The organism is Rhizobium terricola (assembly GCF_012927355.1).
Classification (GTDB): Bacteria; Pseudomonadota; Alphaproteobacteria; order Rhizobiales; family Rhizobiaceae; genus Allorhizobium; species Allorhizobium terricola.
Genome location: NZ_JABBGK010000001.1, coordinates 283,503 through 397,284, shown reverse-complemented (window position 1 = coordinate 397,284; position 113,782 = coordinate 283,503). Strand labels below are relative to the sequence as shown.

The 113,782-nt window shown below is 63.0% G+C and carries 105 protein-coding genes and 1 tRNA gene (2 of these 106 only partly in view); 51 read left to right on the top strand and 55 right to left on the bottom strand.

All coding sequences use genetic code 11. The annotated features are described in order from the left end of the window. Positions 1 to 1,075: the 3' portion of a trimethylamine methyltransferase family protein gene (locus HHL25_RS01800; RefSeq protein WP_169586682.1), read on the top strand. 512 nt of this gene lie to the left of the window's left edge; 1,075 of the gene's 1,587 nt are visible here — the last part of the coding sequence; the start codon falls outside the window, past its left edge; its stop codon occupies positions 1,073 to 1,075. Positions 1,076 to 1,079: 4 nt separating this feature from the next. Here the strand turns inward: HHL25_RS01800 and HHL25_RS01795 are convergent, their stop codons facing one another. Beyond that, on the bottom strand, positions 1,080 to 1,760 hold the full coding sequence (locus HHL25_RS01795) for a helix-turn-helix transcriptional regulator (protein ID WP_169586680.1): 681 nt from the start codon (positions 1,758 to 1,760) through the stop codon (positions 1,080 to 1,082). An 87-nt stretch (positions 1,761 to 1,847) separates the two neighbouring features. Here HHL25_RS01795 and HHL25_RS01790 point away from each other — a divergent pair, with 87 nt between their 5' ends. From HHL25_RS01790 to HHL25_RS01780, 3 genes are read left to right on the top strand one after another with little or no spacing between them, the layout of a single operon-like run. After that, positions 1,848 to 2,147 (top strand): hypothetical protein, encoded by a 300-nt coding sequence (locus tag HHL25_RS01790; protein WP_169586678.1) that lies wholly within the window; start codon positions 1,848 to 1,850, stop codon positions 2,145 to 2,147. Positions 2,148 to 2,154: 7 nt separating this feature from the next. After that, a complete protein-coding gene (locus tag HHL25_RS01785; RefSeq protein WP_169586676.1) occupies positions 2,155 to 3,273 on the top strand; it encodes a DNA alkylation repair protein in 1,119 nt (372 codons plus the stop codon). 7 nt (positions 3,274 to 3,280) lie between these two features. Beyond that, a complete protein-coding gene (locus HHL25_RS01780; RefSeq protein ID WP_169586674.1) occupies positions 3,281 to 3,592 on the top strand; it encodes a DUF1905 domain-containing protein in 312 nt (103 codons plus the stop codon). A gap of 90 nt (positions 3,593 to 3,682) precedes the next feature. Here HHL25_RS01780 and HHL25_RS01775 read toward each other — a convergent pair whose 3' ends face one another. Then, on the bottom strand, positions 3,683 to 4,255 hold the full coding sequence (locus HHL25_RS01775) for a cytochrome b/b6 domain-containing protein (RefSeq protein WP_169586672.1): 573 nt from the start codon (positions 4,253 to 4,255) through the stop codon (positions 3,683 to 3,685). Beyond that, a complete protein-coding gene (locus tag HHL25_RS01770; RefSeq protein WP_169586671.1) occupies positions 4,255 to 4,530 on the bottom strand; it encodes a PepSY domain-containing protein in 276 nt (91 codons plus the stop codon). Before HHL25_RS01770 ends, HHL25_RS01775 begins: the two co-directional genes overlap by 1 nt. A 172-nt stretch (positions 4,531 to 4,702) precedes the next feature. Here HHL25_RS01770 and HHL25_RS01765 point away from each other — a divergent pair, with 172 nt between their 5' ends. The 6 genes from HHL25_RS01765 (at position 4,703) to HHL25_RS01740 (ending at position 10,325) form a co-directional block, all read left to right on the top strand. Continuing rightward, entirely contained in the window at positions 4,703 to 5,014 is a 312-nt protein-coding gene (locus HHL25_RS01765) for a PepSY domain-containing protein (protein ID WP_169586669.1), read from the top strand. Next, a complete protein-coding gene (locus tag HHL25_RS01760; protein WP_169586667.1) occupies positions 5,014 to 5,679 on the top strand; it encodes a response regulator transcription factor in 666 nt (221 codons plus the stop codon). Before HHL25_RS01765 ends, HHL25_RS01760 begins: the two co-directional genes overlap by 1 nt. Beyond that, the gene (locus HHL25_RS01755; protein WP_169586665.1) at positions 5,676 to 7,022 is read left to right on the top strand and encodes a sensor histidine kinase; all 1,347 of its coding nucleotides are present in this window, start codon (positions 5,676 to 5,678) and stop codon (positions 7,020 to 7,022) included. The genes HHL25_RS01760 and HHL25_RS01755 overlap by 4 nt, the downstream gene beginning before the upstream one ends. 67 nt (positions 7,023 to 7,089) lie before the next feature. Further along, entirely contained in the window at positions 7,090 to 7,998 is a 909-nt protein-coding gene (locus tag HHL25_RS01750; RefSeq protein ID WP_169586663.1) for a purple acid phosphatase family protein, read from the top strand. Between the two features lie 328 nt (positions 7,999 to 8,326). Continuing rightward, the gene (locus HHL25_RS01745; RefSeq protein WP_169586661.1) at positions 8,327 to 9,733 is read left to right on the top strand and encodes a DEAD/DEAH box helicase; all 1,407 of its coding nucleotides are present in this window, start codon (positions 8,327 to 8,329) and stop codon (positions 9,731 to 9,733) included. Between the two features lie 400 nt (positions 9,734 to 10,133). Then, positions 10,134 to 10,325, top strand: a complete 192-nt coding sequence (locus HHL25_RS01740) for a hypothetical protein (protein WP_169586659.1) — start codon at positions 10,134 to 10,136, stop codon at positions 10,323 to 10,325. A gap of 68 nt (positions 10,326 to 10,393) precedes the next feature. On the opposite strand, the gene HHL25_RS01735 is transcribed toward HHL25_RS01740, so the two are convergent. Further along, positions 10,394 to 11,275, bottom strand: a complete 882-nt coding sequence (locus HHL25_RS01735) for a DMT family transporter (RefSeq protein ID WP_205927760.1) — start codon at positions 11,273 to 11,275, stop codon at positions 10,394 to 10,396. 401 nt (positions 11,276 to 11,676) lie between these two features. Here HHL25_RS01735 and HHL25_RS01730 point away from each other — a divergent pair, with 401 nt between their 5' ends. From HHL25_RS01730 to HHL25_RS01715, 4 genes are all read left to right on the top strand, one after another. Then, positions 11,677 to 13,086: a circularly permuted type 2 ATP-grasp protein gene (locus HHL25_RS01730; protein ID WP_169586655.1), complete on the top strand. Its 1,410-nt coding sequence runs from the start codon at positions 11,677 to 11,679 to the stop codon at positions 13,084 to 13,086. A gap of 9 nt (positions 13,087 to 13,095) precedes the next feature. Continuing rightward, entirely contained in the window at positions 13,096 to 14,037 is a 942-nt protein-coding gene (locus HHL25_RS01725) for an alpha-E domain-containing protein (protein ID WP_169586653.1), read from the top strand. 25 nt (positions 14,038 to 14,062) lie between these two features. Then, positions 14,063 to 14,887, top strand: coding sequence for a transglutaminase family protein (locus tag HHL25_RS01720; protein WP_169586651.1), 825 nt, complete (start codon positions 14,063 to 14,065; stop codon positions 14,885 to 14,887). 123 nt (positions 14,888 to 15,010) lie between these two features. Continuing rightward, a complete protein-coding gene (locus HHL25_RS01715; protein WP_169586649.1) occupies positions 15,011 to 15,448 on the top strand; it encodes a hypothetical protein in 438 nt (145 codons plus the stop codon). Between the two features lie 6 nt (positions 15,449 to 15,454). Here HHL25_RS01715 and HHL25_RS01710 read toward each other — a convergent pair whose 3' ends face one another. Next, a complete protein-coding gene (locus HHL25_RS01710; RefSeq protein ID WP_169586647.1) occupies positions 15,455 to 15,937 on the bottom strand; it encodes a MarR family winged helix-turn-helix transcriptional regulator in 483 nt (160 codons plus the stop codon). Between the two features lie 357 nt (positions 15,938 to 16,294). On the opposite strand from HHL25_RS01710, the gene HHL25_RS01705 reads away from it, so the two are divergent. From HHL25_RS01705 to HHL25_RS01695, 3 genes are all read left to right on the top strand, one after another. Further along, positions 16,295 to 16,371, top strand: a tRNA-Arg gene (locus tag HHL25_RS01705). A 188-nt stretch (positions 16,372 to 16,559) separates the two neighbouring features. Further along, complete coding sequence (locus HHL25_RS01700; protein WP_169586645.1) at positions 16,560 to 17,399, top strand: hypothetical protein; 840 nt, start codon at positions 16,560 to 16,562, stop codon at positions 17,397 to 17,399. Positions 17,400 to 17,906: 507 nt separating this feature from the next. Then, positions 17,907 to 18,881 carry an NAD-dependent epimerase/dehydratase family protein gene (locus HHL25_RS01695; RefSeq protein ID WP_169586644.1) on the top strand — a complete coding sequence of 325 codons (975 nt, stop codon included), beginning with the start codon at positions 17,907 to 17,909 and terminating at the stop codon, positions 18,879 to 18,881. Between the two features lie 22 nt (positions 18,882 to 18,903). Here the strand turns inward: HHL25_RS01695 and HHL25_RS01690 are convergent, their stop codons facing one another. Next, positions 18,904 to 19,821 (bottom strand): AraC family transcriptional regulator, encoded by a 918-nt coding sequence (locus HHL25_RS01690; RefSeq protein WP_169586642.1) that lies wholly within the window; start codon positions 19,819 to 19,821, stop codon positions 18,904 to 18,906. A 100-nt stretch (positions 19,822 to 19,921) separates the two neighbouring features. Here HHL25_RS01690 and HHL25_RS01685 point away from each other — a divergent pair, with 100 nt between their 5' ends. Both HHL25_RS01685 and HHL25_RS01680 read left to right on the top strand, forming a co-directional pair. Further along, positions 19,922 to 20,665, top strand: a complete 744-nt coding sequence (locus tag HHL25_RS01685; RefSeq protein WP_169586640.1) for an SDR family oxidoreductase — start codon at positions 19,922 to 19,924, stop codon at positions 20,663 to 20,665. Between the two features lie 189 nt (positions 20,666 to 20,854). Next, positions 20,855 to 21,151 (top strand): antibiotic biosynthesis monooxygenase, encoded by a 297-nt coding sequence (locus tag HHL25_RS01680; RefSeq protein WP_169586638.1) that lies wholly within the window; start codon positions 20,855 to 20,857, stop codon positions 21,149 to 21,151. A 242-nt stretch (positions 21,152 to 21,393) separates the two neighbouring features. On the opposite strand, the gene HHL25_RS01675 is transcribed toward HHL25_RS01680, so the two are convergent. Continuing rightward, the gene (locus HHL25_RS01675) at positions 21,394 to 25,713 is read right to left on the bottom strand and encodes a beta strand repeat-containing protein (RefSeq protein ID WP_169586636.1); all 4,320 of its coding nucleotides are present in this window, start codon (positions 25,711 to 25,713) and stop codon (positions 21,394 to 21,396) included. A gap of 802 nt (positions 25,714 to 26,515) precedes the next feature. Between HHL25_RS01675 and HHL25_RS01670 the strand changes: the two genes are divergently transcribed. The 3 genes from HHL25_RS01670 (at position 26,516) to galE (ending at position 30,885) form a co-directional block, all read left to right on the top strand. Further along, the gene (locus tag HHL25_RS01670) at positions 26,516 to 28,555 is read left to right on the top strand and encodes an O-linked N-acetylglucosamine transferase, SPINDLY family protein (RefSeq protein WP_246701671.1); all 2,040 of its coding nucleotides are present in this window, start codon (positions 26,516 to 26,518) and stop codon (positions 28,553 to 28,555) included. Between the two features lie 90 nt (positions 28,556 to 28,645). After that, positions 28,646 to 29,803, top strand: a complete 1,158-nt coding sequence (glf, locus tag HHL25_RS01665) for a UDP-galactopyranose mutase (RefSeq protein ID WP_169586632.1) — start codon at positions 28,646 to 28,648, stop codon at positions 29,801 to 29,803. Between the two features lie 95 nt (positions 29,804 to 29,898). Further along, positions 29,899 to 30,885 (top strand): UDP-glucose 4-epimerase GalE, encoded by a 987-nt coding sequence (gene galE, locus HHL25_RS01660; RefSeq protein WP_169586630.1) that lies wholly within the window; start codon positions 29,899 to 29,901, stop codon positions 30,883 to 30,885. 73 nt (positions 30,886 to 30,958) lie between these two features. Here galE and HHL25_RS23670 read toward each other — a convergent pair whose 3' ends face one another. From HHL25_RS23670 to HHL25_RS01640, 4 genes are all read right to left on the bottom strand, one after another. Next, positions 30,959 to 32,494, bottom strand: coding sequence for a GumC family protein (locus HHL25_RS23670; RefSeq protein WP_169586628.1), 1,536 nt, complete (start codon positions 32,492 to 32,494; stop codon positions 30,959 to 30,961). Positions 32,495 to 32,657: 163 nt separating this feature from the next. Beyond that, positions 32,658 to 33,734 carry a glycoside hydrolase family 5 protein gene (locus tag HHL25_RS01650; protein ID WP_169586626.1) on the bottom strand — a complete coding sequence of 359 codons (1,077 nt, stop codon included), beginning with the start codon at positions 33,732 to 33,734 and terminating at the stop codon, positions 32,658 to 32,660. 13 nt (positions 33,735 to 33,747) lie between these two features. Continuing rightward, a complete protein-coding gene (locus HHL25_RS01645) occupies positions 33,748 to 34,803 on the bottom strand; it encodes an acyltransferase family protein (protein ID WP_169586625.1) in 1,056 nt (351 codons plus the stop codon). Between the two features lie 76 nt (positions 34,804 to 34,879). Then, complete coding sequence (locus HHL25_RS01640; protein WP_246701670.1) at positions 34,880 to 36,133, bottom strand: hypothetical protein; 1,254 nt, start codon at positions 36,131 to 36,133, stop codon at positions 34,880 to 34,882. 260 nt (positions 36,134 to 36,393) lie between these two features. Here HHL25_RS01640 and HHL25_RS01635 point away from each other — a divergent pair, with 260 nt between their 5' ends. From HHL25_RS01635 to HHL25_RS01625, 3 genes are all read left to right on the top strand, one after another. Beyond that, the gene (locus tag HHL25_RS01635; protein WP_169586623.1) at positions 36,394 to 38,022 is read left to right on the top strand and encodes a TadE/TadG family type IV pilus assembly protein; all 1,629 of its coding nucleotides are present in this window, start codon (positions 36,394 to 36,396) and stop codon (positions 38,020 to 38,022) included. Between the two features lie 139 nt (positions 38,023 to 38,161). Continuing rightward, positions 38,162 to 38,551, top strand: a complete 390-nt coding sequence (locus HHL25_RS01630; RefSeq protein WP_169586621.1) for a group II truncated hemoglobin — start codon at positions 38,162 to 38,164, stop codon at positions 38,549 to 38,551. Positions 38,552 to 38,556: 5 nt separating this feature from the next. Beyond that, entirely contained in the window at positions 38,557 to 38,925 is a 369-nt protein-coding gene (locus HHL25_RS01625) for a DUF423 domain-containing protein (RefSeq protein ID WP_169586619.1), read from the top strand. Between the two features lie 18 nt (positions 38,926 to 38,943). Here the strand turns inward: HHL25_RS01625 and HHL25_RS01620 are convergent, their stop codons facing one another. The 3 genes from HHL25_RS01620 to HHL25_RS01610 are packed head-to-tail and all read right to left on the bottom strand — an operon-like array spanning position 38,944 to position 40,031. Next, on the bottom strand, positions 38,944 to 39,324 hold the full coding sequence (locus HHL25_RS01620; RefSeq protein ID WP_169586617.1) for a VOC family protein: 381 nt from the start codon (positions 39,322 to 39,324) through the stop codon (positions 38,944 to 38,946). A 48-nt stretch (positions 39,325 to 39,372) separates the two neighbouring features. Then, the gene (locus HHL25_RS01615; protein WP_169586615.1) at positions 39,373 to 39,639 is read right to left on the bottom strand and encodes a hypothetical protein; all 267 of its coding nucleotides are present in this window, start codon (positions 39,637 to 39,639) and stop codon (positions 39,373 to 39,375) included. Then, complete coding sequence (locus tag HHL25_RS01610) at positions 39,636 to 40,031, bottom strand: DUF2325 domain-containing protein (RefSeq protein ID WP_169586613.1); 396 nt, start codon at positions 40,029 to 40,031, stop codon at positions 39,636 to 39,638. The genes HHL25_RS01615 and HHL25_RS01610 overlap by 4 nt, the downstream gene beginning before the upstream one ends. Before the next feature lie 295 nt (positions 40,032 to 40,326). On the opposite strand from HHL25_RS01610, the gene HHL25_RS01605 reads away from it, so the two are divergent. The 4 genes from HHL25_RS01605 (at position 40,327) to HHL25_RS01590 (ending at position 46,955) form a co-directional block, all read left to right on the top strand. Then, a complete protein-coding gene (locus HHL25_RS01605; protein ID WP_169586611.1) occupies positions 40,327 to 41,688 on the top strand; it encodes an NAD(P)-dependent oxidoreductase in 1,362 nt (453 codons plus the stop codon). A gap of 27 nt (positions 41,689 to 41,715) precedes the next feature. Next, the gene (preA, locus tag HHL25_RS01600; RefSeq protein WP_169586609.1) at positions 41,716 to 43,029 is read left to right on the top strand and encodes an NAD-dependent dihydropyrimidine dehydrogenase subunit PreA; all 1,314 of its coding nucleotides are present in this window, start codon (positions 41,716 to 41,718) and stop codon (positions 43,027 to 43,029) included. Between the two features lie 212 nt (positions 43,030 to 43,241). Continuing rightward, on the top strand, positions 43,242 to 45,926 hold the full coding sequence (locus tag HHL25_RS01595) for a bifunctional diguanylate cyclase/phosphodiesterase (RefSeq protein WP_169586607.1): 2,685 nt from the start codon (positions 43,242 to 43,244) through the stop codon (positions 45,924 to 45,926). A 102-nt stretch (positions 45,927 to 46,028) separates the two neighbouring features. Continuing rightward, a complete protein-coding gene (locus tag HHL25_RS01590; RefSeq protein ID WP_315853006.1) occupies positions 46,029 to 46,955 on the top strand; it encodes a DMT family transporter in 927 nt (308 codons plus the stop codon). Here the strand turns inward: HHL25_RS01590 and HHL25_RS01585 are convergent, their stop codons facing one another. Beyond that, positions 46,956 to 47,606 carry a TetR family transcriptional regulator C-terminal domain-containing protein gene (locus tag HHL25_RS01585; RefSeq protein ID WP_169586604.1) on the bottom strand — a complete coding sequence of 217 codons (651 nt, stop codon included), beginning with the start codon at positions 47,604 to 47,606 and terminating at the stop codon, positions 46,956 to 46,958. Positions 47,607 to 47,909: 303 nt separating this feature from the next. Between HHL25_RS01585 and HHL25_RS01580 the strand changes: the two genes are divergently transcribed. The 3 genes from HHL25_RS01580 to HHL25_RS01570 all read left to right on the top strand — a co-directional run bounded on the left by HHL25_RS01580 (position 47,910) and on the right by HHL25_RS01570 (position 51,094). Beyond that, on the top strand, positions 47,910 to 49,163 hold the full coding sequence (locus HHL25_RS01580; RefSeq protein WP_169586602.1) for a Zn-dependent hydrolase: 1,254 nt from the start codon (positions 47,910 to 47,912) through the stop codon (positions 49,161 to 49,163). A 91-nt stretch (positions 49,164 to 49,254) separates the two neighbouring features. Then, entirely contained in the window at positions 49,255 to 50,712 is a 1,458-nt protein-coding gene (gene hydA / locus HHL25_RS01575) for a dihydropyrimidinase (RefSeq protein ID WP_169586600.1), read from the top strand. A 1-nt stretch (position 50,713) separates the two neighbouring features. Further along, a complete protein-coding gene (locus HHL25_RS01570; protein ID WP_169586598.1) occupies positions 50,714 to 51,094 on the top strand; it encodes a hypothetical protein in 381 nt (126 codons plus the stop codon). A 2-nt stretch (positions 51,095 to 51,096) separates the two neighbouring features. On the opposite strand, the gene HHL25_RS01565 is transcribed toward HHL25_RS01570, so the two are convergent. Continuing rightward, entirely contained in the window at positions 51,097 to 51,510 is a 414-nt protein-coding gene (locus HHL25_RS01565; RefSeq protein WP_169586596.1) for a cupin domain-containing protein, read from the bottom strand. A gap of 124 nt (positions 51,511 to 51,634) precedes the next feature. On the opposite strand from HHL25_RS01565, the gene HHL25_RS01560 reads away from it, so the two are divergent. The 7 genes from HHL25_RS01560 (at position 51,635) to HHL25_RS01530 (ending at position 61,504) form a co-directional block, all read left to right on the top strand. Further along, on the top strand, positions 51,635 to 52,423 hold the full coding sequence (locus tag HHL25_RS01560) for an ABC transporter ATP-binding protein (RefSeq protein WP_169586594.1): 789 nt from the start codon (positions 51,635 to 51,637) through the stop codon (positions 52,421 to 52,423). Positions 52,424 to 52,813: 390 nt separating this feature from the next. Next, positions 52,814 to 53,698, top strand: coding sequence for an ABC transporter permease (locus HHL25_RS01555; protein WP_169586592.1), 885 nt, complete (start codon positions 52,814 to 52,816; stop codon positions 53,696 to 53,698). Further along, positions 53,695 to 54,561, top strand: coding sequence for an ABC transporter permease (locus HHL25_RS01550; protein WP_169586590.1), 867 nt, complete (start codon positions 53,695 to 53,697; stop codon positions 54,559 to 54,561). The genes HHL25_RS01555 and HHL25_RS01550 overlap by 4 nt, the downstream gene beginning before the upstream one ends. A gap of 19 nt (positions 54,562 to 54,580) precedes the next feature. Continuing rightward, the gene (locus HHL25_RS01545) at positions 54,581 to 55,573 is read left to right on the top strand and encodes an ABC transporter substrate-binding protein (RefSeq protein ID WP_169586588.1); all 993 of its coding nucleotides are present in this window, start codon (positions 54,581 to 54,583) and stop codon (positions 55,571 to 55,573) included. A gap of 326 nt (positions 55,574 to 55,899) precedes the next feature. Next, positions 55,900 to 57,087, top strand: coding sequence for an efflux RND transporter periplasmic adaptor subunit (locus HHL25_RS01540; RefSeq protein WP_169586586.1), 1,188 nt, complete (start codon positions 55,900 to 55,902; stop codon positions 57,085 to 57,087). 13 nt (positions 57,088 to 57,100) lie between these two features. Continuing rightward, a complete protein-coding gene (locus HHL25_RS01535) occupies positions 57,101 to 60,427 on the top strand; it encodes an efflux RND transporter permease subunit (RefSeq protein WP_169586584.1) in 3,327 nt (1,108 codons plus the stop codon). A 453-nt stretch (positions 60,428 to 60,880) separates the two neighbouring features. Beyond that, positions 60,881 to 61,504: a Crp/Fnr family transcriptional regulator gene (locus HHL25_RS01530; RefSeq protein ID WP_169589516.1), complete on the top strand. Its 624-nt coding sequence runs from the start codon at positions 60,881 to 60,883 to the stop codon at positions 61,502 to 61,504. A gap of 39 nt (positions 61,505 to 61,543) precedes the next feature. Here HHL25_RS01530 and ureG read toward each other — a convergent pair whose 3' ends face one another. From ureG to HHL25_RS01430, 20 genes are all read right to left on the bottom strand, one after another. After that, positions 61,544 to 62,155, bottom strand: coding sequence for an urease accessory protein UreG (gene ureG, locus HHL25_RS01525; RefSeq protein WP_169586582.1), 612 nt, complete (start codon positions 62,153 to 62,155; stop codon positions 61,544 to 61,546). A 42-nt stretch (positions 62,156 to 62,197) separates the two neighbouring features. Next, the gene (locus HHL25_RS01520) at positions 62,198 to 62,890 is read right to left on the bottom strand and encodes an urease accessory protein UreF (RefSeq protein ID WP_246701730.1); all 693 of its coding nucleotides are present in this window, start codon (positions 62,888 to 62,890) and stop codon (positions 62,198 to 62,200) included. Then, on the bottom strand, positions 62,874 to 63,359 hold the full coding sequence (ureE, locus tag HHL25_RS01515) for an urease accessory protein UreE (RefSeq protein WP_169586580.1): 486 nt from the start codon (positions 63,357 to 63,359) through the stop codon (positions 62,874 to 62,876). The genes HHL25_RS01520 and ureE overlap by 17 nt, the downstream gene beginning before the upstream one ends. A 65-nt stretch (positions 63,360 to 63,424) precedes the next feature. Next, positions 63,425 to 64,291, bottom strand: a complete 867-nt coding sequence (locus HHL25_RS01510) for a GGDEF domain-containing protein (RefSeq protein ID WP_169586578.1) — start codon at positions 64,289 to 64,291, stop codon at positions 63,425 to 63,427. 412 nt (positions 64,292 to 64,703) lie between these two features. After that, positions 64,704 to 65,240, bottom strand: coding sequence for a peroxiredoxin (locus tag HHL25_RS01505; RefSeq protein WP_169589512.1), 537 nt, complete (start codon positions 65,238 to 65,240; stop codon positions 64,704 to 64,706). Positions 65,241 to 65,410: 170 nt separating this feature from the next. Continuing rightward, entirely contained in the window at positions 65,411 to 67,123 is a 1,713-nt protein-coding gene (gene ureC / locus HHL25_RS01500; RefSeq protein ID WP_169586576.1) for an urease subunit alpha, read from the bottom strand. Between the two features lie 4 nt (positions 67,124 to 67,127). Next, the gene (locus HHL25_RS01495) at positions 67,128 to 67,757 is read right to left on the bottom strand and encodes a Urease operon accessory protein (RefSeq protein ID WP_169586574.1); all 630 of its coding nucleotides are present in this window, start codon (positions 67,755 to 67,757) and stop codon (positions 67,128 to 67,130) included. 32 nt (positions 67,758 to 67,789) lie between these two features. Beyond that, positions 67,790 to 68,215, bottom strand: a complete 426-nt coding sequence (locus tag HHL25_RS01490) for a lysozyme inhibitor LprI family protein (RefSeq protein WP_169586572.1) — start codon at positions 68,213 to 68,215, stop codon at positions 67,790 to 67,792. 26 nt (positions 68,216 to 68,241) lie between these two features. Continuing rightward, positions 68,242 to 68,598, bottom strand: a complete 357-nt coding sequence (locus HHL25_RS01485) for a GFA family protein (RefSeq protein ID WP_169586570.1) — start codon at positions 68,596 to 68,598, stop codon at positions 68,242 to 68,244. Then, a complete protein-coding gene (locus HHL25_RS01480) occupies positions 68,598 to 68,903 on the bottom strand; it encodes an urease subunit beta (protein WP_169586568.1) in 306 nt (101 codons plus the stop codon). The genes HHL25_RS01485 and HHL25_RS01480 overlap by 1 nt, the downstream gene beginning before the upstream one ends. Before the next feature lie 20 nt (positions 68,904 to 68,923). Continuing rightward, the gene (locus HHL25_RS01475) at positions 68,924 to 69,181 is read right to left on the bottom strand and encodes a DUF1272 domain-containing protein (protein ID WP_169586566.1); all 258 of its coding nucleotides are present in this window, start codon (positions 69,179 to 69,181) and stop codon (positions 68,924 to 68,926) included. A 10-nt stretch (positions 69,182 to 69,191) separates the two neighbouring features. Beyond that, entirely contained in the window at positions 69,192 to 69,494 is a 303-nt protein-coding gene (locus HHL25_RS01470) for an urease subunit gamma (RefSeq protein ID WP_169586564.1), read from the bottom strand. Positions 69,495 to 69,519: 25 nt separating this feature from the next. Next, positions 69,520 to 70,335: an urease accessory protein UreD gene (locus HHL25_RS01465; protein ID WP_169586562.1), complete on the bottom strand. Its 816-nt coding sequence runs from the start codon at positions 70,333 to 70,335 to the stop codon at positions 69,520 to 69,522. Beyond that, complete coding sequence (locus HHL25_RS01460; RefSeq protein WP_169586560.1) at positions 70,278 to 71,432, bottom strand: alpha/beta hydrolase family esterase; 1,155 nt, start codon at positions 71,430 to 71,432, stop codon at positions 70,278 to 70,280. The genes HHL25_RS01465 and HHL25_RS01460 overlap by 58 nt, the downstream gene beginning before the upstream one ends. Positions 71,433 to 71,528: 96 nt before the next feature. Beyond that, a complete protein-coding gene (gene urtE / locus HHL25_RS01455) occupies positions 71,529 to 72,224 on the bottom strand; it encodes an urea ABC transporter ATP-binding subunit UrtE (RefSeq protein ID WP_169586558.1) in 696 nt (231 codons plus the stop codon). A gap of 261 nt (positions 72,225 to 72,485) precedes the next feature. Next, positions 72,486 to 73,238: an urea ABC transporter ATP-binding protein UrtD gene (gene urtD / locus HHL25_RS01450; RefSeq protein WP_169586556.1), complete on the bottom strand. Its 753-nt coding sequence runs from the start codon at positions 73,236 to 73,238 to the stop codon at positions 72,486 to 72,488. Positions 73,239 to 73,243: 5 nt separating this feature from the next. After that, positions 73,244 to 74,416 (bottom strand): urea ABC transporter permease subunit UrtC, encoded by a 1,173-nt coding sequence (gene urtC / locus HHL25_RS01445; protein ID WP_169586554.1) that lies wholly within the window; start codon positions 74,414 to 74,416, stop codon positions 73,244 to 73,246. After that, positions 74,413 to 75,999 carry an urea ABC transporter permease subunit UrtB gene (gene urtB, locus HHL25_RS01440; RefSeq protein ID WP_169586552.1) on the bottom strand — a complete coding sequence of 529 codons (1,587 nt, stop codon included), beginning with the start codon at positions 75,997 to 75,999 and terminating at the stop codon, positions 74,413 to 74,415. Before urtB ends, urtC begins: the two co-directional genes overlap by 4 nt. 296 nt (positions 76,000 to 76,295) lie before the next feature. Continuing rightward, a complete protein-coding gene (urtA, locus tag HHL25_RS01435) occupies positions 76,296 to 77,585 on the bottom strand; it encodes an urea ABC transporter substrate-binding protein (RefSeq protein ID WP_169586550.1) in 1,290 nt (429 codons plus the stop codon). Between the two features lie 264 nt (positions 77,586 to 77,849). After that, the gene (locus HHL25_RS01430; RefSeq protein WP_169589510.1) at positions 77,850 to 78,482 is read right to left on the bottom strand and encodes a TerC family protein; all 633 of its coding nucleotides are present in this window, start codon (positions 78,480 to 78,482) and stop codon (positions 77,850 to 77,852) included. Positions 78,483 to 78,756: 274 nt separating this feature from the next. Between HHL25_RS01430 and HHL25_RS01425 the strand changes: the two genes are divergently transcribed. Both HHL25_RS01425 and HHL25_RS01420 read left to right on the top strand, forming a co-directional pair. Further along, positions 78,757 to 82,146, top strand: a complete 3,390-nt coding sequence (locus tag HHL25_RS01425; protein WP_169586548.1) for a hybrid sensor histidine kinase/response regulator — start codon at positions 78,757 to 78,759, stop codon at positions 82,144 to 82,146. Then, positions 82,139 to 83,062: a response regulator transcription factor gene (locus HHL25_RS01420; RefSeq protein ID WP_169586546.1), complete on the top strand. Its 924-nt coding sequence runs from the start codon at positions 82,139 to 82,141 to the stop codon at positions 83,060 to 83,062. The genes HHL25_RS01425 and HHL25_RS01420 overlap by 8 nt, the downstream gene beginning before the upstream one ends. Before the next feature lie 175 nt (positions 83,063 to 83,237). Here the strand turns inward: HHL25_RS01420 and HHL25_RS01415 are convergent, their stop codons facing one another. From HHL25_RS01415 to HHL25_RS01380, 8 genes are all read right to left on the bottom strand, one after another. Further along, complete coding sequence (locus HHL25_RS01415; RefSeq protein ID WP_169586544.1) at positions 83,238 to 84,884, bottom strand: acyl-CoA synthetase; 1,647 nt, start codon at positions 84,882 to 84,884, stop codon at positions 83,238 to 83,240. 192 nt (positions 84,885 to 85,076) lie between these two features. Then, positions 85,077 to 86,195, bottom strand: a complete 1,119-nt coding sequence (locus tag HHL25_RS01410; RefSeq protein WP_169586542.1) for a branched-chain amino acid ABC transporter substrate-binding protein — start codon at positions 86,193 to 86,195, stop codon at positions 85,077 to 85,079. A 140-nt stretch (positions 86,196 to 86,335) separates the two neighbouring features. Next, positions 86,336 to 86,689: a DUF6867 family protein gene (locus tag HHL25_RS01405; protein WP_169586540.1), complete on the bottom strand. Its 354-nt coding sequence runs from the start codon at positions 86,687 to 86,689 to the stop codon at positions 86,336 to 86,338. 21 nt (positions 86,690 to 86,710) lie between these two features. Continuing rightward, positions 86,711 to 87,439, bottom strand: coding sequence for an ABC transporter ATP-binding protein (locus tag HHL25_RS01400; RefSeq protein WP_169586538.1), 729 nt, complete (start codon positions 87,437 to 87,439; stop codon positions 86,711 to 86,713). Then, entirely contained in the window at positions 87,439 to 88,311 is an 873-nt protein-coding gene (locus tag HHL25_RS01395) for an ABC transporter ATP-binding protein (protein ID WP_169586536.1), read from the bottom strand. The genes HHL25_RS01400 and HHL25_RS01395 overlap by 1 nt, the downstream gene beginning before the upstream one ends. Then, positions 88,311 to 89,702, bottom strand: a complete 1,392-nt coding sequence (gene livM, locus HHL25_RS01390) for a high-affinity branched-chain amino acid ABC transporter permease LivM (protein ID WP_169586534.1) — start codon at positions 89,700 to 89,702, stop codon at positions 88,311 to 88,313. The genes HHL25_RS01395 and livM overlap by 1 nt, the downstream gene beginning before the upstream one ends. A gap of 4 nt (positions 89,703 to 89,706) precedes the next feature. Next, entirely contained in the window at positions 89,707 to 90,609 is a 903-nt protein-coding gene (locus HHL25_RS01385; protein ID WP_169586532.1) for a branched-chain amino acid ABC transporter permease, read from the bottom strand. A gap of 279 nt (positions 90,610 to 90,888) precedes the next feature. Beyond that, a complete protein-coding gene (locus tag HHL25_RS01380) occupies positions 90,889 to 93,315 on the bottom strand; it encodes a GcvT family protein (RefSeq protein ID WP_169586530.1) in 2,427 nt (808 codons plus the stop codon). 788 nt (positions 93,316 to 94,103) lie between these two features. Here HHL25_RS01380 and HHL25_RS01375 point away from each other — a divergent pair. Further along, entirely contained in the window at positions 94,104 to 95,432 is a 1,329-nt protein-coding gene (locus HHL25_RS01375; protein WP_169586528.1) for a reverse transcriptase domain-containing protein, read from the top strand. A gap of 227 nt (positions 95,433 to 95,659) precedes the next feature. On the opposite strand, the gene HHL25_RS01370 is transcribed toward HHL25_RS01375, so the two are convergent. Further along, complete coding sequence (locus tag HHL25_RS01370; protein WP_169586526.1) at positions 95,660 to 96,313, bottom strand: TetR/AcrR family transcriptional regulator; 654 nt, start codon at positions 96,311 to 96,313, stop codon at positions 95,660 to 95,662. Positions 96,314 to 96,440: 127 nt separating this feature from the next. Between HHL25_RS01370 and HHL25_RS01365 the strand changes: the two genes are divergently transcribed. Further along, on the top strand, positions 96,441 to 97,655 hold the full coding sequence (locus tag HHL25_RS01365) for a multidrug effflux MFS transporter (protein ID WP_169586524.1): 1,215 nt from the start codon (positions 96,441 to 96,443) through the stop codon (positions 97,653 to 97,655). A gap of 2 nt (positions 97,656 to 97,657) precedes the next feature. Here the strand turns inward: HHL25_RS01365 and HHL25_RS01360 are convergent, their stop codons facing one another. Genes HHL25_RS01360 through HHL25_RS01345 form a run of 4 tightly spaced genes read right to left on the bottom strand, consistent with a single transcriptional unit; the run spans position 97,658 to position 102,727 of the window. Further along, complete coding sequence (locus HHL25_RS01360; protein WP_169586522.1) at positions 97,658 to 98,215, bottom strand: sarcosine oxidase subunit gamma; 558 nt, start codon at positions 98,213 to 98,215, stop codon at positions 97,658 to 97,660. 13 nt (positions 98,216 to 98,228) lie between these two features. Beyond that, the gene (locus HHL25_RS01355; RefSeq protein ID WP_169586520.1) at positions 98,229 to 101,186 is read right to left on the bottom strand and encodes a sarcosine oxidase subunit alpha family protein; all 2,958 of its coding nucleotides are present in this window, start codon (positions 101,184 to 101,186) and stop codon (positions 98,229 to 98,231) included. Beyond that, positions 101,183 to 101,464: a sarcosine oxidase subunit delta gene (locus HHL25_RS01350; RefSeq protein WP_169586518.1), complete on the bottom strand. Its 282-nt coding sequence runs from the start codon at positions 101,462 to 101,464 to the stop codon at positions 101,183 to 101,185. The genes HHL25_RS01355 and HHL25_RS01350 overlap by 4 nt, the downstream gene beginning before the upstream one ends. Before the next feature lie 9 nt (positions 101,465 to 101,473). Continuing rightward, positions 101,474 to 102,727, bottom strand: a complete 1,254-nt coding sequence (locus HHL25_RS01345; RefSeq protein ID WP_169586516.1) for a sarcosine oxidase subunit beta family protein — start codon at positions 102,725 to 102,727, stop codon at positions 101,474 to 101,476. Positions 102,728 to 102,969: 242 nt separating this feature from the next. Here HHL25_RS01345 and cysQ point away from each other — a divergent pair, with 242 nt between their 5' ends. From cysQ to HHL25_RS01330, 3 genes are all read left to right on the top strand, one after another. Then, complete coding sequence (cysQ, locus tag HHL25_RS01340) at positions 102,970 to 103,752, top strand: 3'(2'),5'-bisphosphate nucleotidase CysQ (protein WP_169586514.1); 783 nt, start codon at positions 102,970 to 102,972, stop codon at positions 103,750 to 103,752. A gap of 121 nt (positions 103,753 to 103,873) precedes the next feature. Next, positions 103,874 to 104,899, top strand: coding sequence for a DUF2793 domain-containing protein (locus HHL25_RS01335; protein WP_169586512.1), 1,026 nt, complete (start codon positions 103,874 to 103,876; stop codon positions 104,897 to 104,899). Between the two features lie 270 nt (positions 104,900 to 105,169). Beyond that, entirely contained in the window at positions 105,170 to 105,799 is a 630-nt protein-coding gene (locus HHL25_RS01330; RefSeq protein ID WP_246701728.1) for a sugar transferase, read from the top strand. 25 nt (positions 105,800 to 105,824) lie between these two features. Here the strand turns inward: HHL25_RS01330 and HHL25_RS01325 are convergent, their stop codons facing one another. Beyond that, the gene (locus HHL25_RS01325; RefSeq protein WP_169586511.1) at positions 105,825 to 106,571 is read right to left on the bottom strand and encodes a helix-turn-helix transcriptional regulator; all 747 of its coding nucleotides are present in this window, start codon (positions 106,569 to 106,571) and stop codon (positions 105,825 to 105,827) included. Positions 106,572 to 106,978: 407 nt separating this feature from the next. Between HHL25_RS01325 and sciP the strand changes: the two genes are divergently transcribed. Continuing rightward, positions 106,979 to 107,254, top strand: coding sequence for a CtrA inhibitor SciP (gene sciP / locus HHL25_RS01320; protein WP_006725852.1), 276 nt, complete (start codon positions 106,979 to 106,981; stop codon positions 107,252 to 107,254). A gap of 81 nt (positions 107,255 to 107,335) precedes the next feature. On the opposite strand, the gene HHL25_RS01315 is transcribed toward sciP, so the two are convergent. Next, entirely contained in the window at positions 107,336 to 107,791 is a 456-nt protein-coding gene (locus HHL25_RS01315; protein WP_169586509.1) for a paraquat-inducible protein A, read from the bottom strand. A gap of 116 nt (positions 107,792 to 107,907) precedes the next feature. Between HHL25_RS01315 and HHL25_RS01310 the strand changes: the two genes are divergently transcribed. Next, complete coding sequence (locus HHL25_RS01310; protein WP_169586507.1) at positions 107,908 to 108,192, top strand: GNAT family N-acetyltransferase; 285 nt, start codon at positions 107,908 to 107,910, stop codon at positions 108,190 to 108,192. A 117-nt stretch (positions 108,193 to 108,309) separates the two neighbouring features. Here HHL25_RS01310 and HHL25_RS01305 read toward each other — a convergent pair whose 3' ends face one another. Further along, a complete protein-coding gene (locus tag HHL25_RS01305; protein WP_169586505.1) occupies positions 108,310 to 108,660 on the bottom strand; it encodes a flagellar export protein FliJ in 351 nt (116 codons plus the stop codon). A 444-nt stretch (positions 108,661 to 109,104) separates the two neighbouring features. Here HHL25_RS01305 and ctrA point away from each other — a divergent pair, with 444 nt between their 5' ends. Beyond that, the gene (ctrA, locus tag HHL25_RS01300; RefSeq protein WP_054148338.1) at positions 109,105 to 109,806 is read left to right on the top strand and encodes a response regulator transcription factor CtrA; all 702 of its coding nucleotides are present in this window, start codon (positions 109,105 to 109,107) and stop codon (positions 109,804 to 109,806) included. 176 nt (positions 109,807 to 109,982) lie between these two features. Here ctrA and HHL25_RS01295 read toward each other — a convergent pair whose 3' ends face one another. Both HHL25_RS01295 and chpT read right to left on the bottom strand, forming a co-directional pair. Continuing rightward, on the bottom strand, positions 109,983 to 110,345 hold the full coding sequence (locus HHL25_RS01295) for a response regulator (RefSeq protein ID WP_169586503.1): 363 nt from the start codon (positions 110,343 to 110,345) through the stop codon (positions 109,983 to 109,985). A gap of 172 nt (positions 110,346 to 110,517) precedes the next feature. Next, a complete protein-coding gene (chpT, locus tag HHL25_RS01290; RefSeq protein ID WP_169586501.1) occupies positions 110,518 to 111,165 on the bottom strand; it encodes a histidine phosphotransferase ChpT in 648 nt (215 codons plus the stop codon). Positions 111,166 to 111,352: 187 nt separating this feature from the next. Here chpT and HHL25_RS01285 point away from each other — a divergent pair, with 187 nt between their 5' ends. Together HHL25_RS01285 and HHL25_RS01280 are read left to right on the top strand one after the other, a co-directional pair. Beyond that, entirely contained in the window at positions 111,353 to 111,943 is a 591-nt protein-coding gene (locus tag HHL25_RS01285; RefSeq protein WP_169586499.1) for a DUF1134 domain-containing protein, read from the top strand. Between the two features lie 152 nt (positions 111,944 to 112,095). Next, the gene (locus HHL25_RS01280; protein ID WP_169586497.1) at positions 112,096 to 113,292 is read left to right on the top strand and encodes a hypothetical protein; all 1,197 of its coding nucleotides are present in this window, start codon (positions 112,096 to 112,098) and stop codon (positions 113,290 to 113,292) included. A gap of 53 nt (positions 113,293 to 113,345) precedes the next feature. Here HHL25_RS01280 and HHL25_RS01275 read toward each other — a convergent pair whose 3' ends face one another. Further along, a protein-coding gene (locus HHL25_RS01275) for a TrmH family RNA methyltransferase (RefSeq protein WP_169586495.1) crosses the window boundary here: on the bottom strand, positions 113,346 to 113,782 show its 3' portion. 412 nt of this gene lie beyond the right edge of the window; only the last 437 of its 849 coding nucleotides appear in the window; its start codon lies beyond the right edge, outside the window; the stop codon is at positions 113,346 to 113,348.

Here is a 113,782-nt window from a genome sequence, read left to right as displayed (position 1 = left end):
CTACGACGTCATTCATCTCACCGGCGGCTATCCGGTCGAGCCGATCGACATCCATGCCTCGGTTCGCCACCTCGACTGCCTCTCCGACATGGTCAAGCTGACCGACAAGGTCTTCCATTGCTATTCGCTCGGCCGCCAGCGCAATCTCGACGCGCTCGAGATCGCTCGCATCGGCCGCGGCATCTCGCATGACCAGCTGGACGCCGAGCCGTCGCTGTTCACCGTCATCAATTCCTCTTCGCCGCTCCGGCTCGACGGACCGATGCTGCAGGGGATCATCGAGATGTCGTCGCGCAACCAGGTCGTGGTGATGACACCCTTCACCCTGGCCGGTGCCATGGCGCCGGTGACCATTGCCGGCGCTCTCGTCCAGCAGAATGCCGAGGCGCTGTGCGGCATCGCCTTCACCCAGATGGTGCGCAAGGGCGCGCCGGTGATGTATGGCGGCTTCACCTCCAACGTCGACATGAAGACCGGTGCGCCCGCCTTCGGGACGCCGGAATACATGAAGGCGGTGATCGCCGGCGGCCAGCTCGCCCGCCGCTACGGCATCCCCTACCGCACCTCGAACACCAACGCCTCCAACACGATCGACGCACAGGCGGCCTATGAATCCGCCATGTCGCTCTGGGCGCTGACGCAAGGCGGCGGCAATTTCATCATGCACGCCGCCGGCTGGAGCGAGGGCGGCCTCACCGCCTCCTTCGAAAAGTTCATCCTCGACGTCGACATGCTGCAGATGGTCGCCGAGTTCCTGAAGCCGCTCGACGTCAGCCCCGATGCGCTGGCGCTCGACGCCGTGCGCGACGTCGGCCCGGGCGGTCACTATTTCGGCACGGCCCACACGCTCGCCCGCTACGAAAACGCCTTCTACAACCCGATCCTGTCGGACTGGCGCAACTTCGAGACCTGGACCGAGGCCGGTCGCCCGACCACCTACGACCACGCCAACCGCATCTTCAAGGAAACGCTGGCGCGCTACGAGCGCCCGGCGATCGATCCCGCGGTCGAAGAAGAGCTCGACGCCTTCGTCGCCCGGCGCAAGGCGGAAGGCGGCGTAGCGACGGATTTCTGATCCGTCAGCTTCGAAGGCCGGCGATATAAGCCTGATAGGTCTGCTGCTCGTCCGGCTCGAACCGGTCGGCGAGCACCTTCCAGTCCTCGACCCGGTCGAGGCGGAAGTCGCGAAAGCCGTCGCGCATTTCGCACCAGGCCGTCATCACCCAGAGCGCCCCGAAGGCACTGAGGCCAAGCGGCCAGACGACGCGGCGGCTGCGTTCGTCCTTGAGGGAATGATAGGCGATCCAAACCTTTCGCCGTGCCGACAGCGCGGTACGGATGTCGCCGAGGCACTCCGGCGGCACCGGTTGTGCTGCAGAGCGGAAGGCGTGGATCGGTGCGTCGACGAGCCGGCGGCCATGGCCGGGCGGCAGGATGGCAAGCATCTTGTCGCGCGCTTCGCGTGCCGCCTGGCCGAGCGTCGGATCCCCCAGCATCTCGACGGCCCTGAGCCCGAAGGCGAGCGCCTCCAGCTGCTCGAAGGTGAACGTCAGCGGCGGCGCGTCCAAGGCCTCGCGCAGCATGTAGCCGACGCCGCGTTCGCCCTCGATCGGCGCCCCGGACGCGATCAGATGCTCCATGTCGCGGTAGATCGTGCGCGGCGCGACCTCCATCAGCGCCGCAATCTCGGCCGCAGTCATCGCCCGCCCCGTGGCGCGCATCACCTGGATGATCCTGAACAGACGGTCGGCCGGCCGCATGGCATGCTCCCGAGATTTATAGTGGCCACAAGGCTGTCAGTAGCCCTGTGATAGGTCAAGCCCGTTCATCAGACAGGAGACCATCCCATGACCCCTTCCACCATTCTCGAAGTCGTCATCTGCACGGTAAAGGACGATCCCGCCGCCGAAGCCGCGCGAACCGCGGCGATGCAGGCCGTGCGCCGCTATCCGGGCTTCATCTCCTGGCAGGCGCTCACCGCCCTCGACCTGCCGGGCACCATTGCCGACATCGTCGAGTGGCAGACCCACCAGGCCGCCATGGCGGCCGCAGAGAAAGTCCGCACCGATCCGGCCTTTGCCCCTTACATGCAGCAGATTGCCTCGGTATCGGTAGTGGGACATTTCGAGACGACGAAAGCGATCTGAAACGACGATGGCCGAACAGCTCAAGCATCTGATCAATGAGGCGACCGCCCGCGACACGGCGGAGGCCATGGCGCGGGCCTGGCCGGCCTTTTCGGCCACGGCCTTTCTCGATCACGTCCTGCCCCGCATCGACGCGCTCGAACTCATGCAGCGCGGGCAGCTGATTGCCGACGGGCTTCGCCTCCACCTGCCGGAAGACTTCTCGCAGGCGCAGCCGATCCTCGCCGCCTGCCTGCCGGACGGAACCGGCAACGGTCTGCGCGGCTGGGCCTTGCTGTCGTTCAACCAGTACATCGCGGCAAACGGCCTCGGCCACCTCGACCTGGCGCTCGACCTCCTGAAGCGGCTGACGCCGCATTTCACCGCCGAATTCGGCATTCGGCCCTTCATCCATGGCGAACAGGCACGCGCGCTCGCCGTGATCTCCGGCTGGACGAAAAGCCCCGATCCGCATGTCCGTCGCCTCGCCAGCGAAGGCACCCGCCCACGCCTGCCCTGGGCGATGCGGCTTCCGTCGCTCGTCCGCGATCCCGCGCCGATCCTGCCGATCATCGAGGCCCTGATCGACGACGGCGAGGACTATGTCCGTCGCTCGGTCGCCAACAGCCTGAACGACATCGCCAAGGATCACCCCGATCTCGTCGCCGATTTCGTCGAACGCCACATCGGCGATGCTTCGGCGAACCGGCGATGGCTGCTGAAGCATGCCTCGCGCACGCTGATCAAGAAGGGCCATCCGAAGGCGCTTGCCAATTTCGGCTTCGCGCGGCTCGAAACCGTTACGGCGATCCTGGCAATCACGCAAACGACCATCCCCTTCCCCGGCACGCTGGAATTCGAGGTCGCGCTTGAAAACAAGGGCACGGCGCGTGAAACGGTGATGCTCGACTATGCCATTCATCACCGCCGCAAGGACGGCACCCTGTCGCCAAAGGTGTTCAAGGGGACCAGCCTGGCGCTCGAGGCCGGCGAACGAAAGGTCTTCGGCAAGCGCCATGCTCTGCGCCCGATCACGACGCGAACCTATTACCCCGGCGAACATCGACTGGAAATCGCCATCAACGGTGCGGTCCTCGCCGGCGGCGCCTTCGTCCTGGCCTGTGGGGCGCAACGGGGAGAGGCGTGAGAGACCGATGTCGGATCATAAGATTCAGTTGACCGCCGAGATCGTCCGGTTCGACGGACCGGGCGGCTGGCACGCGATCTTTCTGCCGTCCGACGCAGCTGCCGAGATCCGCTTCTTCTGGGCAGACCGGGCCAATGCACTCGGTGCCATCACCGTATGGGCACGGCTCGGCGGAACCGAATGGAAGACATCGCTCTTCTCCGACAGCGGGCGGGCGACCTACATGCTCCCGCTCAAGTCGGCGGTCAGGCTGAGGGAGGGCGTGAAGGAGGGCGACCGGGTCGCGCTGAACCTGACGACGGGCCTGCGCCACGCCTGACGCGAAAAGCCCCGGTCGGGGGTGCCGACCAGGGCCCTTTTCTCGGCCGTGTTCACACGGAAGCTACTCTCCCCGGCCGAAAACCAGCGCTCACTGGCTGCGCTTGCGGCCGGTCACCATGGCACGCACGAGGTTCTCGCCGTGCTCGACGCTGGCCAGCACTACGCCCGCGACATGCAGGGCGATCAGGCCCAGCGCCACATTCACCAGGATCTTGTGGGTGTCCTCGACCCATTCGATGCCCCAATAGGCATCGGTCGTCATCATGTAGCCGGTCGTGGCAATGCCGCCGACGGTCAGGAGAAGGGCGATCACCATCGCTCCGCCGGCCGGATTATGGCCGATATAGCGCTTGGCACGCATCCGCGCGGTGTCTGCCAGGAACGACAGGACGGTTGCCGGACGATAGATGAAGTTGACGAAACGGGCGTGCTCGGAGCCGAAAAGCCCCCACAGCACCCGCATGGCGATCAGGCCGCCGATCAGATAGCCCGAGACGACATGCGCCGACTTCCACTCGTCACCGGTGGCATAGGAAAAGGCAAAGAGCCCCACCAGCGACCAGTGAAACAGCCTGACGAACGGATCCCAGACCCTGATCCATTCCGCCCGCGCAACGCGGGCGGAATGGGCGCCTTGCAGTTCCTGCGAGGCATCAGCCATCATTCGTCCCCTTCGGCGCCGACCTGCTCACCGGTTTCCGGATTGAAGATGGCTTCGACCTTCTTGCCGTCCTTGATACCGTAGACTTCGTAGCAGCCGCCCTCGACCTTCACCTGGCGGACGTCGAAACCCATGCCGGCGGCCTTGGCCTTCATGGCCTCTTCGGTCATCCACTTGTCCTTCGGCACGTCACCGCAGGACTGTTCGCTCTCTGCGCGTGCTGCCGCGCCGAATGCGACGGTTGCCAGGAGGGAGGCGAGAATGAGCTTCTTCATGAGACGTTTCCTTCGTCGTTGCGGTCGCAGCAGGATTGCCGTCGACTGTTGACGCAGAAGCTAGCCGCCCCGGGCTGAGAGATAACTGACGAGGAATGTCAGCGAAATTTCAGCTTCGCCATGCTAATGAACGTGGATGACTTTCGGGGCGGCAAAGGGGTATCGACGGATCATGCAGGCAAGCATCTTGCCGGCAATTCTCGCCCTGTCGCTCGCCCAGCCCGCAGCGGCACGCGCCGACGACAACGACGAAGACACCCACGAGGCCATACGGGCGGCCGTCGACCGGGGCGAGGCGAAACCACTCGCGGAGTTGCGGCGCATCGTCCTCAAGCGCTTCACCGGAGAAATCGTGTCCGTGAAGCTGGACCGCGAGAAGAAGCAGCTGATCTACGAATTCCGCGTCTTGCGCGGCGACGGCCACGTGCTTGAGGTGGAGGTCCAGGCTGCCACCGGCGAAATCCTGGAGATCGAGAACGAATAATGCGGCTGCTGCTGATCGAGGACGACCCGCTGATCGCGCGTGACGTGACCCTGCACCTCGAACGTGCCGGCTTTGTCGTCGTGCACGAGAGCGACGGCGAAGCAGGTTGGTTTACCGGAGACGAAGAGGATTTTGCCGCGGTCGTGCTCGACCTCGGCCTGCCCGGCATGGACGGCCTGACGGTCCTGAAACGCTGGCGTGCCGCCGGCCGCCAGATGCCGGTCCTGATCCTCACCGCCCGCGGCAACTGGCAGGAACGGGTCGAGGGCATCGACGCCGGCGCCGACGACTACCTGACGAAACCCTTCCAGATGGCCGAACTTCTCGCCCGCCTCAGGGCCATCATCCGCCGCAGCGTCGGCCAGGCCAGTCCCGTCCTGGAGCTAGGTGAGATCAGCATCGACACGCGCAACCGCACAGTCAGCCGTGCCGGCCGTCCGGTCGACCTCACCCCGCTCGAATACCGCTGCCTCGCCCACCTCGCCCACAACCGCGACCGCAACGTCTCGCAGATGGAACTGACCGAACAGCTCTACGCCCAGGACTTCGAGCGCGACAGCAATTCGGTCGAGGTCCTGATCGGACGCCTGCGCAAGAAGCTCGGCAAGGACACGATCTCGACCCGCCGCGGCTATGGCTACCGGATCGGCGGAGACGAGGCTTGAGACACTCGATCCGCGACCGCTTCCTGATCGTTTCCGCTGCAAGCGTGTTGCTCGCGATGACGCTCGCCGCCTTCGTCTTCGTCTCGCTGTTCACCCGCAGCCTCGAACGCCGCATCGACGAGGAACTGGCCGCCCACATCAACCTCTTCGCCGGCACCCTGCAGTTTGCGGCGGATGGTACGCTGGAAAAGCCTGCCGGCCCCACGGACCGGCGCTTCGAGCAGCCTTATGGCGGCCTCTACTGGCAGGTTGAGGACGACGTTAAGCGTCGGCAGCTACGCTCGCCCTCGCTCTGGGATTATGTTCTTCCCCTGCCCGACGATGCGCAGGAACAGGGCATAGTCCACCGGTACCGCCTGCCCGGCCCGGAAGGCGCACCACTGATCGTCCAGGAGCGCAAGTTCATCTTCGCGTCTCCTGGAGGCGCGCGCCCGGTCAGGGTTGCCGTCGCGATCGACGAAAGCGTCGTGACCGAGGCCCAGCGCGCCTTCACCCTCGACGTCATTCCCTACATGGCCGCGCTCGCGGTGTTCCTGATTGCCGCCTCGCTCGCCCAGCTGACCTTCGGGCTGAAGCCAATCTCCTCGCTCAGCGAAGGCCTGAACCGTATCCGCGAGCGCAAGGCCGAGCGCATGACCGGCCGTTATCCGCGGGAGATGCAGGGCGTGGTCGACGCGGTGAACAAGCTGCTCGACGCCCAGTCCGAGATCATCGCCAAGGCGCGCGCCCGCTCCGCCGACCTCGCCCACGGCCTGAAGACGCCCCTGACCGTGGTGGCAAACGACGCGGAGACCCTGCGCGAGCGCGGCCAGACCGACATTGCCGACGAACTCACCCACCTTGCTTCCGTCATGCAGGCTCATGTCGAGCGAGAACTGACCCGCAGCCGGATCGCCGCAACAGCGGAACTGCGCGGCTCCGATGCAGACGTCGCGACGGCGGTCGACCGGATCGTGCGGACGCTGAAGCGGACCCCGCGCGGCGAGGAGCTCGCCTGGACGGTGGAGGTGCCGCCGGGCGTTATCGTCGGCGTCGATCCCAACGACCTCGAGGAACTGCTCGGAAACGTCATCGACAATGCCGTAAAGTGGAGCCATTCGGCGATCGGCATCGTGCTTCGCCGTCACGGCGAACGGCCCGTGCTGGTCATCGAGGACGATGGCCCGGGCGCCGATCCGGACGGCATCGAACAGATCATGGAGCGCGGCATCCGCCTCGACAGCCAGAAGCCCGGCACCGGGCTCGGCCTGTCGATCGTCAGGGACATCGCCTCCGTCTACGACCTTCGGGTGGCCATCGAGAATCGCGATGGCGACGGTTTGAGGTTTACAGTTACATTTTAGCCCGGCCCATGCCGGAACGAAGGACAGGATGCGGAAAGGACCGCGCATCCGGGAAGGACGACAGATCATGCATCACACCCGCCGCGATTTCCTGGAGGGCATCCTGGCTTCACTGGCACTCGGCGTGGCGGCCCCGGCGAGTGCCGCTGGGTCGGCACCGCTTTCCTTTCTCGTCATCGGCGACTGGGGGGATGCCGGATCCCGTGAGACCGCTTCGGATGTCGCCACCGCCATGGGAAAGATCGGCGAGAAGCATGCCGTCTCCTTCGTTGTCTCGACCGGAGACAACTTCTACGAAAGGGGCGTATCGAGTGTGACGGATCCTCTCTGGCAAAAGGCCTTCGAGGACATCTACACCGCCCCCGCCCTGCAGGTTCCGTGGTATGTGGTGCTCGGCAATCACGACTACAGCGGCAATACCGACGCCCAGCTCGCCTATACCCGCAAGAACAAGCGTTGGACCATGCCGGCGCGCTACTACAAGATCAGCAAGGCGCTGCCCGGCTCTGCGGCAGACTTCTTCTTCCTCGACACGCAGCACCTGAAGCGGGACGATTGGTTCGGACGTCTCTTCTCGGAAAAGCCCGACGAACAGCTGACGTGGCTGGAAGCCGAGCTTGCGGCGAGCACCGCCCGGTGGAAGATCGTCGTCGGTCACCACCCGGTCTTTTCCGGCGGAGAGCACGGCGACAACGACGAGATGATCCGCAAGCTGAAACCGCTTCTCGACCGCTACGGCGTCGCCATGTATCTCTGCGGTCACGATCACGACCTCGAGGCACTCCAGTCGGAAATGGTCGCCTATTTCGTCTCGGGCAGTGGCAGCCGTACACGTCCGATGCGCTGGCACGAAAAGAGCCTGTTCGCCTCCCCCGGACCGGGCTTTCTTCTTGTCGAGCTCAAGGCGAAGGACGGCACCGCATCATTTTTCGACGACAAGGCGGCCCTTCTCTACAGCCGCGACCTCGGCATCTGAGCCGTCCTGAACGGAAGGCGAATGCGGCGCCCGACACCGTCAATTGCCGCAACGCAAAAACATTTCCTTGACTTTCCAGCGCGAAAGGCCCATCTGCAGGTCAGCTTTCACCTTCCGGACGCCGCGTGAGCGTGCCCGCGATCGAACATGACGCGAAGAAGGATACAAAGCGCACGAAGAAATGGCTGTTATCACAGCCGACGCGCTGGAAAGCTTTTTCCAACTTACAAGTTCCCAATTCACGCGGGGTTCTTGACGCTACGAGGCAGGCAGATCGCAGGACGCGATTTGGCCCAATGCCGCGTGGCGCCCCGAAAAGGTATTAGAATTGACCAACTTTCATGAGCTTGGCCTGTCCAAGAACATTGTCGCCACCGTTGCAGCCATCGGTTACGAAACCCCGACCCCGATCCAGGTGAAGGGTATCCCGGTTGTGCTGTCCGGCCGCGACCTGATCGGTCTTGCCCAGACCGGCACCGGCAAGACGGCAGCCTTCGGCCTGCCGCTGATCGAGATGCTGCTCGCCAACCCGACGCGTCCCGACAACCGCACCACCCGCACCCTGATCCTCGCCCCGACCCGCGAACTGGTGAACCAGATCGGCGACAACCTGCGCGCCTTCATCAAGAAGACCCCGCTCCGGGTCAACCAGGTCGTCGGCGGCGCCTCGATCGGCAAGCAGCAGCTGCAGCTCGAAAAGGGCACCGACATCCTCGTCGCCACCCCGGGCCGCCTGCTCGACCTGATCGCCCGTAACGCGATTTCGCTGCGCGCCGTCACCTATCTGGTGCTCGACGAAGCCGACCAGATGCTCGATCTCGGCTTCATCCACGACCTGCGCAAGATCTCGAAGATGGTTCCGGCCAAGCGCCAGACCCTGCTGTTCTCGGCCACCATGCCGAAGGCGATCGCCGATCTCGCTGCAAGCTTCCTGACCGATCCGGTCAAGGTGGAAGTCTCGCCTCCGGGCAAGGCCGCCGACAAGGTCGAGCAGTATGTGCACTTCGTCGCCGGCCAGAACGCCAAGACGGAAATGCTGAAGAAGATCCTCACCGACAATCCGGACGGCCGCTCGATCGTCTTCCTGCGCACCAAGCACGGCGCCGAGAAGCTGATGAAGCATCTCGACATCACCGGCTTCTCCGTCGCCTCCATTCACGGCAACAAGAGCCAGGGCCAGCGCGAGCGCGCGCTCAAGGGCTTCCGTGACGGCGAGATCCGTACGCTGATCGCCACCGACGTCGCCGCCCGCGGCATCGACATCCCGGCCGTCAGCCACGTCTTCAACTACGACCTCCCGGAAGTGCCGGACGCCTATGTCCACCGCATCGGTCGTACCGCCCGCGCCGGCCGCGACGGCATCGCGATCGCGTTCTGCGGTCCCGACGAAGGCCGCCTCCTGCGCGACGTCGAACGCCTGATGGGCATCGACATCCCGGTCGCCTCCGGCGAGGCCCCGTCCAATCTCGCACGCCCGGCCCGCCCGCAGCGTCGTGGCGGCGGTGGCGGTGGCGGCAACAACCGCAACCATCAGGGCCAGGCCCAGGGCCGTCCCGACGGCCGCAAGAAGCATGACGGCGAAGGCCGCCCGGCCGGTGAAGGTCGTCCCGCAGGCAAGCCCGGCCACCGCAAGGGTGGCAACGGCGGCGCAGGCCGTCCGGCCAACGCCCACGGCAAGCCTTCGGGTCGCCCCGGCGGCAACCAGCAGCGCAGCAACCGTCGCCGCGAAGCCTGAGCCTTCAGGCCCGCGCACAGTCCAGTTCGATGCAAGAAGGCGCGGCCCCGGCCGCGCCTTCTTCTTTTTCTGCGGATGGAGGTCGGGACGGGCTTCAAGTGACTCGCCCCTGCGATCGGGTTAGTGTTAGCCACTGAAACGCATCCTATGGGTGCAGACACCGATTCATCCGCGAAAGAGGTCAGCGATGAGAAGCTTGCCATTGCCCGTCGTTGTCCTGGTGGTTCTCGGACTGATATCGCCGGCGGCCGCAGAATCGAAGATCGACATCCTTGAGATCTTCGACCAGTTCATGATCTCGAACGCCGTCGCATCAAGATGCGAGAAACCGGATGAGCAAAAGGCAGCAAAGTTTCTTGCCAACATGAATACCGTGCGAATTTTCGCCACGAAAAAACTGATGCAAATGTCCAAGGACGCGACCGAGAAGACGATCGACAAGGCCGCCGTCGAACGCTACCGGAGGATCGACAAGGCGATTTCGGACGTCATTGCCAAGGAAGGCTGCGATGCCCCCCAGATCAAAGAAGCGCGAAAGCGCTTCGACGTCCAGGCCGAAATGAACCTCTTCGCCAATTCGAAGAGCAACTAGTTCTGGCTGGCCGGTCTGCGTGGCGGTCGGCGGAGAAAGACAGGATCATGCCTTCGCTCGGACACCCCTTACCGTGATGTTCGGTCAGCCTTCCGGTTCGTCAGATAGACACCAACCACAACCACGGCAGTTCCGAGGATCATCGACAGCGTCAGCTTTTCGCCGAAGAATAGCGCCGCCTCGAGGGCTGCGAGAGGCGGGACGAGATAGATCAGCGACGCCGCTTTCGACACGTCGCCACGCCGGATCAGGTAGAGCAGCAGGGCGATCGCCCCCATCGAGATACCGAGCACGGACCACGCAAGCGCGGCGAACAGGCCGAAGACCCATTCCACATGCAGGTTCTCGAACGCCACGGCCGCCGGCACGGTGACGATCAGCGCGCCGACATATTGCAGCGTCGCGACAGCCCGCAGGTCCCCCTCCTTGAGGAAACGCTTCTGGTAGATCGTCCCGATGGTGACGCAGGCCATGGCGAGCACATTGATCGCCACCGCGTAGAGCGGGATCGCGCCGGCGTCGAGGGCAAGCACGTTCGGCAACACGGCAATGGCGATGCCGGCAAAGCCGAGCACCAAGCCGAACCGCTGCGTGCCCGACAGGGCCTCGCCGATCAGGAAGGCCGCGGCGATGCCGGTCATCAGCGGCTGCAGGCCGGCGATGATGCCCGAGAGCGCGGCGGGAACGCCCTGCCCGATCGCCCACCACACCATGCCGAGGTAAAGGCCGTGCAGGAACATCCCGGACACCACCGCATGGATGACAGCCTCGCGGCTTCTCGGCCAGCTGACCCCGCTGAAACGACAGACCAGGTAGAAGAGCACGACCGCGACGCTGTAGCGGAGCACCAGGAAGGTCAGCGGATCGGCGAAGAGGTCGGCATACTTGGCGACCACCCAGCCCGTTGACCACAGGACGACGAAAAGCGCGGGCGCAAGGCGATTGAGCAGCATGACGGTTTTCCCAATAAGCAAGGCTGTCGGAACACCTGCCGTCCGCCCGGTGCCTCTCGTTAGTCGCGACAAAAGCGCGCGTCAAAGGACTTTTCCTGCAACCGAGGATCAATTCCGCTGAGCCGTGGCGCGAGAAGATTTTTTTCATCGCAGTGAAAGTCTAAATTTTAGGCATCCTGAATGAACCCGATGCCATCAGCGAGGAAACATTCGTCAAGACCTGCCGCGCCGAACCAGCGGCTGACGGCCTCGCCCCAAGAAGACATGCCGTATTTCTGAGCTATTGCCGCTTTTTCGCGCTGTATCGATGGGTCGAAAATCTGCACACGGCGGCGTGCACGCTTCTTGCATTGGTAAATGCATTGTATTCAAATGGCAAAAAACAGGGGATGGCGCCGTTGGCATTTGATGAAATGATGAACGCGGACAGCAGTCCGCGCGTGCCCTACCAGAACTACCACGACTGGTACTCCCATCAGGATCCGGCCCGACTGATTGCAAAGTCCAGAGACGCGGAAAACATCTTCAGAAAGACCGGCATCACCTTCGCGGTCTATGGCCACGAGGACTCCTCCGAAAAGCTCATTCCCTTCGACATCATTCCGAGAATCATCTCCGGCCGGGAGTGGCGCCGCCTCGCCCAGGGGATCGAACAGCGCGTTCTCGCGCTCAACGCCTTCCTCGATGACATCTACCACAAGCAGGAGATCATCAAGGCCGGCCGCATTCCGCGCGAACTGATCGAGAAGAACGTCGCCTTCCTGCCGGAAATGATCGGTTTTCGCCCACCGGGCGGCGTCTATACCCACATCGTCGGCACCGACATCGTGCGCACCGGCGAAGACCAGTTCTACGTGCTGGAAGACAATGCCCGCACGCCCTCCGGCGTCAGCTACATGCTGGAAAACCGGGAAACCATGATGCAGATGTTCCCGGAGCTGTTCCAGCTCAACAAGGTGCAGCGCGTCGAGGACTACCCCTATCTGCTGCGCCAGTCGCTCGCCTCGCTCGCCCCTCCCGGCTGCAAGGGCAAGCCGCGCGTCGCGGTCCTGACCCCCGGCATCTACAACTCCGCCTATTACGAACACTCCTTCCTCGCCGACATGATGGGCGTGGAACTGGTCGAGGGTTCGGACCTCCGCGTCATCGACGGCAAGGTCAAGATGCGCACCACCCGCGGCTACGAGGCGATCGACGTGCTGTATCGCCGCGTCGACGACGACTTCCTCGACCCGCTGACCTTCCGCCCCGACAGCTGCCTCGGCGTGCCCGGCATCATGGACGTCTATCGCGCCGGCAACATCACCATCGCCAATGCCCCCGGCACCGGCATTTCCGACGACAAGGCGATCTATTCCTACATGCCAGAGATCGTCGAATTCTACACCGGCCGCAAGGCGCTTCTCGAAAACGTGCCGACCTGGCGCTGTTCCGAGGCCGACAGCCTGAAATACGTGCTGGAGCATCTGGAAGAACTGGTGGTCAAGGAAGTCCACGGTTCCGGCGGCTACGGCATGCTGGTCGGCCCGACCGCCTCGAAGAAGGAGCGCGCCACCTTCGCCGAAAAGCTGAAAGCCCGGCCGAACAACTACATCGCCCAGCCGACGCTCTCGCTCTCGACCGTGCCGATCCTGGTCAACAAGGGCATCGCGCCGCGCCACGTCGACCTTCGCCCTTACGTCCTCGTCTCCGACAAGGTGCAGATCATCCCCGGCGGGCTGACCCGCGTCGCCCTGAAACAGGGCTCGCTTGTGGTCAATTCCAGCCAGGGTGGCGGCACCAAGGACACATGGGTACTGGAGGACTGACGGATGGTCATGCTCGGAAGAACTGCCAACGGCCTCTACTGGATGTTCCGCTACATCGAGCGGGCCGAAAACATTGCCCGCCTCGTCGATGCGGGACTGCGCATGCAGCTGACCCGCAGCGCCGCCAATGACGACGACTGGGGCGCCGTGCTGATGAGCGCCGACGTGCGCGAGCCGTTTCTCGCAACCCATTCCAAGGTGACCGCCTCGGACGCCATCGACTTCCTGCTGCGCGACCTCGCCAATCCGTCGAGTGTGATGTCCTGCATCGAATCGGCGCGCAACAATGCCCGCATGGTGAGGACCGCTCTCACCCGGGAAACCTGGGAAGCCACCAACGAATGCTGGATCGAGCTCAAGCAGATGCTCGCCCGCAAGCTGAAATCGGCCGACCTGCCGGAGGTGATCGAGACGGTCAAGCGCCGCGCCGCCCTGATCCGCGGCGCCTTCCACGGCTCGATGCTCCGCAACGAGATCTACAACTTCGCCCGCATCGGCACCTTCATCGAGCGCGCCGACAACACCAGTCGCATCCTCGACGTGAAATACTATGTGCTGCTGCCGGCGATCACCCATGTCGGCTCCTCGCTCGACAACATGCAGTGGGAATCGATCCTGCGCTCGGTCTCCGCGCACCGCTCCTACCGCTGGATGTATGACGGCGAATACCGCGCCGCCAACATCGCCGACTTCCTGATCCTCAACGGCCAGATGCCGCGCTCGCTCGCCTATTCCTACGAGAAGATCGTCAGCAATCTCGGCTACATCGCCAAGGACTATGGCGAACGGCTGGCGGCCCACGACACGGCGGAAGCCGTGCAGAAGTCGCTGCATTCGACCACGGTCGGCCAGATCATGGACCAGGGACTGCACGAATTCCTCGACACCTTCATCGCCCGCAACAACAAGCTGGGCCAGGAAATCACCGAGGGCTATCGCTTCTACAGCTGAGGCGGGCGAGCACGGACAGAAGATCATGCGGCTGAAGATCACCCATACCACCCACTATCGCTACGAGGCGCCGGTCCTCTATTCGCTGCAGCGGCTGAGGCTGACGCCGCGAAGCGGCCCCGGCCAGCACGTGGTCAGCTGGAACATCACGGTCGACGGGGCAACCGTCGAGGCCGGCTTCAACGACCATTTCGGCAATCACATACACCTCGTCTCGACCGAAGGCGAAAGCCACGAGGTCTGCATCCAGGCCTGCGGCGAGGTCGTGACCGAGGATCTCGCCGGCGTCTACGGTCCGCATGTCGGCTTCACGCCGCTCTGGCTCTTCCTGCGCGACACGCCGCGGACCCGCGCGGGCAAGCTCGTCCGAGACGTCGTGAAAGACCTTTCCGGCGAGGACCCGCTGTCGCGCATGCACGACCTGATGGAGACGCTCCACAAGGCGATCGCCTATCGCCCGGGCAAGACCGACAGCGAGACCACCGCCGAACAGGCGCTGGAAGCCGGCCACGGCGTCTGCCAGGACCATGCCCATGCGATGATCGCGGCCGCCCGGACCATGGCGATCCCGGCCCGCTACGTCTCCGGCTATCTCAAGATGGACGACGCGGTCGAGCAGTCGGCAAGCCATGCCTGGGCCGAAGTCCACCTGCCCGGCCTCGGCTGGGTCGGCTTCGACGCGGCCAACAACCACTGCCCCGACGCGCGCTACGTGCGGATTGCGACCGGCCTCTGCTATGCTGACGCAGCCCCCGTTTCCGGCATGCGGATCGGCGCCGCCGGTGAGGACCTCCGGGTCAGCGTGGTGGTCGAATCCCGCAGCCAGAGCCAGTCGCAGAGCCAGAGTTGACCACGTCGGCCCCGGCCGGTACCCCTTGCTGCCTGCTACCCTCTCCGACCGGACGAATAGGGCCCCGCAAGCCCGGCACCACGTTGCCGTGCTCTTGTCGCCCCTCGATGCACGGAGCGGCGGATGCTTTTCGGGAAATCAATCTTTCAGTCGGTCGTCGAGCGTCTTGCCGAAGAGGCCGAGGATGAAGTGGAGGAGCCCGGACCGCCGGTCTATCGGGTCTCCGGCCTCTCCGCCGGCTTCGTCGCGGAGAGCATCGACCAAGCACCGGTCTCCGCCACTCTCATGGACGCCTATCTCGCCCTGATGCCGGACGAGCGCGCCGCGGTGAACGAACCGCCGGTGATCCCCACCCATCTGCTGCGCCTGACGATCGAGGAAATCGCTGAAGACCTCGGCATCACCGAAAGCGACGACCGGCAGAGCCTTGCCGAAAGGCGCCGCGCCTTTGCCCGCGACAATCACCCGGACCGTCATCCTGCGGATTTCCGCGACAAGGCGACCGCGCGCATGAAAATCGCCAACCTGCTGATCGACGAAGCCCTCAAGCGGCTCGGATAGCCGCGCTCAGTCGTAGAGACGGTCGAGCAGCGTAATCAGCTGGTCGCGAGCCTGACGGCCGCCAAGGCGGGCAAGAAGCCGCTCCTCGTGTTCCTGCCAGATCGGCATCAGTTCGTTGAGATAGGTCAGTCCGGCATCGGTGATGTGGAGCGACTGGACGCGACGGTCGAGTTCGGACTTTCGCCGCTCGACGAAGCCCTTGGCCTCCAGGCCGTCGACGATGGCGACGAAGTTGGCGCGCTGGATGCCGAGCGCCTCGGCCACTTCGCTCTGCTTGGCGCCCTGGTTGCGGGTGAGCAGCAGCAGCACGGCAAAGTCGGTCGGCCTGAGCCCCTTGGAGGAAAAGGCCTCGTTGAACGCCTGGAACACCGAAAGCTGCGCCCGCCGCAGACGATAGCCGACCGCATCCTCGATCATCGAATGATCGAGGCCGTCCGATGCCTCCGCCGGCTCCGCGATGCTGTCCGTCGGCATGTTATGGCTGTTCATGTTTCCGTTTCCCCCGAATCGGCGCGCCGCCTCTAGTTTTGCAGTGCGAAATCACCGAATTTCGCGCATCCTATTATACCATTGCCCCTGCCATACAAGGGATCCGGGCACCAACAACGACGAAAGTCGACCATTTCGACGCTCGTCGCCCACGGAAAACTCCAACCTTGCCTTCGCAGGTGCACAAGAGACATCGCCGAGCCTGTCCGCACAGATCGTTGATGCGCGGACGGACAGACAAAAGCAGCCCGCAAGCCTAGTCTCGCCGATTGCACATTTTCCGCATTGATGCGGATCAAAGTCTGCGCTATGACCGCCGAACAGCTCGCAGGCGAGTCACAGAACGCGCCGCCGGATGCACCCGTAGCTCAGCTGGATAGAGTGTTGGATTCCGATTCCAAAGGTCACAGGTTCGAATCCTGTCGGGTGCGCCAAGCTTTCATTTTTGCGTTCAAGATCAAAGAAAAGCTCTAGGGTTCGAAGACCTTAGCGGTATCCGTTTGCTACACATGTGTTCCGCACGAAGGTGTCACACTGATGGGGCGATTGAGCTTCATGCAGAGACGACGCTCTTTCTTGGTATGATTTTATTCTAGGAGACGATTTGAACGGAAAATGAACGATGAAATTACTTCTAGAGCACAAAAACAAAATTTATCGCTTTTTAGATATCCAGCAAGAATATGACGGATCTGTTTATGTCTCCGTCGACAGGAGCCCTCCGGAACAAGTCACTAAACTAACTCGAAGATCCGGCGAAACCTCATATTCGCCAATAGTGCAGCCAAAGGCACCTAGAAAGCTTTCGTACCACACCACCGGTAGAGTTAACTACCATGGGCTAATCTCAGTTCCCCCAAGCTTCTTTGAGCCTCTTGTGGACATTACGGCGCCGAATAGCGTGTTAGTCGTTTCAGTTCCATCCTGCTCTCTGTTGGACACGTTTGAGCAAACAATTGATCCTGCTGTCGATTGCCTTGTCCCAGTAGAGGGTTCAGACCGTTTCGAAGTAGGCGTAACGTTCACGCCCAATAACTTCGATGCCGCAGAAGGGGTTCGCTACGACTTCTCCGGTTTCGCGCTGTTCATCCACCCGGTGACACTTAATGTGCCAGCCCCCTCACCAGATCATTTTGTATATGCTGCTCCGCCCTCGCTCTTTCCACGACAGCGGATCGGCAAACACGAAGCAGAGCTGGCATATGTACAAGGAGATGGCGGCAATCAGATCGTGGTCGTCGGCCCAAATAGACTTGGTGTGTACACAATGTACTTCGCAGCGGTTATGAGGGCTGCGCCCCGTGTCAATGTAACCTTGACGAATGAACGCCTTCGATTCGAACTCATCGACAACCAGCGGCCACACAAGCTGACGTTTCGAATTCACGGGAAAGGCAACTTAATTCGAGCTACGGACCTCCGCCCATACATTAGATCGATCGAACTTGATGCAGAGCTATAGGCATCGACTAACCGTGCTGCGTGAAGACTCCATCGTGATAAGGTTTGATTAGGTCCACATTTGGGCCGCTTGGAGTCCACATCGCCAAACGCATGGACGGACGGAGGCTAGATTAAATTATTGAAATTGATATTTTTAGACTTATTCTTGGGATGGAATTGCGCCTATCACGCATGCCCGGTGCGCCATTTTCCATATGTCGAGGAAACATTTGCGAGCGTTGGTGCGGCGCGAAGGTAGCCTCGGCGCTGCTCGCCTGTGGTGCGTCTTCAAACCAACCTGACCGCCCGGAAGATCCACCGGGATCTTTTGTCGATGTGTGAACTTCGACGTGAAGCGCACCCGGCTGGGAGCGAAACCACAGTTCCCGTCTCGCTGGTAACCGGGAGCGGCCTGCAAGCCTTCCAGCTTCCTTCCACGCCGAGGCCAGCCGAAGACAATCAGAAATAGCACGGGAACCAACCGTGCCCGCCTGCGTTTTCCAGCATCTGGAAATGGAGGCTCTCTATGCGCGTTCTCGTCACTGGCGGCTCAGGATTCCTGGGGTCTGCTCTGATCCGCAGACTGCAAGAAAAAGGTCATGTCGCAATCGGCTTCAGCCGCAGACGGACGTCGAACGGAATCGTCGGCGACATCACCAACCCCGCCAGCATCTCGCAAGCAATCGAGGAATTCCAACCCGAGCTTGTCTACAATCTTGCGTCACAGACCGATCTTGCCGCCTTCGCCCCAGGCGCGACCTACGACGCGAACACCGTCGGGGTCTCGAACCTGGTACACGCCGTGGCGCAGAGCGGTAGCGTCAGGCGGGTCGTCTGGCTGTCATCGCAACTCGTCAACCGTCCGGGTTACATCCCCACCAGCGATGACGACTACGACCCGGTCGGCGAATACGGAATGAGCAAGATGGAAGGTGAGAACATCGTCCGCGCCAATGACGGAGGCGGGAAAGAGTGGGTTGTCATCCGCCCCACCACGGTCTGGGGACCCGGCATGAGCCCCCACTATCTCAGGCTGCTGTCGATGATCCAGAGAGGTCTCTATTTTCACGTCGGGCGCAATCCTGTCTACAAGTCGTATTCGTATATCGACAACCTGACCCACCAATTGGAGGGCCTGGGCACGGCAGACCCGGCACTTTTGCACCGAAGAACCCTCTATGCCGCCGACAGCCAGCCCATAGAACTGAGGGAATGGTGCGACGGTTTCGCACAACGGCTCGGCGCATCGATACCCACGTTGCCCAGGGCGATCGCAGTTTCCCTTGCCAAGGTCGGCGACATCGCGGCGTTCCTCGGGATGAGGAAGATGCCCCTCAACAGCACTCGCCTCGACAACATGCTGACGGAATACGTCTTCGATACCACGCCGATCGAGAAGATTTGCGGACCGAGCCGCATATCGAACCAGGAAGGCGTCAGACGTACTGCCGACTGGTGGCTGGCCCAGCGTCATCAGAACCCGGCCTCTAGGTCTGCCTGATGACGCCGATGGAGGCACGAAGTCAGCCGGCCGCCGAAGCCTCCCCCGTCCCGCGAACGTAGCGGCCGGGCGGTTGGCCGACATGGCGGCTGAAGGCGGTGCTGAAGGTGCTGGCCGATCCGTATCCGACCCTTTCTGCCACTTCCGCGATGTCGACATTCTCCCGGCGCAGCAGGTCCTTTGCCAGCGCCATGCGCCATGCCAGCAGATACTCCATCGGCGGCATGCCGACATGGCGGGTGAAGCGTTCGAAGAAGGTCGATCGCGAGAGAGCCGCCTCCTTGGCGAGCTCGGCCATCGTCCAGGCGCGAGCGGGGTCGGCATGCATCTGCCGGATCGCTTCCGCAAGCCGATGATCCGCCAGTCCACGCAGCAATCCCGCCGAAGCATGCGGCGTCTGGTTGAGCCTGAGCGCCTCGACGAGCAGGATCTCGACGAGGCGCGACAACACGAGGTCACGTCCCGGACGCTCGAGTGCCGCCTCCTCTATCAGGAACGCGACGAACGTCGACAGGCGCGAGACACCACGCACATGAACCTGTTCCGGCAGCAGTGACACCAGGAGATCGGCGTCCTCGCTGCCGAACACGAAGTAGCCGCCGAGCAACCGGACGCTCGGCGGCCCGTCCTGCCGGCCGTGGCGTACCTCACCCGTGGCGCGTGCGGCGACATGCGGATCGATGAAGTCCGGGACCACCTTCTCGAAGCCGGACATCGTGAACCCGGGCGTTTTCGGCAGAAGCACGAAGTCCCCCGCCTCAAGGGTCAGTTCCGCCTGACCGTCGACCGCCAGACGACAGCCCCCCTCGATCACCACGGCAAAGCTCGGATGGCCGAACTCACCATAGCGCACGCCCCAGCGCCCCGCCCCGCTGATGCCCTTGGTAAACACGGTCTGCGGGCGCAGGAGACCGATAACATCCGAAAGAGGATCAATCATGTTCGGACGATAACAAATCAATTGCGGACGTTCAATCGTAGAACGTCCGACAGTCAACCGTTAGTTTCGGCCCATAGACACACGTCAAAGGAGACGAACCATGAAGACCATCTTGATTACCGGCACCTCGTCGGGCTACGGCCTGGAAACCGCACGCCACTTCCTCGCCCGCCAGTGGAATGTCATTGCGACCATGCGGAACCCGAGGGAAGGCCTTCTGCCGGCCGCGCCGAACCTGCGCCTGCTTGCGCTCGACGTCACGGACGAAGACAGCATCGCCGCCGCCGTCGAGGCAGCGGGTCCGATCGACGTGCTGGTCAACAATGCCGGCATCGGCGTCGTCGGCGCTTTCGAAGCAACGCCGATGGCCCATGTACGGAAGATCTTTGAAACCAATACCTTCGGCACCATGGCCATGGCACAGGCCGTGATCCCCGGCATGCGCGAGCGTCGCTCGGGCGTGATTCTCAACGTCACGTCAAGCGTTACGCTGGCCCCCATGCCGCTCGCTGCCGCCTACACCGCGAGCAAGCAGGCGATCGAAGGCTTCACGGGCTCCCTCTCCCACGAACTCGCCCACTTCAACATCGGTGTGAAGCTGGTAGAGCCCGGATACGCTCCAACGACCCGGTTTGCCCAAAACACCTCGGTGCGCGTCGAAGATCTCATCCCCGAAGCATACGCCGACTTTGCTGCTCCCATCTTCACGGCGTTCGCGGAACCGGCGCTGACCACCCGCGAGACCGACGTCGCGGAGGCGGTCTGGGCCGCGGCGAACGACCTGACAGGAAAGCTCCATTTCCCGGCTGGCGCCGATGCCGTCGCGCTGGCCAGGGCGGCGTAGAATCCGACCCCGTCCTAGCATCCCGACGCGGCCGCCCGCTTTGCAGACTTCACTTCTGCTGAATTCTGCATTGTGCTAAATTAGCACAATGCAGAGCCCTTAAGCAGCCATACTCATGGTTCACTGCCCGACTCTTGGGGCTGCCGATCGTATGAATTCAAGTCACCACCCCACGGGCCGGAGGCAATAATGACCGCGTTCAACATCGTCCGCTTCAAGATCAAGCCGGGCATGGAGGAAACCTTTCTCGCCGCCCACAAAAACATCGCCGGCGATTGGGCCGGCCTGCGCCATGCCAACATCATCAGGACCGGCGAAGGCCGATACTGCATCGTCGCGGAATGGGACGACATGGACGTGCTCGCCGCCGCACGCCCCCTGATGATCGCCACGCTCGACACTTTTCGGGATGCGCTGATGGATCTCGGCGACGGGCTCGGCGTCACCGACGCCGTTTCGGGACCGGTCGTATTGGCGGCCAAGTAGCTTCACGCGCAGCGCCACCGCCAAGCCGGATTGGTCCATGGCCATGGCGCACGACGCAGATGGCCCTTCACGCGACCAAAGCCTCCCCCGCCGAGGTGGTTTCCCAGCCGGGAGATCGCATCCGTTCCCTTGGCCGCGATGAGGAGGCTTGCCCATATGAAAACGGCGCCCCTCGAAAGGGGCGCCGCGATTTCTGGTGTCGACGTCAGGTGACGCGGCGGCGGGTTACCCCGCCACCGGCATCAGATCGCCGAGTAGCGGGCGATGATGGCGGCGGTCTGCTCGTCGTTCATCGCCTGGACCTGCGAGGTCGTGAAAGCCTGGATCTGCGCGGTCGTCAGAGCCGCGATGTCACCGCTAGCCAGACCACCGATCGCCTTCGAGCTGATCGCCGCGATGTCGGCCGTCGAGAACAGTACCAGATCCGTCGTTGCCAGTGCGGCGATCGCATCCGAGTTGAGAGCCGCGACCTGCAGCGAGGTCAGAGCCTCGACCTGACCGGTGCTCATCGCATCGATCTGGGCCGTGGTCATCGCACCGACCGCCTTGACGGAGAGCGAAGCAACCTGGGCGGTGGTCAGGACCGCGACGTTTGCGGTGCTCAGCGATGCGACCTGGGTCGAGGTCAGCGCGGCAGCCTGGGCCGTGCTGAGGCCTGCGACCAGCGTGGTCGTCAGTGCGCCGACCTGGGTCGAGCTCAGCAGGGCAACCTGAGCGGAACTCAGACCTGCCAGCTGTGCCGTCGTCAGGGCTGCGACGTTCGCGGTCGACAGACCGGCGATGGCCTTTGTGCTGATCGCCGCGATATCCGTCGAGGCGAAGGTTGCCAGGTCATCCGTGCCGAGGGCGGCGATTGCCGCCGAACCCATGGCGCCGATCTGAGCCGTCGTGAGCGCACCAACCTGGGTGGTCGTCAGAGCGCCGACCTGGGCCGAGTTGAGGACGCCAACCTGAGCGGAGGTGAGACCCGCCATCTGCGCAGTGGTGAGCGCTGCGACATTCGCGGTGCTGAGAGCAGCAACCTGGCTCGTCGTCAGGAGACCGATCTGGGTCGAGGTCAGTGCGCCGAACTGGGTCGTCGTCAGGGCACCGATCTGGGTCGAGGTCAGAGCACCGATCTGCGTCGAGGTCAGGCCGCCGATCTGCGCCGTCGTCAGGGCAGCGACGTTCGTGGTCGACAGGGCAGCAAGTGCCTTGGCGCTGATCGCGGCGATATCCGTCGAGCTGAAGGTTGCCAGATCATCGGTGCCGAGCTGCGAGATCGCTGCCGAACCGAGGGCCGCAATCTGGGTCGTGCTCATCGCGTCGATCTGAGCCGTGCCGAGGGCAGCGAACTGGGTCGAGGACAGACCGGCGACCTGTGCGGTCGTCAGGGCCGCGACCTGTGCGGTGCTCAGAGCTGCGACGGCAGTGGTCGAAAGACCGGCGATCGCCTTGGCATTGATCGCAGCGATGTCCGCGGTCGAGAACAGGGCCAGATCGTCCGTGCCGAGCGCGGCCAGGTCTTCGGAACCGAGCGCGGCAACCTGTGCCGGGGTCAGCGCCTGGGCCTGAGCCGTGGTCAGAGCCGTGAACTGCGCGGTGGTCAGGGCGCCGACAGCCTTGGAGCTGAGAGCAGCAACCTGTGCAGTCGTCAGGACGGCGACATTGGCGGTGCTCAGAGCGGCAATCTGGGTCGAGCTGAGGGCTGCGACCTGCGTCGTGCTGAGGGCCGCGGCCAGCGTGGTCGTGAGTGCGCCGATCTGGGTCGAGCTCAGAGCTGCGACCTGTGCCGAGGTCAGGCCACCAAGCTGGGCAGTGGTGAGCGCTGCAACAGCGGCGGTCGAAAGACCGGCAAGAGCTTTGGAGTTGATCGCGGCGATATCGGCCGAGTCGAAGGTCGCGATGTCATCCGTGCCGAGAGCGGCGAGCGAGGTCGAGCTCAGGGTTGCAAGCTGACCGGTGGTCAATGCGGCAACCTGGGTCGTCGAAAGCGCACCGACCTGTGCAGAAGTCATGGCGCCCAAGGCCTTGGAGCTCAGTGCTGCGACCTGACCGGTGGTCAGAGCCGCAACTGCAGCAGTGCTGAATGCGGCAACCTGGGTCGAGGTCAGGGCAGCGACCTGCGTCGTGGTGAACGCGGCGACCTGGGTCGTCGTGAGAGCGGCAACCTGGGTCGATGTCAGGGCAGCAACCTGTGCCGAAGTCAGGGCCGCAACCTGGGTCGCATCGAAGGAACCGATGGCTGCGGTGGTGAGGCCAGCAATCGCCTTGGCGTTGAGGGCGGCGATATCGGTCGACGAGAACGTGTCGATATCGTCAGCCATCAGGGCGCCGAGCTGAACGGAGGTCAGTGCGGCGAGCTGCGTGGTGCCGAAACCATTGATCTGTCCGGTATTGAAGGTATCGATCTGGGTCGAGGTGAAACCGGAGATCGCCTTGGCGGTCAGGCTTCCGAGCTGCGTCGTCGTCATGTTCTGGAGCTGCGTGGTCGTGAGCGCAGCAGCCTGGGTCGAGGTCAGGGCCGCGACCTGCGTGGTCGTCAGAGCAGCCACCGCAGTGGTGGTGAGTGCCTGGATCTGGCCGGAGGTCAAAGCGGCAACCTGCGCGGAGCCAAGGCCCGCGAGCTGGGTGGACGTCAGCGTTGCCACGTTGGCGGTCGAGAGACCGACGATTGCCTTGGCGCTGATCGCGGCGAGATCTGTCGACGACAACGTAGCGACGTCGTCCGTGCCGAGGCTTGCGATTGCCGCAGAGCTCAGCGCACCGATCTGTGTGGAGCTGAAGGCCGCGAACTGCGTGGAGGTCAGGGCTCCGAACTGGGCCGACGTCAGGGCGGAGACCTGGCTGGTGGTCAGGACGGCAACCTGCGCGGTGGTTAGAGCTGCCACGGCTGCGGTCGAGAGACCGGCAACCGCCTTGGAATTGATCGCGGCGATATCGTCCGTCGAGAAGAGGGCGATGTCGTCCGTGCCGAGAGCGGCAAGGTCTTCGGAACCGAGTGCTGCGACTTGGGCCGGGCTCAGAGCCTGGGCCTGGGCCGTTGTCAGGGCACCGAACTGCGCGGTGGTCAGGGCGCCGACAGCCTTGGAGCTGAGAGCGGCAACCTGGGCAGTCGTCAGGACTGCGACGTTGGCCGTGCTGATGGCAGCGACCTGGGTGGAGCTGAGCGCGGCGACCTGGGTGGTGCTAAGTGCAGCAGCCTGCGTGGTCGTCAGCGCACCGATCTGCGCAGAGCTGAGAGCCGCGACCTGTGCCGAGCTCAGGCCACCGAGCTGAGCGGTGGAGAGGGCGGCAACGGCAGTGGTCGTGAGACCGGCAAGCGACTTGGCATTGATCGCCGCGATATCGGCCGAATCGAAGGTGGCGATATCGTCCGTGCCGAGAGCAGCGAGCGAAGTCGAGCTGAGGGTTGCGAGCTGACCGGTGGTCAGGGCTGCAACCTGGGTCGTCGACAGTGCGCCGACCTGGGCGGAGGTCAGTGCTGCGACTGCCTTGGAGCTCAGTGCACCAACCTGACCGGTGGTGAGAGCGGCGACGGCAGCGGTGCTGAGGCCGGCAACCTGGGTGGAGCTGAGAGCAGCGACCTGGGTCGTGCTGAGAGCCGCGACCTGCGTCGTGGTCATGGCGCCGAGCTGCGTCGAGGTCAGGGCACCGAGCTGCGCGGAGGTCAGACCGCCGACCTGGGCCGTGCTGAGTGCTGCAACAGTGGCGGTTGCGAGACCAGCAACAGCCTTCGCGCCGATGGCAGCAATCTCGGTTGCATCGAAGGTGGCGATGTCGTCCGTGCCGAGGGCACCGATAGCGGCAGAGCCGAGCGTGCCGATCTGGGCCGTCGTGAACCCGGCAACCTGCGTCGTCGACAGGGCGCCGATCTGGGCGGTCGTCAGAGCAGCGACTGCCTTGGAGCTGAGAGCGCCGATCTGGGCCGTCGTCAGGACGGCGACATTGGCGGTGGAGAGACCAGCAACCTGGGCCGAGCTGAGCGCTGCGACCTGGGCGGTCGAAAGGGCGGCGACCTGGGTGGTCGTCATGGCGCCAAGCTGGGTCGAGGTGAGGCCGGCGACCTGCGTCGAGGTCAGGCCGGCGAGCTGAGCGGTGGTCAGAGCCGCGACGTTCGCGGTCGAAAGGCCGGAAAGGGCCTTCGAGCTGATCGCTGCAAGGTCCGTCGACGAGAAGGTCGCGATATCATCGGTGCCGAGGGCCGAGAGGGCCGAGGAGCCGAGAGCGGCGAGCTGGGTCGTGGTGAGGGCTGCAATCTGCGTGGTCGTCAGGGTGCCGATCTGGGTAGACGAGAGGGCTGCGACCTGCGAGGTGCCCATTGCGCCAATCTTGGTGGCGTCGAGGACAGCGAGCTGGGTTGCGCTCAGACCGACAACCGCGCTTGCGGAGACGGCGCTGAACTGGGTGGAGCTGAGCGCAGCGAGATCGACCGTCTCAAGAGCGGCGACCTGCGTGGAGGAGAGCACCTTGATCTGGTCGGACGAAAGCGCCGCCATGTCTTCGGTGTCGAGAGCAACGATGGATGCCGTGGAAAGAGCTTTGACCTGGTTGGCGGTCAGTGAAGAAATGATCGAGACCATAAACGCGCGCCTTTAACGTTTGCGAATTGCAGATGTCATTCCCCTGCCGGCGCGAAACGAAAGGCTCCAGGGCCTTCCCCCGCGACCTCAGGTGCATCCTGCACCTGCTGGCGGTATTTACCCGTCGGACATGCCATCATTGGCTTCGACCATTCGGGCGTCCTGGCGGACACAAATAACATGAGGTGGAACATGGCTCGCGAGAGCCGAACGCGGGAAGGCATCATGCATTCAGAGCGCGAACAGGCTCTGATTCCTACGCTTGCGGCGATGAATATCCTGCCACAGCAAGACGTGATCACCAATATCTGCCCCGACACATTCAGATGTCGCAACTTCGGCAGATGACTTGCGCTGATGTTTGTCTGGAAGGTTCTAATTTTTGGTTAACGGCGGGTCCCGAGAGTTGTAAATTGAGATGTGCAATCGCAAGAATTATGCGTCGAGGACAAGACCGGTGCACAGTCAATCTGTCCCGGCAAAGTAAAGGCATTGCAAGGCCAAGCAGAAACCCCACAATTTCTGGGGAGGCAGCCAAACCGCATTAACCGCAGGTTAAGGTTTGCGACGTTTTGCGTCTTCATCCGACGCCAGCAGCCCCGCCCCTCCCAGGGAATGGACGGCACCGACCACGCCCTCCCGCTCCATGGCCGGTGGGCAGCGGCGGGCTTCGCGACCAACAGCCCGATGCGCGCAATGAGGCAAGCCCAAAGCAAGCTAGCACCTTTAGGGAGTGCGATAGCGTAGTTGCGTTCGTTTCAACTCGAGCCGTCAGGCCCCAAGTCGTGGAATGTCCTTGGTCATGAATAATATGTTCGCCTCAGACAGCATTGCGCTGTTCGCCTCCCTGCTGGAAAGGGCGCGAAACCAGCAATTGCCCCTCACCGAGCTGTTTCAGGTTGCCGAGACGCTAAGCGCCTCAGGCCAGAAGGCGCTTGCGGCCGAGCTCTACAAGGTCTGGATCGCCTTCAACGAGGCGAGCCCCTTCCTGCACATCGTCTACTTCAACTATTCGGTGACGCTCCGGCAGATGGACGACATCCCCGGATCGATCCACGCGCTGCGCGCCTGCCTGAAGCTCAATCCCGATTTTGCCCAGGCGCACATCAATCTCGGCCGCGCCTACGAGGATTGCGGCCTCAATCTCCAGGCGATCCAGCAGTGGCGCACCTATGTGGATGCAACCGGCGACATCACCCCGGATCGGACCAGCCACCGTCTGATGACCCTCCAGCATATCGGCCGCGTCATGGAAGGCGCAGGCCTGCTCGAAGAAGCCGAGACCGCTCTCTGGCAGGCGATCGAGTTGCGTCCCGACAAGCCCGAATCCGGCCAGCATTGGCTGTCGCTTCGCCAGCACCAGTGCAAGTGGCCGATCATCGTCACTTCGGAACACGTAACCGGCCGGCAACTGGTGGACGCCATGTCTCCGCTGCCCCTCGGCTGCTACTCGGACGACCCGCTCTTCCAGCTGGCCAAGGCGAGCCGCTACATCAAGACCCTGGTCGGCCGGCCCGACCTCAGCGAATTCCCCCGCAAGGCCCCGCGCCAGAAGACCGGCACCGGCGAGCGGCTGCGCATCGGCTATGTCTCGTCCGACCTGCGCGACCATGCCGTCGGCTTTGCCCTCCGCGAGGTGCTCGAGCTTCATGACAAGGAAAGCGTCGAGATCTACGCCTATTATTGCGGCGAACCGCGCGTGAACGATGCCACGCAGGAACGTATCAAGCAGGCCGTGGATTGCTGGCGCGACATCGCGACGATCGACGACGTTGCCGCAGCCCGACAGATCGCCGCCGACGAGATCGATATCCTGGTCGACGTCAACGGCTTCACCAAGCACGCCCGCACCAAGATCTTCGCCTACCGGCCGGCGCCGGTGAATGTCAGCTTCTGCGGTTATCCGGGCTCCATGGGCAGCCCCTTCCACCAGTACCTGATCGCCGACGAACAGATCGTCCCGCCGGAGACCGAGCTCTACTATTCGGAACGCGTCCTGCGCATCCCCTGCAACCAGCCGATCGACCGCAAGCGCGTCATCGCCGCCCCGCCGTCCCGGACGGAAGCCGGCCTGCCGGAGAATGCCTTCGTCTTCGCCTGCTTCAACGGCATGCAGAAGACGACCGCCGCCAGCTTCGCCCGCTGGATGGAAATCCTCGCCGCAACGCCGGGCAGCGTGCTGTGGCTGCTCGCCGGCGCCGATGCCGTCAACCAGCGCCTGCGCGACACGGCCGCTCGCTACGGCGTCGAGCCCGAGCGCCTGATCTTCGCGCCCAAGGCCGCAAACGCCCATCACCTCGCACGGATAGGCCTCGCCGACCTCTTCCTCGACACCTTCCCCTACGGCGCGCACTCGACCGCCGCGGACGCGATCACCATGGGACTGCCGGTCCTGACCGTGCCGGGCAAGACCTTCGCCTCGCGCTTCTGCAGCAGCATCGTGGCCGCAGCCGGAATCCCCGAGCTGATCTGCGAAACGCCGGAAGAATACCGGGAGAAGGCGATCGCCTTCGCCAAGGATCGCCCGAGCCTCGCAGCCGTCCGCGCCAGCCTCCAGAGCCAGCGCGAGACCAGCGTTCTGCGTGACATCCCTGCGCTGGTCCGGCGCCTTGAGGAGGTGTTCTGGCAGATCCAGGGCGAATGCGAGCGCGGCGAGATGCCGGTCCCGGATCTCACCAACCTCGACGTCTATTACGAGATCGGCGCCGAACTGATGCTGGAGAATCAGGAGTTCGAGGACGACGCCACCTATCGCCGTCGCTATCGCGAAAAGCTTGCCCGGTGGAACGACCATTCGCCCCTCCCCTTCGACAAGCGCCTCTGGACCAAGGAAGGCGCCTGAGACCGGACGACGGGAGCCGAAAGGCCGGCATGCGCCGCAGGCCGGTCTTTCGGGAAATGACGACGTAACGACGGACAGGATAAATCTGGAATGCACGCCAAGGGAACGATTGCAGTGGTGGGGGCCGGCCTTTCGGGGGCGGTGATCGGGCGCGAGCTTGCGGAAGACGGCTACCGTATCGAGGTTTTCGACACGAGAAGCCACATAGCCGGCAACTGCCACACCGAACGGGACACGGAAACGGGCGTGATGGTCCATGTCTATGGACCGCACATCTTCCACACGGACGACGCGGAAGTCTGGGACTACGTCAACCGCTTCGAGACCTTCCTACCCTACAAGAACCGGGTGAAGACGACGAGCAAGGGTCAGGTCTTCTCGCTGCCGGTCAATCTCCACACCATCAACCAGTTCTTCGGCAAGACATTTCGGCCGGACGAGGCGAAGGCTTTTATCGAGGAGCAGTCCGACAAGACGATCGCCGATCCCCAGACCTTCGAGGAGCAGGCACTGCGTTTCGTCGGCAAGGATCTCTACGAGGCCTTCTTCAAGGGCTATACGCAGAAGCAGTGGGGTTGCTCGCCGACCGATCTGCCGGCCTCGATCCTCAAGCGCCTTCCCGTCCGCTTCAACTACGACGACAACTATTTCTTCCACAAGTTCCAGGGCATGCCGGAAAACGGCTACACCGACATGATCGGCCGTATCCTCGATCATCCCTCGATCAAGGTTCATCTCGAGACCCGCTTTAACCGCGACCGGAACGGGGAATTCGACCACGTATTCTATTCCGGACCGCTGGACGGCTATTTCGACTATGAGAGCGGCCAGCTCGGCTATCGCACGCTCGACTTCGAACGCTTCACCTATGAGGGCGACTACCAGGGTTGCGCGGTGATGAATTACGGCGACGTTTCCGTCCCCTATACCCGCATCACCGAGCACAAGCATTTCTCCCCCTGGGAGGAGCATAAGGGCTCGGTCTGCTACCGCGAATTCTCGCGCGAATGCGGGCGCGAAGACATTCCCTATTACCCGATCCGTCTGGTGAAGGAGAAGGAACAGCTCGCCGAATACGTCGCCCGCGCCGAGAAGGAGGACGCGATCACCTTTGTCGGCCGCCTCGGCACTTACCGCTACCTCGACATGGACGTGACGATCCGCGAAGCGATCGACACGGCACGGCTCTATCTGGCGAAAGCCGCCGAAGGCGCCACCATGCCGACATTCTTGCATGCACCTGTGTAAGGCAACCATGGCCGCCCGGACGGACGATTCGACCCTTGAGGCTCGTCTTCCGCCGGTGCCGGCCCTGCCCGACCAACGCTCGCCCAAGGTGACCCATGAGCAATGAGACCATCCTTGTCGTCGGCGGTGCCGGCTATATCGGCTCCCACACCTGCCTCGCGCTCGCCGATAAAGGCTATCAGCCGCTCGTCTACGACAACTTCTCCAGCGGCCACCGCGAATTCGTCAAATGGGGGCCGTCCGAGGACGGCGACATCCGCGACCGCGAACGGCTGCGCGAGGTACTGGCGAAGCACAAGCCGGTTGCCGCCCTGCATTTCGCCGGCCTGATCGAGGTCGGCCAGTCTTTCAAGGAGCCGGAAGCCTTCTACGACGCCAATGTCGGCGGCTCGCTGACCCTTCTGCAGGCCCTGATGGAAGCCGACATCCGGTCCTTCGTCTTCTCCTCGACCTGCGCCACCTACGGCAAGCCCGAATACCTGCCGCTCGACGAGCGCCACCCGCAGAGCCCGATCAATCCCTACGGACGCACCAAGCACATCGTCGAGCAGGCCCTCCACGATTTCGACCTCTGCGGCCGGATGCGCTCCGTCATGCTGCGCTACTTCAACGCCGCCGGGGCCGATTTCGAAGGGCGGATCGGTGAATGGCACACGCCCGAGACGCACGCGATCCCGCTGGCCATCGACGCGGCACTCGGCCGCCGCGCGGTCTTCTCGGTGTTCGGCGAGGACTACGACACCCGTGACGGTACCTGCATCCGCGACTACATTCACGTCAACGATCTCGCCGACGCCCATGTCCGCGCTCTCGAATACCTGATGGATGGCGGCGAGACCGTCGCGATCAATCTCGGCACAGGGACAGGCACCAGCGTCAACGAGCTGATCGGGGCGATTGAAAACGTCTCCGGCCGCCCGCTACCAGTCGCGCGGACAGAACGTCGCCCGGGCGATCCGCCGATGCTGGTCGCCAACAACGAGAAGGCGCGCAGCGTTCTGGGCTGGGAGCCGAAACACGGCATCGACGACATCATCCGTTCTGCCTGGAACTGGCATTCACGTTTCAACGGACACGCGTGACGACCGTCGCGATAAGCACGGTCCCAGACAAGACCCGGATCGTGCGATCTTCCGCGCCGTCAGGCGGAAACCATCACCGCGTCCGCAGATAGAGTGCCCGTCCGACCGCAGCGAGCACCGCAAGGCCGAAGCCGAACACGGCACCGCCGAAGACGCCGGCCAGGAACAGGATCTTGCGGCTCGGACCGTCCGGCGCCTGGGCGGGGACTGCCTGCGAGACGATCCGGACGTTGCTCTCGTAAAGGTTCTTCTGCGCCGCTGTCTCTTCCGTCCGCTTCAGCACGGCCTCGTAAATATCGCGCGCCGCCTTGGCCTTGCGTTCCAGTTCGCTGAGCTCGATCAGGCTGCTCGAACTCGTCGCCTGGCTCGCCTTCTGGATATTGATCTGCTTCAGGAGGTCCGCCTCTTCCCTCTGCGCCGCCTGATAGGCGCTGCGGGAGGCGGCCACCATGCGGCCGAGCTCCCCACTGATCTGGTTCTTGATGTCGCCGAGCGAGGCCTGGGCGGCCTGGAGCTGCGGATGACGCGATCCGAGACGCTGGGTGAGGCTGCTCACATTGGCAGACTGGGTGGCATACTGGTTCCTGAGATCGGCCAGTGTGCGCGAGGCATTGACGTTGCTCGGATCGGCGACCAGCACGTTACCGATGTCGAGCTTGGATACGGTGTCGAGCTGGGCCTTGGCCGCAATCGTCTTGTGTTGCGCCGCGACGAGCAACTCGTCGAGCGACTGGAGGCGCGTGTCGGCGATCATGTCGCCGCCCACCGAATAGAGATCGTTCTTGGCGCGATAGTCGCGGGCAGCGGCTTCCGCATCGATGACCGCCTGCCGAAGCGCGCCGAGCCGCTGCGTCAGCCCTTCATTGGCCGTCTCGTAGCTGCTTTCGGCGTTGAAGCGGGCGTCCTTGAGATAGGCCGCCACCAGCGCATTGGCGATATCGGCCGCCTTGTGCGGCTCGCCGGCCTTCACCTTGATCTGGAAGATGAAGGTGCCGTCCTGACGGCTCACCTCGATACGCTTCACCAGCGTTGCGAGCACCGTGTTGAAGTCGACGGCCGGATCTCCGGAGAGCTTTCCGAGGAATTCCGGATCGGTCCCGAGCTTCAGGTTCTTGGCAACGTCCTCCAGCACCGAATAGGAGGTGATGATGCGTGTCTGGCTGTCGATGGTCGCATTGAACACCTCCGACGAGATCACCTTCTCCTCGCTGACGACGTCGACCGCGAACTTCTGCGGATCGAAGTAGAGCGTCGCGGCGGCACTGTAGACCTTGGGCAGCAGCGAGTTCAGCGCGCCGCCGACCAGCGCGAAGACCACCGCACCGGCAAGAACGGGCGTCCGGTAGCGCCAGGCGGACGAAAGCACGAAGGCGAGGTCGAAGACGAAAGGTTCTTCACGGCGGATGGTATTGGCGGCGCCAGGCGGCGGGCAGTCGACCGGCCCCTCTGGATGGCATCGTTCAGACGGTCGCGACGGGTCGCCCGACGACCCGGTTCCCGAAGGCGCGGAAGAAGCACGCTGTGCGGCAGCGTCATCCCTGGGCGCGCCGAGATAGCGACGCACACCGCAGTTCTTCCTGTCCTCCGGCTCTGAGAAATAATCGCCCACGCGTCTACAATCCGATGTCTGGCCGATATCCGGCCGAGTTGGTCGTCAGCTCCCGCTCCTTCGGCAACCGCAGCCCCATGACGACATGGCACGGCACTTCGCCGAATCGATCGCGAGAGATCGGCTCCTGAACAAACCTTGAAACTTTATCGTTAATGAAGTCTTAGCCCGGACCCGGAATGACCGCGCAGGCCCCTGCCCCGGACCCCTTTGCCGAGAGCGCCGGCTTGAGCGCCGAGAGCTGCTTGCGGTCGCCCTTGGCAGTCGGCTGGATGTTGTTACCCTCGGTCGGCGGCCACCAGTCGCCGCCCGCCCAGTAGGTCCAGCCGAGCCAGACGTCGGAATCCGCACCGACCTGATCCGCCATCTTCTCGATTCCGGCGAGGCAGGCAGCCTCCGACGAACCGCCAAACTCGCCGAGGAAAGCCTTCTTCCCGTGTTTGCGCAGCCAGGCGGAAAGGTCGCCGATGGCCGCGACCGCCTTGTCGGCGTTGACGCAGGCCTCGTGCGTACCGGAGAAATCGGCGTCCATGTACTGATGGACCTCGAAGGCAAAGTTGCCGCCCGGATCCTTGACGCCGAGCATGACCTCGCTGTTCGCGCCCTGGCCGAGATCCGACTGCCAGCTCGCCACACCACTCCAGTAGGTGCCCGGAACGAGGACGAGATTGCCCGCCTTCACCGCCCGGATGCCGGCGATCGCCAGATTGGCGGCCTCAAGCCAGTCGCGCGGGGCGATGTCGTGGGGCTCGTTCATCAGGCCGAAGACGATGCCCTCCTCGTTGGCGAACTCTGCCGCAAGCCGGATCCAGAAATCGGCAAACAGCCGGGGGGGCAGGTCCGTCGACCCCACCTTGAGGTCGCCATAATAGCCGAAATTGTGCGGATCGAGGATCACCGTCTGGCCGAGCCCGCGAAAGCTCGCCACGCTTGCCTTCAGCCGCTCGAGTTCGATTGCGTCGAACGGCTGGCCAAGGCTGGGCTGCAACCGCTCCCAGCGGAACGGAAGCCGGACCGTATCGAACCCCTTGGCCGCGAAATAACCGCGAGTGCGCTCGGAGGGATAGGTGAAGTTCACCCCCTCCTGCCCGTTGGCATCGCCGTATTCGGCCCCGGAAAGGTTCACCCCGCGAAAACAGAGGTCGCCGCTTCCGGCCTGGGCCGCAGCGCCAAATCCGAGGCCAAGCATCACGGCGATGGCACCGGCGCTTTGGAGTGAAGGCTTCAGGGTCCGGTTCATCGCGATCGTCCCGTCAGACGGACCGCGCCGGCACCGGGCGGGTGCCGCGGCTGAAGCGGACCGAAGCGAGCAGCCTGCCGACCGGAAGCTCGAACAGATAATAGCTCGCAAGCCCGATCAGCGAGGACGCGACCATCATCGCGACGACGAAGAGCACGTCGCTCTGCAGAATGGGCATCACCAGCGGATAGATCATCCGCATGCCGGCCAGCGTGAAGGCGTGGGTGAGGTAAATCGAATAGGAAGCATCACCCAGCACCTGCAGCCAGTGGAGCGACCGGTGATCGCGGACCTCGACCGAGGTGGCCGCATAGACGATCAGGATCGAGGGTATACCGATGGTGAAGAACCGCGGAAGGTCGACCTCGAGAAAATCGAGATAGAGCAGCGCAGCGAAACCAAGAAGCGCCATGGCGCCGGCCACCGTGATCGGCAGACGATGTCCGGCCTTGTAGAGATGGCCGAGGACGGCGCCTGCGACGAATTCGAAGATGACCGAATCGCCGTAGAACCGGCCGACCGTCAGATCCGGCAGGACCAGCGTGCAGACGAGAAAGATCGTGGCGATCAGCGCAACCAGGCCGGCAAGCCGGAGCTGTCGCGGCAGCAGAAGGCAGAAGCCGAACAGCAGGTAGAAGAACATCTCGAAATTCAGCGTCCAGCCCGGAACGATGACCGGCGCGATCATCCGGCCTTCGGGATCGGCGGGGTTGATCCACGGCAGGAAGAAGAGCGAGGCGAGGATATGCGGCACGTCGAACTGGGTCGACTTCAGGATCTGCGGCATGACGAAGGCGACCGTCGCGGCAAACAGCGTCATCGCCCAGTAGAGCGGCACGATGCGCCGGATGCGGCGCCACCAGAAGTCCCCGACGCTCATCGGCTTGTCGCAGGTGGTGATCCACATGACGAAGCCGGAGAGCACGAAGAACAAGTCGACCCCGCTCTTGCCGAACAGATAGTCGTTCAGCCACGCGTCCGGCGCAAGCTTCTGGAGCTGCAGGATCGCATGGAAATAGACGACGAGAAGGGCGGCGATCGCCCTGGTATATTGCAGTTGAACAAGCATATGGATCGTCTGACCGTAAGATCTACGAGGCGCCGGGTCTTTGGCGGACAATAGTCCGACACCCGCAGCGAGGTCTTCAATGATCGCCGGGCGGAGTTAATTTAGTCTCACCCTCCGACGACTTCATGAAGCCGACGAGAAGCCACAGCAGGGCGCCGACCTTGATGGAGAAAATCGCGTTTCCGCCGATCATCATGTTCATGAAGATGAAGATGGCGACCGCATAGGCGCAGCGCTTCTGGTCGTCGGTCAAGCCCGCCGGGTAGAATGTCACGAAGGCCCAGAACACGACGAGGCCGAAAACCGTGCTGGCATTGATGATGTAGATATAACCGCTATCGGCGAAGCTGCCGACCTCGCGCACCTGAAGCGCGAGAAGCGAAACGAAGTCGAGTTCGAAAAAACCCTTCATCGTCAGGACGATACGCCCGTCGAGCGTGTCACCGGAGGCATCCGGCCTGAGGAAATAGACGAGCGCTCCGGCCAGGATCACAGCCGGCATGATCAGCGGGCGAAATAGGTTGCTGAGCTTCGGGAAGACGAAGAAACCGGCAAGGCAGAGCAGCGAGAAAAACAGCATGCTCCGCGAATCGTTGGTGAGCAGGATCAGCACGATGGTCGAGAGCATCAGGACGATGTCGGATCGGCGAAGCTGCTTGAACCGGCTGACCAGATAGATGTCGAGGACGCCGGAAAAATTGGCGAGCGACACCTGCTCGAGAAAGACAGAAGCCGTGCGGTGATCGCTGAGACCGAACGAGAAACGCCCCGGAATCTTGACCGCGTTCTGGAAGATCTTCGATCCGCCGAACGAGATCTGCTCCAGGCCACGCGTGTTGGAAAAATAAAGTGCCGGATAAAACAGGTCCTCGTAGATCTTGGTGAAGAAGATCTCGACGACCAGAACGGCAAGCACGACCAAGCAGACGAAGCGGAAGACAAAGGCGACCGTCGCCTCGTCGGTCATGCGTCCGAGTTGGCAGAAGACCGCGATGATCAGCACGTTGCGCAGGAAATCGACGAACAGCATGCCGTTCGCCACCGACATATAGACGGTGACGATGCTGAAGAAGCCGACCAGGAAGACGATCGACAGAGCCTGCTGGGTGAAACCGCGATAGAGCAGGTAGAGCAGCGAAATGCCGAGCAGGCCGATTTCGGCCAGCGCCACATGGGCAAAGCCGAGTGGCATGACATGCGCGTTGATGATCGCGAGCAGACCGTTATAGAGGGCTGCCGCCGGCACGACGCCACGCACCAGAAAGCCTTCCCGCCCGGCGGTTCGGGCAAGGCCATGGGGCTCAGTAGTTTTCCATGCGCCGGCGTCCATGGATCAGCCATAGCCGACTCGTGCTCGAAGTTGAAGGAGAGCCCTCCCCCTCGCCTTGACTGAGACTGAATCTGGCGAGTGACACGGGGCCAGGACACAGAGCGGTATTTTATTGTCCCGGGACAAGTGACGCATACCTGCGACATATTCGGGCAAAAGCCCAAATTGCGGGCAGTAATCCTGTGCTCCTTAAATGTCACTTAGGAATTTGCGCATATTCGGATTTACATATGTAATACAATTCGGAAATGCCCTTCCCCATGATAAGCACCGTCTGCCACCTCGTTCGCTCGAAGAATGGAAACTTCGGCATCATGACGGCGCTTCTTGCCGTTCCCCTGACCCTCGCGGCCGGCATGGCGCTCGACGTGACCCAGCTGCAGCTGCGGGCCATTCATCTCCAACAATCGATCGATGCCGCTGCACTGGCGCTCGCTGCGCAGCCGGATCTTTCCGACGCGGACGCAAAGACCTTCGCCGAGAACATGATCAAGGCCAACTTCAAGGAACTCGTGCTCAAGGTCGAGATCCAGCGCGGCACCAATCAGACGACTCGTGTCGTCGCCAACAGCGCCCTGCCGACCACCTTCATGCAGATCGTCGGCGTGAAGGAAATGAACCTCGTTCGCGAAGCGACCGCCGGCATCGCCGAAACGAAATACGAGGTTGCGCTCGCCCTCGACACCACCGGCTCGATGGAAGGGGGAAAGCTGAGTGCGATGAAGGCTGCGGCGACGACGCTGATCGACGAACTCGATGCGCAGGTCACAAAGCCGGAAAACCTCAAATTCGCGCTCGTGCCGTTCAGCACCTTTGTCAATGTCGGCCCGAGCTACGGCCCGCAGGTCGTACCGAATGTTTCCTTCTCCGCCGGCACCTCCTGGCTCGACACCTACGGCGCCTCGCCCATATCGCAGTCGGACTTCGGCCCGAACGTCAGCCGTTTCATGCTCTACACCCATCTCGGCCACAGCTGGAAAGGCTGCGTCGAGACCCGGCCGACCTATGGCGGCAAGAACTACGGTGTGCTGGACACGGCGCCGGATCCCAACATACCGGCGACACTCTTTGTTCCGGCCTTTGCCCAGGACGAGCCGCCGTTCGCCTGGAACGGCTCCTCCTGGGACCTGCATGGCAACGACTATATCAGCGACGGCGGCGCCGCGATCCGCACCCACACCTGGACCGAGCGTCGCGTTCGTTACGGCGTGCCGGTCGACAACACGACCAACCAGGTCACGCAGTGGAAGAAGGGCTTCCCCACCTGGACCAAGCCGACGCAGGACAACAGCTCGACCACGCTCTATTCGAACTACAAAGCCCACAAGGGGCCGAACTTCCTCTGCGAGACACAGCCGCTGATGCCGCTGACCTCTGATTACGTCAAGGCCAAGGCTGCGGTGGACAGCCTCGTCGCTGCCGGCAACACCAATATTCTGGAAGGCGTGGCCTGGGGCTGGCGCGTTCTGTCGTCCGGCCTTCCCTTCGCCGAGGGCGGCCCGGAAAGCGATCCGAACCTCACGAAGATTCTCGTCCTGCTGACTGACGGAACGAACTTCTTCGGCGTCCTGAACAACAAGCTGAACTCGAGCTATTCGAGTTTCGGTTATCTGGTCGACGGACGTCTCGACGGCATGACCTCCGGCAGCGAGGCGACGGCGACGCCGAAGATGAACGCGATGACGCTCGCGGCCTGCACCAATGCCAAGAGCACCGGCGTGGTGATCTACACGATCCTGCTCGAGGAGAACAACGCGACCACGAGCACCCTGCTCCAGCAATGCGCCTCCAAACCGGAATACTTCATCAATGTCCCGGACCGCTCCGGACTGCAGCAGGCCTTCGCCCAGATCAAGACGCGGCTGCTGAGCACCCGCCTGACCAACTGATCCGGCAAGGTTCCGGATCGTCGCATCCAACCGACTACGGCGGCCGGGCCGGTGCGCCGATTGCCGCAGCGGCCGCTCCGCGGTTGCGCCGGTGACGCGGTTGCGGCTAAGACGTCCTGAACGATTTCAGGACGAACCCGTGACGGAAGAAACGATCACCCTCTACGAGGCCATCGGCGGCGACGCGACCGTTCGCGCGCTGTGCCGGCGCTTCTACGAACTCATGGATACGCTGCCGGAAGCGCAGCGCTGCCGCGCCATCCATCCGCCGGACCTGACCGGCAGCGAGGAAAAGCTCTACGAATATCTGACGGGTTACCTCGGGGGCCCCCAGCTCTATATCGAAAAGCGTGGGCATCCGATGCTGCGCCGTCGCCATTTCGTCGCCGAGATCGGTCCGGAGGAGCGCGATGAATGGCTGCTCTGCTTCCGCCGCGCACTGGACGAAACCGTCGAACACGAGAAACTGCGCGCCATCATCTGGGATCCGGTCGAAAAGCTGGCCCACCACATGCAGAACAAGGAATAGCCCCGATGGCTTTCTTCGACCGGGCTCGGCCGCTGCTCCTTTTGCTGGCGGGATTGATCGGCGCGGCCGGCGTGGCGCTCACTGCCGCCTCCACCCATCTCGGCGCGGAGAGTTTTCTCGGCCCCGCCTCGGCCATGTGCCTGGCCCATGCGCCGGCGATCCTGGCGCTCTATCTGGCCAATGACAAGGTTCGCACGGCAAGCCTCGCGGCGCTGACCATGGCGCTCGGCACCGTGCTCTTCGCCGGCGATCTCGCATCCCGCCAGTTTCTCGGCGCGAGCCTCTTTCCAATGGCGGCACCAAGCGGCGGCATGCTGATGATCGGCGGATGGATCATCGTGGCCCTCGGCGCATTTCTTCCCGTTCGGGCCTGACCCACGTTCCTCAGCGGCTCAAGCGAGCGGGCGCAGCCTGCGGCCGAAGAGCAGAACATTGCCGTGCGGGTCACGGATATGAAAGCGCGTAACGTCGTCCTCGTCCGCGTCGAAGCCACTGACAGGCTCGACGCCGCGGCGACGGAAATCATCGAAGAGAGCGTGGAAGGCATCGAGGCGGAAGAAGACGGAACTGTTCTCGCAGAGAGTCGGATCCTCGCACTGCCAGAAATGCAGTTCGAGCCGTCCACGACGAACAACGAGATATTCGCCGCCCTTGTCGCTGACCTCGAATCCCAGCCGTCCGGCATAGAAGTCGCGCGTCTGCTGGAAATCGAGTGACGGCAATATTGGCAGCACTTCGACACGTCCTATGTCGACCCCGCTCTCCACATTCATCCCGCGCTCTCCTCTCCGCTTCCTGCCGCCGGGGCAGGTTACGGAGACTCAACCGCGCTGACGCGATGCGTTCCGCTGCCACCGCGGCAAAGGGAAATCGATTATTTTAGCATCGCATCGCGAGGCCCCGGCGTAAATGGGGCGATTGTGACGTTCGTGCAAGCCCGGCAGGCGGATGATTTCGGCACTCTTTGCGCGAACCGCCGCAACATCGTTCAAACGTTCGTGAAGCGCCGGGATCAGCCCGTCGCCGTTCTGCTGGGCGAGTTTGTGCAGGCCGACCAGCAGTGCCGGATCAATGTCGTCGTCAATCATGGATTGTCATTCCTTTCATTCAGCGTCTGCAGCGCCCGCTCGAGACTGGATTTCGAACCGTTGCGCAACGGGATGAAGGTCTTGCCGAATTTCTTGCAGCCGCTCTTCACCCGCAGACACGCATCGTGGCTGATACAGTCGATGGGGCAGAAGACGCAGTCGACGGAGGGAAGGACAGTGTCGATGCGCGACACGGCCTCCCTCAGGCCACCGTCGTGATGGATGAGTTCGGCCCCGAAATTGCTGGCGATCTGGCGCAGATGGGCGACCTGGCAGTCGCGTCCGCCGACATAGAGGAAGCTCCTGACGTCGACGCCCTGCCGACCGTCTGCCGAGCCCGCCGCCGGCCTTGCTCCACCCTTCTGTTCGTCACGCTTCTTCTTCTTTGCCATGCCCGAAATGCTCCTTTCGCCGTCCTACCGGCAGCCTTGGAGTCGGACCCTACAAAACATGACAAAACGAGTAAAGTATATACTTGATAATTTTCCTCATATTTATCGCCAATGATGATATCCGCTCGAATGGTCGGCGGGAGGAAAGCCGCCGGACCGCACGCGCAGGATGGGACGAGATCCCCTGCCCCACATGGCTTTGACCGTGCTCAAATTTGAAACTTTTACCGTTTGATAAATTTTTTTTCCTGAGTTAGCCTGTCTGCAATCGCACCATAAAAAAGAGGGAACTTCGATGCGACGACTGGAACCGGGCCTGAAGGCCGGGCGGCTTGATGCTGCCGATTATGCGAAGAATTTTTCCGACCTCCACCCGCGCCTCGGCGATCATGAGGCGCTGGTTGCCTCCGACCGTTGCTACTTCTGTCATGACGCTCCCTGCATGACGGCCTGTCCGACGTCGATCGACATCCCGCTGTTCATTCGCCAGATCGCCACCGGCAATCCGATGGGCTCGGCCAAGACCATCTTCGACCAGAACATTCTCGGCGGCATGTGCGCCCGCGTCTGTCCCACCGAGACGCTGTGCGAGGAAGCCTGCGTCCGCAACACCGCCGAGGAGCGTCCAGTCGAGATCGGCCGCCTGCAGCGCTACGCGACCGATGTCGCGATCGATGAAGGCCGGCAGTTCTACACGCCGGCCGCGGCAAGCGGGAAGAAGGTCGCCGTTGTCGGCGCCGGCCCGGCAGGTCTCGCCTGCGCCCACCGCCTGGCGATGAACGGCCACTACGTGACGATCTACGATCACAAGGAGAAGGCCGGCGGCCTCAACGAATACGGCATCGCCGCCTACAAGACGACCAACGACTTCGCCCAGAGGGAAGTCGACTACGTCCTGTCGATCGGCAACATAGACGTCGTCAACGGCGAGATGATCGGCCGCGACTTCACGCTGGCCGACCTGCAGTCGAAGTTCGACGCGGTCTTCCTCGGAGCCGGCCTCGGCAACGTCAACGCACTCAACATTCCAGGCGCCCATATCAACGGCGTCACGGATGCCGTCGAGTTCATCGCCAACCTGCGCGAAGCGACGAGCAAGGGTGACGTTCCGGTCGGCCGCGATGTCGTCGTCATCGGCGGCGGCATGACCGCCATCGACGCCGCCGTGCAGGCGAAGCTACTGGGCGCCGAAAACGTGACGATCTGCTATCGCCGCGGCAAGGAACACATGAACGCCTCCGAATTCGAGCAGGATCTCGCCGCCTCGAAGGGTGTCCACATCCGCCACTGGCTGCAGCCGAAGGACGTGGCCCATCATCATGGCCATGTCTCGGCCATCACGCTGGAATACACCCACGTCGAAAGCGGGCTGATGAAGGGCACCGGCCACACGGTCGAGATCAAGGCGGACCAGATCCTCGTCGCGATCGGCCAGAAGCTCGATGCTCTCGGCCTGGACAACCTGAAGATCGAAGGCGGCAAGATCGCCATCGACGCGGAAGGCCGCACCTCCATCCCCGGCGTCTGGGCCGGCGGTGACTGCGCCTTCGGTGGCCAGGACCTGACGGTTTCCGCCGTCGCCATGGGCCGCGACGCGGCCGAATCCATCAATCGTTCTCTCGCCGTCTCCTCGGCGGGAGCAAGTGCTGTCGCTTGATCCGAAGAACATTGAGAGGAACGAACAATGGCTGATCTCCGCAACAATTTCGTCGGCATCAAATCGCCGAACCCCTTCTGGCTCGCGTCTGCACCGCCGACCGACAAGGCCTACAACGTCGAACGTGCCTTCAAGGCCGGCTGGGGCGGCGTAGTCTGGAAGACCCTCGGCTCGGAAGGCCCGCCAGTCGTCAACGTCAACGGCCCGCGCTACGGCGCGATCTGGGGCGCCGACCGCCGTCTTCTCGGCTTGAACAATATCGAACTCATCACCGACCGCCCCCTGCAGATCAACCTGCAGGAAATGAAGATGGTGAAGAAGAACTGGCCGGACCGGGCGCTCATTGCCTCGATCATGGTTCCTTGCGTCGAGGAAGAGTGGAAGGCCATCCTCCCGCTCGTCGAGGAAACCGGCGCCGACGGTATCGAACTGAACTTCGGCTGTCCCCACGGCATGTCCGAACGCGGCATGGGTGCCGCCGTCGGACAGGTGCCGGAATATATCGAAATGGTCGTGCGCTGGTGCAAGCAGTATTCCCGCATGCCTGTCATCACCAAGCTGACGCCCAACATCGCCGACATTCGCAAGCCGGCCCGCGCGGCGAAAGCTGGCGGCACGGACGCCGTCTCGCTGATCAACACGATCAATTCCATCGTCTCGGTCGACCTCGACAACTTTGCCCCGAACCCGACGGTCGGTGGCAAGGGCACCCATGGCGGCTATTGCGGCCCGGCGGTCAAGCCGATCGCGCTCAACATGGTCGCCGAAATCGCCCGTGACCCGGAAACCTACGGCCTGCCGATCTCCGGTATCGGCGGCGTCACCACCTGGCGCGACGCGGCCGAATTCCTGGTCCTTGGGGCAGGCAACGTGCAGGTCTGCACGGCGGCCATGACCTACGGTTTCAAGATCGTCGAGGAAATGATCTCCGGCCTGTCCGACTGGATGGATGCCAAGGGCCATCGCAACCTCGACGACATCACCGGCCGCGCCGTGCCGAACGTCACCGACTGGAAGTATCTCAACCTCAACTACATCGCCAAGGCGCATATCGACCAGGACGCCTGCATCAAATGCGGCCGCTGCCACATCGCCTGCGAGGACACCTCGCACCAGGCGATCACCGCGATGGTCGACGGTGTGCGCCATTTCGAGGTCAAGGAAGAGGAATGCGTCGGCTGCAATCTCTGCGTCAACGTCTGCCCGGTCGAGAACTGCATCACCATGGTCGGCCTCGAACCGGGAACGCTGGACCAGCGCACCGGAAAGCCGGTCGACCCGAACTACGCAAACTGGACCACGCACCCGAACAATCCGACGGCCGTCCAGGCTGCCGAGTAACGGCTCGGACCCTGCTTTCGCTATCGAGCTCCCCGGCAACGGGGAGCTCTTTTCGTCTGTGGCGGACGAGACAGGCCCAACCGCCAATTGCGGCGACATTTTACGCTTTCAATTCAACACATCTTCAAGGGTTTCGTGAAAATGTGCTTTTTTAGCACGGACCGAAGCACGCCCCTTGGTTGCCAGGTCCGTCAAAGGGGAGCTACCGGGGCATGGGCAAACGGATCAGGAGGAATGGTTGGGGGGCCTTAGGCGCCACGCTCCAATACTATCTCCCTGCCCTCGTCGTCGTGGCGGCCGTCTCCATCGCGCTCTTCTACGCAGATCAGCAAAAACAGCGCATCTATCAGGACAACCTCCGAAATCGCGCGGCCGAAGAACTCGGCCTCGTGCGTGCGCGTTTGGAAGGCGGGATCAACGCCAACATCCAGCTCGTGCAGGGGCTGGTGGCCGTCATCGAGACGGAGCCGGACATGAGCCGGGACCGCTTCGCCGGTCTCGCAGGACGAATCTTTGATGCGCCGCATCAGTTGCGCAACATAGCGCTCGCTCCCGGCCTCGTCGTCAAACACGTATATCCAACGGTCGGCAACGAGCGCATCCTCGGCTTCGACTACCGCAAGAACGAGGTGCAACGCGACGCGGCCCTTCGGGCACAGGAGACCGGCAAATACGTCATCACCGGACCTGTCGACCTTGTTCAGGGCGGCCGCGGCCTGATCGTGCGCTACCCGGTCGTCGTCGGTAACGGCCATGGCGGACGGACCTTCTGGGGGCTGATGTCCGCCGTCATCGACATCGACAAGCTCTATGCCTATGGCGGACTTACCTCCGGGAAACTGGGCATCGACGTCGCGATCGCCAGCAAGACCGCCGACGGGAGCCACGATAAGGTATTCTTCGGCGATCCGGCCATCTTTGCCGCCAGCCCCGTCGCCATGCCGATCAGCTTCGGCAGCGAGAGCTGGGTGATCGTCGCAACCCCCAAGGGCGGCTGGAACCAGCCGGCGCCCGACCTCTGGATGACACGCGCGCTGATGCTGCTGGTCGGCTCGATGATCGTCGCACCGGTTCTCTGGGTCGCCCGGCTGTTGCGCGAGCGCCAGGCCAACATCGCGGCGCTACGCCAGCGCGAGGAAGAACTGCGCGCCATTTCGCACCGCCTCGAGATCGCCCTGGAAGCTTCGCGCATCGGTGTTTGGGAACTCGACATCGGCAGCGGCCGGCTGCACTGGGACGCCCGTATGGCGCAGCTCTACGGCCTCGAGGTTCCGCCGGACAACACTTACACCACCTGGCGCAACGCCCTCCACCCGGACGACATCGAGGAAGCGGAACGGGTGTTCCGGGTCGCGCTGGAAAGCGGCAAGGACTATGTGACGGAATTCCGCATCATCACGGGCACAGGCGAGATACGCCACATCCGCGCCTTCGGCACGACCTATCGCGACTCCCGCTTCCGCAAGAAACTGGTCGGCGTCAACTGGAATGTCACCGCCGACCTTCGCCTGCAGCAGGAACTGCGCGAGGCCAAGCAGCATGCCGAACTGCAGAATCGGGAACTGGAGCAGGCACGCCAGCACATGGAGCACAACTCGCTCCATGACGCTCTGACCAACCTTCCGAACCGCCGCTATCTCGACCAGTACCTGATGACACTGAATACCGGGCTTGGCGACAACGGCAGTGCGACGGTCCTGCATATCGACCTCGACCGCTTCAAGGACATCAACGACACGCTCGGCCATGGCGCCGGCGATGCTATTCTCAGGCACGTTGCGCAGAAGCTCAAGGAAAACACCCGCAACGACGATTTCGTCGCCCGCATCGGAGGCGATGAATTCGTCGTCGTCTGCGGCAACAAGCCGGACGACAATGACTACAGCGATCTCGCCCGCCGCCTGATCGACGCGGTTTCCACGCCGATCACCTATGCAGGACACGAATGCCGCGTCGGCGCCTCGGTTGGCATTGCCACCCGCGACACCGCCGACGTCCAGGCGGAGCAACTGCTGGTCAATGCCGACATCGCCCTCTACGAGGCCAAGCGCCACGGCCGCAACCGCGTCGAGCGCTATACCGACCGGTTGCGCTCGCTGACGGTAAACACCAAGAAGACGGCCGACGCCATTCTCCGGTCGCTGGAGCAGAACGACTTCATCGCGTTCTTCCAGCCACAGTTCGACGCCCACACGCTGGAAATCACCGGCGTCGAGGCCCTGGCCCGCTGGGACCATCCGGAACGCGGCATTCTCGGACCGGACACCTTCCTGAAGATCGCCGAAAGCTTGAATGTCGTCTCGCAGATCGATGCGGCCATCCTCGACCAGGCCCTGCTGCAGCGCGCCCGTTGGCTCGCCAACGATCTGCCAATCAACAAGGTGTCGGTCAATATCTCCGCCCAGCGGCTGTTCGACGAGAGCCTTGTCCAGCGTCTGGAGACCCTCGACCTGGTGCCCGGCAGTCTCTCCTTCGAGCTTCTGGAATCGATCTCGTTCGACGACAAGGGGGCGGCCGTCACCAGAAGCATCGAGCGCATCAAGGCCCATGGCATCGACATCGAGATCGACGATTTCGGCACCGGCTACGCTTCGATCCTCAGCCTTTTGAAGCTCTCGCCGCGCCGTCTCAAGATCGACCGCCAGCTCACCGCCCCGATCATCGTCTCGTCTGCCCAGCGGCGGCTGATCAGTTCGATCGTTGACATCGGCCGCTCGCTCGGCATCGAGATCGTCGCCGAAGGGGTCGAAACCATGCAGCATGCCGCAATTCTGCGCGACCTCGGCTGCCAGACCCTCCAGGGCTATGCACTGGCCCGTCCGATGGATGCCAACGCCTTCCTCGACTTCGCCCGCAACCGCGCCTGGTTCCCGGCGGACGCCGCCGAGGCGGTCTGACCGGAGCTTCCCGCAAGCTCTCGCGACCTTTCCATTGCCTGCACCAGCATGCTAGGCACGTGGCATCGATTTGCCGCCCAACACAATCCGACGAAGTGCCCAGTGACAGATTCCCAGACGGCGAGGAGCCGACACAATACCCATGCCCAGGGAACGGAAAAGCTGAAGGCGCATCTCGCGGTTCTGCTCTTCTCGATGCTGATCGCCGGCTCCTTCTCCTTCGGCGGGCTGGCCGCCCGCCGGATCGACCCGATCGCACTCCAGGGCCTGCGCTACATCGTCACCGTCGCGGTCCTCGCGCTTCTCTGCCTGAAGGCCGGCCTGTCGCTGAGACTGCCGCGTGAACCTTGGCGTTTCGCCGTGCTCGGGTTGCTGATGGCCGTCTACATGACGACCATGTTCATCGCGCTCGAGTTCACCCAGCCCGTGGCGACGGGGGCTGTCTTCACCCTGATGCCCTTGATGAGCGCGGGCTTTGCCTGGCTGCTGATGCGCCAGCGCACACGCCCCGGCGTCTTCGCCAGCCTCCTGATTGCCGCGAGCGGTGCGATCTGGGTGATCTTCCGCGGCGATCTTGCCGCCTTGGCCCGCTTCGACGTCGGCCGCGGCGAGATGATCTATTTCGTCGGCGTCGTCTGCCACGCGATCTATGTGCCGCTGCTGAGGCTCTTTAACCGCAAGGAAGCGCCGCTGATCTTCGTCCTGTGGGCAGCCCTCGCCACCCTCGTCTTCATTCTCGTACCCGCAGCGCCGCGCCTCGTCGAGGTGGACTATCTCGCCATTCCGCCGGTTGTCTGGTTTGCCGTCTTCTATCTCGCGATCATGACCACGGCGGTGACCTTCTTCCTGCTGCAATATGCCTCGATGCGGCTGCCGGCGCCGAAAGTGCTGGCCTATGGCTATCTGACGCCGACCTTCATCATCGTCATGGAAGGCTTGCTCGGCCACGGCTGGGCACCCGCCCCGATCTTCCTCGGCGCGCTGGTCACCGCCTGCGGCCTGCTGGTCATGGCCTTCCTGCCGGATTGATCAGGTCGGACGCGGCTCGGGTTTCAGGCCGCGCACGAACATCGCCTCGAGAAAGCGGGCGGCATCCTCGAAACGGCTGTCGCTTCGCGGCCCCTCGCCGAGTACGGCGCGCACCTGCACGTCGAAATCCGCATAATGCTGCGTCGTCGACCAGATCGAGAAGATCAGGTGATAGGGATCGCAGTCGCGCACCTTGCCGGCCTTGATCCAGGAGCGGATCACGTCGGCCTTCTCGTCCACGAGCGCCTTGAGCGGCCCTTTGAGGACATCCTCGATATGCGGCGCGCCCTGCAGGATCTCGTTGGCGAAGAGCCGGCTCTCGCGCGGAAAATCGCGCGCCATTTCCAGCTTGCGGCGAATATAGGAGCGCACTTCCTCTTCCGGATCACCTTCGGCATCGAAGGCCTTGAGCGGCTCCAGCCAGTTCTCCAGCACCCGGTCGATCAGTGCCCGGTGCATGGCCTCCTTGGTACGGAAATAGTAGAGAAGGTTGGGCTTGGACATGCCGGCCACTTCGGCGATCTGGTCGATGGTCGAGCCCCTGAACCCTCGAAGCGAGAACACGTCGAGCGCCGCCCCGAGAATGATCTCTTCCTTTTCCTCCTGGATGCGCGTCCGCCTTTGTGTTTTCGCCGCCCTCGGTATCGCCATCAGCCGCCCGTTCCTGCCTTCTGTCCCAAGCCTAAAGGCTTGATCTTCATCAACTTTATTCGTGCACTTTTTTCGGGCAATTGCCCGCTATTTTGTCGTGATTTTTCGCGTTTTCCGTCTTGAGTGCCGCGATGGAAGTTGTAATGTTTACCAGTCGGTCAAATTATTGGACAGTTGCCAGACAAAGGCAACCGGCCTTTTCGCCAGCCAAACAAACAAAAGAATATTGGCTGTCGATGACCAGGGGAATAACGGGGCATGTGACTTGCATGACCCCTCGAAGAACAGGTGAGGATGACTGCAATGACGGTTCAAACCGGCGTGAACTTGCGCGTGAACGGCGATCGCCTTTGGGATTCGCTGATGGACATGGCCAAGATCGGCCCCGGCATTGCCGGCGGCAACAATCGCCAGACGCTGACCGATGCGGACGCCGAGGGCCGCGCCCTCTTCCAGAAGTGGTGCGAAGACGCCGGCATGACCATGGGCGTCGACAAGATGGGCACCATGTTCATGACCCGGCCCGGCACCGATCCGGACGCGCTGCCGGTCTATGTCGGCTCCCACCTCGACACCCAGCCGACCGGCGGCAAGTATGACGGCGTCCTCGGCGTTCTCGCCGCGCTCGAAATCGTCCGCTCGATGAACGATCTCGGCATCAGGACGAAGCATCCGATCGTCGTCACCAACTGGGCCAACGAGGAAGGCGCACGCTTCGCGCCCGCCATGCTCGCCTCCGGCGTCTTTGCCGGCGTCCATTCGCTGGACTATGCCTATGGCCGCCAGGACCTCGACGGCAAGACCTATGGCGACGAGCTGAAGCGCATCGGCTGGTTGGGCAACGAAGAGGTCGGCGCCCGCAAGATGCACGCCTACTACGAATACCACATCGAGCAGGGTCCGATCCTCGAAGCCGAAGAAAAGCAGATCGGCGTGGTCACCCACTGTCAGGGCCTGTGGTGGCTCGAATTCACGCTGACCGGACGCGAAGCCCATACCGGCTCTACGCCGATGAACCTGCGCGTCAATGCCGGTCTTGCCATGGCCCGCATCATGGAGATGGTCCAGGCGGTTGCCATGGAGAACCAGCCGGGCGCCGTGGGTGGCGTCGGCCAGGTGAAGTTCTCGCCCAATTCCCGCAACGTGCTGCCGGGAACGGTTATCTTCACCGTCGACATCCGCACCCCCGACCAAGCCAAGCTCGACCGCATGCGCGCGAAAATCGAAGCCGAGGCCGCGAAGATCTGCGAAGCGCTCGGTGTCGGCTGTTCCGTCGAGGCGGTCGGCCACTTCGACCCGGTGACCTTCGACCCGAAGCTGGTGGCAAGTGTCCGCAATGCCGCCGAGCGCCTCGGCTACAGCCACATGAACATCATCTCCGGCGCCGGCCACGACGCCTGCTGGGCGGCCAAGGTCGCACCCGCCACGATGATCATGTGCCCCTGCGTCGGCGGCCTTTCGCACAACGAGGCGGAAGATATCTCCAAGGACTGGGCAGCCGCCGGCTGCGATGTCCTGCTGCAGGCCGTGCTCGAGACCGCGGAGATTGTGGCGTGAGCACGCCCGCGCTCCGCAGCCCCTGCCAAGCCAGTCGCACTGCGCGGCCCGGGGAACAGACAAACGTGACCAAAACACGGGGAGAGACCATATGAGCAGCACAGTCATCAAGGGCGGCACCATCGTCACCGCCGATCTCACCTACAAGGCGGACGTCAAGGTCGACGGCGGCGTGATCGTCGAGATCGGGCCTGACCTCAAGGGCGACATGGTCCTCGATGCGACAGGCTGCTATGTCATGCCGGGCGGTATCGACCCGCATGTCCACCTCGAAATGCCGTTCATGGGCACCTATTCCGCCGACGACTTCGAAAGCGGCACGCGCGCCGGCCTTGCCGGCGGTACCACGATGGTGGTCGATTTCTGCCTTCCGGCGCCGGATCAGTCGCTGCTCGACGCGCTGCAGATGTGGCACAACAAGACCAGCCGCGCCAACGCCGACTACTCCTTCCACATGGCCATCACCGGCTGGAACGAACGCATCTTCGACGAGATGAAGGCGATCGTTGAGGACAAGGGCATCAACACCTTCAAGCACTTCATGGCCTACAAGGGTGCCTTGATGGTGAACGACGACGAAATGTTCGCCTCCTTCCAGCGCTGCGCCGAACTCGGCGCGCTGCCGCTCGTCCATGCCGAAAACGGCGACGTCGTCGCCTCGATGACCGCCAAGCTGCTCGCCGAGGGCAATGACGGGCCGGAAGGCCACGCCTATTCGCGCCCGCCGGAAGTCGAGGGCGAGGCGACCAACCGCGCCATCATGCTGGCCGACATGGCCGGCGTTCCGCTCTATGTCGTGCACACCTCCTGCGAACAGGCGCATGAGGCGATCCGCCGCGCCCGCCAGAAGGGCATGCGCGTCTATGGCGAGCCGCTGATCCAGCACCTGACGCTCGATGAGAGCGAATATTTCAACAAGGACTGGGACCACGCCGCCCGCCGCGTCATGTCACCCCCCTTCCGCAACAAGCAGCATCAGGACAGTCTCTGGGCCGGCCTGCAGTCGGGTTCGCTCTCCTGTGTGGCGACCGACCATTGCGCCTTCACCACCGAGCAGAAGCGCTACGGAGTCGGCAACTTCGCAAAAATCCCGAACGGCACCGGCGGCTTGGAAGACCGCATGCCGATGCTGTGGACCTATGGTGTCGCGACTGGCCGCCTGACGATAAACGAGTTCGTCGCCGTCACCTCGACCAACATCGCCAAGATCCTCAACATGTATCCGAAGAAGGGCGCGGTCCTGGTCGGCGCCGACGCCGACCTCGTGGTCTGGGATCCGAAGCGTTCCAAGACCATCTCCGCCAAGAGCCAGCAGTCGGCAATCGACTACAACGTGTTCGAAGGCAAGCAGGTGACCGGCCTGCCGCGCTTCACGCTGTCGCGTGGCAAGGTCGTGATCGAGGAAACCACCGTGAAGACCGAGGAAGGCCACGGCCAGTTCGTCAGCCGAGAGCCGTTCACCGCCGTCAACAAGGCGCTCTCCACCTGGAAGGAACTGGTCGCGCCGCGCAAGGTCGAACGGTCAGGCATTCCGGCGACGGGAGTGTGAGATGGCGCTTGCCGGCCGGGTCATCTTCACGCTTCTGCTCTTCATGGTCGGCAACGCCGCATCGGCCGAAACGCTGCCGATCGACAAGAGCTACGGCAACCTCGATGGCTGTTCCTATGCCAAGACGGGAGAATCGACCGGTTCCGACAACTTCTTCCTGCTGACGCGGGAGGCTGTCACCACCGCAGCCTCCTATTGCGTGTTTGGGCGCATCCAGGAGACCAAAGACAGGTCGTATATGGCCCAGCTGAAATGCGAGGCCGAGGGCGAGGAAAACGCCACGTCTCTCGAAGCGGACATTGTCCTCGGCGCGGAGGGCTATACCATCAGCTTCCCCGACAACCCGGACATGAAATGGGGGCCATTGGCCGAATGCAACTAGGCTCAGACCTCCACCAGCGCATCCAGTTCGGGCAGCAGAACGACGCTCTCCTGCTCGTTCGGATCTGTCCGCGCAATGACCGCCGTGCACGGCGCATTGGAGAGATTGGCCGGCAGATGCGGCACGCCGGCCGGGATGTACATCAGCTCCCCGGCATGCAGCACCACGTGGTTCTCCAGCCGGTCGCCGTACCAGGTATGCGCCGAACCCGACAGCACGTAGATCGCCGTTTCGTGGTTCTCGTGCAGATGGGCCTTGGCCCTTGCGCCAGGCGGCATGGTGAGCAGATGCATGCAGATGCCCTTCGCGCCGACCGTTTCCGCGGCGATGCCGGTGAAGTAGCTCAGCCCCTGCTTCCCGTCATAGGTGTTTTCGGGCCGGACGATCCGGCAAGTGGGTTTTGATGAAGCATCCATTTTCACACGCCTCCGCAACATTCGACATGCCCGCAAAGTCTGGTAGGCCAGCTCCGGCCCGCCATGTAATGATAGCATGCAAGAGGCTTGATGCCTTTGCAAGAAAGCCCATGGGTTCAATCTGATGACCGCTCCTTTCTCCGTCGTCTCCGCCAAGGATCTCTGTCTCACCTTCCAGACGGGAGACGGGCCGGTCCACGCTCTGTCCAACGTCAACCTGGAGGTGAAGAAGGGTGACTTCGTCTCCTTCATCGGCCCCTCCGGCTGCGGCAAGACAACCTTCCTGCGCGTCATCGCCGATCTGGAGAAACACACCGCGGGCGAGATCACCGTCAACGGCATGTCGCCGGAAAACGCCAGGCGGGATCGCTCATACGGTTATGTCTTCCAGGCTGCGGCACTCTATCCCTGGCGCACCATCGAGAAGAACATCGCACTCCCGCTGGAGATCATGGGCTTCTCGAAGGAGGAACAGCGCAAGCGGATCGACCAGACGCTCGAACTCGTCAACCTGACGGGCTTCGGCAAGAAGTTTCCCTGGCAGCTGTCGGGCGGCATGCAGCAGCGCGCCTCTATCGCCCGCGCGCTCGCCTTCGACGCCGACCTGCTCCTCATGGACGAGCCCTTCGGCGCACTGGACGAGATCGTCCGCGACCACCTGAACTCCGAACTCTTGAAGCTCTGGGACCGCACCAACAAGACGATCTGCTTCGTCACCCATTCGATACCGGAAGCCGTTTACCTGTCCACCAAGATCGTCGTGATGAGCCCGCGGCCGGGCCGCGTCACCGACATCATCGAATCGACGCTTCCGAGGGAACGTCCGCTGGAAATTCGCGAGTCCGCGGAATTCCTCGAAATCGCCCACCGCGTCCGCGAGGGCCTGAAGGCGGGGCACAGCTATGAGGAATAGTGCGATCATGCCTCGGCCGCTGCCACTGTCCGTCGCCGTGCACGCCGCAAATGAAATGCCCCTCACCCTGACCCTCTCCCCGCACGCGGGGCGAGGGGACGGCCACGGCGGAGCCACTCGTCCCTTCTCTGCGTCAGAACGGGGAGAAGGTGCCGGCAGGCGGATGAGGGGCAATGGAAACTGTCGCGTCAGTGAGAGGGTTACCCCCCTCTGTCACTTCGTGACATCTCCCCCTCAAGGGGGGAGATCGGGAGCGGACCGTTTCCGTTCGACCATCATCAACCACGCCAGAGGAAAGGCGAGCGTCCTCCGCCTGCCGATCTCCCCCCTTGAGGGGGAGATGCCCGGCAGGGCAGAGAGGGGTGCAAACCTCGAGATGGGAGGCCGCCCATGACCGCCCCTTCCCTCTTCCGGGATCGCGTGCTGCCCGTCCTGACCGTCGTCTTCGCCATCCTCGTCGTCTGGCACGTCTTCGTCGTCTACCTGAACGCGCCCTTCGTGCGCGACCAGGCGGCGCGTGCCAATGAGACGGTATCCTTCGGCCAGCTGGTCGAGCGCACCTTTGCCCAGGAACGGCCGGTTCTGCCGGCGCCCCATCAGGTCATCGCCGAATTGTGGGACACGACCGTCAACAAGGCCATCACATCCAAGCGCAGCCTCGTCTATCACGCCGGCGTCACGCTCTCGGCGACGCTGCTCGGCTTCGCGATCGGCACGGCGCTCGGCATTCTTCTTGCCATCGGCATCGTCCATAACCGGGCCATGGATCGCTCGCTGATGCCCTGGGTGATCGCCAGCCAGACGATCCCGATCCTCGCCATCGCGCCGATGATCATCGTCGTTCTGAATTCGGTCGGTATCTCTGGCATCCTGCCCAAGGCGCTGATCTCGACCTATCTCTCCTTCTTCCCGATCGTCGTCGGCATGGTGAAGGGTCTGAGAAGCCCGGACACCATCCTGCTCGACCTGATGCACACCTATAATGCCAGCCCCGGCCAGACCTTCTGGAAACTGCGCTGGCCGGCCTCGATGCCCTATCTGTTCACCTCGCTGAAGGTGGCGATCGCCATCTCGCTGCTCGGCGCCATCGTCGCCGAACTGCCGACCGGCGCGGTCGCTGGCCTCGGCGCGCGCCTGCTGTCCGGCTCCTATTACGGCCAGACGATCCAGATCTGGGCAGCCCTCTTCATGGCGGCGGCGCTGGCTGCCGTGCTGGTCACGCTGGTCGGGATCGCCCACGTCAAGGTTCTGCAGCGCATGGGGGTCAAACCATGAACGGCTATCTCGTCTTCGCCCTCGTCTTCTGGCTCGCGGCCTGGGCCTTCAACGAGTGGCTGGTGCGCCGCCGTTTTGCCGACCCGACGCTGCGCCGGCTCGCCAACATCGCCGTGCCGCTCATTTTTGGCGTCACGCTTCTGGTGATCTGGGAATGCGTGGTGCACGGCTTCGCCATTCCCTCGATCCTGCTGCCGGCCCCCTCGATGATCTGGGCCAGGCTGACAAGCTCGGTGCCGACGCTGTGGGCCGACTTCCAGCAGACCTTCATGAAGTCGGTGCTGACCGGCTACGTCGCCGGCTGCGGCCTCGGCTTCGTGGTGGCGATCCTCGTCGACCGCTCACCCTTCCTGCAGAAGGGGCTGCTGCCGATCGGCAATTTCGTGTCCGCCCTGCCGATGGTCGGCGTCGCGCCGATCATGGTCATGTGGTTCGGCTTCGACTGGCAGTCCAAGGTCGCCGTCGTCGTCATCATGACCTTCTTCCCCATGCTGGTGAACACCGTGCAGGGCCTGTCTGCTGCAAGCCACATGGAACGCGACCTGATGCGCACCTACGCGGCCTCGTGGTGGCAGACGCTCACCAAGCTGCGCCTGCCGGCCGCCTGGCCGTTCATCTTCAATGCGCTCAAGATCAATTCCACGCTGGCCCTGATCGGCGCCATCGTGGCGGAGTTCTTCGGCACCCCGATCGTCGGCATGGGGTTCCGGATTTCCACGGAAGTGGGGCGAAGCAATGTCGACATGGTCTGGGCCGAGATTGCGGTTGCCGCGGTCGCGGGCTCGGTCTTTTATGGGGTGGTGGCGCTCGCTGAGCGCGCCGTCACCTTCTGGCATCCGTCTGTCCGTGGTGGACAGGCTTAAAAAAGAAAGAGGGAACCAAATGAAACTGAAACTCGCATCCCTGCTCCTCGCCGGCGCCGTGTCGCTGACGGCCATGCAGGCGGCCGCTGCCGAAAAGGTGACGCTGCAGCTGAAATGGGTCACCCAGGCCCAGTTCGCCGGCTACTACGTCGCCAAGGACAAGGGCTTCTACGAGGAAGAAGGCCTTGACGTCGAAATCAAGCCGGGCGGCCCGGATATCGCTCCGCCGCAGGTTCTCGCAGGCGGTGGCGCCGACGTCATCGTCGACTGGATGCCGTCGGCTCTCGCGACCCGCGAAAAGGGCGTTCCGCTGGTCAACATCGCCCAGCCCTTCAAGTCGTCGGGCATGATGCTGACCTGCCTCAAGGAAACCGGCATCACCAAGCCGGAAGACTTCAAGGGCAAGACGCTGGGCGTCTGGTTCTTCGGCAACGAATATCCGTTCCTGTCCTGGATGGCCCACCTGAAGATCCCGACCACCGGCGGCGCCGACGGCGTGACCGTTCTCAAGCAGGGCTTCAACGTCGACCCGCTCCTGCAGAAGCAGGCCGCCTGCATCTCGACCATGACCTACAACGAATACTGGCAGGTCATCGACGCCGGCATCAAGGCCGACGACCTCATCACCTTCCAGTACGAGAAGGAAGGCGTGGCCACCCTCGAGGATGGCCTCTATGTCCTCGAAGACAAGCTCAAGGACCCGGCCTTCAAGGAAAAGATGGTCAAGTTCGTCCGCGCTTCGATGAAGGGCTGGAAGTGGGCCGAGGAAAACCCGGATGACGCCGCCGGCATCGTTCTCGAAAACGACGCATCGGGCGCCCAGACCGAAGTGCACCAGAAGCGCATGATGGGCGAAGTCGCCAAGCTGACCGCCGGTTCCAAGGGCGCGCTCGACGAGGCCGACTACAAGCGCACCGTCGCAACCCTGCTGGGCGGCGGTTCGGACCCGGTCATCACCAAGGAGCCGGAAGGCGCCTACACGCTCGACATCACCAACGAAGCGCTCAAGTAAGAGCCGTTCGTCGGATCAAAAAAGAGACGCCCGGACCTAAACTCCGGGCGTCTTTGCATTTGCAACAAACGGCAACAATTGTTGCAGGAATGACGCATTGCCTTGTGCATCGCAGCAGCTTAAAAGGGCGAAGGTGCTTAAATCGCCCTTGGGACTTGCAAGCGGCGACGGCGATACCAACTAAGTTTCGACCAGACTGGTCGATGGAATTCGTCGTTCGACCCAAAGTGGCTTCTGCGACCTACCGGTATGCAGGAGGCCCTTCCGTCCGGCGACACCTGTTATTATTGTAATTGATATTCTGTCCAGAAGCTCGGAAGGGACACATGGTTCGCGCTACGAACATTACTGCCGCATTGCTCGCATTGTCCGTTTCGATCGTTGCCTTCGCCGCAGCCGCAGAGGATGCGCCGGCGACACCGGAAAAGCCGGCCCTGCCTGCCATTGTGGTGACCGAAGCAACCATGCGCCCCCTGGTGGACAGGATCGTCGCCACCGGCACGATCAAGGCCGTCGAGGAAATCTATGTCCAGCCGCAGGTCGAGGGCCTGTCGATCAGCTCGCTTCAGGCCGATGTCGGCGATCGCATCGGTGCCGAGGCCGTGGTTGCACGCCTGAACGTCGACACCCTGCTTTTGCAGAAGGGCCAGCTCGATGCCACAAAGGCCAAGGCGGAGGCCGGCCTTGCGCAATACAAGGTCCAGCTTGAGGACGCCAAGGCGGGCGCCGGTGAGGCCGATCGCCAGTTCAAGCGGGCCGAAACGCTTGCCAAGAACGGCACGCTGTCGACGGCCTCCGCCGACCAGGCCGAGACCGCAGCGACCAGCGCCAATGCCAAGGTCGAGAGCACCGTGCAGGCAATCGCCATCGCCGAGGCCGACATCAAGGTCGTCGAGAGCCAGCTGGCCGAAATCGACCTGAAACTTGCCCGCACCGACGTGAAGAGCCCGGTCGCCGGAGTGGTCGCCGCCCGCAACGCCAAGGTCGGCGCAATTGCCACCGGCGCGGGCGAGCCGATGTTCACCGTCATCCGCGACGGCGAGCTCGAACTCGTCGCCGATGTGTCCGAGACGGACATTCTCAAGATGCGAAATGGCCAGAAGGCCCGGATCACGGTTGCCGGCGGCGCAGCTCCGCTCACCGGCTCCGTCCGCCTCATTTCCCCGGTGATCGATCCACAGACGCGCCTCGGCGCCGTGCATATCGCGATCGACGATGACGAAGGTGCGCGCGTCGGCATGTATGCCAATGCCGAGATCATCGTGACCGAGACCGAAGGCGTCGCCTTGCCCCTGTCGGCGATCACGACCGACAAGCACGGCACGACGACGCGTCTGGTCGAAGGCAACGTCGTGAAGCAGGTCGCCATCGAGACCGGCATCCAGGACGGCGCCTTCATCGAGGTGAAGAGCGGCCTGAAGTCCGGCGATGTCGTAGTCGCCAAGGCCGGTGCCTTCGTGCGCGACGGCGACCGGATCAACCCGGTCCGCGACGAGACGGCAGCGTCGAACTGAGGGGGATGACGTCATGAATTTCTCCGCCTGGTCCATCCGCAATCCGGTTGCCCCGATCCTGGCCTTCTTCCTCCTGATGGTGGTCGGCCTGCAGTCTTTCTTCGCGCTGCCGATCACCCGTTTCCCCAACATCGACGTGCCGCTGGTCGCCATCACCGTCAGCCAGAGCGGCGCATCGCCTTCCGAGCTCGAGACCCAGGTCACCAAGGAGATCGAGGACGCGGTCGCCAGCATCACCGGCGTGGACGAACTCTCCTCGACCGTGACCGACGGCCAGTCGCAAACGGTCGTGATGTTCCGCATGGAGGTTTCGACCGACGAGGCGGTCCAGGACGTCAAGGACGCGATCGACCGCATCCGCGGCGACCTTCCTGCCTCCGTCGAGGAGCCGATCGTCTCGAAGATCGACGTCGAGGGGGCCGCCATCCAGACCTTCGCGGTCACCGCCCCCAACATGAACATCGAGGAGCTTTCCTGGTTCGTCGACGACACGATCAAGCGCGCCCTTCAGGGCCAGGCCGGCATCGGCCGCATCGACCGTTACGGCGGCGCCGAGCGCGAGATCCGTGTCGAACTCGACACCAACCGCCTCGATGCCTACGGCATCACCGCCGCCGACCTGAACCGTCAGCTGCGCGGCACCAACCTCGACCTCGGTTCGGGCCGCGGCCAGGTGGCCGGCGCCGAACAGGCGATCCGCACGCTCGGCGATGCCCGCGACGTCGAGAGCCTCGCCAACACCACCATCGCGCTTCCGGGCAACCGCTTCGTCAAGCTTGGCGACCTCGGCACCGTCAAGGATACCTACGAGGAGCAGAAGTCCTTCTCGCGCTACGACGGCGAACCGGTCGTCACCTTCGCCGTCTATCGCGCCAAGGGTGCGAGCGAAGTGACCGTCGCGGAAACCGTCGCCCACAGCCTGGACCAGGTGCGCGCCGAGAACCCCCACGTGTCGATCAAGCTGATCAACGATGCCGTCTACTTCACCTATGGCAACTACGAAGCGGCGATGCACACGCTGCTCGAAGGCGCCATCCTCGCGGTCATCGTGGTCTTCCTGTTCCTGCGCAACTGGCGCGCCACGCTGATCTCCGCCATCGCCCTTCCGCTTTCCGCGATCCCGACCTTCTGGATCATGGATATGATGGGCTTCTCGCTGAACCTCGTCAGTTTCCTGGCGCTGACGCTGGCGACCGGCATTCTGGTCGATGACGCGATCGTCGAGATCGAGAACATCGCCCGCCACATCAAGATGGGCAAGTCGCCCTACCGCGCGGCGATCGAGGCAGCCGATGAAATCGGTCTCGCCGTTATCGCGACGACCTTCACCATCATCGCGGTTTTCGTGCCGGTCTCCTTCATGCCGGGCATTCCGGGCCAGTACTTCATCCAGTTCGGCCTGACGGTTGCCTTCTCGGTCTTCTTCTCGCTGATGGTCGCACGCTTCATCACACCGCTGATGGCCGCCTACCTGATGCGTGCCGAAGACGGCATGGACGACCATCACGACAACGACAGCGCCTTCATGAAGGGCTACACGCGCCTGGTGCGCACCACGACCACCCACTGGGCGGCCCGCTACGCCACGCTCGTCGGCGCCTTCGTCTTCCTGGCGGCTTCCCTCGCCCTGCTGTCGCAGGTTCCAGGCAGCTTCCTGCCGCCGGAAGACGCCGGCCGCATCACGCTGTCGATCGAGCTTCCGCCGAATGCGACGCTCGATGAGACCGAACGCAAGACCGACGCCATCTACGCCGCCGTCAAGGATCTCGACGGCGTCGAGAGCGTCTTCGTGCTCGGCGGGGCCTCGCCCAAGGGCGACATGGAGCTTCGCCGCGCGAGCGTGACCCTCAACCTCGTCAACATCGAGCATTCGCTGCTGAAGACCGTGGTCAACAAGGGCATCGGTGGCGTGCCGCTCATCGGCCAGTTCCTGCCCAAGCTGCCGGTCGAGGGTCGTACCCGCCCGCAATGGGAGATCGAGCAGGAAGTCTTCGCCAAGCTCAAGCCGATCGCCGACATCCGCGTGCTCAAGCTCAACGACCGCGGCGAGCGCGACCTGTCGTTCAACTTCCTCTCCAAGAACGAGGACGACCTGAACGAGGCGGCCGCCATCCTGGAAGCCAAGCTGCGGACCGTGCCGACGCTCGCGAACGTCAGCGCAGACGGCGCCCTGCCCCGTCCCGAACTGCAGATCCGTCCGCGCAAGGACGAGGCTGCCCGGCTCGGCATCACCCCGCAGCAGATCGCCGAAACCGTGCGTGTCGCCACCATCGGCGATGTCGACGCGGCGCTCACCAAGATCTCGCTCGACAACCGGCAGATCCCGATCCGCGTCCAGGCCTCGCTCGACCTGCGTAGCGACCTTGCGGCGATCCGCGCCCTGAAGATCCAGACAGCCTCCGGTGCGACGGTTCCGCTGTCGAGCGTCGCCGACATCGACTATTCGGAAGGTGTTTCCTCGATCAGCCGCAACAACCGCAATCGCGTCGTGTCGATCGGCGCCGACCTCCCGCAGGGAGTGGCGCTCGACACAGCATCCGCAGACTTCCGCGCGGCGGTGGATGCGGCCAAGATACCGGCCTCTGTCAAGCTGGTGGAAAGCGGCGACACCAAGGTGCAGAAGGAAATGCAGCAAAGCTTCGTCAATGCGATGCTGCTTGGCCTGATGCTGGTGCTGACCGTGCTGATCCTGCTCTTCAAGGACGTGATCCAGCCCTTCACCATCTTGCTGTCTCTCCCGCTCGCCATCGGCGGCGTCGCGGTGGCCCTCTTGATCACCAACAACCCGCTCTCCATGCCCGTGCTGATCGGTATCCTGATGCTGATGGGCATCGTGACGAAGAACGCCATCCTGCTTGTCGACTTCGCGATCGAGATGCGCCACCAGGGCATGGCGCGGGTCGAAGCCATGGTCGAGGCCGGGCGCAAGCGCGCCCGCCCGATCATCATGACCTCGATCGCCATGTCGGCCGGTATGCTGCCCTCGGCGCTCGGGGTCGGCGAAGGCGGATCCTTCCGCGCGCCGATGGCGATCGCCGTGATCGGCGGCATCATCGTCTCGACGGTGCTCAGCCTGCTGGTCGTGCCGGCCTTCTTCCTGATCATGGACGACCTGTCGCGCCTGCTCGGCTGGCTCTTCAGTCGCATGGTCGGCAAGAAGGAAAAGGAACAGCTGGCCCTGTCGCCCGAATTGCTCACCGAGATCGCCCAGCACAACAAGGACACGATCTCGACGCTCGAGGAACGCCTGGCCGCCGTGGAGAAGCGCCTGCCCGACCAGCAGCGCAAGACCGGCGAAGGTGGCAAGGTCATCCCGCTGCCGCCGCTCGCGGCGGAATGAGCGGATCGTTCATCCATGTAAAGCCGGGCGCTCTGCCCGGCTTTTTCTTTGCCTGCAACGATATTTCCCCCAAAAAATCATGATCTGCGCAAAGTGATTGATCGAAATCAATTCACCTCACTTCGCCCTTGCCTATCCTTTACTCGCTGAGGAACGAGTGACGTGTGAGGGCTGTTTCTTGGTCAGGGAGCGAGACGGGAAGACGGCAGCGTAGTCCCACCTTTCAGGCCACGGAGCACCGGGGTTGGGTGACGGGTCGAATGTCATGCAATCGGGATGACCGATGGCGGGATATTGGTTCCGGAGGCTGCCTTGCCGGGCCACACATAACCGATCTTCGAAGAGACTGGCCACCGCGCTCCATCCGGAACGCAATCCGGAGCCGTGAAAACCGTGAACAAGATTTTGAAATTGAACACACGCGACAAGAACACCCTGCTCAAGACGCCCTTCATGGCTTCTCTCGGTGCGACAGCGCTTTCTCGCATGCTCGAGATCGCCACCGTGATGAACTATGAGGCGCGCGATCTCCTGTTCCGCGAGGGCGAGGGCGCAGAGTATTTCTACTGTGTCCTCAGCGGCTATGTTCGCCTTTTCCGGCTGAACAAGGACGGCCGTGAAGCCGACATCCGCATCTGTGGCCCCGGCGACACCTTCGCCGAATGCCTGCTCTCCATGGGCGACCACTATCTCTACAATTCGCAGGCCGCCGAGAACGTGACCGTCGCGCGGTTCGAACTCGCCAAGGTGCGAGCGCTTGCCGAACAGGAAAAGGACGTGGCGAAGGCCGTGATCCAGTGCCTGTCGAGCCACCTGCGCAACACCATGGACTGCATCGCCAACGACCGCCTGCAGACGGCGCCCCAGCGCGTCGCGCACTATCTCCTGGACAACTGCCCGCAGGACGGCAGCTCCGCCTCGATCCGCCTGCCCTTCCAGAAGAGCCTTCTGGCCGGCAAGCTGGGTCTGGCACCCGAGGCGCTTTCCCGCGCCTTCTCCTCGCTCCGCCGCGCCGGCGTGACGGTGCGTGGCCGCATCATCCAGATCGCCGACATCAGCGCGCTGAAACAGATCTGACCACGATCCGTTTACTGAAACTTGTCGACGGGCGGGCTCTCAGAGCCCGCCCGTTTCCTTGAGGAATCGGACAACCTCGTCGACCCCCTCGCCGCGCTTCATGTCGGAAAAGACGAAGGGCCGCGAGGCGCGCATGCGATCCGCATCGCCGTTCATCACGTCGAGATCGACGCCGACATAAGGCGCCAGGTCCTTCTTGTTGATGACGAGCAGATCCGAGCGCGTGATGCCCGGGCCGCCCTTACGCGGGATTTCCTCTCCCTGACAGACTGAGATCACGTAGATCGTCACGTCGGCGAGATCCGGCGAGAAGGTCGCCGCCAGATTGTCGCCCCCCGATTCGATGAAGACCACGTCGAGGTCGGGAATGCGGGCGTTGAGATCAGCGATCGCCTGAAGGTTGATCGAGGCATCCTCGCGGATCGCCGTGTGTGGACAGCCACCGGTTTCGACGCCGACCACGCGGTCGGACGAGAGCGCCTGCATGCGGATCAGTGCATCGGCATCTTCGCGCGTATAGATATCGTTGGTGACGACCGCGACCGAATAGTCGTCGCGCATCGCCTTGCAGAGCTTCTCCGTCAGCGCCGTCTTGCCCGAACCGACCGGCCCGCCGATACCGACCCGCAAGGGACCATTCAAGGATTTCATGCCGCTTTTCCTGTCTTCGTCTTAAGGGTTGGAGGCGGCTCGTCAGGACTGGAAGAGCCGCGAATACTGGGTCTCGTGCCGCATCGACAGCATGTCGGCGATCACCGTCGCGGAACCGAGGTCGTCGAGCGTCAATCCGGCAACCGCCTCCGACTGGCGCAGGATCAGCGGCTCCAGCCCGGCCAGCACTGCCACGCCCTGCCGCTGCCCGATCAGGCCGAGACGGATCGCCGCCGAGACGAGCTGCGCGCACTGCGCGTGCAGATAGGCCGCGAGCGTGTCGCAGACTGTCACGCCATGCGCGGCCGCGACCGCGCCGACGGCGACGCTGTAGGCGGTGCCGCCGGAAAAGACGTCGAGAACCGCATGCGGCCAGGCCGAAGCAGCCGCGAGGAATGCGTCGCCCTGCCGGACCGACTCGCTGTAGCGTTCCGCCGAACCGGCAAGCGCCGCAGCGAGTTCGGCCACGCCCAGGAGCCGCTCAGGATCGTCGAAGACCCGATGGGCCTCGCCAAGCAGGATGGCATCATTGCGCAGGGATCCGGAAGACAGAAGCGTCGAGAGCCAGGGCGCAAGCGCGTTCCCGTCGGCCAGGTGACCACCCTCGACCGCCGCCTCCAGCCCGCCGGAATAGACGAAGCCGCCGACAGGGAAGGCTGGCGAAAGCCAGGTCATCAGGCGGAGCAGGCTCTGCTGCCCGCCCGCCGTCGCGCTTGCCTCAGGCATGATCATCATGGCCGCCATGCGCGTGGCCGCCGTGGCCGTGCCCGCCATGACCGTGATAGGCGCCCCGCAGGGGCTGGAAGGGTTCGATCACCTCGGTAACCGTCGCACCAAGCCCGACAAGCATGTCGCGGATGACATGATCGCGCAGGATCAGAATGCGATCCGCCTCGAACTGTGCCGCCAGATGCCGATTGCCGAGATGCCAGGCGAGTTCGACGAGATGCCGTGCGTCGCGGGGCGTAACGGCGAAGAGGCGCTCTTCCGCCGCCCTGATCTCGACGGCGTTCCCATCGTCAAGCAGGAGGAGGTCGCCGTCGGCGAAAAGCACCGGCTCCTTGAGGTCGAGCATCACCATGTCGCCGTCTTCGAGATGCAGCAACTTGCGCCTGAGATGGCGCGCATCATGGGCAAGCGTGACAGAACCGACGACGGTTTCATCCGACGTTCCGGCGGCGAGATAGGACGTAGCGCGGCGCATGGCTTTTCCGAACTGGTTACTTTTCAACCATGCAAAAATATGAGGCAGCCGGCAAGGCGGAAGTTTCAACCGACAAGCGGCGCAGGTTCATCCCCGAGCCCGAGCGGCCGGGTTGCAGGCGGGATGTCTCCCCCCGGCGCGAAGCGCAAAACGGCCTCCTCACCCTCATGCACAACCCGGTTACGGCCATTTGCCTTCGCGCAGTAGAGCGCGCGATCCGCCGCGGAATAGACGCTTTCCGGACGACGTCCGGCCTCGAACTCGGCCATGCCGGCCGACACCGTCGTGCTGATCGCCGTGTTTTCGCAGACGACGGCGCGCGCTTCGATCAGCCCCCGCGCACGCTCGACCAGCCCCATACGCTGCCCGATGCCGCCGCCGCGGATGATGACGCCGAATTCCTCGCCCCCGAGGCGGGCCATCAGATGCTGCTCGCCAAAAACCTCCCGAAGGATGTCGGCCACCGCCTTGATCACCTCGTCGCCGGCGCAATGGCCGTGACCGTCATTGATGGACTTGAAACGGTCGAGGTCGAGGATTGCCAGCGACGACCCCGGGCCCGTCTCGGCGAGAGCGGCATTGAAGGCACGTCGGTTGAGCAGGCCAGACAGCATGTCGGTGCGGCTGAGGCGCTCGAACTCGGCGCGCGAAACGGTCAGTTCGTGGATCACATGGCCGGTGACGATCGCCAGCGCCCCCGATACCGCCCCGCCAAACAGCCACGAGAAAGCAACCGAAAGCTTTATGGCATCTGCAACCTCAAGCGGCATGATGCCCAAAGCATAGCAGATGGGAAGAACGGCAATATTGAACAAGAACGCGAGAATAACGGCGCGAAACGCCATTTTCAACGCAAATCCATAGACGGCCTCCCGACTATCGAAATTGCCGAGATCGACCTGAAGCGACATCCATCGTCTAAGTGCTTCCATCGCGCCGCTCCCCTTTATTGCAGCACTGACCGGAATAGGAGGCTTTTATTGGCCAATTCCTAATTCGATGACTAAAATCCGAGTTATTACGAAAATAGATTTACATTGATCCACAGGAAATCCCTCATAACTTTAGATTGCACTAAATTCAATATTCGCCTGAACGAAAAAACGCCTGTTTCCAGCGTTTATTGCGAGAAAAGCGCGGGTTTCTTTAGAAAATCCGCAAGCGCCTTCTTCGTCTGCCGCAGCTTCGGCTCGAAATGGAACACCCGGTCGGCTCCGGAAAAACGTCCGCAGCGCGTTAACTTTTTCCAACCCTCCATGTGCGATTCCTAAAGTAAAGCCGTTAACGACAAAGGGCCCGGCGTTTGCCGGGCCCTCTTCTTGTTCCGAACCGTCGGAAAGACCGTCAGGCGGCCTTCTTTTCCTTCAGCTTTTCCATGATGTTCTGCGGCGATGATACACCGTAGGGATCGCTCTCGCAGTTGTCGGAATAACCTTCTTCCTCGAACCACTGCTCGACGACGCCGTCATTGATGATCGCGGCATAACGCCACGAACGCATGCCGAAACCGAGGTTGTCCTTGGCGACCAGCATGCCCATCTTGCGGGTGAACTCGCCGGAACCGTCCGGGATCACCTTGACGTTCTGCAGGTTCTGGCCCTTGGCCCAGGCGTTCATGACGAAGGCGTCGTTGACCGACATGCAGTAGATCTCGTCGATGCCCTCGGCCTGGAATTCCGGATACATCTTCTCGAAGTCCGGCAGCTGGTAGGTCGAGCAGGTCGGGGTGAATGCGCCCGGCAGCGAGAAGAGGATGACGCGCTTGCCCTTGAAGTAGTCGTCGGAGGTCATGTCCTGCCAACGGAAGGGGTTCGGACCTCCGACGGATTCGTCGCGAACGCGCGTGCGGAAGGTCACGTCAGGTACTTTTCTGCCGATCAGCATGGAAATCTCCTTGGAATGAAAAAACGTGCCGCTCCTTTCGCAACAGGACCGGCTTTCTAAGAATTAGAACTAACCCAAAACGGAGTGCAGTGCAGCATTAAACCGCCGCGAAGCGGCCGCATAGCTGCATTGCGCTACGCGCATGACCGGCGAAGACTTTCGCCCGATCAGAAGAGGAAGTAGCGCTGCGCCATTGGCAGAACCTTGGCCGGCTCGCAGGTGAGCAGTTCGCCGTCGGCGCGCACCTCATAGGTCTCCGGATCGACCTCCACATGCGGCGTCAGATCGTTGAGGATCATCGACTTCTTGGAAATCCCGCCGCGGGTGTTCTTCACCGCCACCAGCTGCTTGGCGACACCGAGCCGGCTTGCGAGACCGGCGTCGAGCGAGGCCTGGGACACGAAGGTAACGGAGGAATTGGTGCGGGCCTTGCCGAAGGCGCCGAACATCGGTCGGTAGTGCACCGGCTGCGGCGTCGGGATCGAGGCGTTCGGATCGCCCATCGGCGCCGCCGCGATCATGCCGCCGAGCAACACCATGTCCGGCTTCACCCCAAAGAAGGCCGGGTTCCAAATGACGAGATCCGCACGCTTGCCGACCTCGACCGAGCCGATCTCGTGGCTGAGCCCGTGGGCGATCGCCGGGTTGATCGTGTATTTGGCGATGTAGCGGCGAACGCGGAAATTGTCGTTGTCACCGGTTTCCTGGGCAAGGCGCCCGCGCTGGCGCTTCATCTTGTCGGCGGTCTGCCAGGTGCGGATCGCCACCTCGCCGACGCGGCCCATGGCCTGGCTGTCCGACGAGATGATCGAAAAGGCGCCGATATCGTGGAGGATATCTTCGGCCGCGATCGTCTCCTTGCGGATGCGGCTTTCGGCAAACGCGATGTCCTCCGGGATCGACGAGGACAGATGATGGCAGACCATCAGCATGTCGAGATGCTCGGCGATCGTGTTGACCGTGTAGGGCCGCGTCGGATTGGTCGACGACGGGATCACGTTCATCTGACCGCAGATCTTGATGATGTCGGGCGCATGACCGCCGCCGGCCCCTTCCGTGTGGAAAGCATGGATGGTGCGCCCCTTGATGGCACCGATCGAATCCTCGACGAAACCCGACTCGTTCAGCGTGTCGGTATGGATCATCACCTGAACGTCATACTGGTCGGCCACCGTGAGGCAGCAGTCGATGGCGCCGGGCGTCGTGCCCCAGTCCTCGTGCAGCTTCAGCGAGGTGGCGCCGGCCAGCACCATTTCCTCGAGCGCGCCGGGCAGCGAGGCATTGCCCTTGCCCGCAAAGGCAAGGTTCATCGGAAAGGCGTCCGCCGCCTCGATCATGCGGGCAAGGTGCCAGGGACCGGGCGTGCAGGTGGTGGCCAGCGTCCCGTGTGCGGGCCCCGTGCCGCCGCCGAGCATGGTGGTGAGGCCGCTCATCAGCGCTTCTTCGATCTGCTGCGGGCAGATGAAGTGGATGTGGCTGTCCATGCCGCCGGCGGTGACGATCTTGCCCTCCCCGGCGATCGCCTCGGTGCCCGGACCGACGATGATGTCGACGCCCGGTTGGGTATCGGGATTGCCGGCCTTGCCGATCGCCACGATCCGCCCGTCCTTCAGGCCGATATCGGCCTTGACGATCCCCCAGTGGTCGAGGATCAGCGCATTGGTGATGACCGTATCGACGGCCCCGTCGGCGCGGCGCACCTGGCTCTGCCCCATGCCGTCGCGGATGACCTTGCCGCCGCCGAACTTCACCTCATCGCCATAGGTCGTGTAGTCCTTCTCGACCTCGATGAAGAGCTCGGTGTCAGCGAGCCTGACCTTGTCGCCGGTGGTCGGTCCGAACATCGAGGCATAGGCCTTGCGGGACATCTTGTAGGGCATGGTTTCAGACTCCTTGGGAGGGGGAGGACGAGGGATCGGACGACAGACGCGACAGCCGGCCGGCGGCGACGAAGTCATCGATGAGGCGTTTTTCGGCGGAGAACGGATGCCCAGCCCACCCCTGATGGGTGAAGCCGGCGACGACGACCTCGTCGTCCGACCGCGCCTCGCTGGACAGCACATGGACCACCACGATCAGGCCGCTGCTCGGCACGACATAGGGCTCGGGACGATAGGCTGCCAGGGCCTCGTCCACCCCCTCGTGCACGGACCGCGCGATCACGCGATGGCGCTTGGCCCGGCTGGCGGCGAAGGCGGCGAAGTCCTCGGTGCGGTCATCGCAGAAATCGTCGAGTTCGGGATGCGACAGGGCGAGCCGCGGGCGCAGGTCAAGAAACTTCTCCGGGTCGCGCACCGACCAGATTTCCCGGCAGGCCGCCACCGCCGACCCGTTCAGCCAATCCTCGGAACCGAGCATGGCCTGGGCCGGACGGCCGGTATTGCACACCGCCACCACGTCGGTGCGGCGTCCGGCGGAAGGGAAATTGCGCACCGCGTTGAAACGGATGACGAGGTCGGACTGGTCGATCCTGTCGCCAGCCCCTTCCTCCACCGGTCCGTTTCCCACGATCATGATGCGTCGTCCCATCCGCTCTGGTGCCTTCCTCAGAAACCTTCGGCGAGCGATTTCAGCTCTTCCGTGCGCTTGCGCGTCAGCTCCGCCATGCAGGACGAGTAGATCGTCGGCGCCATGGTCCCGCCCTGCACCGATGCTTCCTCGGTGTCGCACTGGCCGTCACGATAGTCGATCCAAGCGCGCTGCGACTTCAAGAGCGAGGCTTCCGCCGAGGCAATCATGCCGAGCGACTTCAGGCTCTCGTCCCATTCCTTGACGATCGGCTTCAGCGCGGCCCATTGCGCATTGAGCGCCTTGTCCGCCTCCTTGTAGTCGCGGTCGGAGCAGACATTCATGTCGTACTGCGTCATCGGGTTCTTGCAGTCGACATCGGGCTCATCCTCGGCGAAGGCCGGCGGCACGGCGACAAGGGTAAGAAAGGCGATGGCGGCAATGGACGTGGCGGGCAGGCGCATGGCTGTTGGTTCCTGTATGAGATTCGTTAAAGGGCCGCGCCGTCGAACGCCTCGGAGGGCAGCGAACGTGCGTCCACCCCGTCGAGGCAATTGACATTGACGGCGACCATCTGGCGCCCGTCCGGCGTCGCGCCGTAGGAAAAGCCCTGCATACCGCAGGTCTTGCAGAACTGGTGATGGATCAGGTGCTTGTTGAACTGGTATTCGGTGAGGTTCTCGCTGCCGGAATTCAGCGTGAAGGCTTCCCGGGCCGCAAACGCCAGCACGGAGCCAAGCCGGCGGCAGCGCGAGCAATTGCAGGTCGCCGTATGCGAGAGGTCGAGGTCGACGTCGAAGTCGACTGCGCCGCACTGGCAGCTGCCGTGATAATGCTGGACGGCCATCAGAGCGCCCCCATCACCTGTTGGCGGAAACCGTAGACCGCGCGCTTGCCCGAAAGCGGGATCAGCGTCACCTGCCGCGTCTGTCCCGGCTCGAACCGCACTGCCGTTCCTGCCGGAATGTCGAGACGCATGCCGCGAACCTTTTCCCGGTCGAAGGAAAGCCCGGCATTGGCCTCGAAGAAATGGTAGTGGCTGCCGACCTGCACCGGCCGATCGCCGGTATTCGACACCTCGATCGTCACGGTCGGTTGACCGGCATTGAGTTCGATGTCGCCGCTTGCGGCAATGATTTCACCCGGGATCATGGACAGTCCCTCTCCGTTGTTCAGGCGGCCTTGACCGGCTTGCAGCCCTCGGCCTTGAGGACGCGTTTGTCAGACGCAGGATTGTTTACGAGTCGCGCAGCCGGCCGGATCGGTCGGCGCACCAGTTCGCCACCACAATTGGGGCAGACGCCGCCAAGCACGGCGCTCGCGCAGTCACTGCAGAACGTGCATTCGAAACTGCAGATCAGCGCATCCCGGCTCTCGGGCGGCAGGTCGCGGTCGCAGCACTCGCAATTCGGTCGAAGCTCCAGCGCCATGAAAGCACCCTCAGCGGATCGGTTCGTGAACGGTCACCAGCTTGGTTCCGTCCGGGAAGGTCGCTTCGACCTGCACGTCATGGATCATCTCGGCGATGCCCTCCATGACCTGGCCGCGGGTAACCACATGGGCACCCGCCTCCATGAGCTCGGCGACCGGGCGGCCGTCACGGGCGCCCTCGACGACGAAGTCGGTGATCAAGGCGATCGCTTCCGGATAGTTGAGCTTGACACCCCGCTCCAGCCGCCGGCGCGCGACCATGGCCGCCATGGCGATCAGCAGTTTGTCTTTTTCCCTCGGGCTCAGGTTCATGACCGCTCCACGTTCTTGATCACTGTCATAGATTCCAGACTTTCGGCACTGACGCACCGCCACGCAAGATGGAAATCACCGGGATCAGGGATTTTCTCAAGATGAACCCATCTTCGGCCGATAGCCGCACCACAAGCTTGTCCTTCCAGTGGCTTGCACCACCCCATGGGCCGAGCACCCCGCGCACCTTCGGCAGCAGGGCCTCACAGCTTGGCCCCGTATAGAGGACCGTGGCGAAGGCCACCTTGCCGCCGAGCACCGGGGCCTCTTGCGTCAGCGTGGCGATGTCGCCCCGCATCATCAACTCTTCCGCATGGATCAGCCGGCCCGCCCGACGGATGCGCCAGCGGTCGCGTACCATGCCCTGCGCCATCGCCTCGCCCATTGCCTTGCGGCCGAGCAGGATCGCCTCCACAGCGACAAATTCGGCGGTCTCGTCGAGATCGACCTCGAGCCGGCGCGTCAGCGAGGCGTTATCGAAAAGGATGCTCTCCTGCGGCAACCAGTGAAGCCGGGCGCCCGCCGCCACATCGATCGACGTCACCACCTCGGCCGTACCGGCCGAAGCCTTGTAAATCTTTTCGCAGGCCTGCGTCGTCGCCGTGACGAAGGTGTCGGGTCCTGCGGAAAACGACCAGTCCATCCGGTCGCCTCCCGTGAGCCCGCCGGCGGTATTGATGATCACCGCCTCCATCTCGGAAGTGAAGGTCTCCGGAAGACGGATCTTCGCCGCGCCTTCCTGATAGAGCTCGGCGATCCGGGTCCGGCCGCCGAACGGCTTCGTCACAAGCCTTCCGACGCCCCGGGCGCGCTGAGGTCTGATGTCACTTGCTGGCTGCACTTGATCCCCTGACCGCCTTTTTTCGTCTTGGCGGTTGTCTTGTCGTCGGCGCAGGCAGCCGTGGTCGCCGTTCCGGCCATCAGCTCGCCTCCCGCAGTGCGGAAAAACTCCCACATTCTTCCCGTCGCATCAACCTCCCGGATTGTGTCGTCCCCACTGGCGGCGGCAAGCCGGAAGCGGATGGCCTGCGACGGCCAGTCGTGATCGGCATCGGCAATCACATGCGACATCACGCTCGTCCCGCCCCGGCAGCCGGGATAGGTCGTGACGGTCACCGTGTCGCCCTTGTCGGTGAGCGCCCGCTCCTCGCAGCCGTTAAGCTCCGCCCAGCGCTTGACCGCCACCTCGCCGCCATACTGCCAGTAGGGCTTTCCGCCACCGGCAAACGGGTTGACGTGATCCTTGAGGCCGGAAAACGCGATGATCGAGATCGGACGCGCCGGGTTGCAGCTTTCCTTGCGCGGGCGCCACACACCGTCCTCCTGCTCGGGATAGCCGGCGCGCAGGCCCATGACGAAACCGGCGGCGGCAAAGTCGCCATGCCCGTCGCAGACATATTGCGACAGCATGCGTCCGCCGCCCGAATAGCCCGACGCATAGATGCGGGCGGGGTCGACGCAGAACGTCTCCTTCGCCGCAGCCACCGCGTCGCGGATGAACTTGCCCTCGTCGAGACGTCCCTCGCGGCTGACCCCGGGCAGCGGGTTGACGCCCGGCACGTTCCACGCATGGGTTCCGGGCAACGCACCGTCGAGGCTGCCTTCCAGCGCCATCACGATGAATCCTTCCTGCTCCGCAACCTGATCCCAATGGCTGCGGTTAAGCTGGCCGCGAGGATGGCTGTTGGAACCGTGGAAGTCGAAGACCAGCGGAACCTTGCGGCCGCCGGTATAGCCCGACGGGATGTAGTAGACCGCACTGCGCTCCTCGCCCTCGGAGCGGATCACCATGTCGTGCCGGCCGGGGTCCATCGGCATGCCGCAGCCCGTGGCTGCCGCTGCATCACCGGTCGTGGCCCCGAAGAAAAGATAGCCCGTCGCGAGAAGACCAACGAGGTCGCGCGCCCGCAACCGGTTTCGAACCGTGCTGGATGTCATGGCTGTGCCTTCTGTTAGCAGATGCGCGTTGATACCACGCGTCCCCTCAGCTTCAAGCATAGATCACTAATAAATCATCAACCATGTGAGACAAGATCAGACCGTCAGATGCCGCCGCGCCTCGGGCGTGTCGAGCGTTTCCGCCCTGCCTTCATGGACGATCTCGCCGCGATCCATGATGTAGACTTGGTCGGCAAGCTCGCGGCAGAAATCGAGATACTGCTCGACCAGCAGGATCGCCATGCCGGTAGAATCGCGCAGATATTTGATCGCCCGGCCGATATCCTTGATGATCGACGGCTGGATGCCCTCCGTCGGTTCGTCGAGCACGAGGATCTTCGGCCGCGTCACCATGGCCCGGCCGATCGCCAGCTGCTGCTGCTGACCACCCGAGAGATCGCCGCCGCGTCGCCCCAGCATGCTTTCCAGAACCGGAAACAGGCTGAAGATCTCGTCGGGAATGAAACGGTCCTTGCGCGGCAGCGGCGCATAACCGGTCTCGAGGTTTTCCCGGACGGTCAGAAGCGGGAAGATTTCCCGCCCCTGCGGCACATAGCCGAGGCCGAGCTTGGCCCGGTTGAACGGCGCCATCCCGTCAAGCGTCGTGCCCGAAAAAGCGATCGTGCCGGAGGAAACGCCGTGCTGGCCGGTGACGGCCCGTAGCAGCGACGACTTGCCGACCCCGTTTCGACCGAGCACACAGGTGATCTTGCCCATCTCGGCCTTGATCGAGACCCCGCGCAGGGCCTGGGCGGCGCCGTAGTGAAGGTTGATGTTGTCGACTGTCAGCATGATGCGTGTTCCCCGAAATGTTTACGGGGTACGACACCCCCCTCTGCCCTGCCGGGCATCTTCCCCTCAAGGGGGGAGATCGGCGCGGAGCCGGCCTCTCGCCTGCAAACTATCCTCGCGGGACGATACCGCCCGTACCCCCCGAACCTTCGCTTGGATATTGGGCCGGCGGATTGCCAAGATCCGATCTCCCCCCTTGAGGGGAAGATGCCCGGCAGGGCAGAGGGGGGTATGCGCGCCGCAGCGTCCGACATCATCTGATCACCGCCCCAGATAGTTCTCGATCACCTTGGGATCGGCCGAGACGAAATCGATCGAGCCCTCGGCCAGTACCGAGCCTTCGGCGAGACACGTGACCTTGACCCCGAGATCGCGGATGAAGCCCATGTCGTGTTCGACGACGACCACCGAACGGGTCCGGGCGATTTCCTTGAGCAGGATCGCCGTCTCCGCCGTCTCCGCGTCGGTCATGCCGGCCACCGGCTCGTCGACCAGAAGCAGCTTGGGTTCCTGCGCGAGCAGCATGCCGATCTCCAGCCATTGCTTCTGGCCATGGCTGAGATTGGCGGCGAGGTCCTGGGCGCGAGCGGTCAGCCGCACCGTCTCGAGGATCTCCTCGATGCGCGCCTTGTCTTCCGCCGAAAGGCGATAGAACAACGTGCCGAACACGCCGCGGTCACGGTTGAGTGCGAGTTCGAGATTGTCCCAGACGGTATGGCTCTCGAACACGGTCGGCTTCTGGAACTTGCGGCCGATGCCGAGCTGGGCGATCTCGGCCTCGTCCCTCTTCGTCAGGTCGACGTCACCGTTGAAGAAAACCTCGCCTTCGTCAGGCCGGGTCTTGCCCGTAATGATGTCCATCATCGTCGTCTTTCCGGCACCGTTCGGGCCGATGATCGCGCGAAGCTCGCCCGGCTCGACGACGAAGGACAGCGAGTTCAGCGCCTTGAAGCCGTCGAAGGAGACGGACACGCCGTCGAGATAGAGGATGCTCGTGGGCTTCTTGTCGTTCATGACGCTTACTCCGCCGCCTGGCCGACCGGCAGCGCCGCGTCGGTTACCGTGTCAGTGTTGGCGGCGTCGCCCGCCGCCTCGCGCTCGCGCCGCGTCGCCAGCCGCTGCTGGATCGTGCCGACCACGCCCTTGGGCAGAAACAGCGTCACGCCGATGAAGAGCCCGCCCAGCGCGAACAGCCAGAGTTCCGGGAATGCGCCGGTGAAATAGCTCTTGCCCGCATTGACCATCAGCGCGCCGATGATCGGCCCGATCAGCGTGCCGCGCCCGCCGACCGCGGTCCAGACCACCACCTCGATGGAGTTTGCCGGCGCGAACTCGCCCGGATTGATGATGCCGACCTGCGGCACGAACAGGGCGCCTGCGATCCCCGCCATCATCGCCGAAACCACAAAGGTGAACAGCTTGATGTTTTCCACCCGGTAGCCGAGGAAGCGCACGCGGCTTTCGGCATCGCGCACGCCGACCAGCACCTTTCCGAACTTGGAACGCACGATCGCCGAGGATATCACCAGGCAGAGCGACAGCATGAGCGCCGAGAGCGCGAACAGCACCGCGCGCGTGCCGTCCGCCTGCACGTTGAAGCCGATGATTTCCTTGAAGTCGGTAAGGCCGTTATTGCCGCCGAAACCCATGTCGTTGCGGAAGAAGGCCAAGAGCAGCGCATAGGTCATCGCCTGGGTGATGATCGACAGATAGACGCCGTTCACTCTGGAGCGGAAGGCGAACCAGCCAAAGACGAAAGCGAGCAGCCCCGGCACGACGAGCACCATCAGCATGGCGAACCAGAACATGTCCATGCCGTGCCAGAACCACGGCAGTTCCTTCCAGTTGAGGAAGACCATGAAGTCGGGCAGGATCGGATTGCCGTAGACGCCGCGGCTGCCGATCTGGCGCATCAGATACATGCCCATGGCATAGCCGCCGAGCGCGAAGAAGGCGCCGTGACCGAGAGACAGGATGCCGCAATAGCCCCAGACCAGGTCGAGTGCCAGCGCCAGCAGCGCATAGCAGAGATATTTGCCCATCAGCGACACGGCATAGGTCGGGATATGAAGAAAGCTGTCCACCGGGGTGAGCAGATTGAGCGCCGGGACGATGAGCGCCACGCCGAGAAGAACGCCGACGGCAATGACGATCCTGCCTTCGAGTGCCCTGAAGATGAAACCGGTGATCATGCTTCCACCGCCCTTCCCTTGAGCGCGAAGAGGCCGCGCGGTCGTTTCTGGATGAAGAGGATGATCAGCACGAGCACGAGGATCTTGCCGAGGACCGCGCCGACCGAGGGTTCGAGGAACTTGTTGAGCACGCCAAGCAACAGCGCGCCGACAAACGTGCCCCAGAGATTGCCGACCCCGCCGAACACCACGACCATGAAACTGTCGATGATGTAGGCTTGGCCGAGGTTGGGCGAAACGTTGTCAATCTGGGAAAGGGCCACACCGGCGATACCGGCGATGCCGGAGCCGAGCGCGAAGGTGAAGGCGTCGACCCACGGGGTGCGAATGCCCATCGACGACGCCATGCGGCGGTTCTGCGTGACGGCGCGCATCTGCAACCCGAAGGCGGACCGTTTCATCAGTGCAAGCAGGGCAAAGAAGATGGTCAGCGAAAAGAGCACGATCCACAACCGGTTCCAGGTGATCGTCAGCCCACCCAGCGCGAACGAGCCGGACATCCACGACGGATTGCCGACCTCCTGATTGGTCGGGCCGAAGATCGTGCGGATCAACTGCTGCAGGATCAGCGAAATGCCCCAGGTGGCGAGCAGCGTCTCGAGCGGCCGGCCATAGAGAAAACGGATGACGCCGCGCTCGATGACGAGGCCGATCACGGCGGTGACGAGGAAGGCCACAGGCAGGGCGATGGCCAGCGACCAGTCGAACAGCCCCGGATAGGAGGTGCGGATCACCTGCTGGACCATGAAGGTGGAATAGGCGCCGATCATCACCATCTCGCCATGCGCCATGTTGATGATGCCCATGACGCCGAAGGTGATGGCAAGGCCGATGGCGGCCAGCAGCAGCACCGAGCCGAGCGAAATGCCGTACCAGACGTTCTGGCCCGCATCCCACAGCGCCAGATCACCCTCGATGCCGGCGATCGCCTTGTCGAGATCGGGTTTCAGGCTTTCGTCGATCGTCGAGGACACGGTCATCAGGATGCCGATCGCCTCGCGCCCGCCGAGCGAGGCGACCCTGTCGATCGCGGCGCGCTTTTCCTCGACGGAACGGTCGGAGGCCAGCAGCGACACGGCGCGCGCCTCTTCCATGCGGGCCTTGACCTCGCTGTCGGCTTCCTTGGCGAGCGCCGCCTCGACGAGATCGAGATTTTCCGCGCTCGGCGATTGCAGCACCTGTTGCGCCGCCTGCAGGCGCACCGCCCTGTCGGGGCTCATGAGCGTCAGCCCGCCCAGCGCCGAGCGGATGGCGCGACGCAGATTGTTGTTGACCTTGATCTTCGTGAAGGCAGCCTTCGGCGCCTCGCCGAGGGTCTCGCCGGAAAGCGGATCGATGGCGACCAGATTGGAACCGGCGGCCTTGGTGATGACGACCGCGCCATCGGACTTGCGAACATAGAGATCGCCCTCGGCGAAGGCCTCGAGCGCCGGAACGACACGAGCATCACCGGTCGCCGCGATCTGCGTCAGCAGTTCCTCGGCCTGCTTGAAATTGGCCTTGCCCAGCGCGTTGATGAGGTCCTTCGGATCGCTCTGCGCCAGGGAGGGCGCGGCGAAAGCTGTTACCAACACCATCAACATGAGTTTTAGAAAAAATCGCATCGTCGTCACGCAGCCCCTCGTTCGTGCGCGTCGCCGTCTACCCCCTCACCTGCAATTTCTAACACTTAGCTACGCCAAGATGTTGAAATCGCTTCCTCTCCCACAAGGGGAGAGGTGAAAGCGGCAGACGCGGCGCCCCGCCTCTCCCCCTTGTGGGAGAGGATACAAAATCGCGATCTTAGCGTTCGCTAAGTCGCAGATTTTGTTGGTGAGGGGGAAGGCTCCCCCTCATCCGGTCCTTCGGACCACCTTCTCCCCGAAGGGAGAGGGGATGATCAGCTGCCCTTGCCGCCGCACTTGCCGGTGGCGACGTTGAAGTTGCCGCATTCCATCGGCTTGCGCCAATCGGAGATCAGGTCCTTCGAATCCGGCAGGTAGTCGGACCATTCGTCGCCGACGACGGCCGGCGTTTCCTGGACGATCTCGAACTGGCCGTCGGCCTGGATTTCACCGATCAGCACCGGCTTGGTGATGTGGTGGTTCGGCATGACGGTCGAGGTGCCGCCCGACAGGTTCGGAACGGCAACGCCGATGATGCTATCGAGGACTGCATCGGTGTCGGTGGTGCCGGCGGCCTCGACGGCCTTTACCCAGGCGTTGAAGCCGATATAGGCGGCTTCCATCGGGTCGTTGGTCACGCGCTTGTCGTTCTTGGTGAAGCCGTGCCAGGTCTTGATGAACTCGGCATTGACGTCGGCGTCGACGGACTGGAAGTAATTCCAGGCGGCGAGATGGCCGACCAGCGGCGCGGTGTCGAGACCGGCGAGTTCTTCTTCACCCACGGAGAAGGCGACGACCGGAATGTCTTCGGCCTTGATGCCCTGGTTGCCGAGTTCCTTGTAGAAGGGAACGTTGGCGTCACCGTTGATGGTCGAGACGACGGCGGTCTTCTTGCCGGCCGAGCCGAACTTCTTGATGTCGGAGACGATCGTCTGCCAGTCGGAATGACCGAACGGCGTGTAGTTGATCATGATGTCCTCTTCCTTGACGCCCTTGGACATCAGGTAGGCCTTCAGGATCTTGTTGGTCGTCTGCGGATAGACGTAGTCGGTGCCGGCAAGCACCCAACGCTCGACGCCTTCCTCGGCGGCGAGATAGTCGACGGCCGGGATCGCCTGCTGGTTCGGCGCGGCACCGGTGTAGAAGATGTTGCGCGAGGATTCCTCACCCTCGTACTGGACCGGGTAGAAGAGGATCGAATTGAGCTCTTCGAACACCGGCAGGACCGACTTGCGCGACGAGGACGTCCAGCAGCCGAACACGGCAGCGACCTTGTCCTGGGAAATCAGCTGGCGGGCCTTTTCGGCGAACAGCGGCCAGTCGGAGGCCGGGTCGACGACGACCGCCTCGAGCTTCTTGCCGAGAACGCCACCCTTCTTGTTCTGCTCCTCGACGAGCATCAGCATGGCGTCCTTGAGCGTCGTTTCCGAGATCGCCATGGTGCCGGACAGCGAATGGAGCACGCCGATCTTGATCGTGTCGTCGGCGGCAAACGCGCCGCTGAATGCCGTCGTGGACAGCATGGCGCCGAGCAGCGCGCCGGTGAGTTTTGCCTTCATTGTCATCTGGTTGAACCCCTCTTCTTGTTCCCGCAACCGGTGGGTAAAGAAAACTTTAACCGTTGCTGGGAGGGACTATCCGATGCTGCGGCGCAAAACCGTATACGTCGTTTAACGTAGTCCCGGGGGTCAAAAGGGCGAAAGGCACACAAGGCGGGCGCCTGGCCGCCGGTCCTTCCCATGAAAAAAACGTCGGATTTCGGCGGGAAGTCCGGCGTTTCAGGATGTTCAGGTGTCGGAGGTTCTGCGCTGCCGGCTCAATCGGCCGGTTCAGGCAGCAATGCCGAGAAGATGCGGCCAGACCTCGACGAAGCCGTGATAGATCATCATGACCGTCACATAGGCGATGACACCGAGGCCGACATAGGCGATCCAGCGGTGACGATGGAGCAACCGGGCGACGAGGTTCGCAGCGAGGCCCATCAGCGCGATCGACAGGACGAGGCCAACGGCGAGGATGCTCGTGTGTTCCTTGGCCGCACCGGCAACGGCCAGCACGTTGTCGAGCGACATCGACACGTCCGCCACCACGATCTGGATCGCGGCCTGCACGAAGGTCTTTTCCTTCACGGTGAATTCGGTGTCGTCGGTCTCGCCCTGCTTGTGCGGCTCGTGGGCGACGACGCGCAGTTCGCTCCACATCTTCCAGCACACCCAGGCAAGCAGCAGGCCGCCGAGCAGCTGCAGCCCCACCATGTTCAAAAGATAGGCCGTGATCGTGGCAAAGCCGATGCGCAGAACGGTCGCGGCCAGGATGCCGACCAGGATGGCCTTGCGGCGCTGGGCGTCCGGCAGACCGGCAGCCGCCATGCCGATGACGATCGCATTGTCGCCGGCAAGAACCAGATCGATCGCGATCACCTGAAAGAGCGCCACGAGGCCCGCGGCGGTAAAGATTTCCATCATGACAGTTGGTCCGTCCCCACGTTTCAACAGAATAGGGTCACTCGTTACAGTCTGGGTGCCCGGACGCAAAAGGAAAAACGTGGCGAGTAGGTTCCTTTCCGCATTTTCCTCGCGGAGGAAATGAAGTTTCGGCCTTCGCGGATTGGCCGAAAGACCTGAATGCGACTTTGCGGCACGATCTTCGAAAACCACACGCCCCCTTGCATTTCCCGCCATTCCCGCGAAGATGCCTATTCTGCAATCACTTTGTCCAGGGTGCTAGAAATTAGGCATGGCCGCACGGCAACGCATCATCCCGGTTCGGCGCGAATACAATCGCTGGGTCGCCAACCAGACGCTCGAGGACTACGCGCTCCGCTTCACCGCCAAGGGCGCCCGCCAGTTCTCGTCGAGCCGCATCTCGCAGACGGCGATCGGCGCCATCTCCTTTCTCGCGCTGGAGGCGATCGGCGGCACGATCACGCTCTCCTACGGCACGACCAATGCCTTCTTCGCCATTGTCGCCGCGGCCGTCCTGATGCTGCTGGTCGGCCTGCCGATCAGCCGCTATGCCATCCGCCACGGCGTCGACATCGACCTGCTGACCCGCGGCGCCGGCTTCGGCTATATCGGCTCCACCATCACCTCGCTGATCTATGCGAGTTTCACCTTCATGCTGTTCGCGATCGAGGCCTCGATCATGACCGGCGCGCTGGAACTCGCCTTCGGCATTCCGCTGTGGATCGGCTACATCATCTCCGCCCTGGTGGTGATCCCGCTGGTCACCTACGGTGTCCGACTGATCTCGAAATTCCAGCTGCTGACCCAGCCCTTCTGGATCGTGCTCAACATCCTGCCCTTCGTCTTCATCGCGATGCTCGACTGGGAAAAGATCGACCTGTGGCGCGCCTTTGCCGGCATCAACCACTCCAATGCAGTCCCGGGCGGTGCCGCCCCCTTCGACCTCATCGAGTTCGGCGCGGCGTCCGCCGTCATCCTTGCCCTGATGCCGCAGATCGGCGAACAGGTCGACTTCCTGCGCTTCCTGCCGCCGGAAGGCGGGCGCAAGCTGCGCCATCGCCTCGCGGTCTTCCTCGCCGGCTCCGGCTGGGTGGTGCTCGGCGTGCCGAAACTGCTGGCCGGCTCCTTCCTTGCCGTGCTGACGCTGTCGACCGGCGTGCCCGCCCGCGAGGCGGCCGATCCCGCCCACATGTATCTCGCCGCCTTCGGCTACATGATCCCGAACGAGACGGCGGCCATGCTGCTGATGGCGTGCTTCGTCGTCATCTCGCAGCTCAAGATCAACGTGATGAACGCCTATGCGGGATCGCTCGCCTGGTCGAACTTCTTCTCGCGCCTCACCCACAGCCATCCGGGCCGCGTCGTCTGGCTGGTCTTCAACGTGGCGATCGCCCTTTTGCTGATGGAGCTCGGCATCTACCGACTTCTCGAGGAGACGCTCGGCATCTTCTCGATCATCGCCATGGCCTGGCTTTGCACCATTTCGGCGGACCTCTTCGTCAACAAGACGCTCGGCCTTGCGCCGCCCGGCATAGAGTTCAAGCGCGCCCATCTTTACGACATCAACCCGGTGGGCTGCGGCACGCTGGTGCTGTCGGCCGGCATCGCGCTTGCCGCCCATTTCGGCCTGTTCGGGCCGCTGATGGCCTCGCTCGCCACCTATGTGACGCTGATCGCCTTCGTGATCTCGCCGCTGATCGCCTGGGGCACGAAGGGCAAATACTATCTCGCCCGCAAGCCGCGCCACAGCTGGAAGAACCTCACCGCGATCACCTGCTCGATCTGCGAACATCCGTTCGAGCCGGAAGACATGGCCTGGTGCCCCGCCTATGCCGCGCCGATCTGCTCGCTTTGCTGCTCGCTCGACAGCCGCTGCCACGACATGTGCAAGCCGCACGCCAAGCTCAACGCCCAGGCGACCTTCGTCGCCGCCCGCTTCCTGCCCGAACCCGCGCTGGCCTGGCTCTCCACCCGCCTTGGCCGCTATGCGATCACGGCAGTCGTCGCCGTCTCGCTGATCGGGGCGATCCTCGCGCTCATCGCCCACCAGGTCGCGACCGCCTCGCCGGAAACGGCGGAAGTGGTGAACCGCACCGTGCTGATCGTCTTCTTCGTCTTCTCGGTGATCTCGGGCGTCGCAAGCTGGTTCTACGTGCTTGCCCATGACAGCCGCGTCGTGGCGGAGGAGGAATCCTCCCGCCAGAACACGCTGCTGCTCAAGGAGATCGCCGCCCACCGCAAGACCGACGCGGCCCTGCAGACGGCCAAGGAGACGGCGGAGGCCGCCAACCGGGCCAAGAGCCGCTATGTCGTCGGCCTCTCCCACGAACTGCGCACCCCGCTCAACGCCGTGCTCGGCTATGCGCAGATCCTCGAGCGCGACGAGACGATCCCGCCCCAGCGTCAGTCGGCGATCAAGGTGATCCGCCGTTCGGCCGACCATCTGTCCGGCCTGATCGACGGGCTGCTCGACATCTCGAAAATCGAGGCAGGCCGTCTTCAGGTCTTCTCCAACGAGCTGAACATCCAGGACTTTCTCGACCAGCTTATCGACATGTTCACCCCCCAGGCGGCCGCCAAAGGGCTTACCTTCGAGCACGACCGGTCGCGCAGCCTGCCGCAATATGTCCGCACCGACGAAAAGCGCCTGCGACAGATCCTCGTCAACCTGCTGTCCAATGCCGTGAAGTTCACCGAGGAAGGCACCGTTCGCTTCGATGTCGGCTATCGCAGCCAGGTGGCGACCTTTACCGTTTCAGACACGGGAGCCGGCATCGCGGAAAAGGACCTGAAGCGCATCTATGAACCCTTCCAGCGCGGAGAGGCCGACAATATCCGCCCTCGCCCGGGCCTCGGCCTCGGGCTCACGATCACCAAGCTGCTCACCAACACGCTCGGCGGCGAAATCTCCGTGACGAGCGAACGCGACCGGGGCTCGACCTTCAAGGTCCGGCTGATGCTGTCGGCAATCGACCGGCCGAACACGGCACCCGCGGCCGAACGGCGGATCGTCTCTTACACCGGGCCGCGCCGGACCATCGTCGTCGTCGACGACAACGAGGATCACCGCGACCTGATGCGCGAGGTGCTGGCGCCACTCGATTTCGTCGTGCTGACCGCCGCCGGCGGGCCGGAATGCCTGACGCTCATCGAGGGCGTGCGACCGGACCTCTTCCTCGTCGATATTTCCATGCCCGGAATGAACGGCTGGCAACTGGTGGAGAAGCTGCGCGACGCGGGCCAGACAGCGCCGATCATCATGCTCTCGGCCAATATCGGCGACGCACCCGGCCCGGGTGGGGAAGGTCACGACGACGCGATCGCCAAGCCGGTCAACGTCAAGCGGCTGCGCGACAAGCTCGCCATGTATCTCGGCCTCGACTGGGTCTATGCCGACGAGCAGATAACCGCGGCCCCGCCCTCCCCGTCGCGCCGGGAGGCTCCGGCCTCGCCCGGTGCCACGCATGTCGCCGAGCTATCGCGGCTGAGCGAAATCGGCTATGTGCGCGGCATCGAGGCCAAGCTTGCCGATCTTGAGAGACAGGGGGAGAACAGCGCCTTCGTCGAAACCTCGCGCGGCTATGTCCAGGCCTTCGACATGACCGGCTTTGCGGCCTTCTTGAAAGAGTTCGATACCTTGGGGGAAGAGAGCCGTGGCTGACGCCAACCGCCCGCGCGACATCGTGCTGCTCGTCGACGACAGTCCCGAGACGCTCGGCTTCCTGACCGATGCGCTCGAGCAGTCCGGCCTCTCGGTGCTGATCGCCACCTCAGGCCAGGTCGCGCTGTCGATCGTCGATCGCGTCAGCCCGGACCTCATCCTGCTCGACGCGGTGATGCCTGGCATGGATGGCTTCGAGACCTGCCGCCGGCTGAAGGCCAACCCCGCCGTCGCCCAGGTCCCGGTCATCTTCATGACGGGACTGACCGAGACCGAGCACGTCGTTCATGCGCTCGATTCGGGCGGCGTCGACTACCTGACCAAGCCGATCAACATCGACGAACTGCGCGCCCGCATCCGCGTGCATCTGTCGAATGCGCGTTCCGCCCAGAGCGCCCGCGTTGCGCTCGATGCCGCAGGCCGCCATCTGTTGGCCGTCCGGGGCGACGGGGCGATCCACTGGTCGACGCCCCAGGCCGTGCGCCTCGCCGACAGCGCCACCGGCACCTTCGAGGGCCTCGACCTCGTTGCCGGCGAAGTCGGCGCGTGGCTTGCCCGGCGCGACACGATCGCTGGGGCAACCGACGCCGGGTTCTCCTTCACCCATGCAGGCGGTGCGGAGCTGCATCTCGCCTTTCTCGGCACGATCGGGCCGGACGAGTTCCTGTTCCGCCTGACGGTGGCCGACCGCCGCAGTGCAGACGAGGCACTGCGCGGCCATTTCGGGCTCACCCAGCGCGAGGCCGAGGTTCTGCTGTGGATCGCCAAGGGCAAGGCCAATCGCGACATCGCCGACATTCTCGGCCTGTCGGCGCGCACGGTGAACAAGCACCTGGAACAGATCTACGTAAAGCTCGGCGTCGAAAACCGCGCCTCCGCCGCGGTCATGGCGGCGAATGTGCTTCATGTGGATTGAGCGTCGAGCACGGATTTGCCCCTCACCCCAACCCTCTCCCCGCACGCGGGGAGAGGGCGGGCCGACGCGGTGCCGCTTGGCCCTTCTCCCCGTTCAACGGGGAGAAGGTGCCGGCAGGCGGATGAGGGGCACGTCTGACGTTCCGCCCCCGCGCTGAAGCACTGGCGCTCTCGGCCTAGAGCGCCTTGGCCTTCTCGCGCAGTACGTATTTCTGGATCTTGCCGGTCGAGGTCTTAGGCAGCGGGCCGAACACCACCGTCTTCGGTGCCTTGAAATGCGCCATGTTGGCGCGGCAAAATGTGATCAACTCCTGCTCGGTCACCGTTGATCCCGGCTTCAGCCCGACGAAGGCACAGGGTGTCTCGCCCCATTTCTCGTCGGGCCGCGCCACGATCGCCGCTTCCATCACGGCCGGGTGGCGATAGAGAACACCCTCGACCTCGATCGACGAGATGTTCTCGCCGCCGGAGATGATGATGTCCTTCGACCGGTCCTTGATCTCGATATAGCCGTCGGCATGGCAGACGGCGAGGTCACCGGAATGGAACCAGCCGCCGGCAAAGGCCTTGGCCGAGGAGGACGGGTTCTTGAGATAGCCGCGCATGACGTTGTTGCCGCGGAAGAAAATCTCCCCCATCGTCTCCCCGTCGCTCGGAACCGGCTCCAGCGTCTCCGGATCGGCGACCATCAGGCCGTCGAGCACCGAATAACGTACGCCCTGGCGGGCCTTGAGGCGCGCCTTCTCGGAAATGTCGAGATCGTTCCACTCGTCATGCCAGGCACAAACAACCGCCGGCCCGTAGGTTTCGGTGAGGCCGTAGGCGTGTGTCACGTCGAAACCCATCGCCTCCATCGATTCGATGACGGCCGCCGGCGGGGCCGCACCCGCGGTCATGACGCTCACCTTGTGCTCGATCCCGGCCTTGACGTCGTCCGGCGCATGGGCAAGCAGGTTGAGCACGATCGGCGCGCCGCAGAAATGCGTGACCTTCTCGCGCTTGATCAGGTCATAGATCGGCTCGACGCGCACGGCGCGCAGACAAACGGAGATGCCGGCGGCCGCCGCGATCGTCCAGGGGAAGCACCAGCCGTTGCAATGGAACATCGGCAGGGTCCAGAGATAGACCGGGTGGTTCGCCATGTTCCACGTCAGGATGTTGCCGATCGCGTTGAGATAGGCGCCGCGGTGATGGTAGACGACACCCTTCGGGTCGCCGGTGGTGCCGGAGGTATAGTTGAGGCTGATCGCGTCCCATTCGTCGGCCGGCCGTTCCCAGCGGAAATCGGGCGTGCCCTCCTCCAAAAGGTCGTCATAGGTGGACGCGCCCACGCGGTGACCACCTTCGAATTCGGGGTCGAGGATGTCGATCATCTCGATCGGGCGCCCGGCGATATGCACGGCCCGCTCCGCGACGTCGGAAAATTCCGGATCGACGATCAGCATACGGGCTTCGCCATGGTTCAGGATGAAGCCGATCGCCTCGGCATCGAGGCGGGTGTTGATCGCATTGAGCACCGCGCCGACCATCGGAACCGCAAAATGCAGCTCGAACATTTCCGGGATGTTGGCCGCGATGACGGCGACGGTATCGCCCTTGCCGATGCCACGGGCGGACAGAGCGCTGGCTAGCCTTCGAACACGATCATAGGTCTGCGCCCAGTTGCGCCGGACCTCGCCGTAGACCACGGCGGTGCGCCCCGGATAGACGAACGCGGCCCGCTCGATGAAGCTGAGCGGCGTCATCTGGGAATAGTTCGCGGTGTTCTTGTCGAGTTCGCGGTCGTAAATGCCCTCGCCGGCCGCAGTGACGAAACCTTGCATGATGATCGATCCTCCCAGTTCGTAAAGCGGGAGGCAGTATTACCGAAACCATCCGCATCGCAATCGCAAATTGCCGTGCATGCGACGAAGGACGAAGACGGCTTGGGAAAGACCCCAAAACGCAGATGGCCCGGCTGAGAGCCGGGCCATCCGATGCAAGTCTGCATTCCGGCCGATGAACGGCCGAGACGATTACTTGTTCTGCAGGTAGGTGTACTTGCCGTCGGCACCCTTCTGCCAGGTGTACATGACATAGTCCGGACGGGTGATGTCGCCCTTTTCGTTGAAGCTCAGCTCGCCGATAACGGTCGTGTACGGACCCTTTTCCTTGAGAGCGGCAGCAACGGCTTCCGGATCGTTCGAGCCGGCCTTCTTGGCGGCGTCGGCGATGACCTGGAGGGCAGCGTAGGAGTACAGCGTGTAGGCTTCCGGCTCGAAGCCAGCGTCGCGGAACTTCTTGACGGCATCAGCAGCGTTCGGGTTCAGGCGCGGATCCGGCGGGAAGGTCATGAGCGTGCCGTTGACTGCGTCGCCAGCGATCGAAGCAAGTTCGTTCGAGGTGATGCCGTCGCCCGACATCATGACAGCCTTCAGGCCCTGGTCGGCCATCTGACGCATGATCAGGCCAGCTTCGGTGTGCAGACCGCCGAAGTAAACGAGCGTAACGCCGGCTTCCTTCATCTTGGCGATCAGAGCCGAGTAGTCCTTGTCGCCGGCGGTGATGCCTTCGTACATGACTTCGGTTACGCCGAGGGCGTTCATAGCCTTCTTGGTTTCGTCGGCGAGACCCTGACCATAGGGGGTCTTGTCGTGAACGACAGCAACCTTGCCGTCCTTGAAGTTGTCGGAGATGTACTTGCCGGCAACTTCGCCCTGCTGGTCGTCACGACCGCAGACGCGGAAGGTGTTCCACATGCCGCGCTCGGTGAAGGTCGGGTTGGTAGCGGCCGGGGTGACTTCGAGGATGCCGTTTTCGGCATAGATTTCCGAAGCCGGGATCGAAACGCCCGAGTTGAAGTGACCGACGACGAACTTGACGCCGTCAGCAGCGAACTTGTTGGCAACCGAAACGCCCTGCTTGGCGTCGGAAACGTCGTCGCCGAGGACGATCTTGACCTGTTCGCCGTTGATGCCGCCAGCTGCGTTGATGTCGGCAGCAGCCTGTTCAGCACCCTTCTGGAGCTGCGCGCCGAAAGCGGCGTTCGGGCCGGTCATCGGGCCGCCGACGCCGACCAGCAGGTCAGCCCAAGCGGTGCCGCTGAAGGCAACCATTGCCGTCAGCGCCACGGCCGAAAGAAGAGACTTCTTCATATTGTTACTCCCAATTTTTTAAGTGGGTTAGGTTTCGAAAACCCTGCGCAATACCCACCATGACTGCGCCGGAAAAGCTGTTCCACTCTTTTGAAAGCTCACGCTCTTGACGCCAATCTGCGACAAGAAAAACGCGGCTGTCAATCTTTCTTCTTCCACGAGAAGGCCGAGGTCTTCTCGTAAAGCCAATAGTAGTTATTGACCATCTGGGCCGTGCGCCGAGTCCGGAAGCCGGCAGTCGAAAACACGAGCAAAATCAACACGTCGATGCCGTAGAGCAGCGGGCTGATCATCGGCCCCTGGAACAGCGCGAAGTGCAGGAAACGCAACACGACGCCGAGCAGCAGCGTGTAGATCACAACGGTCGGAAAGCCGTGCCAGCCCTCCGCCACTGCCTTGCCGGTACGCCACGCGGTCCAGAAACCGAGCAGCAGGACGAGGAAGCGCAGGACGTAGCGGACGCCGGTGTCGGTTTCGAAAAACAAGCCTTGCATATTCTTAATCCCCTCGCGCGCTCAGTGGTGGCCGCCTTCGAGATAGGCCGCCCGAACGGAAGGATCGGCGAGCAATTCCTTGCCGGTTCCGCTCATGGTGACCTTCCCGTTGACCATGACATAGCCACGGTCGGAGAGCTTGAGCGCCGCGAAGGCGTTCTGCTCGACGAGGAACACGGTGAGCCCCTCTTCCTTGTTGAGCTTCTTGATCGCCTCGAAGATGCCCTTGACGATCAGCGGCGCAAGGCCGAGCGACGGCTCGTCGAGAAGCAGCAGCTTCGGACGTGCCATCAGCGCGCGGCCAATGGAAAGCATCTGCTGCTCGCCACCCGACAGCGTACCGCCGCGCTGGCTCTGGCGTTCCTTGAGGCGCGGGAAGAGCGCGAAGATCTTCTCGACGTCCTCATGGAAGTATTTCAGGTTGTCGAGCCCGGCGCCCATCTGGAGGTTTTCCATGACGGTCATGCGCGGGAAGATACGGCGACCTTCCGGCGACTGGGCGATACGGCGACGGGCGATCAGGTGCGTCGGCATCTTGGTGATGTCGGTGCCGTCGAAGGTCACCGTGCCGGTGCGTGCCTGCGGGCTGCCGCAGATGGTCATCATCAGCGTCGACTTGCCGGCACCGTTGGCGCCGATCAGGCTGACGATTTCCCCCTGGTGGACTTCCACGTCCACGCCGCCAAGCGCGCGGATGTTGCCGTAGTAGGTTTCGACACCCTGTACCTTGAGAAGCGGTTCAGCGGACATCAGTTCTGCCCTCCCTGAACGACTTCGACTTCGTGGATTGCTTCATCCAATTCTTCGTCCTCGACACCCAGATAGGCGGCGATCACCTTCGGGTCGTTCTTTACGTGGTCCGGCGTACCGTCGGAGATCTTCTGCCCGTATTCGAGCACGACGACGTGATCCGAGATTTCCATGACGACGGACATGTCGTGCTCGATCAGGAGCAGCGAGGTGCCCTCGTCGCGAATGCTGCGCAACAACGTGTTGAGCGCGAGCGATTCCTTCGGGTTCAGGCCGGCAGCCGGTTCGTCGAGGCAAAGCAGCTCGGGTCCGGTGCACATGGCACGGCAGATTTCGAGACGGCGCTGGGCGCCGTAGGGAAGATCACCCGCCGGATCGTCGGCACGATCGATGAGATCGGCCTTTTCCAGCCAGTACTTGGCCTTTTCGATCGCCTCTGCGGCAGCACGCTTGTAGGCGGGCAGTCCGAGCAGACCGAGGATCGTGTAGCCGGAGGCCTTCATCAGCGCGTTGTGCTGGGCGACCAGCAGGTTTTCCAGAACGGTAAGGCCCGAGAACAGGCGGATGTTCTGGAAGGTACGTGCGACCTTCGCCTTCTTGGTGATCTCGAAGTCGGGCAGACGTTCCAGCAGATGCTGGGTGCCGTCCTTCTGGTTCATCGTGATCATGCCCATCGTCGGCTTGTAGAAGCCGGTGATGCAGTTGAACACGGTGGTCTTGCCTGCCCCGTTCGGGCCGATCAGCGCGGTGATCTCGCCGCGCTTGGCCTCGAAGGAGAAGTCGTTGATGGCCATCAGGCCGCCGAACTTCATCGAGAGATGTTCGACCTTGAGGAGGGTGTCGTTCGTCATCGTTGTGTTTCCGGAAGTCATCAGCCGTGACCTTCCTTGGTAAAGCTTCCCGAGACAGCCTTGCTCTCCTTGAGGAAGGCGGTCGGTTGACGCGAGCCGACGAAACCGCGCGGCTTGAACAGCATGACCACGATCATGGCGAGGCCGAACAGCAGCATGCGATAGAGTTCCGGCGTGAAGTCAGGCCCGAAGACATGCTTCAGGAACTCCATTTCGCGCAGCAGCTCGGTACCGCCGACCATCACGACCGCCGCGACGGCGATACCGGTCAGCGAGCCCATGCCGCCGAGAACGACGATGGCGAGGATGACGGCCGATTCCAGGAAGACGAAGCTTTCCGGAGACACGAAACCCTGGCGGGCGGCGAAGAACGAGCCGGCGAAGCCGCCGAACATCGCGCCGATGGCAAAGGCCGTCAGCTTGGTCGTCACCGTGTTGATGCCGAGCGAACGGCAGGCGATCTCGTCTTCACGAAGCGCTTCCCAGGCACGGCCGATCGGCATGCGACGCAGGCGGATCGTGACGTAGGCGGTCAGCAGGCAGAGTGCCAGGATCAAATAGAAGAGGAAGATCTTGTAGTAGCCGGCCGACATCGGCAGACCGAACATCTTGGCAAAGCCGGTCGGCGACGCGTCGAACTTGATGCCGAACAGCGTGGCCTTCGGAATGCTGGAGATGCCGAAGGTGCCCTTGGTGACATCGGTCCAGTTGATCAGCACGAGGCGGATGATTTCCCCGAAGGCGAGCGTGACGATCGCCAGGTAGTCGCCGCGCAGACGCAGCACCGGGAAGCCGAGGATGATGCCCCAGAAAGCGGCAAGGATACCCGACAGCGGCAGCAGGACCCAGAACGACAGGCCGAAATGCTGCGACAGGAGCGCGTAGGAATAGGCGCCGACCGCGTAGAAGGCGACATAACCGAGGTCGAGCAGGCCGGCGAGGCCGACGACGATGTTCAGACCCCAGGCCAGCATGACGTAGATGAGGATCTGGATGCCGAAGTTGTCGACATATTTCAGCGCGCCCTGCGTACCGGCGAGCCAGACGACCACGACCGGATAGAGAACGAGGGCAAGCAGCGCGATCTTGAGGAAATGCTGGTGGAAGAACGAGGGCTTGGCCTCGATGTCATGCACCGGCATCTGCGAGCGGCGTTCCTTGCGGATATGGATCCAAGGCTGCAGGAAGCCGACGATCAGGAAGCGGCCGACCGCTGCGATGGCCACGAAGATGGCCAGCAGGCCCCAGCGCGGATACCAGATCAGCGCGTTGCTGATATCCTGGTCGGTCTTGATGCCGACATAGAGGATGAACAGGCCGAAGGCGAGAACGCCCGCGAAAAGGCCTTCCTTGAGCGCACGCGCAAGGGTTCCGGATTGAGACGTGCCGGTCACGTTTGCAGGATTTGTCATTGGATCAGACCTTCTCGACTTCCGGCCGTCCGAGGATACCGGTCGGCTTGAAGATCAGCACGAATGCCAGGATCGCGAAGGTCGCGACGTCCTTGTAGGCAATGCTGAAGTAAGCGGACCAGAGCGACTCGATGAGACCGATCAGAAGACCGCCAAGAACGGCGCCGGGCAACGAGCCGATACCGCCGAGAACGGCAGCGGTGAACGCCTTGACGCCGGGAACGAAACCGTCACCGAAGGACGCCACGCCATAATACATCAGGTACATGGTGCCGGCGACCGCAGCGAGTGCCGCGCCCATGACGAAGGTGATGGAGATGGTCCGGTCGACGTCGACGCCGAGAAGAGCCGCCATCTTGCGGTCCTGTTCGGTGGCACGCTGTGCGCGACCGAGCGGCGTCTTGTTGACGATGTACCAGAAGGCGAACAACAGGACCGAAGTGATGGCCACGATGATCAGCTGCTTCAGCGAGATCGTGATGGCGCCGAAATGATAGACGTCGCTCACCAGGGACGGGATCGGCTTGTTGCGCGGACCCTGCGTGACCTGGATGAAGTTGGACAGCGCGATCGACATGCCGATCGCGGTGATCAGCGGGGCCAGGCGGAACGATCCGCGCAGCGGCCGGTAGGCGACCCGTTCGATGGTCCAGTTCCAAAGACCCGTCATCAGCATCGCGACCACCAGCATGACCAGCAGCAGCAGAGCCACCGGCAGACCGGCGAAGAACGATGTCAGGATCAGGAAGACGATGAGAGCGGCAAAGCCGCCGAGCATGAAAATGTCACCATGGGCGAAATTGATCATCCCGATGATGCCGTAAACCATCGTATAGCCGATTGCCACCAAGCCATAGATGGATCCAAGAGTCAGCCCGTTGATGAGCTGCTGGATGAAGTACTCCATTACCAATCCCCCGGGCGCGGCTTCATGCGCGTCCCTTTTTATGTTGTCCCTTGCGGGTTCTTAACATGCTCGGATTTGATAGCGTTTTCGGCAAAAATGTGAAGTCCAAAAACTAGGCAGCGCGCATTTTACCGTCATTTGCTCACAGTTTGGTGCTTTTCACGGCAATTCCGCCAAAAAAACGCCATCACATGCCGAACTTTTGGATTGGCTAGGGAGTTTCACTGTTCGACTTTAGTCTAAGCGGCTGCCGCGGGGGAACGGCAGCCGCCCGGAAGATCAGCCGCGCATCCTCTCGCCGTCGGCATCGAAGAGCGGACGCGATTGCAGGCGTGCGTTGAGCATATCGCCAAGCAGTTCGATAGACCAGCCGTCTTCTTTGTCGGCGATTTCCTTCGGCACGTAGCCGACGGCGACCGACTTGCCGCTGGCATGGGCATAGCCGCCGGAGGTGACCCATCCCCTCGCCTCGCCGCCGTAAAAGATCGGCTCGTCGCCGATCACGTCGGCGTCGCGGGCGTCGATAATGAAGGTGCAGAGCCGCATCGCTCCGCCCTCGGCCTTCTCGCGGGCTGCACCCTCCTTGCCGATGAAGTCGACATTCTTGGAGAGCGCGACGAAGCGCGAAAGCCCGGCCTCCAGCGGTCCGTAGAGCGGGCGGTATTCCCGCGACCAGCTGCCGAACCCCTTTTCGAGGCGCAGCGAATTGAGGGCGCGAAGCCCGAACAGCGAGATGCCGAACTCGGCCCCTGCCGCCATGATCGCCTCGAACAGGTAGCGCTGGTATTCCGGCTTCATCCAGATCTCGTAGCCGAGATCGCCGGTATAGGAGACGCGCCCGACGATCGCCGGCGCCATGCCGAGATCCATCTCGCGGATGTCCATGAACGGGAAGGCCTCGTTCGACACGTCGAGATGGGTGAGCTTTGCCAGCACGTCGCGGGCCTTCGGACCGGCGATCGACAGGCCGACCAGGCCGAGGTTGAGCGCATTGACGGTCACCGAACCGTCCTCCGGCAGCAGGCTCTCGAACCAGCGCATGTGGTAGTCCTCGGCGATGCCGGAACCGATCAGCAAGAATTCCTCGTCGTCGAGATTGGCGAGCGTGAAGTCGCCGATCAGCTTGCCGGCCTCGTTGAGCATCGGCGCGAGCGTCATGCGGCCGGCCGGCGGGATCTTGCAGGCGAGCAGGTGGTCGAGCCATTCGCGGGCGCCCTCGCCCCCGATGCTGTATTTGGCAAAACCGGACGTCTCCATCAGCCCGACGCTCTCGCGCACGGCCTTGGCTTCGCGGCCGACGGCCTCGAAATCGGTCGAGCGACGCCAGGAGAACTTGTCCTCGACGCCTTCCGGCGCGAACCACAGCGGCGTCTCGAGCCCGTAATAGGCGCCGAACACGGCACCGGCCGCCTTCAGCCTGTCGTAGATCGGCGTGGTCAGCAGCGGACGTGCGCCCGGCAGCTCCTCGTTCGGATAACGGATCGAGAAGCGGCGCGAATAGTTTTCGCGCACCCGCGCATTGGTATAGGCGAGCGTCGCATAGTCGCCGTAGCGGCAGACATCCATGGCGAACACGTCGAAGCCCGGATCGCCCTCGATGATCCACTGGGCGAGCGCCAGCCCGACGCCGCCGCCCTGGGAAAAGCCGGCCATGACCGCGCAGGCCGACCAGTAATTGGTCATGCCGCGCACCGGCCCGACCAGCGGATTGCCGTCCGGCGAGAAGGTGAAGGGCCCGTTGATGATCTTGCGGATGCCCGCCTTGTTGAAGGCCGGGAAGTGGCGGAAGCCGACTTCCAGCTCGCCGGTGATGCGCTCCAGGTCCTCGGCCAGCAGTTCATGGCCGAAATCCCACGGCGTCTGGATCGGCGACCACGGGCGGCAGTCCTTTTCATAGGTGCCCATCAGCATGCCGTTGCGTTCCTGGCGGATATAGATCTCGCCGTCGAAGTCGACGCAGTGCATGAGTTCGCGGCCGGCGGCCTTGTTGAACTCGATGACCTCCGGCATGTCCTCGGTGATGAGATACATGTGCTCCATGGCGAGCACCGGCAGTTCGAGCCCGACCATGCGGCCGACCTCGCGGGCCCAGAGACCGGCGGCGTTGACGACATGCTCGCAGAAGATCTCGCCCTTGTCGGTGATCACCCGCCAGGTGCCGTCGGCAAGCTGCTCGAGGTCCTCGACCTTGGTGTGCAGATAGATTTCCGCACCGTTCTTCTTCGCCGACTTCGCATAGGCATGCGTCGTGCCATAGGGGTCGAGATGGCCTTCATGCGGATCGAAGACCGCGCCGACGAACTGGCTCGGATCGAGCAGCGGCATCATCGCATGCGCCTCTTCCACCGAGACGAGCCGCGCCTCGCCGCCGGCATACTTGCCCTTGGCGAGCAGCGACTTGAACCAGTCGAACCGCTCCGTGGTGGCGGCCAGCATCAGGCCGGAGGTCATGTGCAGGCCGATGTCCTGGCCGGAATATTCCTCGATCTCCTTGTAGAGCTCGACCGTGTATTTCTGCAGCTTGGCGACGTTCGGGTCGCCGTTGATCGTGTGCATGCCGCCGGCGGCGTGCCAGGTCGACCCGGAGGTGAGCTCGGAACGCTCGAGCAGGACGACATCCGTCCAGCCGAACTTGGTCAGGTGATAAAGGACCGAACAGCCGACGACACCCCCACCGATGACGACGACCCGCGCATGACTTTTCATGGATAGACGCTCCCCTGAGCTTTCTGGCTGGCGAATTTCTCAGAAAGCTAGAGGGCCGAGCGAAAACCGAGAAGCCCATGCTGCGACGAAAGATGTCGCTTCGGGAAAAAGAATTGTTCTGTGGGCGGCGTGGCAGCCTCAAATTCGTGCAAGCGAGTATCCATGAAGCTCTTTAGCCGAAGCTGTTCATATCGAAGCGAACAACTTGACCTAGCGGGACGACGTTCCTATATTGTTCCAGCGAACTTTTGGCGGGTAGCGCGGCTGGCGGGATGACCGTCGAGATCGAGCGGACCTGCTACGGCGAGGCGATGGCGCAAGTCGGAGCCCCGATTGTGCGGCAAGGGCCGAAAGGTTCCGCTGCTGAGTTCAGCACCCGCTTGCCTGATGACGCTGTGATCGCCGTAACCTTTCCCACGAGGGGTACCTGTTGGACGGCTGCTCGCTTTAGTTTCACCTGGGGGTGGGAGGGCCGAGCTGCACTTCGCCTCTTGCCTAACGCCTTAAAAACGTTACGCTAACCAAGAGGAGAATGTGATGCAGAAGCCATGCAAAAACGTGCCAACCCGGCACGGGATGGCCGCCTCCGATTCGTCGGAGGAGTGGTCGGACTGACTCTAGCGGGTAGCGCGGCTGGCGGGATGACCGTCGAGATCGAGCGGACCTGCTACGGCGAGGCGATGGCGCAAGTCGGAGCCCCGATTGTGCGGCAAGGGCCGAAAGGTTCCGCTGCTGAGTTCAGCACACCGTCAGGCGGGTGAGGTGAACCAACAGGACCCCGAAGACGATTGACATCTGAGCTTCTGAAAGCGGTTAGACGCCTAGACAATCTTGAGAGCGCATGGAGCGTGGTTCAGAGTAATGGACGCGCGTCTCAGTCTGAAAATGTCAGACTAGAGTTGGAGAAGTTCGCTGAGGACGCCCCCACCAGACTCAGGTCAATTAAGGGGAAGCTCGGCAGCAATTCGTTCGAGTTCGCTGCCGCGCGCGGCATACCGATCCCAAAGACTGATTCACATGGTAAGCGGACGGGAAAATTTAGGCCAATAGTTCTCTCCTCGGTTGAAAGCCGTATAGTTCAGAGGGCAATTCTAAACGTTTTGCTCGAAGTCCCTAGTCTTAAGCCCTACGTGAAAACTCCCTACAGCTTCGGTGGCATCAAGGGAGAGCGCGGACCACAGTCGGACCGGAAAGCACGAAGCCTTTCTGTGGCCGCTGTCCCAGCGGCAATCAAAGCCATATTGGATGAAATCGCCGAAGGCGCGCGCTTTGTAGCAAGCGCAGACATTCGGTCGTTTTTTACCCGCATCTCGAAAGATGCAGTCACAGAAATAATATCATCGGCAGTAAAAGACGACGAATTCGTCAAATTATTCAGAGCCGCCATAAATGTAGAGCTTGAGAATTTAGCGCAGCTGAGAGAAAAAGCGAAAGATTTCCCCATCCAAGATATCGGAGTGGCCCAAGGAAATTCACTTTCGCCGCTACTTGGGAATATAATTCTCGCTCATTTCGACAGCGTGATGAATGAAGGCGATTGCAGATGTATACGTTACATAGACGATTTCATAATTCTCGCGCCCACAAAAAAGGCAGCTGAGGCCCGATTGCGGAAAGCAATTCAACTCCTAGCCTCGCTTGACATGGAGCTCTCACCAGAGAAGAGCTCGAAAGGCGGGATTTCTATTGAACACGGCTTCGACTTTCTAGGAATAAACATTAGTCCAGGGGCGATCCGGCCCGGCGGCCAAGCACAAGCGAAAATTGTTGCGTCTGTTCAGGCGGCATTTGGCGATAGCATCAAGGCTATGCGCAAGGCGCAGAACGGTCAGAAATTAGACCGATCGTCTTCTTTGGTAGCTACACTGAAGCGGGTGGATGGAATGATTGATGGATGGGCCAAGCACTATTGGTTCTGCAATGACAAACAAACATTCGAAATAATTGACAAGAAAATAACGGAACTTGTTCGTCGTTATTTGGGAGAGTACACAAACGTAAGAAAGAGCACGGATGAATGTAGCCACTTAACGCTTCTTGGAATATCTGAGATTAACCTCATTCCTCGGGAGCCATTCTCTTATCCAAAACTAGGAAAGGCATCAAAGGCACGTTAGCTGAGAAAGTGTACCTTGGCCGCCCAAGAACGAGTTTTGGTGGAGGAACAACTACGCCCCCTGTTCTTTTCTGATGCCGGCCCCCCTGCCCCCCACATTGTCCGTCACCTTCACCAACGACGAAGCAGCATCGGAAGGCTGTTCAAGCGACACAATTTTGCACCACTTGCCGACCTCTTCACGACCGGTATGAAGCTCAAGGGAGGCGCATATACCTGAATGCCCCCTCACCCCGCCAGAAACCGCTCCATCATCCCCGTCGCCATATCCAGCCGCACAGACAGTTCCTCCTTCAGCGCCGCGTGGTCGGCATTGAGCATCAGGGCGCGGATGTGGACGGTGCCGAGCGTCGAGCCGACGAAGACGTCGGCGATCACGCGGGCCTGGTCGATGTTGTCGGCAAAGCCGGGGAAGTCGGCTTCGAGTTCGCGCACCACATAGCCCTGGGTCTTTTCCACACATTCGCGGTAAAAGCGCTCGGCAAGCTCCGGTGATTTGGTCGCCTCGGCGATGACGAGGCGGGTCAGCGTCAGCTGGCGCGGCGAGAGGATGAAGGCGGCGAGTTCTTCGAGCAGGCGGCGCAGGCGGCTTGCCCGGTTACCAGCCTCGCCCTGCCCCCGGACCTCGCCGGCAGGGCGGGCTTCGCTGACGGTCAAAATGTCGTGGCTGTCGATCAGCGCGCCGAAAAGGGCCGCCTTGTCGGGGAAGAACTTGTAGAGCGTCTTCTTCGCCATGCCGCAGGCGCGCGCCACCTCCTCCATCGTCGCATCGCCATAGCCGAGCGCATCGAAGACGCGCTCCGCCGCCTGCAGGATCAGCGCCTTGCGCTCCTCCTCCGCGAGGCTCGGCGGGCGTCCGACGGTTAAGGGGCCGGTGCTCATGGTGACACTCCCTGGAAGAAATCAATTGACAAAAGGAAACGAATACGTTTCCTGACGAGCATTATGGAAACGATACCGTTTCTCAATTGCCGTTTCAAGCTCCTCCCATCTTTCACGGAAGCCCTTCATGGACAAGAAGACATCCCCCAAAACCCTGCCGATCGCGGTCGCCCTCGGCTCGCTCTGCGCGCTCGGCCCCTTTGCCACCGACATGCATGTCGCCGCCATGCCGCGCATGGCCGGCGACCTTGCCACCACCGACGCGACGATCCAGATGAGCATGATGACCTATTTCGTCGGCTTCACCCTCGGCCAGCTGTTTTATGGCCCGGCCTCCGACCGGCTCGGCCGCAAGCCGGTGATCTACCTGGCGCTCGCCATCTTCCTCGCCGCCTCGCTCGGCTGCATCCTCTCGGCAACCGCGAACCAGATGCTCGCCTTCCGCTTCCTGCAGGGGATCGGCGGCTCGATCGGCATGGTGATCGCCAGCGCCGCCATCCGCGACCTGTTCAGCGGTCATGCCGCGGCAAAGCTGATGTCGATGGTGGTCCTGGTGCTCGGCCTCGCCCCGGTGATCGCCCCGCTCGCCGGCAGCCTGATCCTCACCTTTGCCGAATGGCGGGCGATCTTCGTCGTCATGGCGGCGCTCTCCGTCGCCGTCGCCCTGATCGTCGCGACGCTTTTGCCGGAGACCCGCATGTCTGAGCTGCGCGCCACCGTCAAGCCGGGGGCCGCCCTTCACTGGTACGGCCGCCTGCTGGTGAGCCGCAGCTTCATTCCCTATGCCGGTGCGCTGGCGCTCGCCCAGGGCGGCTTCTTCGCCTATATCGCCGGCTCCTCCTTCGCGCTCATCAATGTCTACGGGCTCTCCCCGATCACCTATTCGCTGGTCTTCGCGCTGAACTCGGTCGGCATCGGCATCGGCACCCAGATCGCTCCGCGGCTGGCGCAGCAGCTCGGAATTCGCGGCGTGGTCAAGGTTTCCTCGCTTCTCTATGCGGCCGCCGGCCTTGCGCTCGTCGGCATGGAGCTTTCGGGCCTCGGCACGGTCTATTCCGTCTGCGCCCTGCTCTTCGTCATGGTGGTGGGAGTGGGCGGCATCATGCCCTCCTGCAACGTGCTGGCGATGGAGGCGCATGGCGCGATCTCCGGAACGGCCGCCGCCCTCATGGGCGCGCTCGGCTTCGGCGCCGGCGCGCTCGGCTCATTCGCGATCGGTGTCCTCGACGACGGAACGGCCCTGCCGATGCTGTCGATCATCGCGATCGGCGGGATCGCCACGGCCGTCGTCGCCCACCTGACCTTCGGCCCCTCGCATGTCGCGCACGAGCCCGAAATCTGAGATCAGTTGTCCGCGAAGGAGGCCGAGAGGGCGAACTCCCGGCCCATCTCGCGGATTTCCTCGAAGACATGGCCCGCATAGGAGCGCGGAACGATCAGTTCGAACGCATCCATGCCGATGCGGGCCAGGTTGACCGGCACATGGGCGCATTGCGCATTCGCGGACGCCCCGAGCGCAAAAACGTCCGGATGAAGGTCGACGGCGAGGCATTTGGCGAGGACCCGGCGGACCTCCGGCCCGTGGATCTTCAGCACCACCTTGCCGTCGCTCTGGTCGGCAAACGAGACGCGGCCGGAACCGAAGGCGACAAGATCGCGCGCCAGCATGTCGGCGCCGATGATGTCGGAGACGAGCAGCCACTCGCCCGGGCCGACGACGCGGACCTCGACCTCGGCCATCTCGAACAGCGCCTCGCCGACATCGCTTTCCGCGCCCGCATGCGCGAGCACCGAAAACACCGTCGGCCGGCGCAGGATGGACAGGTGGTGCGGGTTCGCCTCGGCCTCGAAACCGGCGATGTGGTCCTCCAGCACGTGACGGGCGACATATTGCTTGGGCATACTTGGCATCCCTTTAGAGATGGAGCTTCTTGTTGTCGGGATCGACGAAGACCGGGCTCACGACCTCGGCCAGCACCTCCGAATGATGGAGCCCGTCCCAGACGACGATCTTCTCGCCGATCCGTTCCCGGCCCGACTTCAGGAAGGCGAGCGCGATGTAGGAGCCGAGAACCGGCGAGAAGCAGACCGACGACACATGGCCCTGGTCGTTCGCCATCGACGGCTTGGCGCCTTCCTTCAGGAGATGTGCGCCGGCCCGGATTTCCTTGTCCGCCTCGACGGGCCTGAGGCCCACCATCTGGGCGCGGTCGGCCGCCGTCAGCCCGAAGCGGCTCGACATGCGCTTGCCGATGAAGTCCGGCTTCTGGCTGGAGAACATCTTGCCCAGCCCGACATCGTCCGGCGTGGTGCGTCCGTCGAGCTCGGCGTGGGTGACATGCCCCTTCTCGATGCGCATCACGTTGAGCGCTTCGAGGCCGTAGGCACAGATGCCGTGGGCCTTGCCCGCTTCCATGATCGCGTCGGCGACCGCCTCGCCATAGCCGGCCGGCACCGCGATTTCATAGGCGAGTTCGCCGGAGAACGAGATGCGGAAGAGCCGCGCCTTCAGCCCGCCGCGCAGCATGACTTCGCGGGCGGCGAGGAAGGGAAACGCCTCGTTCGAGACGTCGTCCTCGACGATCTGCTCGAGGATCAGCCGCGCCTTCGGCCCGACCAGCGACATCTGCGCCCACTGGTCGCTGACCGAGACGAACCGCACGTCGAGATCAGGCCAGAGCGCCTGGGCCGAAAATTCCATATGCGCCAGCACCTCGCCGGCAAAGGCGGTGGTGGTCGTGACGAGGTAGTGGTCGTCCGACAGCCGGCTGGTGGTGCCGTCGTCGAACACCATGCCGTCCTCGCGCAGCATCAGCCCGTAGCGCGCCTTGCCGACGGGCAGCTTGAGGAAGGCGTTCGAATAGAGCCGGTTGAGGAACTCGGCCGCATCGGCGCCAAATACCTCGATCTTGCCGAGCGTCGAGACGTCGCACAGCCCGGCATTCTGCCGGACGTTCAGCACCTCGCGGTTGACGGTGTCGCGCCAGGTCTTTTCGCCCTCGCGCGAGAAATAGGACGAGCGCATCCACGGTCCGGCCTCGACGAGGACCGCGCCGTTGCGGCGGGCCCAGCCGGCGAGCGGCGACTGGCGGGTGGGGCGCGAATGTTCCGCCCGGCTGGTGCCGGTCAGCGCGCCGAAGGAAACCGGCGTATAGAAGGGCCGGAAGGTGGTGGTGCCGATTTCGGCCGGCGACACGCCCCGCATGCCGGCCATGATGCCGATCGTGGCGACGTTGCCGAGCTTGCCCTGGTCGGTCGCCATGCCGCCGGTGGTGTAGCGCTTGGTGTGTTCGACATGGCCCATCGCCTCGCGCTGGGCAAGGCTGAGATCCTTGACATGCACATCGTTCTGGAAATCGACGAAGGCCTTGTCTTTCGCCCCCGGCACATACCAGAGCGGCGCGAAGGCGGCGTCATACTCGCCCTCGACTTCGGGCACGGAGACGTCGCCGACCAGCCGGCCGAGGGCGGCGATTGCCGCATGCGCCTTGGCGGCACCGTCCTTCAGGCATTCGGAAAGCGACGAAAGCCCGGCCGCCGATCCCGCGACGGCAAAACGGCCGCCGACATCCGGCGCAAGGAAGGCCTGGCGCTCGTCCGACCAGACCGGCTTTGCCCCGCGCTGGCAGGCAAGATGGATCACCGGGCTGTAGCCGCCCGACATCGCCAGCGCGTCGCAGGCGATCTCTTCCTGATGGCCGAAGCGGTCGACGATGACGCCGCCGATCCTGAGACGCCCCCTGGTCCCGACGATGCCGCCGCCGCGCACGACACGCACGCCTTCGGGCGCCTCGTCCGTCGCGTCGCTCCGCCCGTCGACGATCACCGGCACGCCGATCCCGGCGGCCATCAGGTCGCGGGCCGTGCGATAACCGGCGCCGCCATTGGTGAAGATCGCCACCTGCTGGCCGACCGCCACGCCGTAGCGGTTGAGATAGCTGCGCACCGCACCGGAAGTCATCACGCCCGGACGGTCGTTGCCGCCGAACACCAGCGGGCGTTCCTCCGAACCCGAAGCGAGGATCGCCTGTTGCGCGACGATGCGCCAGACCCGCTCGACCGGCAGTTCCGCCGATGGCTGGGCCACATGCTTCTGCACCTTCTCGACCGCCCCGAACACGTTGTCGTCATACCAGCCGAACACCGTCGTGCGCGCCATCAGCGTGACATTGGCAAAGCTCTTCAGCTCCTCGACCACCGACTGGGCATAGTCGCCGGCCGCCTGTCCGCCGACCGAGACATTCTCGGAAAGCAGCGACCCGCCCATGCGAAAGCCCTCGTCGGCGAGGATGACGCGAAGGCCGGCGCGCGCGGCGGCAAGGGCGGCGACCAGACCGGTCGGCCCTGCGCCGATCACCAGGAGGTCGCAATGCGCCCAGGCCTTTTCGTAGCGGTCCGGATCGGCCTCCATGACCGCCTTACCGAGCCCGGCAGCCCTGCGGATGATCGGCTCGTAGACCTTCTCCCAGAAGCTCTTCGGCCACATGAAGGTCTTGTAGTAGAAGCCCGCGCCGAGGAACGGCGACAGCAGTGAATTGACCGAGCCGATGTCGTAGGTGAGCGAAGGCCAGCGGTTCTGGCTCGCCGCCGTCAGCCCGTGATAGAGCTCCGCGACGGTTGCCCGCGTATTGGGTTCGGTGCGCGCGCCCGATCCGATCGTCACGAGCGCGTTCGGCTCAGCCGAGCCGGCCGTCACGATGCCGCGCGGGCGGTGATACTTGAAGCTGCGGCCGACCAGAAGCTGGTCGTTGGCGATCAGCGCCGAGGCGAGCGTGTCGCCTTCGAAGCCCTTCATCTCGCGACCGTCGAAGGTAAAGGTGATGGCGCGGCTGCGATTGACGATGCCGCCGCTCGAAAGACGATACCCGCTCATCGGCCGGCCTCCCGCGCCTTGATGGCGGCGTCGGTCACCGCATAGACCTGATGGCTCGAGGCGTTGTCGCGCTCGACCACCAGCCAGCGCCGGCAACCGGCGGTGTGGTGCCAGTATTCGGCGATCCGGCCCTTCGGGTTGTCGCGGACATAGACATATCGGTACCAGTCGTCGTCGGAGGCGGCGGGTGCCGGGCGAACGACCGTGGCGTCACCGCGAATGGTGAACTCTTCCGTCGGGCGGGTTCCGCAATGCGGACAGGAGATCAGGCTGGCCATGGTCTTGTCTCAATACAGATTGGGTTGCGGGCCGGCGCCGAGTTCGTCGACGGCAAAGCCCCGACGGAAGCGGTCGAGGCGGAGGAACCGCGCAACCGGATGCGACTCGTTCCGGGCAATCAGGTGAGCGAAGCAGAAGCCGGAGGCCGGCGTCGCCTTGAACCCGCCGTAGCACCAGCCGCAGTTGAGGTAGAGATTGTCGATCGGCGTCTTGTCGATGATCGGCGAGCCGTCCATCGACATGTCCATCGCGCCGCCCCAGGCACGCAGGACCCTGAGGCGCGAAAGCCCGGGGATCAGCGACACCCCTTCCTCGATCGTATGCTCGACGGCGGCGAGATTGCCGCGCTGCGCATAGGAGGAATAGTAGTCGATACTGGCACCGAACACCAAGCCGCCCTTGTCGGACTGCGAGATGTAGAAATGGCCGGCGCCATAGGTGATCACGTTGTCGATCACCGGCTTGATGCCCTCCGAGACGAAGGCCTGCAGCACATGGGTCTCGATCGGCAGGTCGAGGCCGGCCATCTTGCCGGTCACCGAGGTGTGGCCGGCGGTCGCCAGCGCCAGCTTGTTGCAGCCGATGAAGCCCTTGGTAGTCTCGACGCCGACGACCTTGCCGGTCTCGTCGCGGCGGATCCCCGTCACCTCGCAATGCTGGATGAGATCGACGCCGCGGCTGTCGGCACCACGACCATAGCCCCACGCCACCGCATCGTGCCGGGCGGTGCCGGCCCGCCGCTGCAGGAGCCCGCCGAGGATCGGGAAGCGCGCGTGGTCATAGTTGAGATACGGCATCATCTTGCGGACCTGCTCGCGATCGAGCAGTTCGGCCTCGACGCCGTGGATCTTCATCGCATTGCCGCGCCGGGCATAGGCGTCGCGTTGGCCGTCGGAATGGAACAGGTTGATGATGCCGCGCTGGCTCATCATGGCATTGTAGTTGAAATCCTGCTCCAGCCCTTCCCAGAGCTGCATCGACAACTCGTAGAAGGGCTCGTTGCCCTCGAGCATGTAGTTGGAGCGTACAATCGTCGTGTTGCGGCCGACGTTTCCGGAGCCCAGATAGCCCTTCTCGAGCACCGCGACATTGGTGATGCCGTGTTCCTTGGCGAGGTAGTAGGCGGTAGAAAGACCATGGCCGCCGCCGCCGACGATAATGACGTCATAATGCAGCTTGGGCTGCGGCTCACGCCACATGGGCGCCCAGTTCCTGTTGCCGGAGAGAGCCTGCCGGAAAATCGAGAAAGCGGAATAACGCATCAAGCATCCTCTGGAAATATCGCCGCACCTTCGCACAGGCGTCATAAAGAGCAAGCGCAATCAGGACAAAAATTGTCCTCTCTGAGACATGAGGCGCATTGTCTCGGACGCGTGCAAAATATGCCACATAGGCCGGTACGGAAGAGCCTTGAGGCCGCACGGCTCTTTACAAGCGGCCGGCAAACGGAGAGATGATGGCGGAGGATTCGCCGCCCCCGAGACGGATCCCGACGGAGCATAGAGTGCTGGACATTTTCGAGAGCGCGGCGCTGGCCGCCGGCAAGGCGATCCTGGAGGTCTACCGGGCCGGGCCGCATGTGCGCATCAAGGGCGACCAGACGCCCGTGACGGAAGCTGACGAGCGGGCGGAACGCATCATCCTTGCGGCCCTCGAAACCGCGCTGCAGGGCATTCCGGTCGTCGCGGAAGAATCCGTTGCCGCCGGCCGGATCCCGGAAGTCGCCGACCGCTTCATCCTGGTCGACCCGCTCGACGGCACCCGCGAATTCATCGGCGGCCACGACGATTTTACCGTCAACATCGCCCTCGTCGAAAACGGCGTGCCGGTGATCGGTGTCGTCTATGCACCGGCGCTTGGGGTCGCCTATAACGGCCGGCCCGGACATGCGGAAAAGTTCGAGGTCGGCGCGGACTTCGCCGTCACCAAGCGCCATCCGATCGCGACCCGTGAACCGGATGCCTGCGTCAAGGCGCTGGTCAGCCGCTCGCACAACGCCCCCGCGACCGACAGCTATCTCAAGGCGCATGCGATCACCGATCATCATGCGGTCGGCTCGTCGCTGAAGTTCTGCCTGCTTGCCGAAGGACTGGCCGACATCTACCCGCGTTGCGGCGGCCGCACGATGGAATGGGACACGGCGGCCGGCGATGCGGTTCTCAGAGCCGCCGGCGGCATCACGCTCCGCCTCGACGGCAGCCCGCTCATTTACGGCAAACGTGGGATCGACGGACAGGCGGACTTCGCCAATGGCGACTTCGTCGCCTGGGGTCGCCGACCGGACTGAGCAGACAGGGCGGGGAAGAAGAGGACGGAAAAATCTGTCTTTTCAAAGCACCCGCGTTCAAATTGTCCCCACCGATCAGGAGCATCGCAGCATATCCGCATCGAAGCGGAGATTGCGCCCCATGTCGGACACCACCATCAACCTCGCCCTGCCCTACATCCTGCCGTCGCAGGCGCAGAAGCACGTGACCCACAACGAGGCGCTCCAGGCGCTCGACGCGATCGTGCAACTGACGATCGCCGAGCGGCGCACCGCCCCGCCCGAGGCACCTGTCGAAGGCCGATGCTACTGGGTGACGCCTCCGGCATCCGGCGACTGGTCGGGAAAGGAGCAGCGCCTCGCCTTCCGCCAGGACGATGCATGGATCTTCGTCACGCCGCGCGCCGGCTGGCGAGGCTTCGAGCAGACCGACGGCCGGCTGAAGGTCTTTTCCGGGACCGACTGGCTCGATCTGCCGACCGCGGCCGATCTCGAAGTTTCCACCCTCGGCCTCTCGACAACCGCCGATGCCATGAACCGGCTTGCCGTCAGGTCTCCGGCAAGCCTCTTCACCCATGACGGCAGCGATCATCGCATGAAGCTCAACAAGGCGGCGACCGACGACACGGCATCTCTGCTCCTCCAGTCCGGCTGGCAGGGCAAGGCCGAGATCGGACTTGCCGGCGAGGACCGCCTGTCTATCAAGGTAAGTCCGGACGGCAGCACCTGGACAACAGCGCTCGTCATTTCCCCCGACGGCATCGTGCGTGCCGACCATCGCCCGCTGGCCCGTGCGTCGCTTGCCGCAGCCACCTTCGCCCCGGCGGCCGGCACGGAAACCGGCTTCGACGACCTCATTCCGGCCGCCCGCGGCTTCACACTTGGTGCGCCCTTGTCCTCCGGCCATGGCAGCGGACTGCTCGTGCCGGTGTCCGGCGTCTACCAGCTTCACCTCACCGTCGAGGCCTCGTCCTCGTCCGGGCATGCCGTTCTCCTGCGCCGCAACGGCACGGAAGACCTCCTCGCCGTCCGCGGGGGAACCGGCACGCATGCCTCGACGGCACTGGCGCAGCTCGATGCCGGAGACACTCTCACCCTCCTGCACGCCGGCAGCGCCACGCTCGTTTTCGGCCGCACCGCGACCGAATTGTCCGCCGCGATGCTCTGAACACGACCTGGCCAGTATTCGACACCGGGAGCACCGAGAGCCCTGAGTGTTGCAGGAAAGCAATCATGTAGAACATGGTTAACGAATACCTAACAATTGCTAATGACTTCGGACAAAAGCTGAATTACTGATGGTGTGCGGCGAGTAAGTAAGAGTAACCTGTATTCGTGGGTTGTTATTTTGAGTATCCCGCACTCCCATCACGATTCCGTCGCCCCGTCCTTCTCGGTAAGCGCCCTGCCGGTCCTTCTGACCGACTACGCACGCGAGATGGCGGATCGCCATCCGCACCCGCCTCTTCACCATGTCCTCAAGCGGCTGATGGACATCGTCGTTTCCGCGACCGCGCTTGTGTTCCTCATGCCTTTCCTGCTGTTCGTCGCGGTGCTCGTCCGGCTCGACAGCCCAGGCCCCGCCCTCTTCACGCAGGATCGCTGGGGTGAAGGCTGTCGGCGTATCCGCATTTTCAAGTTCCGCTCGATGCGGAGCGACCTCTGCGACAAGAGCGGCATCCGGCAAACGACGGAGCAGGACCCCCGCGTGACGCGGCTGGGCGCGATCCTCAGGCGCACGAACATCGACGAGCTTCCGCAGCTTTTCAATGTGCTCAGAGGCGACATGTCGCTGGTTGGTCCGCGCTGTCACGCGATCGGCATGCTCGCAGGCGGCCTGCCCTATGAAGTGCTGGTGCCGGAATATCACCGCCGCCACGTCATGCGGCCGGGCATCACCGGGCTCGCGCAGATGCGCGGCCTGCGAGGACCGACCGGCCGGCGCGCCAAGGCACGGGCACGCATCGCCTGCGATCTGCACTATGTGGAGAACTTCTCGATCTGGCTCGACCTGCGCATCCTTGTCGGCACGTTGCTTGCCGAAATCCGCGGGGGAAGCGGATTTTAAGGGTCCCCAGCCAGCAGACCTGCGTTTAGAGCAGGCGGAAACGACAGGCCCGTGCGACGGCCTGCATGCGGTTGACCGAATCGAGCTTGCGCATCGCGCTCTTGAGGTAGCTGACGACCGTATGGCTGGAGATCGACAGGATGATGGCGATCTCGTCGCTGCTCTTGCCAGCGGCCGACCAACGCAGACATTCGAGCTCGCGGGCGGAGAGCTTCTCGCGCGGACCGTCCTTGTGTCCGATCCGGCCGGAGCAGATGTCCAGCGCCTCCAGGCAGTCGAAATAGAGACTGGCCGTCTCCTGGCGGTCGAGCGCCCCGCGCTCCCCCGAGAAGACGATCAGATAGTGGGCAAGCTCGGCATCATGGAGCGCAAAGGCGAGATTGTTGACCAGGCCGCACTCCTGGAAGTCGGCGGCGAGCTCCATGTCGGCCGCGCGCTCCTGACCCGATGCGAAAACACAGTCCTTCGTCAGGAAGGGCAGGATCTTCTGCTTCAAGCGTGTCACGAGACGGCTGGCCGCGAAGCTCTCGCTCGCATCATAGCGGTCCCGCAACGCGCTCGGCCAATTGCAGAATACTGAATTCGCCGCGAATTCCGGCTTGTCGGCCTTGGGAAAGGTGCTGACCAGGAAATAGTCGAAGCCGTTGCGCCGTCCGATCTGAGCGAATTGCCGGCCGAGTGCGCAAAGTCCGGCATCGTCGACGGGAACCGTCGCCACGCCGCTGCCTTCGCCATCGCCCTCGCGGCAAATTGACTCGGTGACCCTGAACATCGCGCTCCTTTTCGGTCGAAACTAGACCGCATCTCATTGGTATGAATCGAACAAATCTGTCATCGACCGTAAAGAACGGAACTGGCGCCGGTCTATCGGTATTAGGTCGGATACGAATTTTTTTACGGATCGACCTGTCGGCGCCGGGAAAACATCAATGCACCGTCATTGACAGCAGCTCATACACTGTTTTCCCCCGCAAAAAATTTCTAATTCAGCATAACTCCTATGCAGATGCCGCAAGTTTACGCAACGGAAGGCTCGAATCGCGCCCGCAAATCACCCCTTATCCACGGGATTTCCGGTCGCGAGAATTATTATCAAATGCTTACAACACGCTTAGCCAAATTTTAAAGGTGCGCGGCTAGGATGCCTGCGTGTGGTCTTGAGTATGTATAGAGAGTCCAATGACCGAAATGATCCGCCCCCGAGTGAAATATGTCATCGGTCCCGATGGCAGCCCGCTGACCATCGCCGATCTACCGCCGGCCAATACGCGCCGCTGGGTGATCCGCCGGAAAGCCGAGGTTGTCGCTGCGGTACGCGGTGGCCTGTTGAGCCTGGAAGAAGCGTGCGAACGCTATACACTGACCGTCGAGGAGTTTCTCTCCTGGCAGTCCTCGATCAATGACCACGGCCTGCCGGGCCTGCGCACCACACGCATCCAGCAGTATCGCCACTAACGATCCCGGCCGCCGAAAGCGGCAAAAACCACGTCTTTTCAGAACCGTGCGCGCAAATCACCTTGCGCGCACGGTTTCGTTTCAGGCGACCCTGCGCTTGGGCAAACCGTGCAGCACGCCGGCCAGGATCGACGATCCGGCATAGAACCAGAGCCCCGGCTGGGTAAATGCCTGTGCGAGCCCGCTGGTCTTGGCGGCGAAGATGACCAGCGCCACCAGCAGCACATCCATCATCGACCATCGGGACAGAAGCGGAACCAGCCGGTCCAGCAAAACCTGCGACGAGCTCCCCTGCCCCGCCCCGATTGCCTCTGCGGCGATGCCGGTCATCTTCACGACCGGAAACACGATCGACAGCAGCGCCACCAGCACGCCGAGCGCCGGATTGCCCTCGTCCCAAAGCGAGACAACAATTTCAAGGAGAGACGGATTGTCGCTGAACACATAGAGTGTTTCAAACCGGACCAGCGGCAGCACGATGCCGAGTGCCAGTAACAACGGCGCCGTCACCAGCAGCGCGGCCTTCACCCAGATCATGCCTTTACCCCCGTCGACGGCAACCTATATGCGTGGAGCACGCCCGGCGGCATCATTGCCCGGGATTCGCGGCAATGTTAAGCCGCCAGGACGATCAGCGACGGGAGACACAGGATATGGAAATCACGCATGAGGAAGGAAAGTCCGGCGGTCGTTATGTCGGGCGCTTCCCGGATATCGGGGAACCGGCAGTCATCACCTACTCACGCACGTCGCCGACGCTGATCATCGTCGACCATACCGAGGTGCCGGACAGCATGCGCGGCAAGGGTGCCGGCGTCGCGCTGGCTGAATTCGTCGTGGAGGATGCCCGCCGGGGCGGCTGGAAGATCATTCCGCTGTGCCCGTTCTTCCGGGCTCAGGTCGACCGTCACGCCGACTGGCGCGATGTGATCAAGTGAGATTTTCGTCCGGCCGACGATAGATCGGCCGGACGCTTGTTGCCTGAACCGGCTTGAGGCGGTCGCGGGTCTAGACCGCGCCGCCTTTCAGCCTGTTCATGGATCTGCGATCCGCAGTCAGGCCCGGATGCGCATCTGGCCGTCACGCTCTTCGAGCGCAGCCGCCTTGGCATGTTCAGCCTCCGCCTCCTCGAGCGCGAGCTCGGCCGCTTCCTGCTGAACCTTCAGTTCACGGATCGACACCTGGAGATTGTCGGCCCGCTGCCGGGCCGCCTTCGCGAAGGTTGGATAGGCGAAATGGTTTGGATCGCTGATCCCGGACTTCTTTTCCTCGATGGCGATCTGGTTTTCCAGCTCCTTCGCCATCCTGTCGAACTCCGCCATCATCGATTGCAACTGTTGCAATTGCCGACGCTTTTCTGTGACCTGAAATCCTTTCAGGCGCACTAGGCTCTCACGCGACTTCATACGCAATACTCCCGTGATGCGAGACCCCCCGCCACACTTACCGACAAAAAGCCAAGCCGGTTTTTCGACGAATCATTCTCGAAAAAAAACGGCGGCGTTAACAAAAAACTACCGTTGGTAACCTTTCGTTTACGGGCATCGTTAATGATAGGGGAGATCATTTAAGGGTCAGTAAATGCCAGGGCCTGAAAAAGCCCATGACAATGATGAGTCAAATGAATCGGTTGCGGGTAGATCTTCACGTTCTGATTCAAGTGTGGCGATGCCGGAAACACATGAGAAATCAGAAGACTGGTATCTTTGTTTAATAAATTCGATACACCTTGCCAGAAGGAATCAGAATTTGTTAACCATTTGGTGGCAGCCTTCAAATCAGGCAACGACTGGATCCGTATCGCGTAGGGGGCCAAGTACGACCTTTCGGCGGCGGTAAAGGGGATAATTATGCGGGTTCTACTCATTGAAGACGATAGCGCCACGGCGCAGAGCATCGAACTGATGCTCAAATCGGAGAGTTTCAACGTCTACACGACCGATCTCGGCGAAGAAGGCGTGGATCTCGGAAAGCTCTACGACTACGACATCATTCTGCTCGACCTGAACCTGCCGGATATGTCTGGCTATGAAGTGCTGCGCACGCTGCGGCTTTCCAAGGTCAAGACGCCGATCCTCATTCTTTCGGGCATGGCAGGCATCGAAGACAAGGTTCGCGGCCTCGGCTTCGGCGCCGACGACTACATGACCAAGCCGTTCCACAAGGACGAGCTGGTTGCGCGCATCCACGCCATCGTCCGCCGTTCCAAGGGCCACGCCCAGTCGATCATCATCACCGGCGAACTGATCGTGAACCTCGACGCCAAGACCGTTGAAGTCGGCGGCCAGCGTGTTCACCTCACCGGCAAGGAATACCAGATGCTGGAGCTGCTTTCGCTCCGCAAGGGTACGACCCTCACCAAGGAAATGTTCCTGAACCACCTTTACGGCGGCATGGACGAGCCGGAACTCAAGATCATCGACGTGTTCATCTGCAAGCTGCGCAAGAAGCTCGCAAACGCCGCAGGCGGCGCGAACTACATCGAGACTGTCTGGGGCCGCGGCTACGTGCTGCGCGAGCCGGATGGCGCCGAATACATGGAAACCGCCTGATCCCTTTCAGGCGAAGACCCGCAAAGCACTCGACCTGCCCCTCACCGGGCAGGTTTTTTGTTGTCTTTACCTCGGGCGGCAGGGCTGGTTACCTCACCCGCCTCCCGGTTCGGCAAACGAAAAACGCCCCGGGCGTGCCAGGGCGTTCGGCGGTCATGTGATTCGCAAAAAGGATCTCAGGCGGCGATCGCCTTGTCCGTGAACATCTGGGTCAAAATCTTGCGGTCGAAGGGCTTCAGCAGGAAGTCGTTCGCGCCGGCACGCTTGCCAGCCATCATCGTCTTGAGGTCTGCCTCGATCACGCAGTAGTAGATCCGCACGCCCTTGCCTTCCGGCAGCGCGCGGATGTTGGCGATCAGGTCAAGGGCCCCTTCAAGACCTGCATCGACGATGACGATGTTCGGGAGATCGGTCTCGCAGCGCATCAGTGCCTCGCGGGCGGACCCGGCTTCGAGCACGAGGAAACCGAGCTCCGACAGGATCTTGCGGCCGACCTTGCGCACCACGTCGGAACTATCTGCGATCATCAAACGCTGCATCACACACTCCCATGCCACCATCGTCCCCGTAATGGGGATTACCGCGCATGCAACCGAATGTAGGCGCCTTCAACTAAGGAAACGTTACCGCGAATCACTTCTCTCGGCCCCAAAATGAAACGGCACGCCCAAAGCGTGCCGCTACTGTATTCGGTGGGACGAGACGAACCGCTCAGGCGGCTGCCATCTCGGCGGTGAAGACGATTTCCTCGTCGGTCTGCACGTACTTCAGCTCCATGCCGCATTCCTCGGCGAGCAGCACCGTGTAGTAGGGCTGGATCGAGTGAGCGTCGATCGCCTCCTCGATCTGGCCATTGCAGATCTCGGCGAATTTTGACGGCACGCGCATCATGCGGCCCTTCGTGGTGATCGTGAACTTCGCCTCGTATTCCGGGTTCTCGAGCGTGACGTCCAGCTGGCCGCCGCGCGGAATGGAACCATAGGCGACGAGAAAGAGGTTGAGGAGCAGCTTGACCCGGTTCTTGGCGATGATCGCCCGCGGGCCGTTCCAGCTGACTTCGGTCTTCTTTTCGGCAGCGGCAAAGTCCTTGGCGGCCTTCTCGGCCTCGCCGGTATCGATCGACGCGCCGACGGAACCCGAGGCGCCGAAGGCAAGGCGGGCGAATTTCAGACGGACCGAGGCGTTGAGCGCGCTGGTGCGGATGAGGTCCATGGCATCGGCGTCGGCACCGCCTTCGTCGAGCAGTTCGAGGCCGTTGTTGATGGCGCCGACCGGCGAGATGACGTCGTGGCAGACGCGGCTGCACAGCAGCGCCGCGAGGTCGGGACCGGCAAGGGTGAGGTTTACATTCTTCGGCATCGCTCTCTCCTGAAGATCAATCCCCACGAAAGGGCCGGATGCGCGGATACGGGCGCCCGGTGTGGTCGGATTCCTACGGCCATAATGACACCATATTTGGTAAACCGATTATTAAGATGATCATCGGTAAATAGCTTTACCCGCATTGGCGATGCCGTTTGCATCAATTCTGGATGGAGGAGACCCCATGCGCTTCGTGACGACCCAAGCCCTTGCCGCCTTCCGTGCATGCCTTGCGGCCGCACTTCTCCTCGCTGCAGGCGTCGGCATCTCCGCCCGGCCGGCGATCGCCGCCGGCGAATACACCGCCCAGGAAATCATCGACGCCGGCCACGGCTTCTTCGGCGAGACCAGCGGCGCGCTCGCCAAGGTCATCGAGGAGGCCTTCCAGCAGCACGGCCTGCCCAACGGCTATATCCTCGGCCAAGAGGGCTCCGGGGCCTTCGTTGCCGGCCTGACCTATGGCGAAGGCCAGCTCAACACCAAGAATGCCGGCCAGCACGACGTCTTCTGGCAGGGTCCCTCGCTCGGCATCGACTACGGCGGCAACGGCACCCGCGTGATGATGCTGGTCTACGACCTGCCCGCCGTCGAGAGCCTCTACGCCCGCTACGGCGGCGTCAGCGGTTCCGCCTATGTCGTCGCCGGCGTCGGCATGACGGTGCTGAAGAGCCGCAACGTGGTGCTCGTCCCGATCCGCACCGGCATCGGTGCCCGTCTCGGCGTCAATGTCGGCTACCTGAAGCTCACCCGCCAGCCGACCTGGAACCCCTTCTGAGCCGGGATTGCCACAGGGTCCGCGCAAGCTCGATCCAGTCTAGTCGCCTCGCAATACTTTACCGGTCCGCATAGGCCTGCGCCGCTTGTCTCCACGAGCGGCGCATGTTTAATGATCAAGCACCTCCGAATAAACACAAGTGTGGCACACCCGTGATCGAATACGCCCTGCTCTTTGGATTGGGTTTCCTGGCGGCAGCCCTGCTCGCCATGCTGATAGCACCGTCGATTCATCACCGGATCGTTCTTTACACGGAGAACCGCCTGAAGGCGACGATGCCGCTGAGCCCCCAGGAGATCCGTGCCCAGAAGGACATGGTCCGGGCCGTCTATGCCGCCGAGAACGCCCGCACCACCCAGGAACTGATCCGCGAACGGGAAAAGGCCTCGAGCCTGAAGCTCGCAAACGAGACGCTCGGCAAGGAGGCCAGTCGCCTCCTGGCGGACGCGCAGGAACTGCATGTCCAGATCAATGACATGAGCGTCGAGGCGGCCGATTTCCGCTCCAAGGTGCGCCGCGCCGAATTCGAGGCCGACAACCTGCGCGAGGCGCTGCGCCGCACCGAGGAAACCTCGGCGGCCAAGGATGTCGAGCTCGCGAACCTCGCCCGCCGCGTCGACCGCATGATGGCCGACATCGACAACCTCAAGATCGAGCGGACGACGCGAGAGACCGAGATCGAGAACCTCAAGATGCGCGTCCAGTCGCTGCGGGACGAACGCGAGGATCTGCGCCGCGAGGCCAAGCTCGTGACGAAGCGCGCCAAGGACGCCGAAATCCGGCTGTCCCAGGAAGAGCACAAGCTTCTCAGGCTTGATGACCGGCTTGGCCGGGAAATGGCGGAGAATGTCGACAAGGAAGCCATGCTCGAGCGCCGCTTGAAGGAAATCGCCCGCCTGAAGCAGAGCCTGAAGACGGCAAACGGCCAGGTGCGCACCGCCGTCCGTGCTCTTCGTGCCGCCAACGTGCCGGTGCCGGCCTTCGAGGAGATCGAGGTGGCGGACGAGGAACCGGTCGCCGAAGCCGTGACGAACAACACCCCAGGCCGCCAGAATGTCGAAGCGCTTTCCGACGAACTGCGCAATCGCCACATCGCCCTGACCGAGCGCCTGCTGAAGGCCAAGGCCTCGACCAACGACAAGGCACTGCGCGAGGAGATTGCCGACATCGCGGCGAAGATGGTCGTCCTGACGGCAGCCCGCGAGGGAGAGACATCCCCCATCCCGGACCTGCTGCGGGCCAAGTCTCAGAAGAGTGCAGGCAAGGGATTGTCGCTGGCCGAGCGTGTCCTTGCGATCGATCCGTCTCTGTCTAGGGGCGCGAACGCCCAGCCACCCGCGGGCGAATGAGCCACGGCTGGCCGGGAGCCACCCTTTTTCCCTGATTTCGAAATCTTGCGCCGTCAGCGCCCGAGGGGTCCCACAAGGCGCCCCATGGCCCGCGCCATGCTGTAGAGCGCGATCCCGCTGGCCGTCCCGACATTGAGGCTGTCGAGCCCCGGCGACTGGGCGATGCGCGCGCTGCGGAAGCGCTTGAGGATATGCGCAGGCAGCCCCTCGCCTTCCGTGCCCATGACGAGTGCCATACGCCGCGCCGGGGCGATATCGCCGATCTCGATCTTGCCGGCCGGCGACAGCGCCCAGATCTCGAAGCCGGCGTCGGCGAGTTTTCCGAGCAGGTCCTCGGCCAAACTCTCCCGCGCATAGGGCATCGTCAGCACCGAGCCGACGGACACCCTGAGCGCCTTGCGGTAGAGCGGATCGCAGCACGTCTCGTCGAGCAGCACCGCATCGGCGAAGAAGCCCGCCGCATTGCGGAACAGCGCGCCGATATTGTCGT

Bases quoted from the DNA above. Each gene is read 5' to 3' on its own strand.
- HHL25_RS01795 (WP_169586680.1), bottom strand. From the start codon at position 1,760: ATGCGGCCGGCCGACCGTCTGTTCAGGATCATCCAGGTGATGCGCGCC.
- HHL25_RS01790 (WP_169586678.1), top strand. From the start codon at position 1,848: ATGACCCCTTCCACCATTCTCGAAGTCGTCATCTGCACGGTAAAGGAC.
- HHL25_RS01785 (WP_169586676.1), top strand. From the start codon at position 2,155: ATGGCCGAACAGCTCAAGCATCTGATCAATGAGGCGACCGCCCGCGAC.
- HHL25_RS01780 (WP_169586674.1), top strand. From the start codon at position 3,281: ATGTCGGATCATAAGATTCAGTTGACCGCCGAGATCGTCCGGTTCGAC.
- HHL25_RS01775 (WP_169586672.1), bottom strand. From the start codon at position 4,255: ATGGCTGATGCCTCGCAGGAACTGCAAGGCGCCCATTCCGCCCGCGTT.
- HHL25_RS01770 (WP_169586671.1), bottom strand. From the start codon at position 4,530: ATGAAGAAGCTCATTCTCGCCTCCCTCCTGGCAACCGTCGCATTCGGC.
- HHL25_RS01765 (WP_169586669.1), top strand. From the start codon at position 4,703: ATGCAGGCAAGCATCTTGCCGGCAATTCTCGCCCTGTCGCTCGCCCAG.
- HHL25_RS01760 (WP_169586667.1), top strand. From the start codon at position 5,014: ATGCGGCTGCTGCTGATCGAGGACGACCCGCTGATCGCGCGTGACGTG.
- HHL25_RS01750 (WP_169586663.1), top strand. From the start codon at position 7,090: ATGCATCACACCCGCCGCGATTTCCTGGAGGGCATCCTGGCTTCACTG.
- HHL25_RS01740 (WP_169586659.1), top strand. From the start codon at position 10,134: ATGCAAATGTCCAAGGACGCGACCGAGAAGACGATCGACAAGGCCGCC.
- HHL25_RS01725 (WP_169586653.1), top strand. From the start codon at position 13,096: ATGCTCGGAAGAACTGCCAACGGCCTCTACTGGATGTTCCGCTACATC.
- HHL25_RS01720 (WP_169586651.1), top strand. From the start codon at position 14,063: ATGCGGCTGAAGATCACCCATACCACCCACTATCGCTACGAGGCGCCG.
- HHL25_RS01715 (WP_169586649.1), top strand. From the start codon at position 15,011: ATGCTTTTCGGGAAATCAATCTTTCAGTCGGTCGTCGAGCGTCTTGCC.
- HHL25_RS01710 (WP_169586647.1), bottom strand. From the start codon at position 15,937: ATGAACAGCCATAACATGCCGACGGACAGCATCGCGGAGCCGGCGGAG.
- HHL25_RS01700 (WP_169586645.1), top strand. From the start codon at position 16,560: ATGAAATTACTTCTAGAGCACAAAAACAAAATTTATCGCTTTTTAGAT.
- HHL25_RS01695 (WP_169586644.1), top strand. From the start codon at position 17,907: ATGCGCGTTCTCGTCACTGGCGGCTCAGGATTCCTGGGGTCTGCTCTG.
- HHL25_RS01690 (WP_169586642.1), bottom strand. From the start codon at position 19,821: ATGATTGATCCTCTTTCGGATGTTATCGGTCTCCTGCGCCCGCAGACC.
- HHL25_RS01685 (WP_169586640.1), top strand. From the start codon at position 19,922: ATGAAGACCATCTTGATTACCGGCACCTCGTCGGGCTACGGCCTGGAA.
- HHL25_RS01680 (WP_169586638.1), top strand. From the start codon at position 20,855: ATGACCGCGTTCAACATCGTCCGCTTCAAGATCAAGCCGGGCATGGAG.
- HHL25_RS01675 (WP_169586636.1), bottom strand. From the start codon at position 25,713: ATGGTCTCGATCATTTCTTCACTGACCGCCAACCAGGTCAAAGCTCTT.
- HHL25_RS01670 (WP_246701671.1), top strand. From the start codon at position 26,516: ATGAATAATATGTTCGCCTCAGACAGCATTGCGCTGTTCGCCTCCCTG.
- glf (WP_169586632.1), top strand. From the start codon at position 28,646: ATGCACGCCAAGGGAACGATTGCAGTGGTGGGGGCCGGCCTTTCGGGG.
- galE (WP_169586630.1), top strand. From the start codon at position 29,899: ATGAGCAATGAGACCATCCTTGTCGTCGGCGGTGCCGGCTATATCGGC.
- HHL25_RS01650 (WP_169586626.1), bottom strand. From the start codon at position 33,734: ATGAACCGGACCCTGAAGCCTTCACTCCAAAGCGCCGGTGCCATCGCC.
- HHL25_RS01645 (WP_169586625.1), bottom strand. From the start codon at position 34,803: ATGCTTGTTCAACTGCAATATACCAGGGCGATCGCCGCCCTTCTCGTC.
- HHL25_RS01640 (WP_246701670.1), bottom strand. From the start codon at position 36,133: ATGGACGCCGGCGCATGGAAAACTACTGAGCCCCATGGCCTTGCCCGA.
- HHL25_RS01635 (WP_169586623.1), top strand. From the start codon at position 36,394: ATGATAAGCACCGTCTGCCACCTCGTTCGCTCGAAGAATGGAAACTTC.
- HHL25_RS01625 (WP_169586619.1), top strand. From the start codon at position 38,557: ATGGCTTTCTTCGACCGGGCTCGGCCGCTGCTCCTTTTGCTGGCGGGA.
- HHL25_RS01620 (WP_169586617.1), bottom strand. From the start codon at position 39,324: ATGAATGTGGAGAGCGGGGTCGACATAGGACGTGTCGAAGTGCTGCCA.
- HHL25_RS01615 (WP_169586615.1), bottom strand. From the start codon at position 39,639: ATGATTGACGACGACATTGATCCGGCACTGCTGGTCGGCCTGCACAAA.
- HHL25_RS01610 (WP_169586613.1), bottom strand. From the start codon at position 40,031: ATGGCAAAGAAGAAGAAGCGTGACGAACAGAAGGGTGGAGCAAGGCCG.
- HHL25_RS01605 (WP_169586611.1), top strand. From the start codon at position 40,327: ATGCGACGACTGGAACCGGGCCTGAAGGCCGGGCGGCTTGATGCTGCC.
- preA (WP_169586609.1), top strand. From the start codon at position 41,716: ATGGCTGATCTCCGCAACAATTTCGTCGGCATCAAATCGCCGAACCCC.
- HHL25_RS01595 (WP_169586607.1), top strand. From the start codon at position 43,242: ATGGGCAAACGGATCAGGAGGAATGGTTGGGGGGCCTTAGGCGCCACG.
- HHL25_RS01585 (WP_169586604.1), bottom strand. From the start codon at position 47,606: ATGGCGATACCGAGGGCGGCGAAAACACAAAGGCGGACGCGCATCCAG.
- HHL25_RS01580 (WP_169586602.1), top strand. From the start codon at position 47,910: ATGACGGTTCAAACCGGCGTGAACTTGCGCGTGAACGGCGATCGCCTT.
- hydA (WP_169586600.1), top strand. From the start codon at position 49,255: ATGAGCAGCACAGTCATCAAGGGCGGCACCATCGTCACCGCCGATCTC.
- HHL25_RS01570 (WP_169586598.1), top strand. From the start codon at position 50,714: ATGGCGCTTGCCGGCCGGGTCATCTTCACGCTTCTGCTCTTCATGGTC.
- HHL25_RS01565 (WP_169586596.1), bottom strand. From the start codon at position 51,510: ATGGATGCTTCATCAAAACCCACTTGCCGGATCGTCCGGCCCGAAAAC.
- HHL25_RS01560 (WP_169586594.1), top strand. From the start codon at position 51,635: ATGACCGCTCCTTTCTCCGTCGTCTCCGCCAAGGATCTCTGTCTCACC.
- HHL25_RS01555 (WP_169586592.1), top strand. From the start codon at position 52,814: ATGACCGCCCCTTCCCTCTTCCGGGATCGCGTGCTGCCCGTCCTGACC.
- HHL25_RS01550 (WP_169586590.1), top strand. From the start codon at position 53,695: ATGAACGGCTATCTCGTCTTCGCCCTCGTCTTCTGGCTCGCGGCCTGG.
- HHL25_RS01545 (WP_169586588.1), top strand. From the start codon at position 54,581: ATGAAACTGAAACTCGCATCCCTGCTCCTCGCCGGCGCCGTGTCGCTG.
- HHL25_RS01540 (WP_169586586.1), top strand. From the start codon at position 55,900: ATGGTTCGCGCTACGAACATTACTGCCGCATTGCTCGCATTGTCCGTT.
- HHL25_RS01535 (WP_169586584.1), top strand. From the start codon at position 57,101: ATGAATTTCTCCGCCTGGTCCATCCGCAATCCGGTTGCCCCGATCCTG.
- HHL25_RS01530 (WP_169589516.1), top strand. From the start codon at position 60,881: ATGGCTTCTCTCGGTGCGACAGCGCTTTCTCGCATGCTCGAGATCGCC.
- ureG (WP_169586582.1), bottom strand. From the start codon at position 62,155: ATGAAATCCTTGAATGGTCCCTTGCGGGTCGGTATCGGCGGGCCGGTC.
- HHL25_RS01520 (WP_246701730.1), bottom strand. From the start codon at position 62,890: ATGATGATCATGCCTGAGGCAAGCGCGACGGCGGGCGGGCAGCAGAGC.
- ureE (WP_169586580.1), bottom strand. From the start codon at position 63,359: ATGCGCCGCGCTACGTCCTATCTCGCCGCCGGAACGTCGGATGAAACC.
- HHL25_RS01510 (WP_169586578.1), bottom strand. From the start codon at position 64,291: ATGGAAGCACTTAGACGATGGATGTCGCTTCAGGTCGATCTCGGCAAT.
- ureC (WP_169586576.1), bottom strand. From the start codon at position 67,123: ATGCCCTACAAGATGTCCCGCAAGGCCTATGCCTCGATGTTCGGACCG.
- HHL25_RS01495 (WP_169586574.1), bottom strand. From the start codon at position 67,757: ATGATCGTGGGAAACGGACCGGTGGAGGAAGGGGCTGGCGACAGGATC.
- HHL25_RS01490 (WP_169586572.1), bottom strand. From the start codon at position 68,215: ATGCGCCTGCCCGCCACGTCCATTGCCGCCATCGCCTTTCTTACCCTT.
- HHL25_RS01485 (WP_169586570.1), bottom strand. From the start codon at position 68,598: ATGGCCGTCCAGCATTATCACGGCAGCTGCCAGTGCGGCGCAGTCGAC.
- HHL25_RS01480 (WP_169586568.1), bottom strand. From the start codon at position 68,903: ATGATCCCGGGTGAAATCATTGCCGCAAGCGGCGACATCGAACTCAAT.
- HHL25_RS01475 (WP_169586566.1), bottom strand. From the start codon at position 69,181: ATGGCGCTGGAGCTTCGACCGAATTGCGAGTGCTGCGACCGCGACCTG.
- HHL25_RS01470 (WP_169586564.1), bottom strand. From the start codon at position 69,494: ATGAACCTGAGCCCGAGGGAAAAAGACAAACTGCTGATCGCCATGGCG.
- HHL25_RS01460 (WP_169586560.1), bottom strand. From the start codon at position 71,432: ATGACATCCAGCACGGTTCGAAACCGGTTGCGGGCGCGCGACCTCGTT.
- urtE (WP_169586558.1), bottom strand. From the start codon at position 72,224: ATGCTGACAGTCGACAACATCAACCTTCACTACGGCGCCGCCCAGGCC.
- urtD (WP_169586556.1), bottom strand. From the start codon at position 73,238: ATGAACGACAAGAAGCCCACGAGCATCCTCTATCTCGACGGCGTGTCC.
- urtC (WP_169586554.1), bottom strand. From the start codon at position 74,416: ATGATCACCGGTTTCATCTTCAGGGCACTCGAAGGCAGGATCGTCATT.
- urtB (WP_169586552.1), bottom strand. From the start codon at position 75,999: ATGTTGATGGTGTTGGTAACAGCTTTCGCCGCGCCCTCCCTGGCGCAG.
- urtA (WP_169586550.1), bottom strand. From the start codon at position 77,585: ATGACAATGAAGGCAAAACTCACCGGCGCGCTGCTCGGCGCCATGCTG.
- HHL25_RS01430 (WP_169589510.1), bottom strand. From the start codon at position 78,482: ATGGAAATCTTTACCGCCGCGGGCCTCGTGGCGCTCTTTCAGGTGATC.
- HHL25_RS01425 (WP_169586548.1), top strand. From the start codon at position 78,757: ATGGCCGCACGGCAACGCATCATCCCGGTTCGGCGCGAATACAATCGC.
- HHL25_RS01415 (WP_169586544.1), bottom strand. From the start codon at position 84,884: ATGCAAGGTTTCGTCACTGCGGCCGGCGAGGGCATTTACGACCGCGAA.
- HHL25_RS01410 (WP_169586542.1), bottom strand. From the start codon at position 86,195: ATGAAGAAGTCTCTTCTTTCGGCCGTGGCGCTGACGGCAATGGTTGCC.
- HHL25_RS01405 (WP_169586540.1), bottom strand. From the start codon at position 86,689: ATGCAAGGCTTGTTTTTCGAAACCGACACCGGCGTCCGCTACGTCCTG.
- HHL25_RS01400 (WP_169586538.1), bottom strand. From the start codon at position 87,439: ATGTCCGCTGAACCGCTTCTCAAGGTACAGGGTGTCGAAACCTACTAC.
- HHL25_RS01395 (WP_169586536.1), bottom strand. From the start codon at position 88,311: ATGACTTCCGGAAACACAACGATGACGAACGACACCCTCCTCAAGGTC.
- livM (WP_169586534.1), bottom strand. From the start codon at position 89,702: ATGACAAATCCTGCAAACGTGACCGGCACGTCTCAATCCGGAACCCTT.
- HHL25_RS01385 (WP_169586532.1), bottom strand. From the start codon at position 90,609: ATGGAGTACTTCATCCAGCAGCTCATCAACGGGCTGACTCTTGGATCC.
- HHL25_RS01380 (WP_169586530.1), bottom strand. From the start codon at position 93,315: ATGAAAAGTCATGCGCGGGTCGTCGTCATCGGTGGGGGTGTCGTCGGC.
- HHL25_RS01370 (WP_169586526.1), bottom strand. From the start codon at position 96,313: ATGAGCACCGGCCCCTTAACCGTCGGACGCCCGCCGAGCCTCGCGGAG.
- HHL25_RS01365 (WP_169586524.1), top strand. From the start codon at position 96,441: ATGGACAAGAAGACATCCCCCAAAACCCTGCCGATCGCGGTCGCCCTC.
- HHL25_RS01360 (WP_169586522.1), bottom strand. From the start codon at position 98,215: ATGCCCAAGCAATATGTCGCCCGTCACGTGCTGGAGGACCACATCGCC.
- HHL25_RS01355 (WP_169586520.1), bottom strand. From the start codon at position 101,186: ATGAGCGGGTATCGTCTTTCGAGCGGCGGCATCGTCAATCGCAGCCGC.
- HHL25_RS01350 (WP_169586518.1), bottom strand. From the start codon at position 101,464: ATGGCCAGCCTGATCTCCTGTCCGCATTGCGGAACCCGCCCGACGGAA.
- HHL25_RS01345 (WP_169586516.1), bottom strand. From the start codon at position 102,727: ATGCGTTATTCCGCTTTCTCGATTTTCCGGCAGGCTCTCTCCGGCAAC.
- HHL25_RS01335 (WP_169586512.1), top strand. From the start codon at position 103,874: ATGTCGGACACCACCATCAACCTCGCCCTGCCCTACATCCTGCCGTCG.
- HHL25_RS01330 (WP_246701728.1), top strand. From the start codon at position 105,170: ATGGCGGATCGCCATCCGCACCCGCCTCTTCACCATGTCCTCAAGCGG.
- HHL25_RS01325 (WP_169586511.1), bottom strand. From the start codon at position 106,571: ATGTTCAGGGTCACCGAGTCAATTTGCCGCGAGGGCGATGGCGAAGGC.
- sciP (WP_006725852.1), top strand. From the start codon at position 106,979: ATGACCGAAATGATCCGCCCCCGAGTGAAATATGTCATCGGTCCCGAT.
- HHL25_RS01315 (WP_169586509.1), bottom strand. From the start codon at position 107,791: ATGATCTGGGTGAAGGCCGCGCTGCTGGTGACGGCGCCGTTGTTACTG.
- HHL25_RS01310 (WP_169586507.1), top strand. From the start codon at position 107,908: ATGGAAATCACGCATGAGGAAGGAAAGTCCGGCGGTCGTTATGTCGGG.
- HHL25_RS01305 (WP_169586505.1), bottom strand. From the start codon at position 108,660: ATGAAGTCGCGTGAGAGCCTAGTGCGCCTGAAAGGATTTCAGGTCACA.
- ctrA (WP_054148338.1), top strand. From the start codon at position 109,105: ATGCGGGTTCTACTCATTGAAGACGATAGCGCCACGGCGCAGAGCATC.
- HHL25_RS01295 (WP_169586503.1), bottom strand. From the start codon at position 110,345: ATGCAGCGTTTGATGATCGCAGATAGTTCCGACGTGGTGCGCAAGGTC.
- chpT (WP_169586501.1), bottom strand. From the start codon at position 111,165: ATGCCGAAGAATGTAAACCTCACCCTTGCCGGTCCCGACCTCGCGGCG.
- HHL25_RS01285 (WP_169586499.1), top strand. From the start codon at position 111,353: ATGCGCTTCGTGACGACCCAAGCCCTTGCCGCCTTCCGTGCATGCCTT.